This is a genomic window from Pseudomonas thivervalensis (genome assembly GCF_001269655.1).
In the GTDB taxonomy this organism is placed as follows: Bacteria; Pseudomonadota; Gammaproteobacteria; order Pseudomonadales; family Pseudomonadaceae; genus Aquipseudomonas; species Aquipseudomonas thivervalensis.
The window spans coordinates 340,120-444,792 of record NZ_LHVE01000014.1 but is presented as its reverse complement, the minus strand read 5'-3'; the positions used below and the strand labels follow the sequence as shown (position 1 = coordinate 444,792).

Here is a 104,673-nt window from a genome sequence, read left to right as displayed (position 1 = left end):
AGCGCGTCACATAGCGGTTTATATCAACTCGGGCTTCGTGTTCCGAGTTGTATCCCTCTTCAGGCACCCACTCGGACTTCAAACTGCCAAAAAAACGCTCCATCGGGGCGTTATCCCAGCATTGGCCTTTTCGACTCATGCTCTGCTTAAGCTCGTGCGCCACCAGTTCGTCCCGGAATTTATGGCTGGTGTACTGACATCCCTGGTCAGAATGGAACAGTACGCCTTTAGGTCGCCCTCTCAATTCGACGGCCATTCGCAGTGATTCGCGCGCCAGTGTCGCGTCGGCGACCAGTGAAAACGACCAGCCCACTACTCGTCGCGCAAATAGATCCAGAACGACTGAGAAGTAGAGCCAGCGCTTGCCCAGCTGGATATAGGTGATATCTGCGCACCAAACCTTATTGATATCAGCTACGTAAAACTCACGGTCCAGCTCATTCTCAGCCACCAGCGACTCAACGCCCGATGACTTGTACTTGTGAGGTCTGCGCTGACGGCTAGCGATCCCAGCTTCCTTCATCAACCCGCGGGCCATATAGCGGCCCACCTGATGGCCGTCGCCCCGCAGGTCTTCGGAGAGGGTTCGTGCACCTGCCGAGCCTTTTGATGCCTTGTGGTATTTAATTAGAACAACCTTGAGCGCTTCGCGCTCCGGGTTGGTTTTACCTTGGCGCTGACGCCAGGCGTAATAGCTGCTGCGGTTGACTTCAAACACGCGGCAGCAGTCTGTAATGCCGTACTGCTCGCCTAGCTCACTGATCAGAGGGAATGATCTTTGGAGTCTAAAAGCAGGAGAGCACTGGCCTTTTTTAGGATTTCGATATCCCGGTCTTTCTGCCTGAGCAGGGCTTTAAGTTCCTGGATTTGCTTCTGATCGGCGGTGATTGCCTTGGTACCGACAAGCGTCGATCCGGCGCGCTCTTTTCGCACCTGCTCGACCCAGCGGCGCAGGGCTGTTGGGCCGATATCCAAGCTGGCACAGATCTCGGGAATCGGCTGATCCTCATCGAGCACCATGCTTGCAGCTTTGAGTTTGAACTCACTGGAATAGGATTTTCGCATCATCATGCACACCTCAGATTTGGGCGCCATCATAGCGCCCTATTGATGTGTCCAAATTCATTAGGCCAGATCAAGCTCGCTCCCACATTGGATCTCATTGAACAGAGATCCAGTATGGGAGCGAGCTTGCTCGCGATGAGGCCAGGACAGGCAACACAAGACCTCAGCCCTTCAACTCCTTCAAATGCTTGTACACCGTCGCCCGCCCCATGTTCAGCACATTGGCGACATAGTTGGACGCGCTCTTGCCCTTGAACGCGCCTTCGGCATGCAGCGCCAGCACCAGCTCGCGTTTGTGGTCGCGGGTCAACAGGTTCAGGCTCAGTTGACGCTCGCGCATCCAGGCGTGCAGGAAGGTGTTGATCCGCTCCTGCCAGTCATCGCGAAACAATGAATCCGGCTGGGGGATCAGCTTGCCCGGCGACAGGAACAGGTCCAACGCGGCCTTGGCATTCTCGAACAGCGAAATATTCAGGTTGATGCACAGCACCGCCAACGGACGACCCTGGGCATCGCGCAGGACGCTGCTGAGGCTGCGAATCTTCTGTCCGTCCCAGTTCAGTTTTTCGTACGGCCCGATGTTACGTTCGCTGACGTCCTCACTGAGCATGTCTTCCAGGGACGAGTCATCGCCGATTTCGCGCTTGGACAGGTTATTGGCGATGTAGTCGATTTTCTGGGTGCGCAGGTCGTGCAGCACCACTTCGGCGTGGGGGTAGAACAGCGTGGCGATGGCGTCGGCGATGGTGCGGAAGTTTTCCAGCGCCGGATCGGGTGGCGAAGCGGTCATGACAGGGCTCCAGGCAGCGTCAGCGCCCCGTGGAACAGGGGCGCGGGGGAGTGTGCCGCAATCGTGGCGATGCGTCACCTGAGTTGGCTCACGCCAGGCGCTTGGGCGATAACATGGCGCTGCTCAGGCCGAAACGGGACAGGGCCTCGGGCAGCGGTTCGCCACGCACCAGCGCCGCGCTGGCCTGGCCCATGGCCGGTGACGTCTGGATGCCGTAGCCGCCCTGTGCGGCGACCCAGAACAGACCGGGCACCTGTGGATCGAAACCGGACAGCAGATCCCCGTCGCGGACGAAACTGCGCAATCCGGCCCAGGTGCGGGTCGGGCGGCGGATGGTCAGGGTGGTGGCCTCTTCGATCTGGTAGATGCCCATGGCGATGTCCAGCTCTTCCGGCTGCACGTCGTGGGGCTCCACCGGGTCGGCGTTGGCTGGCGAGCCGAGGAACATGCCAGCGTCGGGCTTCATATAGAAGGATTCGTCCAGGCTCACCAGCATCGGCCAATCGTGAATATCCACGCCCTCGGGGCCGGCAAAAATGAACGCTGCACGCCGCTTGGGTTGCAGCCCCAGCTTCCGGGCACCGGCCATTTCGGCCACTTGATCGGCCCAGGCGCCGGCGGCGTTGATCAACACGGGGGCGGTGAAGGTCTGGTCGGCAGTCTTCACGTGCCAAAGTCCTTGGTCGTCGCGGCTCAGGCCCAGCACTTCGCTGTCGGTGTGCACACTGCCGCCGCTGCGACGGATGCCGCGCAAGTACCCCTGGTGCAGCGCATCGGTGTCGATGTCGCAGGCCGTGGGGTCGTAGATCGCCCCGTGAACCTTGTCTCGCCGCAGGATCGGCAGCCGCACGCAGGCTTCATCGGCGCTGAGCAATTGCATCTGCGGTACCGTCGCCTTGGCGCTCAGGTACTGGTTGTTAAGCTCGTCCGGGTCGCCGGTGAAGTCCACGGTCATTTCACCCCGTGGGCTCAGCAATGGGTGTTCGCAGAAGCCGGCCGGTGGCGCGTCGAAAAAAAACCGGCTGGCCTGGGTCAGCGCCCGCACCTGCGGGGTGCCGTAGGCGGCGGTGAACAGCGCCGCCGAGCGTCCAGTGGAATGGTAGGCCGGATGGGATTCGCGTTCGAGCACAATGACCCGGCCCTGGGGCGCCAGCCAGTAACCGGTGGAGGCACCGGCAATGCCGCCGCCGATGATGATGAAGTCTGCTGAGGTCATGAAGCTCTCCTGCCGAACACTGTGCCGGGAGTTTGCGAGAAACTGTGGGAGCGAGCCTGCTCGCGATAGCGGTGTGTCAGCCGCCTATTTTTATCTGATACGCCGCCATCGCGAGCAGGCTCGCTCCCACAAGGGAATAGGGGGGTCAGTTATGAAGTCGGTAGAGCGCATTCGCCAGCGCAACATCCTCCAGCCCCAGGCCAATGGAACGGAAGAACACATGGCGTTCATAGTTCGGCCGAGCCACGTGTTCGCTGAGCAATTCAGGCAAGTCGCCGATAATGCTCGACGCCTGCCAGCCGTGCTGTTCGCCAGCGATCAGCATTTCACCGGCCGAGCCCGGGGTGGTCTGACGATAGTCGCAGAACACATCCATGTCATTGAGGCGCTGGGGCGGTACTTCGTGGGCGCGTGGGGCGTTGGTGCTGATGGAGGTGATCAGCGCAGGTTTGCCCAAGGTCTGCGGATCGAGCACGGCGTTGGCGGACGAGGTGCAGAGCATCACCACATCGGCGTCGTGCAGCGCGGCTTCGAGGGTATCAGCGATTTGCAGGCGCGGGTCCAGGCTGGTGAGCGAGGCGAGTTCCTGCGCCGACTTGGTTTTCAGGCTTGGCGAGTAGAGGCGGATGCTTTGCCAGTCCCGCAGCTCCTTGACGTAGTGCACGTGGGCCTGGGCCACCGCGCCGCTGCCGATGACGGCCAGGCGCCTGGCGCCGTGCGGGGCGAGGGCATCGACGGCGACGGCGGTGGTGGCGGCGGTACGGGCGGTGGTCAGCTCGGCGGCATCGCACAGCAGCAGCGGCTGGCCGGTCTGCATCGACATCAGCAAGGTCCAGGCGGTGACCAACGGGCCTTGCTCGCGCACGATATAGGGCGAGGTCTTGACCCCGTAGACCTGGTCTTCAGCCAGCACGCCCAGGTAGTTGATGAAATCCCCGGCGCCCTGGGGAAACACCACCAGTTGCTGGGGCGGCTGTACTGCTTGCCCGGCGGCGAGATCACGAAACAGCCGGCGCAGGATCTGTGGCACGTCGATTTGCCCGAGCAGTTCGCGGGCCTGGGCTTGGGTCATCACATAAGGTGTGCTGGACATGGAGGCTCCGGGAGCTTTGTAAACTAATTTGTCTATTATGGACTTTTAGTTTAATCGAGCAATATCCCGGGCAAAAAAAAGCGCAGCCTGGCCTGGCTGCGCTTTTTTGTTCTGTGGGGACGGTTAAGGCCGCTTGCGCTCAACCGGTCGCAACAGATGCGTCGGTGGCATTTCACAACTGATCTTGCGGCCCAGCAACGCCTCGATCGACGGCAACTGGTAGGAGTCATCTTCACCAGCGAAGCTGATTGAAACCCCCGCAGCCCCGGCACGACCGGTGCGGCCGATACGGTGCACGTAGTCGTCCGGTACTTCCGGCAGGGTGAAGTTGATCACATGGCTGATGCCGTCGATGTGGATACCACGACCGGCCACGTCGGTGGCAACCAGGACGCGGATCTTGCCTTCGCGGAAACCTTCGAGGGTCTTGATGCGCTTGTGCTGAGGCACGTCGCCCGAGAGTTGGGCCGCGTTGACGCCATCGCGCACCAGGCGTTCTTCGATGCGTCGCACTTCGTCCTTGCGGTTGGCGAACACCATCACCCGTTCCCAGCCGTTGTCGTTGACCAGGTTATAGAGCAGCTTGTATTTGTCGGCGCCGGCGACTGCGTAGATGTGTTGCTCGACGTTTTCGCTGGCGACGTTCTCGGCTTCGATCTCGACGATGGCCGGATCGGTGGTCCACTGCTTGGCCAGGTTCATCACGTCTTCGGTGAAGGTGGCGGAGAACAGCAGGGTCTGGCGTTCGCTTTTCGGTGGGGTCTGGCGAATGATCTGGCGTACCTGGGGAATGAAACCCATGTCGAGCATGCGGTCGGCTTCGTCCAGCACCATCACTTCGACCATGTCCAGGTGCACGTCACCGCGCTGGTTGAAGTCCAGCAGGCGGCCCGGCGTGGCGACCAGGATGTCGCAGTGGCGTGCTTCGAGGTGCTTGAGCTGCTTGTCGAAGTCCATGCCGCCCACGAACGTCATGACGTTCAGGCCGGTGTACTTGGTCAGGTCGGCGGCGTCCTTGGCGATCTGCACCACCAGCTCGCGGGTCGGCGCGATGATCAGCGCCCGCGGTTCGCCCATGTAGCGTTCCTTGGGCGGCGGGGTCTGGAGCAATTGGGTGATGATGGAAATCAGGAAGGCGGCGGTCTTGCCGGTGCCGGTCTGGGCGCGACCGATGGCGTCTTTGCCGGCGAGGGTATAGCCCAGCACCTGCGCCTGGATCGGCGTGCAGTACGGGAAACCCAGGTCCTGGATGGCATGCATCAATTCAGGGGCGAGCTTGAAATCGTGGAAGCGGGTCTTGCCTTCCTGGGGTTCTACGACGAAGTCCTCGAGTTTCCAGGCAACGACCGGTGGTTTGGGAGCGCGCTCGCGGCGCGGCCGAGGGGCTTCGTTGCGGGGTTTCTCCGGCTCGGGAGCCGTGACAGGCTGGGCGACGGGTTCTTTTGTTGCTTGTGCAACAGGTGCCGCCCGGCGCGGTTGTTGCGCATCGGTATGGCTCGGGCCGTGGGTCGGCGCTGTGGGGCCAGGCGCGAGTTGCTCGGCCTCGCTTTTACCGAACATCTTCTTGAGTGCTTTGAGCACGGTCATCTCATCGATTGGTTAAGGAATGTACGCCGGCCAGTGTAATGCAAGAAACGGGCGCGGCGTAGTGGGATCGTCAAAGGACCGGCGTGGCGATTGGCCGCTTAGCGCAACCGCTCGGCCAGCCAGGTGCCGATGTCGCGAATCTCCTCGGGTAACACTTCGTGGCCCATTGGGTATTCCTGCCATGTCACGGTGACACCATGCTGCTTTAAATACTCTTTAGCAGTCCGCCCCATGGGGTTGAGTACCACTTCGTCGTATTGACCATGCAGCGCCAGGACCGGAATGCGCTGCTGGCTGGCCGATAATTGCAGTTCTTCGCTGAAGGTCGGTGCATAAGTAGACAGTGCGACCACGCCGCCCAGCGGGCCCTGCCATTTCACGAAAACGGTGTGATAGACCACCGCGCCACCTTGGGAAAAACCGGCGAGGAAAATCCGCGAGGCGTCTATTCCGCTGGCTCGCTGGGTTTCGATCAGGTCAATGACCCGTTGCGCCGAGGCTTCGAGTTGCTGTTCGTCGATGGCCCGGGCCGGGCTCAAGGCACGAATGTCGTACCAACTGGGCATGGCATAGCCGCCGTTGATCGTTACTGGTTGGGTCGGGGCCTGGGGTAGAACGAAACGTGTGGTGAGCAGGCTTTGCTGCAACATTTCGGCGACCGGCATGAAATCATAACGATCGGCACCCAGGCCGTGGAGCCAGATAATGCACGCGTCAACAGTGCCGCTGGGCTCGAGAATCAAGGGGTCGGTCATGGTTGTGCTCCAAATCTGTGCGGGTGCGCTCAATCAGTGCGTGATTACAGTGCGTCCCCGGTGCCTCAGTTAATTAGATGTCGCAAAGCTGAAAGTTTTTGTCTTGACGAGTTTTACATGGCCTAAGCGCAGCGGTCTGGTACGGGCTTTGCTATGGGGTAGCTGAGTGATGATTTCTTACGCTGCGCGGTAACACTATCAGTTAGACGCGCCGCATGGGATATCAGAAATCCGGTGATGAATGTTCGCCAATAGCCGCTACGGGCTTCGCGAACGTGAAGGGCTACAGCCCGTTCGGCCGATTGGTGAGAGATGGGCATGACCACTGTTTACGGACATCCTCATTATTAGACTCATAGCGAAGGTCCAGACGTCGGTTGACCCTAAAAAAAGCCAACAAGGGTCGGCAATGCCTCAAAAGGGTGCGACAGGGCTCGAGCTCCGACACAACAAGAGCAAAACTGGAGGTTTGAATGAAGTTACTGAAATCCACCCTGGCAGTCGTGACTGCGGCAGCAGTCCTCGGTGTCAGCGGGTTCGCTCAGGCGGGTGCAACCCTGGATGCCGTGCAGAAGAAAGGTTTTGTGCAATGCGGCGTGAGCGATGGCCTGCCGGGTTTCTCGGTGCCTGATTCGACCGGCAAGATCGTCGGTATCGACGCTGACTTCTGCCGTGCCGTTGCCGCTGCGGTGTTTGGCGACGCGACCAAGGTCAAGTTCAGCCAGTTGAACGCCAAGGAGCGCTTCACCGCGCTGCAATCCGGCGAAATCGACATGCTGTCGCGCAACTCCACCATGACCAGCTCCCGTGATGCGGGCATGGGCCTGAAGTTTCCTGGCTTCATTACCTACTATGACGGCATCGGTTTCCTGGCCAACAGCAAACTGGGCGTCAAGAGCGCCAAGGAACTGGACGGTGCGACCATCTGCATCCAGGCCGGTACCACCACCGAGCTGAACGTGTCCGACTACTTCCGCGCCAACGGCCTGAAGTACACCCCGATCACTTTCGACACCTCCGATGAAAGCGCCAAGTCGCTGGAATCCGGCCGTTGCGACGTGCTGACCTCCGACAAATCCCAACTGTTCGCCCAGCGCAGCAAGCTGGCTTCGCCGAAGGACTACGTGGTCCTGCCGGAAACCATCTCCAAGGAGCCACTGGGCCCGGTCGTGCGTAACGGCGACGACGAGTGGCTGGCCATCGTGCGTTGGACTGGCTTCGCCATGCTCAATGCCGAAGAAGCAGGCGTGACTTCGAAGAACGTCGAAGCTGAAGCCAAGTCCACCAAGAACCCGGACGTCGCTCGTATGCTGGGCGCTGACGGTGAATACGGCAAAGACCTGAAGCTGCCGAAGGACTGGGTCGTGCAGATCGTCAAGCAAGTCGGCAACTACGGTGAAATGTTCGAGCGTAACCTCGGCAAGGACACCCCGCTGCAGATCGATCGCGGTCTGAACGCGCTGTGGAACGCAGGCGGCATCCAATACGCACCACCAGTGCGCTGATGGTTCTATCACCCGGTGGGCCAACCACCGGGTGATGTTCTGTTCCATTCTTTGCGGGGCACTTCATGCAAAATTCAATCGGCGCACCTAAGCAGAGGCTCAGCCTCAGCGATCCACGAGTGCGTGCGTGGGTATTTCAGATCGTCACCATCGTGGCGGTTATTTCGCTGGGCTGGTTTCTGTTCGATAACACGCAGACCAACCTGGAACACCGGGGCATCACGTCCGGTTTCGGCTTTCTGGAGCGCAGTGCCGGGTTCGGCATCGCCCAACACCTGATCGACTACACCGAAGCGGACAGCTATGCCCGCGTCTTTGTCATCGGTTTGCTCAATACCCTCCTGGTGACCTTCATTGGCGTGATTCTGGCGACCATCCTGGGGTTCATCATCGGCGTCGCACGCTTGTCGAAGAACTGGATCATCTCCAAGCTGGCGACCGTCTATGTGGAGGTTTTCCGTAACATTCCACCGCTGTTGCAAATCCTGTTCTGGTACTTCGCCGTATTCCTGACGATGCCGGGACCACGGGCTGCCCACAATTTCGGTGACACCTTCTTCGTCAGCAGTCGCGGCCTCAACATGCCGGCGGCGCTGGTAGCGGAAGGGTTCTGGCCGTTCGTGATCAGCATCGTGCTGGCGATCGTCGCCATCGTGCTGATGACCCGCTGGGCCAACAAGCGTTTCGAAGCGACCGGCGAGCCGTTCCATAAGTTCTGGGTGGGCCTGGCGCTGTTCCTGGTGATCCCGGCACTGTGCGCCGTGATCTTCGGTGCGCCTGTGCATTGGGAAATGCCGGAACTCAAGGGCTTCAACTTCGTCGGTGGCTGGGTACTGATTCCCGAGCTGCTGGCCTTGACCCTGGCATTGACCGTGTACACCGCGGCGTTCATCGCCGAGATCGTGCGCTCGGGCATCAAGTCGGTCAGCCATGGGCAGACCGAGGCGGCTCACTCGCTGGGCCTGCGCAACGGTCCGACCCTGCGCAAGGTGATCATCCCGCAAGCCCTGCGCGTGATCATCCCGCCGCTGACCAGCCAATACCTGAACCTGGCGAAAAACTCTTCCCTGGCCGCCGGTATCGGTTACCCGGAAATGGTTTCGCTGTTTGCTGGCACGGTGTTGAACCAGACCGGTCAGGCCATCGAGGTGATCGCGATCACCATGAGTGTGTACCTGGCGATCAGTATCAGCATTTCGTTGCTGATGAACTGGTACAACAAGCGCATTGCGCTGATCGAGCGGTGAGGAAAAGCGCATGACATCCCATACTTTCAAACCTGATATGCCGCCACCGAGCAAAGTGTTCGGGCCGGTGGCATGGATGCGCGCGAACATGTTCTCCAGCTGGCTCAACACCTTGCTGACGTTGTTTGCGTTCTACCTGATCTACCTGGTGATTCCACCGATCCTCGGTTGGGCGATTCTCGATGCCAACTGGGTCGGCACCACCCAGGCCGACTGCACCAAGGAGGGCGCCTGCTGGGTGTTCATCCAACAGCGTTTCGGCCAGTTCATGTACGGCTATTACCCGACGGGCCTGCGCTGGCGCGTAGACCTGACCGTGTGGGCGGCAGTGCTTGGTGTGGCGCCGCTGTTCATCTCGCGCTTCCCGCGCAAGGCGATCTACGGCCTCAGCTTCCTGGTGCTGTACCCGATCATTGCCTGGTGCCTGCTGCACGGTGGCGTTTTCGGTCTGGATACCGTGGCGACCAGCCAGTGGGGCGGCCTGATGCTGACGTTGGTGATTGCCACCGTCGGTATTGTCGGCGCATTGCCGCTAGGTATCGTCCTGGCCCTGGGCCGGCGCTCGAACATGCCGGCGATCCGTGTAGTCTGCGTGACCTTCATCGAGTTCTGGCGCGGTGTGCCGTTGATCACGGTGCTGTTCATGTCGTCGGTGATGCTGCCGCTGTTCTTGCCCGAAGGCATGAACTTCGACAAGCTGCTACGAGCACTGATCGGGGTGATCCTGTTCCAGTCGGCCTACGTGGCCGAAGTGGTGCGCGGCGGCCTGCAAGCCATTCCCAAGGGCCAGTACGAAGCGGCCGCGGCGATGGGCCTGGGTTACTGGCGCAGCATGGGCCTGGTGATTCTGCCGCAAGCCCTGAAGCTGGTGATCCCGGGTATCGTCAACACCTTCATTGCGTTGTTCAAGGACACGAGCCTGGTGATCATCATCGGCCTGTTCGACCTGCTCAACAGCGTGAAACAAGCTGCCGCCGACCCGAAATGGCTGGGCATGGCCACTGAAGGCTATGTGTTCGCCGCCCTGGTGTTCTGGATTTTCTGTTTTGGTATGTCCCGCTATTCCATGCATTTGGAACGCAAGCTGGACACTGGCCACAAGCGTTAGGAGCGTAGTTTATGAGTGAAGCGATCAAACAGCCTGTGAGCCCTGAAGGCATTATTCAGATGCAGGGCGTCAACAAGTGGTACGGCCAGTTCCACGTGTTGAAGGACATCAACCTGAACGTCAAGCAGGGCGAGCGTATCGTGTTGTGCGGCCCGTCGGGCTCCGGCAAGTCCACCACCATCCGCTGCCTCAACCGCCTGGAAGAGCACCAGCAGGGTCGCATCGTGGTCGACGGCGTGGAACTGACCAACGACCTCAAGCAGATCGAAGCGATCCGCCGTGAAGTCGGCATGGTGTTCCAGCACTTCAACCTGTTCCCGCACCTGACCATCCTGCAGAACTGCACCCTGGCGCCGATGTGGGTACGCAAGATGCCCAAGCGCAAGGCCGAGGAAATCGCCATGCATTACCTGGAGCGCGTACGCATTCCAGAGCAGGCGCACAAGTACCCGGGCCAGCTCTCCGGCGGTCAGCAACAGCGTGTGGCCATCGCCCGTGCCCTGTGCATGAAGCCGAAAATCATGCTGTTCGACGAGCCGACCTCGGCCCTCGACCCGGAAATGGTGAAAGAGGTGCTGGACACCATGATCGGTCTGGCCGAAGACGGCATGACCATGCTCTGCGTGACCCACGAAATGGGCTTCGCCCGCACCGTGGCCAACCGCGTGATCTTCATGGACAAGGGTGAAATCGTCGAACAGGCCGCGCCGAACGACTTCTTCGATAACCCGCAGAATGATCGTACCAAGCTGTTCCTGAGCCAGATCCTGCATTGATCCGGCCTTAGGCAGTGAAATAAGCCCGGACTTGTCCGGGTTTATTTTTTTCTGCTTCGGCTGCTCAGGAAGTCGTGAGGATTTCGTGCTCCTTGTGCACCGTCGTCTTGAATCCTCTCAAGTCCGCGCCTTCAGCCAGGGTTCGTGCATCTGCAAGCAAATGCGGGTAGCGATCAAGCAGGCGCATCAGCAGCATCAACGCTTTTGGTGGCAATACCTCACCGCGCTCATAGCGGGAAAACGCGTTGTGCCCGCCACCTGACAAAAACGAAACCGCTTCTTTTTGCGACAGATGCAGTTTGCGACGTATGCGTTTCATTTCTTCGCCAATTATTCTCCTGGCCGCGTTGACCAGCTCATCACCTGCGTGGTCGTAGCGATCCGAGCAGCTTGAATCGAGCTCGACTTCGCCGCACATCTGACATTCCCAGCCAGACAAGTCATCGACCCGGCGTTCCAGTCCCTTGACGCTCATGGTTTCGCCGCGACCTTCGAAATGCAACATGCCCTCCTGGGCACCACAGCTGAAGCACTGCTGATTTTTCATGAGTTTTTCTCCTTGAAGGAAATTACCGGTGGGCCTCCACTGGGGTGGCACGTTACCTTCAGGTAAATCTCCAGACCGTGTGAATGGGCGTGATAGACGTCATGCCAGACTCGATGATCGTCATAGGTGGTCATCGATTTGTAGAACTGTTTTCGCTCAAGCCCATGGATGACCTGCTGCATGTCCGAGACGTTTAAACCGAGCGTCCGAGCAGTGTTCTTCGCAGTGCTGGTGAAAGCTTTCCCTTTAAGCCGCCTGACATCCGCCTGTATCGCCACCAAGGCGTAATGGGGTGTGTTCTTTTCCATGGAACGGTGTGCCTTGTCCTTAAAATTACCCTTAAAGGGTAATATTGACTAATCGAAAATTTCGCTCCTTTTCCGTCCCATTGACCCTAGGCGATTGCCGTCCTACACGAAGCTGACTAACATGTCAGAAAATTCATCCTATGATTGGATGAAAGGGTGGACTCTATGTCAGATATTTCTCCATTAATGAAACGCTCCCTGGTCGATCAGGCCTTGGAGCAATTGCGTCGGCGTATCAGTGACGGGGTATGGACCGTCGGCCAGCGCTTGCCCACCGAGCCGGAGTTGGTGGCGGAGCTGGGGATCAGCCGCAACACCGTGCGCGAAGCCATGCGTGTGCTGGCGTTTTCCGGGTTGATCGAGATCCGTCAGGGCGACGGCAGCTACGTGCGTGCGGTGGTCGATCCGCTGGATACCCTCAAGGTGCTGTCGCGCTGTTCGCTGGAACAGGCCCGGGAAACCCGGCACATCCTGGAAGTCGAAGCCATTGGCCTGGCTGCGCTGCGGCGCACCGATGAGGATTTGCTTGCGTTGCGCCAGGCACTGCGAACCAGTGGCGAGCATTACCATGGCGACCTGGAGCACTACATCGCTTGCGACCTGGTGTTCCACCGCCTGCTGGTGGACGCTGCGCACAACCCCGCGCTGAGTGAACTCTATCGCTACTTTTCCAGCGTCATCGGCGCACAACTGCGCCAGAGCCTCAACATCATTCCCCGCCATCAACATGTGTTCGACCTGCACGTCGAAATCCTCGAAGCCGTCGAACGCCAAGACCCGGAGCAGGCCAAGGCCCTGTGCCGGCAGTTGATCAATGAACCCTGAAGCAGAGCTTTCCATGTCCCGCGATCCGCTTGACCGCACCGCTCTGACGACGCCCAAACGCGCCGCTGAACTCGAAGAACTGTTGATCGACGCGGAGGCCGACGATGAGCAGGCCCAGCAGAGCCATCCGTTGGTGCGTCGGCCCTGGCTGTTGCTGCTTGGGCTGATCCTGGTGGCGCTGAACCTGCGCCCGGCGCTGTCGAGCATGGCGCCGCTGCTCAGCGAGGTTTCCAAAAGCCTTGGTCTATCGGCTGCGCAAGCGGGTTTGCTGACGACTCTGCCCGTGCTTTGCCTGGGGTTGTTCGCACCGCTGGCGCCTGTGTTGGCACGACGCTTCGGCGCTGAGCGCGTCGTGCTGGGCATTTTGCTGACACTGGCCGGCGGCATCGTCCTGCGCAGTGCGTTCGGTCAGGTCGGGCTGTTTGCCGGCAGTATCCTGGCCGGTGCCAGCATCGGCGTCATCGGCGTGTTGTTGCCGGGCATCGTCAAGCGCGACTTCGCCAAACAGGCCGGGGCCATGACCGGTGTCTACACCATGGCGCTGTGCCTGGGCGCAGCGATGGCGGCCGGGGCGACGGTGCCGTTGAGCGAGCACCTTGGGCATGACTGGGCCTTGGGCCTGGGGTTCTGGGTGGTCCCGGCGCTGCTGGCCGCGGTGTTCTGGTTGCCGCAAGTGGGCGAGAAACACGGTGCCCATCAGGTGGCGTACCGGGTCCGCGGCTTGCTGCGCGATCCCCTGGCCTGGCAAGTGACCTTGTACATGGGGTTGCAATCGTCTCTGGCCTACATCGTATTCGGTTGGCTGCCCTCGATCCTGATTGGACGTGGCCTGACCCCGACCCAGGCCGGGCTGGTGCTGTCCGGCTCGGTTATCGTGCAACTGATCAGCTCCCTCGCGGCGCCTTGGCTGGCCACGCGCGGCAAGGACCAGCGCCTGGCTATCGTGATCGTCATGCTCATGACCCTGGGCGGATTGTTCGGTTGCCTCTACGCACCCATCGACGGCTTGTGGGGCTGGGCAATCCTGCTGGGCTTGGGGCAGGGCGCGACGTTCAGCCTGGCGCTCACGCTGATCGTGTTGCGTTCGCGGGACGCCCATGTCGCCGCCAACCTGTCCAGCATGGCCCAGGGCTTCGGCTATACGCTGGCGTCGCTGGGGCCGTTCGCGGTGGGGGTGGTCCACGACTTGACCGGCGGCTGGAATGCGTTGGGCTGGATCTTCGGCCTGATTGGCCTGGGGGCGATCATCGCCGGTATTGGCGCGGGCCGGGCGTTGTACGTCGGGGTCAGCAGTGAAAGGGTTACTGACCGTCGTTGATATCATTTTCGTGGCGAATGACGATAGTCTTCCCCGCGGCGGCAGATTATCGTGCAGGCCTACTGAAACGTTTTTCGGAGCCTGTCCATGAGTGATGCCCACAACGCCTTGATCACCCGCTTTTACCAGGCCTTCCAGCGCCTGGACGCCGAAGCCATGAGCGCGTGCTACACCGACGACGTGGTGTTCAGCGATCCGGCGTTCGGCGAACTGCGCGGGCGCGATGCCGGTGACATGTGGCGCATGTTGACGACCCGGGCCAAGGACTTTTCCCTGACCTTCGATAACGTGCGCAGCGACGAGCGTACCGGCGGCGCTCACTGGGTGGCGACGTACCTGTTCAGCCAGACCGGCAATATCGTAATCAATGACATCCAGGCGCGCTTCGTGTTTCGCGATGGCAAGATCTGCGAGCACCATGACAGCTTCGATCTGTGGCGCTGGTCCCGCCAGGCGCTGGGCACCAAGGGCCTGCTGCTGGGTTGGACGCCGCTGGTGCGCAACGCCGTCAGGGCCCAGGCGCTCAAGGGGCTGCGGGCGTTCCAGGCCAGTCGCTGATAAGATCGCGGCTCATCTTGGCCCACCTGTTGAACATGTTGTGACGACCGTCGACTTATCCTCCGATCTGCCTGCACAAGGCGCCGCCGAACCGGACAAGCCCTGGTTCGTCTACCTGGTGCGGGCTGCCAATGGTTCGCTGTACTGCGGCATCAGTGATGACCCGGTCCGGCGTTTCGCCAAGCATCAAAGCGGCAAGGGCGCGCGCTTCTTTCTGTCCAGCCCGGCAGTGGCCCTGGTGTACACCGAGGCCTGTCGCGACAAGGGCGAGGCCTTGCGCCAGGAGCGTCTGATCAAAAAGCTCAGGAAAAGTGCCAAGGAATGCCTGGTGGCCAGTGGCCTGTCGCTGCATCAGCCGCGCTGATAGGTCTTCATCAGGCCGGTAGGCTGGCCCGACGAGGCGCGCTAAGCTGCAAGACTTCATTCCTGCAGTGGCGAATCCCATGTCAGAGTTGATTCTTCATCATTACCCAACGTCTCCTTTCGCGGAAAAAGCCCGACTGTTGCTGGGTTTCAAGGGCTTGTCCTGGCGTTCGGTGAGCATCCCGCCAATGATGCCAAAGCCTGACTTGACGGCGCTGACGGGCGGTTATCGCAAGACCCCGGTGTTGCAGATCGGCGCGGATATCTATTGCGATACGTCGCTGATCGCTCGTCGACTAGAGCAGGAAAAAGCCTCGCCAGCACTGTTCCCTGAAGGCCGGGAAATGCTCGCCGCGTCCTTTGCCGCCTGGGCCGATTCGGTGGTGTTCCAGCATGCGGTGAGCCTGGTGTTCCAGCCTGAATCGGTGGCGGTGCGTTTCGCCAAGCTGTCGCCTGAAGCGATCAAGGCATTCATCAGCGACCGCGCCGGGCTGTTCAGCGGCGGCACGACCACACGCTTGTCCGCCGACCAGGCCAAGCACCAGTGGCCAACGATCATGGCGCGCCTGGAGCAACAGTTGCAGCGTGAGGAGGGCGATTTCCTCTTGGGTGATCCGTCGATTGCCGACTTCGCTATGGCCCATCCGCTGTGGTTCCTCAAGGGCACCCCGGTGACCTCGCCGTTGGTGGACGCCTATCCGGCTGTTTCGGCATGGCTGGCACGGGTGCTGGGTTTCGGCCATGGCGCGTCGAGCCAGATGAGTTCAGAGGAAGCCTTGGAGGTTGCCCGCAACGCTGCGCCGGCTGCGCTGCTGGAGGAGTCGTTCGAAGAGCCGAACGGGTTCACGGCAGGGCAGCAGGTGACCATCGCCGCGACGGATTATGGCGTCGATCCGGTGGCCGGGGAGTTGCTGTTCGCGGGTCGCGAGGAATTGATTCTGCGCCGCGAAGATGCTCGTGGCGGGGTGGTGCATGTGCACTTTCCGCGGTTCGGGTTCCGGGTCGTGGCTCGATGAACAACGAATGACGCTGTGGGAGCGAGCTTGCTCGCGATGGCGCCAGATCAGTCAATGTTGATGTTGAGTGTCTGTCCGCTATCGCGAGCAGGCTCGCTCCCACAGGGGGGGGCACTAACCACTGCGTGGGGCGAGCCTGTTCGAGATGAGGCCCTCAAACCTATATCGCGTGCACTTCTTCAGGACCCCGCCGAGCATCAGTTACGGCGCTTGAGCTGGTCGGTCAACGATGTCGGCAACCCCTTGATGATCAACGTGCCAGCCTCTTCGTCATACTCGATCTTGGAGCCCAGCAAGTGCGCTTCGAAGCTGATGGACAAGCCTTCGGCGCGGCCGGTGAAACGGCGGAACTGGTTGAGGGTGCGTTTATCCGCCGGGATCTCCGGCGACAACCCGTAGTCCTTGTTGCGAATGTGATCGTAGAAGGCTTTCGGGCGATCTTCATCGATCAGCTCGGACAGTTCTTCCAGCCCCATCGGCTCGCCGAGCTTGGCCTGGCTGCTGGCGTAGTCCACCAGGGTCTTGGTCTTTTCCCGGGCGTCGTCTTCGGGCAGGTCTTCGCTTTCGACGAAGTCGCTGAAGGCCTTGAGCAGGGTGCGGGTCTCGCCGGGGCCGTCGACACCTTCCTGGCAGCCGATGAAGTCACGGAAGTACTCCGAGACCTTCTTGCCGTTCTTGCCCTTGATGAACGAGATGTACTGCTTGGATTGCTTGTTGTTCTGCCATTCCGACACGTTGATCCGCGCCGCCAGGTGCAACTGGCCCAGGTCCAGGTGGCGGGACGGGGTTACGTCCAGTTCATCGGTCACCGCCACGCCTTCGCTGTGGTGCAGCAGGGCGATGGCCAGGTAATCCGTCATGCCCTGCTGGTAATGCGCGAACAGCACGTGGCCGCCCACCGACAGGTTGGATTCTTCCATCAGCTTCTGCAGGTGTTCTACCGCCACGCGACTGAACGCAGTGAAGTCCTTGCCGCCGTCCAGGTATTCCTTCAACCAGCCGCTGAACGGATGCGCCCCGGACTCGGCATGGAAAAAGCCCCAGGCCTTGCCTTGCTTGGCGTTATAGCTTTCGTTGAGGTCGGCGAGCATGTTCTCGATGGCCGTGGACTCTGCCAGTTCGGAGTCGCGGGCATGGAGCACAGCAGGGGTGCCGTCGGGTTTTTTGTCGATCAGGTGGACGATGCAATGACGGATCGGCATGGATTTCTCGGCTGATGAAAGAGAGGAGGGCGCGCTCCCCGAAAAAGGGCCCAGTGTACCGCAATCACTGGTTTTGGAACCCAGCAAAGGCCCTTTCAGACCCGTCCGACAGCCTATATGCATTTTTTTAACGTTTTAGCGCAAGAAAGCTGACCAAATGGGTAGCTAGAGGCGGATATTTCAGAGGCGTTGTGCTAGTTTTGCCCGGTCTTACGCGAAGTCACTGCGTTAAGCGTGCATTCAGCATCTGTCAGGTCGAACCAAACCCGGTTTTCGGCATCTATTACCCCGATCCGTCGTGGTGAGTGCCGAGGGTGCCTGATCCAGAGAGATCGGGCTCGATGGCTGACACTGCACTCTGCAATCCATATGAATTTGATAGGGAAGGAACACTACATGGCTCTTACTAAAGACCAACTGATCGCTGACATCGCTGAAGCAATCGACGCGCCGAAAACCACCGCGCGTAACGCTCTGGACCAACTGGGCCAAATCGTTGCCGATCAGCTGGAAAATGGCGGCGAAATCACTCTGCCAGGTATCGGCAAGCTGAAAGTCACCGAGCGTCCTGCCCGTACCGGCCGTAACCCTTCGACTGGCGCTGCCATCGAAATCGCTGCCAAGAAAGTGATCAAGCTGGTTGTGGCCAAAGGCCTGACCGACGCGGTCAACAAGTAAGACCGCTGTAAAAAAAACCGTGCTTCGGAGCGATCCGGGCACGGTTTTTTATTGCCTTGGAAACCGTAGGAGCTGCCGAGCGAAGTGAGGCTGCGATCTTTTCCCTGACAGTTGAATCTCAAGGGAATGATCAAAAGATCGCAGCCTCGCTTCGCTCGGCAGCTCCTACAGTGCAGCAGTGTCTTTCTAGTCCTTGCGAGCCCAACGCGCCTGGCGCCACGCCTGTTGCTGGGCCTCGGTCTGGAAGGTCCAGGCCACGAAACGACTCTGCTTCTGGCCTTGGGACATCTCCACCACCTGGCTGTGCAACGCCCCGGCCTTTTTCAGCGCAGCCTGAATCGCCGGCAGGTTCGACGCCTTCGACACCAGGGTGCTGAACCACAGCACTTGCCCGGCGACTTGTGCGCTCTCGCCGATCAGTTGCGTGACGAAACGCGCCTCGCCACCCTCGCACCACAGCTCCGCCGCCTGGCCGCCGAAATTCAGCACTGGCAGCTTGCGCTTCGGATCGGCCTTGCCCAGTGCCCGCCACTTGCGCTGGCTGCCCTTGGTGGCCTCCTCCAGGGAGGCGTGAAACGGCGGATTGCACATTGTCAGGTCGAACCGTTCGCCATCCTCCAGCAGGCCCAGGAGGATCTGCTTGCGGTTGGCCTGTTGGCGCAACTGGATGGCCTTGTTCAAACCATTGGACTGGACGATGGCCTTGGCCGAGGCGATCGCCGTCGGGTCGATCTCCGAGCCGAGGAAGTGCCAGCGGTAGTCGCAGTGGCCGATCAACGGATAAACGCAGTTGGCGCCAGTGCCGATGTCCAGCACCTTGACGGCCGCCCCGCGGGGGATTTCACCTGCGTTGTGGCTGGCGAGCAAGTCGGCGAGAAAGTGCACATAGTCCGCACGACCTGGCACCGGCGGGCACAGGTAGTCCGCAGGGATGTCCCAGTGGGCGATGCCATAGAAGGCTTTGAGCAGCGCCCGATTGAACACCCGCACGGCTTCAGGGCTGGCGAAATCGATGCTTTCCTTGCCGTAGGGGTTGATGATCACGAACTTGGCCAATTCAGGCGTGGATTTGATCAGCGCTGGGAAGTCGTAGCGGCCCTGGTGGCGGTTACGCGGATGCAGGCTGGCCTTCTCCCGCGGCACCACGGGTTTGGCCTCAGTGGCGGGCTTGGGCTTCTGGCGGGCAGGTTTCGGGGAGCGAGGGGCAGTCATGGGTGGGTCGATTCGGGGATGGCTCAAAAAGTGGCGGGCATTGTCCCACATCCGGCCCCTGGGAACCCAACTGCAACGATCAGCGCGATCTACTGTGGGAGCGAGCCTGCTCGCGATAGCGGTGGATCAGCTTGCATCAATGTTGAATGTACCGCCGTCATCGCGAGCAGGCTCGCTCCCACAGAGGAGGGCAGCGTTCGCAAGAAAGGGGCAGGTAGAAAAAAAAGGAGGCCACCTGGGCCTCCTTCTTTCGTTGCGAACCGCCGTTACAGGCTGGAGATCCGCCCGTGCTGCTCGGCCAGCTTGCCCAGGGCCTGTTCAGCCTCGGCCAGTTTGGCCCGTTCCTTCTCGATGACTTCGGCCGGGGCCTTGTCGACGAAGCCGGCATTGGACAGCTTGCCGCCGACCCGCTGCACTTCGCCCTTCAGACGCAGGATTTCCTTGTCCAGGCGCGCCAGTTCGGCCGCCTTGTCGATCAGGCCGGCCATCGGCACCAGCACTTCCATTTCGCCGACCAGGGCGGTGGCCGACAGTGGCGCTTCCTCACCGGTCGTCAGGACCGTCACCGATTCGAGCTTCGCCAGTTTCTTGAGCAGCGCTTCGTTTTCGTTGAGGCGGCGCAGGTCTTCGGCGCCAGCGTTCTTCAGGAACAGGGTCAGCGGCTTGCCCGGGCCGATGTTCATTTCGGCGCGGATGTTACGCAGGCCCAGCATGAAGGTCTTGAGCCATTCAATGTCGTCCTCGGCCGCCGGATCGATGCGGCTCTCGTTGGCCACCGGCCACGGTTGCAGCATGATCGTCTTGCCTTGGATGCCCGCCAGCGGTGCGATGCGCTGCCAGATTTCCTCGGTGATGAACGGCATGAACGGATGCGCCAGGCGCAGGGCCACTTCCAGTACGCGCACCAGGGTGCGACGGGTGCCACGCTGGCGCTCGACCGGTGCGTTTTCGTCCCACAGCACAGGCTTGGACAGTTCCAGGTACCAGTCGCAATACTGGTTCCAGATGAACTCGTACAAGGCTTGCGCGGCCAGGTCGAAACGGAACTGGTCCAGTTGGCGGGTCACTTCGGCTTCGGTGCGTTGCAACTGGGAAATGATCCAGCGATCGGCCAGGCTCAGCTCGTAGGCTTCGCCGTTCTGGCCGCAGTCTTCGCCTTTGTCCAGCACGTAGCGTGCGGCGTTCCAGATCTTGTTGCAGAAGTTGCGATAGCCTTCGACGCGGCCCATGTCGAACTTGATGTCACGACCGGTGGACGCCAGCGAGCAGAAGGTGAAACGCAGGGCGTCGGTGCCGTAGCTGGCGATGCCCTCGGCGAATTCTTCGCGGGTGGCTTTCTCGATTTTCTTCGCCAGTTTCGGCTGCATCAGCCCGGAGGTGCGTTTCTGCACCAGGGTTTCCAGGTCGATGCCATCGATGATGTCCAGCGGGTCCAGGACGTTGCCCTTGGACTTGGACATCTTCTGGCCCTGGCCGTCGCGCACCAGGCCATGGACGTAGACGGTCTTGAACGGTACCTGCGGGGTGCCGTCTTCGTTCTTCATCAAATGCATGGTCATCATGATCATCCGGGCGACCCAGAAGAAAATGATGTCGAAGCCGGTGACCAGTACGTCGGTGGAGTGGAATTTCTTCAGGAACTCGGTCTGCTGCGGCCAGCCCAGGGTCGAGAACGTCCACAGGCCCGAGCTGAACCAGGTGTCGAGGACGTCATTGTCCTGCACCAGGGCCACGTCCGGACCGAGGTTGTGCTTGGCGCGGACTTCGGCTTCATCGCGGCCGACATAGACCTTGCCCGACTCGTCGTACCAGGCCGGGATGCGATGGCCCCACCACAGCTGACGGCTGATGCACCAATCCTGGATGTCGCGCATCCACGAGAAGTACATGTTTTCGTATTGCTTGGGCACGAACTGGATGCGGCCATCTTCCACGGCGGCAATCGCTGGCTCGGCCAGCGGCTTGGTGGACACGTACCACTGGTCGGTCAGCCACGGCTCGATGATGGTGCCGGAGCGGTCGCCTTTCGGGACTTTCAGGGCGTGATCGTCGACGCTGACCAACAGGCCAGCGGCCTCGAACGCGGCGACGATCTGCTTGCGCGCTTCGAAGCGATCCAGGCCGGCGTATTCGGCCGGGATCTGGCCGTCGACGCCTTCGTTCAGCGTGCCGTCGAGGTTGAACGCCTGGGCGGCCGGCAAGACATTGGCGTTCTTGTCGAAGATGTTCAGCAGCGGCAGGTTGTGACGCTTGCCGACTTCGTAGTCGTTGAAATCGTGGGCCGGAGTGATTTTCACGCAGCCGGTGCCGAATTCAGGGTCGCAGTAATCGTCGCCGATGATCGGGATGCGCCGGCCAACCAGGGGCAGCTCGACAAACTTGCCGATCAGCGCCTGGTAGCGCTCATCGTTCGGGTTCACCGCCACGGCGGAGTCACCCAGCATGGTTTCCGGGCGCGTGGTGGCGACGATCAGGTAATCCTTGCCTTCGGCGGTCTTGGCGCCGTCGGCCAGCGGGTACTTCAGGTTCCACAGGAAACCTTTCTCGTCGTGGTTCTCCACTTCGAGGTCGGAAATGGCCGTGTGCAACTTGGTGTCCCAGTTGACCAAACGCTTGCCGCGATAGATCAGCCCGTCTTCATGCAGGCGCACGAAGGCTTCCTTGACCGCTTCCGAGAGGCCGTCGTCCATGGTGAAGCGCTCGCGGCTCCAGTCCACGGACGAGCCGAGACGGCGGATCTGGCGGCTGATGTTGCCACCGGATTCGTCTTTCCACTCCCAGACTTTCTCGAGGAATTTCTCGCGACCCAGGTCGTGGCGATTCTGGCCTTGGGCTTCGAGACGACGCTCCACCAGCATCTGCGTGGCGATACCGGCGTGGTCGGTGCCCGGTTGCCACAAGGTATCGCGACCTTGCATGCGTCGGAAACGGATCAGGGCGTCCATGATCGCGTTGTTGAAACCGTGGCCCATGTGCAGGCTGCCGGTGACGTTCGGCGGCGGGATCATGATGGTGTAGGAATCGCCCGCGCCTTGCGGAGCGAAATAATTCTCGGACTCCCAGGTGTTGTACCAGGAAGTTTCAATGGCGTGCGGCTGGTAGGTCTTATCCATGCGCGGCGGGACCCTATTGGCATTTATTCAGGAAAAGCCGGGAAGTATAGCGGGGCGTGGGGCGCAGGGCGAGTCGGGGTGGCTGTGATCGCTTCATTCAAGCCGAGAAACATTGTGGCGAGGGAGTTTGCTCCCGCTGGCCTGCGCGGTAGGAGCTGTCGAGCGGAGCGAGGCTGCGATCTTTCCCCAGGCACTTGAGTCCCAAACGAAAGATCAAGAGATCGCAGGCTTCGCCAGCTCCTACAGAGCCGAGCGGGAGCAAGCTCCCTCGCCACAAAAGCAACCACAACCGGGTTGCCGGGTTACTCGTACTGGCTCAACAAACGCTCCATCCGCGCATCCAGTCGGCGCTTGATCTCGGTTTCGATGTGCGGGGCGAAGTCGTCGATGACGTCTTGCATGATCAACTGCGCGGCAGCGCGCAATTCGCGGTCCAGGTGCAACAAGGCGTCGGGGCCCTTGGTTTCGGCCTTGGCGGCAGGCTTGGGTTCGGGCTGGCCGTTGATCGGGTCGAACAGCAGCGGGATCTGTTCGTCATGCACCGGCTCATGAACGGGCTCATGCACGACCGTGTCGGTCAGCAGCGGCGGCTGCAGGTTGTCGTCGCCGAGCAGTTGGCGGATCGACTCGAGGTCATCCAACAGGTGCGCGGACTTTTGTGGCGGTTTTGGAGTGTCCATCGTAGGGCTCAGAGTCGCTGTAAACGGTGGTCTTGCAGAGGATAGCCCTGTTCGCGGTAGAAACGGAAACTCTCCCGCGCGGCCTGCCGGATGGCCGGGTCTTCCACCACCACTTCCGCCACGCGGGCGAAGCGCTGGGCAAAGACCGGCACTTTCAAGTCGAGGTTGACCAGCAGGTCTTGGTGCTGACCGCAGTCATCTCCCAGCCCCAGCACGATCAGTCCCTCGGGTTCGCTTTCGGCCGGGCCGTGGGGCACGAAACTCTCGCCCTTGAATGCCCACAGGCGTGCGTCCAGATCCTCGCGCTGGGCGGCATCGCTGCAATGCAGGTAGATGCGGTGTCCCATGCGCCAGGCCTTTTCAGTCAGCTTGCAGGCGAAATCCAGCCGCGCCGACGGATCGGCGCTGGGCAGGATATAGAAATCGACTTTGGTCATTGCGGTTCCTGAGCCGCCGCGGACGCCACCCGAGGGCGACGCCAACGACGGTCATTGGTGTCAGGCCTTGGCGCGGTCCAGCAGGTATTGGGTCAGCAGGGGCACCGGACGACCGGTGGCGCCCTTGTCCTTGCCGCCGCTGGTCCAGGCTGTGCCGGCGATGTCCAGGTGCGCCCAGTTCAGGTTTTTGGTGAAGCGCGACAGGAAGCAGGCCGCGGTGATGGTTCCGGCTTTCGGCCCGCCGATGTTGGCGATGTCGGCGAACGGGCTGTCCAGTTGTTCCTGGTATTCGTCGAACAACGGCAACTGCCAGGCGCGGTCGTCGGCTTGCTGGCCGGCGCTGAGCAGTTGGCCGATCAGTTCGTCGTTGTTGCCCAGCAGGCCTGAGGTGTGGGAACCGAGGGCGACGATGCAGGCGCCGGTCAGGGTCGCGATGTCGATCACGGCTTGCGGCTTGAAGCGTTCGGAGTAGGTGAGGGCGTCACACAGCACCAGGCGGCCTTCGGCGTCGGTGTTGAGGATTTCCACGGTCTGGCCGCTCATGGTGGTGACGATGTCGCCCGGACGCGAGGCCGTACCGCTGGGCATGTTCTCGGCGCAGGCCAGGATGCACACCAGGTTGATCGGCAGTTGCAGTTCGAGCACGGCGCGCAGGGTACCGAACACGCTCGCGGCGCCGCCCATGTCGTATTTCATTTCATCCATGCCGGCACCCGGCTTGAGGCTGATGCCGCCGGTGTCGAAGGTGATGCCCTTGCCGACCAGTGCGTACGGCTTCTCGGACTTCTTGCCGCCGTTGTATTGCATGACGATCAGGCGTGGCGGCTGGGCGCTGCCCTGGCCGACGGCATAGAACGAACCCATGCCCAGGTCCTTGATCTTCTTCTCGTCGAAGACTTCGACTTTCAGCCCCTTGAACGCCTTGCCCAGTGCCTTGGCCTGTTCGCCGAGGAACGTCGGGTGGCAGATGTTCGGCGGCAGGTTGCCCAGGTCGCGGGTGAACGCCATGCCGTTGGCGATCGCGGTGGCGTGGGTCACGGCGCGCTGGACTTCAGCCTGGGCGGCCTTGATGGTCAGCAGGGTGACTTTTTTCAGGGCGCGGGGTTCGGCTTTCTGGCTCTTGAACTGGTCGAATTGATATTCGCCGTCTACCAGGGTTTCGGCCAGCAAGCGATTCTTGCCGTAGCTGTCGCGGCCCTTGATCACCAGTTCGTCCAGCGCCAGGACAGCATCACTGCCACCCAAGCCTTTAAGGGTGGCCAGCACGCCAGCGATGATTTTACGGAACGGACGGTCGCCCAGTTCGGCGTCCTTGCCCACGCCTACCAGCAGCACGCGTTCGGCCTTGAGGTTGGGCAAGCTGTGCAGCAACAGGCTCTGGCCGACCTTGCCGGTCAGGTCGCCGCGCTTGAGTACGGCGCTGATGGCACCGCCGCTCAGGCTGTCGAGCTGGGTGGCGACGATGCCGAGCTTGCGGTTTTCACCGACGGCAACCACCAGCGTGGCGGTTTTCAACGTTTCTGGGCTGACGCTTTTTACAACCAGTTCCATGTCCGGATCCCTGAGTGAATGGTCAAGAGGCCAGGCGCCGAGTGGCGCGCTGAACAGCTGTCTTCTATATAAAGAAGCGCCGGTACGTACCGGCGACAAAGGCCGCAGTTTGAACCCCGGCGCCTGAGCCTGACAACCCTCGCAACCGTTAACTTTTTGGCTGTGAAGCGTCTGCTTAAAGCGTGCGCAGTGACAGGCGCCTCCAATCACAGGATAATGCGGCTCTTTTTTCGGCGGCTCGCTGTGTGGGCTGGCTCGATACGTTTCTTGTTTGGCCGCCTTAGCCTGACAATCCTGGAGTGTCTGGTTTGATCGTCTTCCGTTATCTATCCCGCGAAGTCCTGCTGACCCTGAGCGCCGTCAGCGCCGTGCTGCTGGTCATCATCATGAGCGGGCGCTTCATCAAATACCTCGCCCAGGCGGCCTCCGGCGCCCTGGATCCGGGCTCCCTGTTCCTGATCATGGGGTTCCGCCTGCCCGGCTTCCTGCAGCTGATCCTGCCGCTGGGGTTGTTCCTCGGCATTTTGCTGGCCTACGGGCGCTTGTACCTGGACAGCGAAATGACCGTGCTGTCGGCCACCGGCATGAGCCAGCAACGCCTGTTCCGCATGACGCTGTTCCCGGCCACCTTGGTGGCGCTGGTGGTGGCGTGGCTGAGCCTGAGCCTGGCGCCCCAGGGCGCCAACCAATTCCAGCTGCTGATCAACCAGCAGGACGCCATGACCGAATTCGACACCCTCGTGCCAGGACGTTTCCAGGCCCTGCGCGACGGTACGCGGGTGACCTACACCGAACAGCTCTCGGATGACCGGGTCAACCTGGGCGGTGTCTTCATTACGCAAAAGAACCTGTCTTCGGACACCAAGAAGGACCGTGGCATTTCCGTGCTGGTGGCCGAAAAGGGCCGGCAGGAAATCAACCCCGACGGCAACCGCTACCTGATCCTGGAAAACGGCTATCGCTATGACGGCAAGCCGGGACAGGCCGATTACCGGGCCATCAAGTACGACACCTACGGCGTGCTGCTGCCCAAGCCCGAGGTCAGCGACGAAGTCACCGACCGCGACGCCATGCCGACCGCCAGCCTGCTGGGCAGCGACGACCTTCGTGCCCGCACCGAGCTGCAATGGCGCCTGTCGCTGCCGCTGCTGGTGTTCATCGTGACCCTCATGGCGGTCCCGCTGTCGCGGGTCAACCCGCGCCAGGGCCGTTTCCTCAAGTTGTTGCCGGCGATTCTCCTGTATATGGCTTACCTGACCATCCTGATTTCCGCCCGCGGCGCCCTGGAAAAAGGCAAGATTTCGCCGACGCTGGGCCTGTGGTGGGTGCATGGCATCTTCCTGGCCATCGGCCTGGGGCTGCTCTATTGGGAGCCGCTGCGCCTGAAGCTGGCCAGTCGTCGCAGCGCGATGGAGGTGGCCCGTGGTTAAACTCGACCGCTACATCGGCAGCAGCGTGTTCATGGCGATCCTCGCGGTGCTGGGGATCATCCTGGGCCTGGCGACCTTGTTTGCCTTCATCGATGAAATGAGCGACGTCAGCGACACCTATACCCTGATGGACGTGGCGAGCTACGTACTGCTGACCGCGCCTCGACGCCTGTACGACATGCTGCCAATGGCTGCGTTGATCGGCTGCCTGATCGGCCTCGGCAGCCTGGCCAGCAACAGCGAGCTGACCATCATGCGCGCCGCAGGCGTGTCCATTGGTCGGATCGTCTGGGCGGTGATGAAGCCCATGCTGGTGCTGATGCTGGTGGGCGTGCTGATTGGCGAATACATCGCGCCGGCTACCGAGAATACCGCCCAAGCCAACCGTTCCCTGGCCCAGGGCGGCGGTGATGCGCAAAGCGCCAAGCACGGCCTGTGGCACCGCCAGGGCGACGAGTTCATCCACATCAACTCGGTCCAGCCCAATGGCATCCTCTACGGCGTGACCCGCTATCGCTTTGATGACCAGCGGCACATGCTGTCGTCGAGTTTCGCCAAGCGCGCGAATTTCGCCGAGGACCATTGGCAACTGAGCGATGTCACCACCACACTGTTCCATGACAAGCGCACCGAAGTGGTCGCTGTGCCACAGGAGCGTTGGGACGTGTCGATCAGCCCGCAGTTGCTCAGCACCGTGGTGATGGCGCCGGAGTCGCTGTCGATTACCGGTTTGTGGGGGTATATCCACTACCTGGCGGACCAGGGCTTGAACAATGGCCGCTACTGGCTGGCTTTTTGGGTCAAGGTGTTGCAACCGCTGGTCACTGCCGCCCTGGTGCTGATGGCGATTTCCTTCATTTTCGGCCCGCTGCGTTCGGTGACCCTCGGTCAACGGGTGTTTACCGGTGTGCTGGTAGGCTTCACCTTCCGTATCGCCCAGGACCTGCTGGGGCCATCGAGCCTGGTGTTCGGCTTCTCGCCGCTGTTCGCGGTGCTGGTGCCGGCCGGTGTCTGCGCGTTGGCCGGGCTCTGGCTGTTGCGTCGGGCGGGTTGAGCCAAACTCAAGTCGCGAGCGGGCCTCTGTGGCGAGGGAGCTTGCTCCCGCTGGACTGCGCCTGTAGGAGCTGACGAGTGCAACGAGGCTGCGATCTTGTCCCGGACAGTTGAGTCTAAAGCGAAAGATCAAGATCAAAAGATCGCAGGCTTCGCCAGCTCCTACAGACCCAGCGGGAGCAAGCTCCCTCGCCACAAGAGCCCATCGACAGGCGAACGTGACGCTTGCGCGGTGTATCAGGTACAATTCCCGGCTATTTTTCGGCGGGCCATGCCTGCAGCCTTTTTGAGTGTTGATCCGTGAGTGATTTGAGTCATATCCGCAATTTCTCCATCATCGCCCACATTGACCATGGCAAGTCGACGCTGGCTGATCGCTTCATCCAGATGTGCGGCGGCCTGGCCGAGCGTGAAATGGAAGCCCAGGTCCTGGACTCCATGGACCTCGAGCGTGAGCGCGGGATCACCATCAAGGCCCACAGCGTTACCCTCTACTACAAGGCTCGCGACGGCGTCACCTATCAGCTGAACTTCATCGATACCCCCGGCCACGTCGACTTCACCTACGAAGTCAGCCGGTCGCTGGCGGCCTGTGAAGGTGCATTGCTGGTGGTCGATGCCGGCCAGGGCGTCGAAGCCCAGTCGGTCGCCAACTGCTACACGGCCATCGAGCAGGGCCTGGAAGTCATGCCGGTGCTGAACAAGATCGACCTGCCCCAGGCCGATCCGGACCGCGTGAAGGAAGAAATCGAGAAGATCATCGGCATCGACGCCACCGACGCGGTTACCTGCAGCGCCAAGACCGGCCTGGGCGTGGACGAAGTGCTCGAGCGCCTGGTGACCACCATTCCCGCGCCAACCGGCAACATCGAAGATCCGCTGCAAGCGTTGATCATCGACTCCTGGTTCGACAACTACCTGGGCGTGGTCTCCCTCGTTCGCGTGCGCCATGGCCGTGTGAAGAAGGGCGACAAGATCCTGGTCAAGTCCACCGGCAAGATCCACCTGGTGGACAGCGTAGGTGTCTTCAACCCGAAACACACCGCCACCGTCGACCTGAAGGCCGGTGAAGTGGGCTTCATCATCGCCGGTATCAAGGACATCCACGGGGCGCCGGTCGGCGACACCCTGACCTTGAGCTCCACCCCCGACGTCGATGTGCTGCCCGGCTTCAAGCGCATCCAGCCGCAGGTCTATGCCGGCCTGTTCCCGGTCAGTTCCGACGACTTCGAGGATTTCCGCGAAGCCCTGCAAAAGCTGACTCTGAACGACTCGTCCCTGCAATACACCCCGGAAAGCTCCGACGCCCTGGGCTTCGGCTTCCGCTGCGGGTTCCTCGGCATGCTGCACATGGAAATCATCCAGGAGCGCCTGGAGCGCGAGTATGACCTGGACCTGATCACCACGGCGCCGACGGTAATCTTCGAGCTGCTGCTCAAGAACGGCGAAACCATCTACGTCGACAACCCGTCCAAGCTGCCGGACCTGTCGGCCATCGAGGACATGCGCGAGCCAATCGTGCGGGCCAACATCCTTGTGCCTCAGGAGCACCTGGGTAACGTCATTACCCTGTGCATCGAGAAGCGCGGCGTGCAGCACGACATGCTGTTCCTCGGCACGCAGGTCCAGGTGACCTACGACCTGCCGATGAACGAAGTGGTGCTGGACTTCTTCGACCGTCTCAAATCCACCAGTCGCGGCTATGCTTCGCTGGACTATCATTTCGATCGTTACCAATCGGCTAATCTGGTGAAGCTGGATGTGCTGATCAACGGTGAGAAAGTCGATGCCCTGGCATTGATCGTGCACCGTGACAACGCGCACTACAAAGGTCGTGCATTGACCGAGAAGATGAAGGAACTGATTCCGCGGCAGATGTTCGACGTGGCAATCCAGGCCGCCATTGGCGGGCAGATTGTGGCGCGTACAACCGTCAAGGCGCTCAGAAAGAACGTATTGGCCAAATGCTACGGTGGCGACGTCAGCCGTAAGCGCAAGCTGTTGGAAAAGCAGAAGGCCGGTAAAAAACGCATGAAGCAGGTCGGTAACGTGGAAATTCCACAGGAAGCCTTCCTTGCAGTGCTCAGGTTGGATAGTTAGGTCCTATGTCGCTAAATTTCCCGCTGTTGCTGGTTATCGCCGTATTTGTCTGCGGCCTGTTGGCGTTGCTTGATCTGTTGTTCCTGGCGCCTCGGCGCCGGGCGGCCATCGCCTCTTATCAGGGCAGCGTCAGCCAGCCTGATGGCGTGGTGGTCGAAAAGCTCAACAAGGAACCGCTGCTGGTCGAATACGGCAAGTCGTTCTTCCCGGTGCTGTTCATCGTACTGGTGCTGCGTTCGTTCCTGGTGGAACCGTTCCAGATCCCGTCCGGCTCGATGAAGCCGACCCTGGATGTGGGCGATTTCATCCTGGTGAACAAGTTTTCCTACGGGATTCGCCTGCCGGTGATCGACAAGAAAGTCATCGAGGTCGGTGACCCGCAACGCGGCGATGTCATGGTGTTCCGCTTCCCGAGCGACCCGAACGTCAACTACATCAAGCGTGTGGTCGGCCTGCCGGGCGACACGATCCGCTACACCGCCGACAAGCGCCTGTTCGTCAATGGCGAATCGGTAGCCGAACAGTTGCTCGGCTCCGAGCCGGGTACGCTGGGCAGTGCCGAGCTCTACCGGGAAAAACTCGGCGAGGCCGAACACCTGATCCGCAAGGAAATGAGCCGCTACCGCGCCACGCCGGACCGTTCCTGGACCGTGCCGGCGGGGCACTATTTCATGATGGGCGACAACCGCGACAACTCCAACGACAGCCGTTACTGGGATGATCCGAACATTCCCAAGAACCTGCTGGGCATGGTTCCGGACCGGAACATCGTCGGCAAGGCCTTTGCGGTCTGGATGAGCTGGCCGGAACCCAAACTCAGTCACCTGCCGAATTTCTCGCGGGTTGGCCTGATCAAGTAATCACACACGGCGCTGTTGAACACAGCGCCGAATGCTTTTCTGGAGCCTGCACAAGGTTGCCCGGAGGCATGAAGCCAACGATAGTCAGGACGTCATTTTTGAACACAGCGTTAATTGTCCCAAGCCAACGGCGCCTTGCCGCCGTGGCGGTGGAATCCAGCCACGAACTCAGCGTGGGTAAACCGTGAGCGCTTCTCTAAGCCGTCTCGAGCGTCAGCTCGGCTACACTTTCAAGGACCCGGACCTGATGCTCCTGGCCCTCACTCACCGCAGTTTTGCCGGGCGCAACAACGAACGCCTGGAGTTTCTCGGTGACGCCATCCTCAACTTCGTCGCTGGCGAGGCGCTGTTCGAGCGCTTCCCGCTGGCCCGCGAAGGCCAGTTGTCGCGTTTGCGTGCACGATTGGTAAAAGGTGAGACCCTGGCGGTACTGGCCCGTGGTTTCGACCTGGGCGATTACCTGCGCCTGGGCTCCGGTGAGTTGAAAAGCGGTGGTTTCCGTCGCGAGTCGATCCTGGCCGATGCCCTGGAAGCGTTGATTGGCGCGATCTACCTGGATTCGGGCATGGAAATGGCGCGCGAACGCGTGCTGGCCTGGCTGACTTCCGAGATCGACAGCCTGACGCTGGTGGACACCAACAAGGATCCGAAGACCCGTTTGCAGGAATTCCTGCAATCGCGCAGTTGCGAACTGCCGCGCTACGAAGTGGTGGATATCCAAGGCGAGCCGCATTGCCGAACCTTCTTCGTCGAATGCGAAGTTGTCCTATTGAATGAAAAAAGCCGGGGTCAGGGTGTGAGTCGTCGTATTGCCGAACAGGTAGCGGCCGCCGCAGCACTGATTGCCCTGGGCGTGGAGAATGGCAATGACTGATACAACCGTCACCCGCTGCGGCTATGTCGCCATTGTCGGTCGGCCGAACGTGGGCAAGTCCACGCTGCTGAACCACATCCTGGGCCAGAAGCTGGCGATCACCTCGCGCAAGCCCCAGACCACTCGCCACAACATGCTGGGCATCAAGACCGAGGGCGCCGTGCAGGCGATCTACGTTGACACCCCGGGCATGCACAAGGGTGGCGAAAAAGCCCTGAACCGCTACATGAACAAGACCGCCTCGGCGGCGTTGAAAGACGTCGACGTGGTGATCTTCGTGGTCGACCGCACCAAGTGGACCGAAGAAGACCAGATGGTCCTCGAACGTGTCCAGTACGTGACCGGGCCCCTGATCGTGGCGCTGAACAAGACTGATCGCATAGAAGACAAGGCTGAACTGATGCCGCACCTGACCTGGCTGCAGGAACAGTTGCCGAACGCCCAGATCATCCCGATCTCTGCCCAGCATGGCCATAACCTCGACGCGCTGGAGCGGGTGATTGCCGAGCACCTGCCGGAAAATGATCATTTCTTCCCTGAAGACCAGATCACCGACCGCAGCAGCCGTTTCCTCGCCGCCGAACTGGTGCGCGAGAAAATCATGCGCCAGATGGGCGCCGAGCTGCCCTACCAGATCACGGTCGAGATCGAAGAGTTCAAGCAACAGGGGAAGACCCTGCATATCCATGCGTTGATCCTCGTCGAACGTGACGGCCAGAAGAAAATCATCATTGGCGACAAGGGCGAGCGCATCAAGCGCATCGGCACCGAGGCGCGCAAGGACATGGAGCTGCTGTTCGACTCCAAGATCATGCTCAACCTGTGGGTCAAGGTGAAGGGCGGCTGGTCCGATGACGAGCGGGCGTTGCGTTCGTTGGGTTACGGCGACCTGTAAGCCTTACTTGAGTGTGTGAGTTTCATTGTGGGAGCGAGCTTCTGTGGCGAGGGAGCTTGCTCCCGCTGGAATCTGTAGGAGCTGGCGAAGCCTGCGATCCTTTGATCTTGATCTTTCGTTTGAGACTCAAGTGTCTGGGGAAAGATCGCAGCCTCGTTGCACTCGACAGCTCCTACAGCCGAGCGGGAGCAAGCTCCCTCGCCACGGGACCTCTTCAACCATTGATGTCTTGTTGATATCCAGGCCCCCGATGTCCTCCAACCAACCCCTCGCTCAACCCGCCTACGTCCTCCACAGCCGCGCCTACCGCGAAAGCAGCGCCCTGGTGGACTTCCTCACGCCCGAAGGGCGGCTGCGGGCGGTGTTGCGCGGCGCGCGGGGCAAGGCCGGGACGCTGGCGCGGCCGTTCGTGCCGCTGGAAGTCGAATTCCGTGGCCGGGGCGAGCTGAAAAATGTCGGGCGCATGGAAAGCAACGGCGTCGCCGCCTGGCTCAACGGCGAGGCGTTGTTCAGTGGCTTGTACCTCAATGAACTGCTGATCCGCCTGCTGCCCGCCGAAGACCCTCACCCGGCGGTCTTCGATCACTACTCCGCCACGTTGCTGGCCCTGGCCGAAGGCCGGCCGCTGGAGCCGCTGCTGCGTTCGTTCGAATGGCGGCTGCTGGATGACCTGGGCTATGGTTTCGCCTTGAACGTCGACCTGCACGGCGAGCCCATCGCCGCCGACGGGCTGTACCGCTTGCAGGTGGATGCCGGCCTGGAACGGGTCTACCTGCTGCAACCGGGGCTGTTCAACGGCGTCGAGCTGCTGGCCATGGCCGAGGCTGACTGGAGCGCGCCGGGTGCCTTGTCGGCGGCCAAGCGGCTGATGCGCCAGGCCCTGGCGGTTCACCTGGGCGGTCGGCCACTGGTCAGTCGCGAGCTGTTTCGCAAGCCCTGATCAACCCGTATGCTGTGGGCCGACTATTTGTCCATTCAGGAGCCTTTTCGTGAGCACCAATCGCATTCTTCTCGGCGTGAACATCGACCATGTCGCCACCCTGCGCCAGGCCCGTGGTACGCGTTACCCGGATCCGGTCAAGGCCGCACTGGACGCGGAAGAAGCGGGGGCCGACGGCATCACCGTGCACCTGCGTGAAGACCGCCGCCACATCCAGGAGCGCGATGTACTGCTGCTCAAGGACGTGCTGCAGACCCGCATGAATTTCGAGATGGGCGTGACCGAGGAAATGATGGCGTTCGCTGAGCGCATCCGCCCGGCCCACATCTGCCTTGTGCCGGAAACGCGCCAGGAACTGACCACCGAAGGCGGCCTCGACGTAGCGGGGCAGGAGTCGCGGATCAAGGCGGCGGTGGAGCGGCTGTCGAAGATTGGCGCTGAAGTCTCGCTGTTCATCGATGCCGACGAGCGGCAGATCGAAGCGTCCAAGCGGGTCGGCGCCCCGGCCATCGAACTGCACACGGGCCGTTACGCCGACGCTGAGACCCCGACGGACGTGGCCGATGAGCTGCAACGCGTCGCCGATGGCGTGACCTTCGGCCTGGCCCAAGGCCTGATCGTCAACGCCGGCCATGGCCTGCACTACCACAACGTCGAAGCCGTCGCGGCCATCAAGGGCATCAACGAGCTGAACATCGGCCATGCACTGGTGGCCCATGCGTTGTTCGTCGGGTTCAAGTCGGCGGTGGCGGAGATGAAAGCGCTGATCCTGGCTGCCGCCAAGTCCTGAGTCGTCCCATACCCAATGTGCCTGCTCGCTTGAGACTTACCTGATCCATTGTGGCGAGGGAGCTTGCTCCCGCTGGGCTGCGAAGCGGCCCCAAGTTTTTGCGGTTGCTACGCAACCGAGCGGGAGCAAGCTCCCTCGCCACAGGTTCATCACAGCATCAGAAGTTGTGTACAGCTTACAGCTGCGGGGATTCCTGGTTCGGCTTGCTCTTGTCCACACCCGGCACATGCAGGTTGCCCTCGGCCACCTGGTTGCCTTCGAGCTGCGGCTGCGTCACCCAGGTCAGGATGTCGTAGTAGCGACGGATGTTCGCCACGAAATGCACCGGCTCGCCGCCCCGGGCGTAGCCGTAACGGGTCTTGCTGTACCACTGTTTCTGGGACAGGCGCGGCAGGATCTTCTTCACGTCCAGCCACTTGTTCGGGTTCAACCCTTCCTTGGCCGCCAGTTTGCGGGCGTCGTCCAGGTGGCCGCTGCCGACGTTGTAGGCGGCCAGGGCGAACCAGGTGCGGTCGGGTTCCTCGATGCTGTCGTCCAGCTGCTCTTTCATATAGGCCAGGTATTTGGCGCCGCCCATGATGCTTTGCTTCGGATCCAGGCGGTTGGACACGCCCATGGCCTGGGCGGTGTTCTGGGTCAGCATCATCAGGCCGCGCACGCCGGTCTTGGACGTGACCGTCGGTTGCCACAGCGATTCCTGGTAGCCGATCGCGGCCAGCAGGCGCCAATCGACTTTCTCTTGCTTGGCGTAGGCCTTGAAGTGCTGTTCGTATTTGGGCAGGCGTTGTTGCAGATGCTGGGCGAACGTGGTGGCGCCCATGTAGCCGAGGACATCGACATGGCCGTAATAGCGGTCCTTGAGGCGTTGCAGCGTGCCGTTCTTCTGCACCTTGTCGAGGTAGCTGTTGATCTCGTTGAGCAGGCTGTTGTCTTCACCCGGGGCCACCGCCCAGCTCTGGTTGCGGGCGTCGCCCAGGTCGAAGGCCACGCGCACGTTGGGGAAGTACACCTGGTTCATCGCCACTTCGTTGGAGTCCACCAGGGTCAGGTCGATCTGGCCCTCGTCGACCATGCGCAGCAGGTCGACCACTTCAACCGCGTCGGACTCTTCGTATTCGATACCGGGGTATTGCTGCTTCAACTGCGCCAGCTGTTCGGCGTGGGTGCTGCCCTTGAGCACCATGATCTTCTTGCCCGCCAGGGCGGCCGCGTCGGTGGGGCGTGACTGGCCGTTGCGGTAGATGACCTGGGGGGTGACTTCCAGGTAGGCGTGGGAGAACCGCACCTGTTTCTTGCGCTGTTCGCTGCTGACCAGGCCCGCCGCCGCCAGTACCGGGCCGTTGGGCTTGCCGATCTGGTTGAACAGCTCGTCGAGGTTGTCGGCGGTCTCGATCTTCAGTTCCACCCCCAAATCGTCGGCGAAGCGCTTCACCAGCTCGTATTCGAAGCCGGTTTCACCGTTACGATCCTCAAAGTAGGTAGCGGGGCTGTTCCGGGTAATCACCCGCAGCACGCCATCCTCCTTTACGCGCTCCAGTGTGTTGGGTTTCTCAACACAACCACTGAGCACCAGGAAGAGTCCGGTTGCGATCAGCCACTTGGCATATCGCGGACGCAAAGCCGTTGGGGAAAACATCTGCGCAGTATACGCAAACGGCCCCTACCGCCATATCTCGACAGCAAAAGGCCAGTCTGCTAGCCGTTGCAAAACATGTCCGCAACGCCGGCCGGCCGGGGTGCGGCGAGCTTTGTACCGCCGAAAAATATCTCTGCGGCGACCTTGGTACAGGTGTCCAATATCGTTGCGCGCGCAAAGACCGACATTCGGCCAGCATCGCACGTGCCGTTTCGGGTGCCGTTGCCGGCGGTTTAGGCTAGAATGCACGGCCTCAAAGCACACCCCCTTCCCGAGGCTGTCCCGAAGATGTTGATCCTGCGCGGCGCTCCTGCCCTTTCTGCCTTTCGCCACAGCAAACTCCTTGAGCAACTGAGCCAGAAGGTTCCGGCTGTCAGTGGCTTGTATGCTGAATTCGCTCACTTCGCCGAAGTCACCGGCGGTTTGACCGGCGACGAACAGCAGGTGCTAGCGCGCCTTCTGAAGTACGGTCCAAGTGTTCCGGTCCAGGAGCCGGCCGGTCGCCTGTTCCTGGTCCTGCCGCGTTTCGGCACCATTTCGCCGTGGTCGAGCAAGGCCAGCGACATCGCCCGCAATTGCGGCCTGGCGAAAATCCAGCGCCTGGAGCGCGGCATTGCCTTTTATGTCGCCGGTGAGTTCAGCGAGGCCGAGGCCCGGTTGATCGCCGAAGGCCTGCATGACCGCATGACCCAGGTCGTGCTGGGCAATCTCGAACAGGCCGCTGGCCTGTTCAGCCACGCCGAACCCAAGCCGCTGACTGCCATTGACGTACTGGGCGGCGGCCGTGCCGCGCTGGAAAAAGCCAACGCCGAATTGGGCCTGGCCCTGGCCGAAGACGAAATCGATTACCTGGTCGACGCCTTCCAGGGCTTGAAGCGCAACCCCCACGACATCGAACTGATGATGTTCGCCCAGGCCAACTCCGAGCACTGCCGCCACAAGATCTTCAACGCGAGTTGGGACATTGACGGCCAGAGCCAGGAAAAAAGCCTGTTCGGCATGATCAAGAACACCTATCAGATGCATAACGAAGGTGTGCTGTCGGCCTACAAGGACAACGCGGCGGTGATCGTCGGCAACGTTGCCGGTCGTTTCTACCCGAACCCTGAGACCCGCCAGTACGGTGCGGTCCAGGAGCCGGTGCACATCCTGATGAAGGTCGAGACCCACAACCACCCGACCGCGATTGCCCCGTTCCCGGGCGCGTCCACCGGTTCCGGTGGCGAGATCCGCGACGAAGGCGCCACCGGTCGCGGTGCCAAGCCCAAGGCCGGCCTGACTGGCTTCACCGTGTCGAACCTGCAGATCCCGGGTTTCGAACAGCCGTGGGAAAAGCCGTACGGCAAGCCTGAGCGCATCGTCAACGCCCTCGACATCATGATCGAAGGTCCCCTGGGCGGCGCGGCGTTCAACAACGAATTCGGCCGTCCGGCCCTGACCGGCTACTTCCGTACCTTCGAACAGTCCATCACCACCCCCCGTGGTGAGGAAGTCCGTGGTTACCACAAGCCGATCATGCTCGCGGGCGGCATGGGCAACATCCGCGCCGAACACGTGCAGAAAGGCGAGATCCTGGTCGGCTCCAAGCTGATCGTCCTCGGTGGCCCGGCCATGTTGATCGGCCTGGGCGGCGGCGCGGCGTCCTCCATGGCCACCGGCACCAGCTCGGCCGACCTGGACTTCGCCTCGGTCCAGCGGGAAAACCCGGAAATGGAACGCCGTTGCCAGGAAGTCATCGACCGTTGCTGGCAGTTGGGTGAACACAACCCGATCAGCTTTATCCACGACGTCGGCGCGGGCGGCCTGTCCAACGCCTTCCCGGAACTGGTCAACGACGGTGGCCGCGGTGGCCGCTTCGAATTGCGCAACATTCCGAATGACGAGCCGGGCATGGCCCCGCACGAAATCTGGAGCAACGAATCCCAGGAGCGTTACGTCCTGGCGGTCGGCCCGGCCGACTTCGAACGCTTCCAGGCCATTTGCGAGCGCGAGCGTTGCCCGTTCGCCGTGGTCGGTGAAGCCACCGCCGAGCCGCAACTGACCGTGACTGACAGCCACTTCGGCAACAGCCCGGTGGACATGCCGTTGGAAGTGCTGCTGGGCAAGGCCCCGCGCATGCACCGTTCGGCGGTTCGCGAAGCGGAGCTGGGCGACGATTTCGATCCGTCCACCCTCGACATCGCCGATTCCATCGAGCGCGTGCTGCATCACCCGGCCGTGGCGAGCAAGAGCTTCCTGATCACCATCGGCGACCGCACCATTACCGGCCTCGTGGCCCGTGACCAGATGGTCGGCCCATGGCAAGTACCGGTGGCCGACGTGGCCGTGACCGCTACCAGCTTTGACGTCTACACCGGCGAAGCCATGGCGATGGGCGAGCGCACGCCGCTGGCGTTGCTGGACGCCCCGGCCTCGGGTCGCATGGCGATTGGCGAAACCCTGACCAACATCGCGGCTTCGCGCATCGGCAAGATGTCCGACATCAAGCTGTCGGCCAACTGGATGTCCGCCGCCGGCCACCCGGGTGAAGACGCCCGCTTGTACGACACCGTCAAGGCAGTCGGCATGGAGCTGTGCCCTGAGCTGGGCATCACCATTCCGGTGGGCAAGGACTCCATGTCCATGGCCACGCGCTGGAACGACGAAGGCGTGGACAAGAGCGTGACCTCGCCGCTGTCGCTGATCGTGACCGGTTTCGCCCCGGTCACCGACATCCGCCAGACCCTGACCCCGCAACTGCGCATGGACAAGGGCACCACCGATCTGATCCTGATCGACCTGGGCCGTGGCCAGAACCGCATGGGCGCCTCGATCCTGGCCCAGGTGCATGGCAAGCTCGGCTCGCAAGCGCCGGACGTCGATGATGCCGAAGACCTGAAGGCATTCTTTGCCGTGATCCAGGGCCTCAACGCCGACGGTCACCTGCTGGCTTACCACGACCGTTCCGACGGTGGTTTGCTGACCACTGTGGTGGAAATGGCCTTTGCTGGTCACTGCGGCCTGAACCTGACTCTCGACAGCGTTGCCGAGTCCAAGGCCGAAATCCCGGCCATCCTGTTCAACGAAGAACTGGGTGCCGTGATCCAGGTTCGCCAGGATGCCACCCCGGACATCCTCGCCCAGTTCAGCGCGGCCGGCCTGGCCGATTGCGTCTCGGTGATCGGCCAGCCGATCAACAACGCGCACATCAACATCACCTTCAACGGCGACACCGTCTTCGAAGGCCAGCGCCGCCTGTTGCAGCGCCAGTGGGCTGAAACCAGCTACCAGATCCAGCGCTTGCGTGACAACGCCGAGTGCGCCGAGCAGGAATTCGACGCGCTGCTGGAAGAAGACAACCCGGGCCTGAGCGCCAAGCTCAGCTACGACGTCAACGACAACGTCGCCGCGCCTTACATCAAGAAAGGCATTCGCCCACAAGTGGCGGTCCTGCGCGAGCAGGGCGTCAACGGCCAGGTGGAGATGGCGGCAGCGTTCGACAGTGCCGGTTTCAACGCGATCGACGTGCACATGAGCGACATCCTCGCCGGTCGTGTCGACCTGAACGACTTCAAGGGCATGGTCGCCTGCGGTGGTTTCTCCTATGGCGACGTGCTGGGTGCCGGTGAAGGCTGGGCCAAGTCGGCGTTGTTCAACAGCCGCGCCCGCGACGCGTTCCAAGGCTTTTTCGAACGCACCGACAGCTTCACCCTCGGGGTGTGCAACGGTTGCCAGATGATGTCCAACCTGCACGAGCTGATTCCGGGCAGCGAGTTCTGGCCGCACTTCGTGCGTAACCGTTCCGAGCAGTTCGAAGCCCGCGTGGCAATGGTCCAGGTGCAAGAGTCGAACTCGATCTTCCTGCAGGGCATGGCCGGTTCGCGCATGCCGATCGCCATCGCCCACGGCGAAGGCCACGCGGAATTCGAAAGCGAAGAAGCCTTGCTCGAAGCCGACCTGTCCGGTTGCGTGTCGCTGCGTTTCGTCGACAACCACGGCAAGGTCACCGAAACCTACCCGGCCAACCCAAACGGCTCGCCGCGCGGGATCACCGGCCTGACCAGCCGCGACGGCCGCGTCACGATCATGATGCCGCACCCGGAGCGGGTGTTCCGTGCGGTGCAGAACTCGTGGCGTTCGGACGACTGGAACGAAGACGCGCCATGGATGCGCATGTTCCGCAACGCGCGCGTCTGGGTGAACTAAGACGGTGTACAAGCTCTGCTTCTTCGTCCCGGCCAGCCACGTGGACGTGGTCAAAAGCGCCGTATTCGCTGCCGGTGGCGGGCGAATCGGCGACTATGACCACTGCGCCTGGCAGGTGCTGGGCCTGGGCCAGTTTCGCCCGTTGGACGGCAGCCAGCCGTTCATTGGCGAGGCGGGGCAGGTCGAGCAGGTCGAGGAGTGGAAGGTGGAGCTGGTGGTGGCCGATGAGTTGATTCGGCAAGTGGTGGAGGCGCTGAAACAGAGCCATCCCTACGAGACACCGGCGTATGAAGTGTGGCGGTTGGAGGATTTCTGATCCTTCTGCTGTAATAAAAAACCCGCTGATTGATTCAGCGGGTTTTTTATTGCGTGCGATTCCTGTGTACACAAACCCTTGTGGCGAGGGAGTTTGCTCCCGCTGGGCTGCGCAGCGGCCCCACGCTTTTTGGCGGTTGCTGCGCAACCGAGCGGGAGCAAGCTCCCTCGCCACAGGAATGGTGTATGACAGATATTTGATGTTGTTTGTGCCGGCCTCATCTCGAGCAAGCTCGCTCCCACAGTAGATTGGGGGGGCACAGAACAAACGATCAACACCAAACCCTGTGGGAGCGAGCTTGCTCGCGATGAGGCCAGATCAGTCGGCGAAGGCCTAGGCTTTGACATCCACCTTACGCTTCACAACCACTGCCTCTAACGCCCGCCACAACCCCGGCGCTTTCTCCCCCAGCAGCAAGTGCCACACCCCATCCTCCAGCGGACTGATTCCCTGGCAACCCAGTGCCTTGAGCTGGCTTTCCGACAACCCCTTGCCATCGGCCAGTTGCACCCGTAAACGGCTCGTCGCCACGCAATCGAGCTGCAACACATTCCCGCCACCGCCCAGGGCCGCGAGCCATTGTTGCGCTTCGGCCTCGCAGACGGCCGTCGGTAGGGCTGGCTCAGCCATGGCGACCATAGGTGCGCTGGCTGGCCTATCGGAAGAGGGCAACGCCAAGCGGATTTCATCGGCGATGCTGTCGGCCATCGGCCCCACCACCACCTGCAAGCTGCCGCCATTGCCGGGGCGGACCACGGCCATGGCACCGAGGGCCTTGAGCTGGGCATCGGACGCCTTGTGGCGATCCACCAGGTCCAGGCGCAGGCGCGTGGTGCAGGCGCCAAGGGTGATCAGGTTGTCCGCGCCGCCCAAGGCCTGGATGTAGGCTGCGGCTCGCTGGTTTTCGGCGATGGTCGGTTTGTCGCCCGCCGACACCTCTTCGCGTCCCGGCGTCTTCAGGTCGAAGCGGCGGATGCAGAAGTCGAACACCAGGTAATAGATTGCCGCATAGGCCAGGCCCACCGGGACGACCAGCCAGCCGTTGGTGGATTTGCCCCAGCCCAGGACCATGTCGATGAAGCCGCCGGAGAAGGTAAATCCCAAGTGGATATTCAACAAGTTAGTCACCGCCATCGACAGGCCGGTGAGCAGCGCGTGGACCAGGTACAACAGTGGCGCCAGGAACATGAAGGCGAATTCGATCGGTTCGGTGACACCGGTCAGGAACGAGGTCAGCGCCATGGACAGCAGGATCCCGCCCATGACCTTGCGCCGCTGGGGCAGGGCGTTGCGGTACATCGCCAGGCAGGCGGCGGGCAAGCCAAAGAGCATCACCGGGAACATGCCGGTCATGAACTGGCCGCCCTTGGGGTCGCCGGCGAAATAACGGGTCAGGTCACCGGTGACCACCGCCCCGGTCGTCGGGTCGGTAAAGCTGCCGAAGATGAACCAGGCCATGTTGTTGAGGATGTGGTGCAGCCCCGTGACGATCAGCAACCGGTTGAATACACCGAAGACGAACGCGCCGAAGCTGCCGCTGGCCATCAGCAGTTCGCCGAAGCTGTTGATGCCGTGCTGGATCGGCGGCCAGACCAGGCCGAACACCAGGCCCAGGCCCACGGCGCTGAAGCCGGTGACGATCGGCACGAAGCGTCGGCCGCCAAAGAACGCCAGGTACTCCGGCAGCTTGATGTCCTTGAAGCGGTTGTACAGCGCGCCGGCCAACAGGCCGCTGATGATCCCGGCGAGCATGCCCATGTTGATGGTCGCGTCGAGCACCTTCAGCGTCGCGATCATGACCAGGTAACCGATGGCCCCAGCCAGCCCGGCCGTGCCGTTGTTGTCTCGGGCGAAACCCACGGCAATACCGATGGCGAAGATCATCGGCAGGTTGGCGAAGATCGCTTCGCCGGCATCGTGGATGATTGCGATGTTCAACAGGTCCGTGTCACCCAGGCGCAGCAGCAGGCCGGCGATCGGCAGGATCGCGATGGGCAGCATCAGCGCCCGGCCGAGGCGTTGCAGCCCTTCGATGAAATGCTGGTACATGGCGTCTCTCCTTTTATTGTTGTTCGACGTGGCTCAGCCCAGGGGCCAGTGTTGATGACAGGCCTGGCGCACGGCGGCGGCACTGGCCAGGTTCAGCAATTCGGTACTGACGCGGCGGCACTGGGCGGCATCGAGGTGGCGCACGCGGTCCTTGATTTCGCCGACCTGCGGCGGGCTGACCGACAACTCCCGCACGCCCAGGCCGATCAGCACCGGCGTCGCCAGGGGATCGGAGGCCAGGGCTCCGCACACGCCGACCCAACGCCCATGCTTGGCGGCGCCGTCGCAGGTCTGGGCGATCAGCCGCAACAGCGCCGGGTGCAAGGCATCGACCCGGGCGGCGAGGCCGGCGTGGTCGCGGTCCATGGCCAGGGTGTACTGGGACAGGTCGTTGGTGCCGATGGACAGGAAGTCCGCGTGCTCGGCCAACTGTTCGGCGAGCAAGGCCGCGGCCGGGACTTCGATCATCACCCCCAGTTGCGGGCGTTCGTCCAGGCCGAGTTCGTTGCCCAGGGCATCGAGACGCTGGCGGATGTGCAGCAGTTCGCCGACCTCGGTGACCATCGGCAACAAAATCCGGCATCGCTGCAGCGGGCGGGTTTGCAGCAGCGCCCGCAATTGCTGATCCAGCAGTTCCGGTCGCGCCTGCGCCAGGCGAATGCCCCGCAGGCCAAGCACCGGGTTGGCTTCGGCCGGCAGCGGCAGGTAGTCCAGTTGCTTGTCACCACCGACGTCGATGGTGCGGATGATCACCGGCCTGTCGCCCATGGCATCGAGCACGGCTTGATAAGCCTGGCGTTGCTCTTCTTCGTCCGGGGCGGTGTGACGGTCGACGAAGAGAAATTCAGTGCGCAACAAGCCAACGCCCTCGGCACCGTTGGCGAAGGCCTGGCTGGCTTCGGCGCTGGAGGCGACATTGGCGGCGACTTCAACCTGCACCCCATCGACGGTTCGTGCCGGCGTATGGGCGAGGGTCTGTTGCTCGGCGCGCAGGGCTGCGCGTCGCTTCTGTGCTTGCTGTACCTGCATCAAGCGCTCGGCGCTTGGCGACAGTTCGAGACGACCACCGTCAGCGTCCACCACCACCGATTGCCCCGGCGCCTGTGCAAGCAGGGCCTCGCCCAACGCCACCAGGCAGGGCAGGCCTTTGCCACGGGCCAGGATCGCCACGTGGGAGGTCGCGCCGCCCTCGGCCATGCACACGCCGGCCACGCCTTGGGCGCTGAGTTGCAACAGGTCCGACGGGGTCAGCTCCTGGGCGACGACAATCGCGCCCGCCGGTACGTCGAATTGCCAGGCTTCACCGAGCAACGCCCGCAGGACCCGCTGGCGCAGGTCATGCAAATCATTGGCACGCTCGGCCAGCAGCGCGCTTTGCAATTGCCGCAGCACTTGGCACTGCACGTCGATGGAGCGGCTCCAGGCGTGGGGCGCGGCGCAACCTTGCTCGATAGACAGGTAGGCGACGTCCAGCAGGACCGGATCTTCCAGCAACGCCAAATGAGCGCTGAAAATCGCTTGCTCATCGACGTGGCGCCGGGCCTTGGCATTTTCCAGGGTCAACTGGATCTCGCGACTGACGTTTGCCAAGGCATCGTGCAGCCGTTGCCGTTGTTCTGCGACGTCGTGACCCCCGACATCCTCGGGCAACTGAATGCCTTGCAGGCGAACCAGCGGTCCGCTGACCAGGCCGGGCGCGGCGCATACGCCGTGCAGCACACCGGCTTCGGCGCTACGGCTGGGTGCCTTGGCCGGCGGCGCCTCGGCATGGGCCTCTTCGGCCAGGGCTGTGGATAACGTTTTCAGCAGCGCTTGCAACGCCGCTTCGGCATCGCTGCCACGGCAACTGACGTGCACTTCGGCCTGTTCGATGATCGCCAGGCCCATCATGCCCATCACACTGTCGCAGGACGCCGATCGACCGCCGAAGTGCAGGTGCGAGCGACTCTTGAAGCCCTGGGCGGTCTGGCGAATCAAGGCGGCCGGCCGCGCATGCAGGCCGCCTCGATGGGCGATACGGATCTGGCCGAACACTTCGACGCCGACGTCCGGCTCATCGTCGCGTGTTTCACCCGGTGTCTTGCTGACGATATGCAGCAACGGCTCGCCGACCTTGACGCCTTTGAGGGTAATCGGCCGTGCCTGGAAGTGTTCGCCATTGGTGATGATCAGCAGGCTGACCAGGCTTTTGCAGCGCTGTGCCACGCTGTCCAGGTCATAGCGCAGCAGCGCCTGGCCGTTGCTGACCCGCGCACCCTCCTTGACCAGCATGGAAAAGCCGTCGCCCTGCAACTCGACAGTGTCCAGCCCCAGGTGCAACAGCAGCTCGGCGCCGTTATCGGCCCGCAGGGTCACGGCGTGGCCGGTGCGCGCGACGTGGATCACTTCGCCGTCGCAGGGGGCGTAGAGGGTGTCGTTCAGCGGGTCGATGGCGATCCCGTCGCCCATGGCGCCGCTGGCGAACACCGCGTCGGGGACGTTGGCGAGGGTGAGCACCGGCCCGCTGAGCGGGGCGCTGAGGGTCAGCTCTTTATTGTTGTTGGGCATGGGCTCGCTCTCTTTGAAGTCTCATTGGCCTTGCGTTAAAGAACCGTCGGTTCAGTGGGTCCGGGTGACCTTGCTCAAGTGCCGTGGCTGGTCCGGGTCCAGGCCCCGGGCCTCGGCCAGGTTGGCGGCCATCCGGTAAAAGCTCTGGATCGCCAGGATCGGGTCCAGGGCCGGGTGTTCGGCACGGGTCAGCGTCAGGTCGCGCTCGGCGATGTCATCCGGCGCGGCCAGCAATACCCGGGCGCCGCGCTGGCGCATGTCGGCGGCCAAGCTCAATACACCGGCCTGCTCGGCACCGCGCGGGGCGAACACCAGCAGTGGATAGTGCTCGTCGATCAGCGCCATCGGTCCGTGACGGACCTCGGCGCTGCTGAAGGCTTCGGCCTGGATCGCCGAGGTCTCCTTGAATTTGAGCGCCGCTTCCTGGGCGATGGCGAACCCGGCGCCACGGCCGATGACCATCAGTCGCTGGCAATCGCGCAGCGCCTCGACAGCGGCGTTCCAATCCTGGCTGGCGGCATCGCGCAGGCCTTCGGGCAGCGCGGCGCCGGCTTCGAGCAACTCGGCGTCGCCTTTCCAGTGGGCCACCAGGCGCGCACTGGCGCTGAGGGTGGCGATGAAACTCTTGGTCGCGGCGACACTGCTTTCGATACCGGCGCACAAGGGCACGCTGAATTCACAGGCCGCCTCCAGTGGAGAGTCCTCTGCGTTGACCATCGCCACACTCAAGGCGCCACGCTTGCGCAACAGACGCAGGCTGTTCACCAGGTCCGGGCTCTGCCCCGATTGGGAGAACGCGAACGCCACCTGGCCGCTGACCTTCAGCGGCGCCTGCTGCATGGTCACCACTGACATCGGCAGCGACGCCACCGGCAAACCCAGTTGTTGCATGGTCAGGTAGGCAAAATAGCTGGCCGCATGATCGGAACTGCCACGGGCCACGGTCATCGCCACTTGCGGCGGCTGGCGGAGCAGGCGTCCGGCAATTTCCCCAAGGGCAGGGTCCAATCGCTGCAATTGGCGCTCGACGGCGGCGGACGAGGCCAGGGCCTCTTCAAGCATTTTGGAAGTCAATGGCTTCTCCTTCGACCATCACGTCGATCAGGTTCAGGGCGCGGTCAAGGCGCACGCAGTCGGCCCAGGCGCCGGGTTGCAGGCGTCCGCGCTCGGGCAGGCCGAGGTAGTCGGCGGGAAATTGCGACAGGCGTTGTGAAGCTTCGGCGAGGGGCAGGCCGATTTTCACCAGGTTGCGCAGGGCCTGGTCCATGGTCAGGGTGCTGCCGGCCAGCGTGCCGTCGGCCAGGCGCACACCGCCCAGGCATTTGGTCACGGTGTGGCTGCCCAGCTTGTATTCACCGTCGGGCATGCCGGCGGCGGCGGTGGAATCCGTGACGCAATACAGGCACGGGATCGCACGCAAGGCCACGCGCATGGCGCCGGGGTGCACATGGAGCAAATCCGGGATCAGCTCGGCATATCGGGCATGGGCCAGCGCCGCGCCGACGATGCCTGGTTCACGGTGATGCAGTGGGCTCATGGCGTTGTACAAATGAGTGAAGCTGCTGGCCCCGGCCGCCAGTGCCGCGACGCCTTCTTCGTAACTACCGAGGGTATGGCCGATCTGCATGCGCACGCCCCGGGCGCTGAGGGCGCGAATCAAGGCGTCGTGCCCGGCGATCTCCGGCGCGACGGTGATCACTCGAATCGGTGCCAGGGCCAGGTAGGCCTCTACTTCGGCCATCAACGCGGTGTGGGCGAAATTCGGTTGGGCGCCGAGTTTGCCGGGGTTGATATAGGGGCCCTCCAAATGCACGCCCAGGACGCGCGCGCTGCCGCTGGGCCGCTGTTCGCAGTATTCACCGAGGGCGTTGAGTACGCTGGCGATCTCTTCGCTTGGCGCGGTCATGGTGGTGGCGAGCAGCGCCGTAGTGCCGAAGCGCACATGGGTGCGGGCAATGGTTTCGAACGCCGGCGCGCCTTCCATGATGTCCTTGCCGCCACCGCCGTGCACATGCAGGTCGATGAAACCGGGCAGCAGGTAGGGCAGGTCGTTGCTCGTCGGATCGCAGGGCTGGCCCTCGACGGACACGACCTTGCCATGTTCATGGACCAGGCGGCCGCGTATCCAGCCGTTGGCGGTGAGGATGTTGTCTTCTGGCATGGGCACTCTCTGAATTTTTTAGCGACGCAGCTCTGCGACAAAGTCGTAGTAGTCGTTGCGGCAATAGGTGTCGGTGACTTCGATGGGCGTGTTGTCTTCCAGGTAGCCGACCCGGGTCATCAGCAGCATCGCGGTGCCGGGGGCGATGCCCACCAGGGCGGCGAATTCGTCCGAGGCGTTGATGGCCTGGATGTGCTGCAGGGCGCGCACCACCGGCTTGCCGATGCCGTCGAGGAATTCATACAGCGAATCGCCCACCGCTTGTGGCTTGGGAATGATCGACGCAGGCAGGGTGCTCATCTCGATGGCCATGACCGTGTCGTCGGCCTTGCGCAGCCGTTTGAGCCGGGCGACTTTGTCAGTGGGCGACAGGCCCAGGCGAATCAGTTCTTCGTGGGTTGGCGGGGTGATTTCCCGCTCCAGCCACTGGGAGCCGGGCACGAAGCCTTTGAGCCGGAGCATTTCGCTGAAGCCGCTGAGGCGCGAGAGCGGTTGTTCCAGGCGTGGGGTGATGAATGTTCCGGAGCCTTGGTTGCGGCGGATCAGGCCTTGTTCGAACAGCACTTCCAGCGCTTTGCGGGCGGTGACTCGGGAAATGCCCAGTTGTTCGCTCAAGCTGCGTTCGGACGGCATCGCTTGCTCGGCTTTCCACTGGCCGGCGTGGATGGCGGCTTCGAGGTTGCGGGCCAGTTGCAGGTAGAGCGGGGTGGGTTGGGTGTCGTCGGGGCGCAGGGTCAGGATGTTGTTCATTTGTTTGTCCGATGCGGTTTTGTAGGCGTTGTCGCTCGGTGAGTTGCGCTTGAAACTAATACCACTTGAATACCATGTCAACGATGCTTTTCCGGGGTTGATCAGTGTTTTCTGGGTATTTGTGGGGGTGTTATTTAAGTGGTATTAGGGTGGTTTGTGCGGGGTGTGGAATTACAGCGTTGGGATGGGGTTTTTGAAGGTCAGTGGTATGCACGGGGGGCGGGTTACGGAATTTGATATTTATTTTTGTGGCGACCGGTGGTAGTTCGTTTTGTGTGTATATCCGTTGCTGCGGTTACCGCAGCAATGGATATGTACCCAATCCCATCCAAAAAAAGCCTATCTGAAATTTGTGCGAAACATCCCCGACCAGATGGGCGGTCTGTCAGACACCCCGAAGTTTCCGACAAGTTTTTAAGGTTGTCCCTCGGAAGCGGGAACTCTAGCTTTCGGGCTCACATCTCCAAGCGCGGGATCGCTAACTAGCCCTTGGGAAGGTCGAGTGGCAGATCCAAGTTTCAAGGAGCAACATCAGCCTGTGAGGTTCAAACATGGAACTGCCGGATATGATCACCCCCCGCCTCAATACAAAAACCGCGCTGGGACAGGCTTTGGTTTCAATGTTCAAGTCTGTCGAAGCGGAGCTGAAGCTTGAGAATGCAGCGCCAGGGGCGGTCAAAATCATCGTTTTTGGTGGGTGCGCAGTGCACCTTTATACAAATCATCGTGTCTCCACGGACGTTGACGCCGAGATTTATGAGGCCAGTCTTCCAGAAGGTTTTCATCTACGAACGTTGCTGGCGGAAGTGCCCGAGCAGTTTGTTGACGAGACGTCCGGCCGATTGATGGAGCTAAACTACGACCTCCAATACAACACCAGCTTTGGTCCGATTCACGAGGATTATTGGGGTCGAAGCCTCCCTCTTGAAGAGTTTCCGGTTGAGTCTCCTCTGCACGTTCACATTGCTGCCCCTGTCGATATTGCAATTTCAAAGCTGGGCAGAGCAACGGATCAAGATATTGGCGATATCATGGCGCTTCTGAGGGCTGGCTTCATCTTGACCGTCGAGCTGCGTCGACTGGCGTTGCAGGCGATTGATGTATATGTTGGCCACAAAGAGCCTCCAACCTCTGCTCTTACTTATATTTTGCAAAATTATTTGGAGAATACAGATGGCGAAGCCTGCTAACGGCCACGTCCTCTCAGCCGCTCTGGACACATTGGTCAAAATCCCGTTGGATCACGCAGATGATGTTGCGCTCGTCAGCGCCGCCAAAGCTGTCTGGTACTCCAACTTGGACTTGATAAGCGCGGCTCAAGCTTTTCTGAGTCAACACACTGATGAGGTCGAGCTGCGTCGTGCAGGGTATCTGCTCGAACGACTCACCCGATTTTCGTGTGTCACGGACAGTCGTGCGTTGGAAGTCTTCAAAGCCCTTGAGCTATTTTTACGCTCGACACCCAAGCAAGCCATAACCTCACAAACCGCTGTTGCGCTTCGCAAGCGCCGTGATGAGCTTGCTCTCTCTTGGGGGCTGAATGAAGGTCTTGGCTTGAAGGTGCAAACCCTTCTGCCTTTTCAGACTCGGCATTATGAGGCTGAGCAGCGTGCAGCGTTTGTGTAAACCCAAATGCCATCCTCAAAAACCGGCCTAGGCCGGTTTTTTGTTGTGTGAATGATCATCCCAGGGTCTGTCAGACGCCCCGAAGTTTCCGACATGTTTTTAAGGTTGTCCCTAGGAAGCGAGGGCCCTAGCCTTTGGGTGTCGCTGCCAATTCAGCGACCGGGTTTGACCGTCCGAAAAAAATCAAGGGGCAACAGGCCCGGACGTTTTGTCCTGGGCTCCATTAAATTAAAGGAGCTTCAATTGAAAAATAATTCTGACACGCCAAAACCCGCCTCCACCTTCCCCTACGGCGACTACGCCCCCGACAAGCTGAAAGAAGCCGCCGACCGCGCGATGGACCATTACCTCAAGCCCGACGACAGCGAACCAGAACCCAAACCCTCTGTGCAGTTGTTCACCGTATCGGACAGCGTCGACACCGAAGCCCTGCTAGCCAACCTCAGCGAAACCCTGGCCTCGGCCAATGCGGTGCTTAGCGACCTCATGTTTGACTTGGACGGTTCGCGTCGACATGTGGCGTTGGCGGTAGCACAGATGATCGAGCTGGGGACGTTGCTGGCGAACAAGGCCTTGGACCGGGTTGAGCTTCGGACTTGATGCAGTAAGTGCCGGCCTCATCGCGATCAAGCTCGCTCCCACAGGAGACGGGTGTCGATCACCCGTTCTGTGGACAACACAAATCCGCTGTGGGAGCGAGCCTGCTCGCGATAAATCGTAAGACGAACACAAAAATCCCGGTGAAACACCGATCCTGTGGCGAGGGAGCAAGCTCCCGCTGGGGTGCGAAGCAGCCCTAAACCCGACAACCCGGAGTGTCAGGCAGATTGAGTCGCCTGCTTTGGGGTTGCTGCGCAACCCAGCGGGAGCTTGCTCCCTCGCCACAGTGATTCACGCAAGCCTTGAGCAACAGCATGCGCGGCTGGATGGATTGGAAAACTATTGGTGGATGTTTTCGCGCCGGCAAACTTCTTTTTCTATGCCAATGCACTCGACCGGTTCACTCACGCCTTTCTCGAAACGACGGGCATTCATCAACAGGCCTCCCTTGATGCCGCCGATGAACGCGAAGGCGCCTTCACGGGAACCTGCATTACGTACCGACAAATCCACTGCCACGCTGTTGGGCCTGACTTCATAGACCCAGCCGCCGTTCGAGGCTTCCTGGGTGGCCCAGAGCTTGGCTTCGCTATAATCGCGAAATGCCACAACGATAGATTGCGCCAGAGGGTCCTCCTGATACATCGCGAACCTCAAGTTCGGTGGCAAAGAGCTCCAGCCCCGCAACCCATTGGTAAGCGCATCCGCGCCCTGGACGGGGTTGATCTTCGTAGAGCCGACTGCCCAAAGGGATTGCTGGGACTTTACCCATGCCAAACCCTCTCGAGGCGTCAGCCGGTTCCAGTCGATGGCCATCACAGCGACCTCCCGCATTGTCTCCTGGCCGGTGGGCTCACGGTAGTTTGGGTTCGTCCTGCAATCGGCAAGATTGTGTGCCTTGCAGGCCTGCTTGATAAAGTGCGCCTTGACCCCGCCCGGGAAGCTGATTTCCTCCTCACCGGGAAAGGGCCCCCCCGATTGCACCTGATCGATTCCGTGGGGGGCCCTGAATTCGTACACCCACTCGCTGGCGTAGTGCTGGGCGACGAGCTGATTGCGCGTTGCGCTGCTGAACACCGTCCCTGCGCTCCCGCTCGCGTGGGTGATCCAGTCGTACCCCCATTGCTCCACGGGAGTGCCATCGGCTTTGGGCAACAGCCCCTGCGTGAAGGCACTGAGGCCCTGACCCGTCGTATCGCCCCGGTAGAGCGTGTCCATGTCGGTACGCCAGCGCAACGAGGGCGTGGTCTTGCGGATATCCACGCTTGGATCCGCCGTGACCTGAAGCCAGGCGGTATACCACGGCTCCTCTTTTCCATCGGCCCCCCACGCATCTGCGCCCGGTTGCCACACACCTGCGAACACCACTGCCGCGACAGCAGTCACCCGTATGAAGTTGTTATTGGTTGTCATGATTGGATGCCTTATCTGGAACGGTGAAGCCCTGTCCGGTTCCTGGGCTTGTAACAAGAGGCTGACCCCTGTGGTGAGGGAGCAAGCTTCCTCACACAGGTTCACACAAGCTTCGAGTCAACAGCCTCAACCCACCTGCCTGCACGGAGAGGCCGGAAAACTATTGGTGGATGTTTTCGCGCCGGCAAACTTCTTTTTCTATGCCAATGCACTCGACCGGTTCACTCACGCCTTTCTCGAAACGACGGGCGTTCATCAACAGGCCTCCCTTGATACCGCCGATGAACGCGAAGGCGCCTTCACGGGAACCCGCATTAGGTACCGATAAATCCACCGCCACGGTGTTGGACCTGACTTCATAGACCCAGCCGCCGTTCGAGGCTTCCTGGGTGGCCCAGAGCTTGGCTTCGCTATAGTCGCGAAATGCCACAACGACCGATTGAGCCAGGGGAGACTCCGGCCGCCTCACTGATCCCAATTTCGCTGGCAAAGAGTTCCAGCCCCGTAACCCATTGCTAAGCGCATCCGCTCCCTGCACGGGGTTGATCGTCGTAGAGCCGACTGCCCAGACGGATTGTTTGGTCGTTATCCATGCCAGCCCCACTGGAGGCGTCAGCCGGCTCCAGTCGATGGAAATCGCGGCGACGTCCTGCATCATCTCGCGGCCGGTGGGTTCTCGGTAGTTTGGGTTTGGCCTGCATTTGGCAAGATTGTCTTTGTGGCAGGCTTGCTTGATGAAGTGTCCCTTGACCCCGCCCGGGAAGCTGATTTCCTGATCTTTTGGAAAGGGCCCTCCCGATTGCACCTGGTCAACGCCATGGGGGGCAGTGAACTCGTACACCCACTCGGTGGCGTAGTGTTGGGCCCAGACCAGACTGCGCGTTGTGCTGCTGAACACCGTCCCTGCGCTTCCGCTCGCGTGGGTGATCCAGTCGTACCCCCATTGTTCCTCGGGATTGCCCACGGCTTTGGGCAACAGCCCCTTATCGAAGGCACTGAGGCCCTGACCTGTCGTATCCCCTCGGTAGAGCGTTTCCATGTCGGTACGCCAGCGCAACAAGGGCATGGTTTTGTGGATATCCACGCTTGGATCCGCCGTGACCTGAAGCCAGGCTCTATACCACGCCTCCTCTTTTCCATCGGCTCCCCAGGCGTCGGCGCCCGGTTGCCACACACCTGTGAACATCACTGCCGCGACAGCAGTCATCCGTATGAAGTTGTTATGGGTTGTCATGATTGGATGCCTTATCTTTGAACGGTGAAGCCCTGTCGAATCACATACGTCATGACTGCCTATGCTTCGACGTGACACCTCTCACTTTGGGGTCTGCGGGGCTGAACGATCTGAAACCCGCATCAGTTCTGAGGGTAGATCAAGGCTGGGGAGGGGGATTGCGTTGCGATGCCTGGACTTGTAACAAAAGACTGATCGACACCATCCCTTGTGGCGAGGGGATTTATCCCCGCTGGGCTCTGTAGGAGCTGGCGAAGCCTGCGATCTTTTGATCTTGATGTTTCGCTTGCGACTCAACTGCCTGGGACAAGATCGCAGCCTCGTTGCACTCGACAGCTCCTACAGAGCGCAACTCAGCCGCAAGAAAAGGGTGCTACGGACGGATTTCGATCATTGTCCCATCCGGCACCAGGTTCCAGACTTCGCGCATGTCCACGTTGCGCATGGCGATGCAGCCGTCGGTCCAGTCCAGCGTATGGAACAACTGCTCAGGGTTCTCTTCCGAATCCGGCGTGCCGTGGATCATGATCATGCCCCCCGGCTCCACCCCTTCGCGGCGGGCGCGGGCGGCGTCGCTGATGTTGGGGTAGGAAATGTGCATCGACAGGTAGAAGCGGTCGCTGGTCTTGCGCCAGTCCAGCCAATAGAAACCTTCCGGGGTGCGTTTGTCGCCTTCTATCAGCTTGGGGCCTTTCTTGGCGCCCTTGCCCAGGGAGATGCGATAGGTCTTGAGGGGCTTGCCGTCGTTGATCAATTGCAATTGATGGGCGGACTTGAGCACCAGCACTTTTTCGATGACCTTGCCATTGTAGGTTCCCACGGCGGCGGCCTGGGACACAGCGGTGAACGACAAGCAGAACAGGACAAGCAACCAGCGCATTGAAACGGTATCCCTAGAGGTGTCGCGGCTATATTTATTTAATTGGTTTTTTCAGGTGTTGGCAGGCTGAGCCAGCGGCGGGATCGATTCGGATCGCACCGGGTAATCCTCGGCCCGGCGGTCGGCGTAGAAATATTCCAGGGTGCGGCCCACCGTGCGGAAAGCCAGCTCGTCCCAGGGAACGTCCGCTTCTTCGAATAACTTCACCTCCAGGCTTTCGGGTCCGGCGGCGAAATCCTCGTCCACCAGTTCGGCGCGGAAGAATACATGTACCTGGCTGATGTGCGGTACGTCAATCAGCGTATAGATGCTCAAGTTTCGCACCCGGGCGCAGGCCTCTTCCGCGGTTTCGCGCACGGCGGCCTGTTCGATGGTCTCGCCGTTTTCCATGAAGCCCGCCGGCAGCGTCCAGTAGCCGCGCCGCGGCTCGATGGCGCGCCGGCACAACAACACCTTACTGCCCCAGGTCGGTACGCAACCGGCCACGATGTTGGGGTTCTGGTAATGGATGGCGTGGCAGGTGTCGCAGACAAAGCGCAGGCGCGAGTCGCCTTCGGGTATGCGCTGGGTCACCGGGTTACCGCACTGGCTGCAGAATTTCATGCTTGGGTTCCTGAATGCTGCGCCTATCTTGGCGTGCGCGGGCCGGTGTCGGCAAGTTGTCGTTTCGCGACACGACGCGGTACGGGGCTTGGGCCGCTTGAATGATTGGTGCATGATGCAAGGTAGCGAATAAATCGAGAAGTCTCATGCTGGACGAGCTACTGCATCGAGTAAGCAACCATACCCCGCACGATCTGCAGGCTGACCAACGTTTCCCTGAAGCCGCGGTACTGGTGCCGATCACCCGCAGTGATGAACCGGAGCTGGTACTGACCCTGCGCGCCAGCGGGCTCTCGACCCATGGCGGCGAAGTGGCGTTCCCCGGTGGGCGTCGCGACCCGGAAGACCCGGACCTGATCTTCACCGCCCTGCGCGAAGCCGAGGAAGAAATCGGCCTGCCGCCCGGTCTGGTGGAAGTGATCGGCCCCCTCAGCCCGCTGATCTCGCTGCACGGTATCAAGGTCACGCCGTATGTCGGGGTGATTCCGGACTACGTCGAATACCGGGCCAACGATGCCGAGATCGCGGCGGTGTTCAGCGTGCCGCTGGAGTTCTTCCGCAAGGATCCGCGCGAACACACGCACCGGATCGATTACCAGGGCTGCAGCTGGTACGTGCCCAGCTATCGTTTCGAGGGGTACAAGATCTGGGGGCTGACGGCGATCATGATCGTTGAGTTGGTCAACCTGCTGTACGACGCCGAAATCGACTTGCACACCCCGCCCAAGAGTTTCATCAATACCTGATGCCCCGAGGATTCCCATGAAATACCGCCTGGGCGATGCCCGTGTCGAAACCCACCCAAAGAGCTGGGTCGCGCCCAACGCCACGCTGGTGGGCAAGGTCCGCCTCGAAGAGGGCGCCAATGTCTGGTTCAACGCCGTGCTGCGGGGCGACAACGAACTGATCCTGATCGGTAAGGACAGCAATGTGCAGGACGGCACGGTGATGCACACCGACATGGGCTATCCACTGACCATCGGCACCGGCGTGACCATTGGCCACAACGCCATGCTTCATGGCTGTACGGTGGGCGACTACAGCCTCATTGGCATCAACGCAGTGATCCTCAACGGTGCGAAGATCGGCAAGCACTGCATCATCGGCGCCAACGCGCTGATCGGCGAGAACAAGGAGATTCCCGACGGCTCGCTGGTGATGGGCTCGCCCGGCAAGGTGGTGCGTGAGTTGACCGAAGCCCAGAAGAACATGCTCGTGGCCAGCGCGGCGCACTATGTGCACAACGCCCAGCGCTACGCCCGCGATCTGGTCGAGCAGGAAGCATGAGTGCCCCTGAACGCCCGGTACCTTCGCCCTGCGTGAATATCTGCGCGCTGGACGATGAGGACATCTGCACCGGCTGCCAACGCACCGTGGCGGAAATCACCCGGTGGAGCCGGATGGACAACGACGAGCGCCGCGGGGTCTTGGCGTTGTGTCATGAACGGGCCAAGGCCAGTGGGTTGGTGTGGATGTTGCCGGTAAGGCGCTGATATCCACTTGTGAACACACAATCCCTGTGGCGAGGGAGCTTGCTCCCGCTGGGCTCTGTAGGAGCTGGCGAAGCCTGCGATCTTTTGATCTTGCTCTTTCGCTTACGACTCAATTGTCTGGGACAAGATCGCAGCCTCGTTGCACTCGACAGCTCCTACAGGCGCAGCCCAGCGGGAGCAAGCTCCCTCGCCACAGGGCATCTCACAAGGCTTCAACCGATCATCGTCCCAACCACCGATCCACCCCCACCACCCCCAACGCAATCCCGACAAACCCCACCAATATCCCCCCGGCATTGATGAACACCTGTGGATAACCCAGGCTCGCCACGTCGATGAAAGGGTAGGGGTAGGCCGCCAGCAAATCCCCCCGCAACAGGACATAGGCGAAATAAACCAAGGGGTAGATCATCCACAGCCCGATGTGCCCCAGGCGCAAGCAGCCTTTGGGCACGCACCGCCACCAATAGGCGATGTACAGCACGGGCACCACGTCATGCAGTAATTCGTCGGCCACGAACTGCCAGCCTTCGGGCTGCCAGAGATGGCGCAGCAGCAGGTTGTAGGCCAGGCTGACCAGGGCGATGCTCACGGCGACGCCGCTGCGTACGCTGGGCAGCAGGAACCAGCGTCGGGCCGGGGAGGGGCGAGGGCTCAGCTCCCAGGTCAGGACCACCGCCACCAACAGGTTGGTCAGCACCGTGAAAAAGCTGAAGAAACTCATCAGCCCGCCCAGCAGGCTTGCGCCCAATTCCCAGCGGCCCAGCAAAATCAGATACAACTGGATACCCAGCCCCGCCCAGCCCAGCAGCGCCGTCACCGACACGAAATGCTGGCGCAGGGTGAGGTGAGGACCTCTATCCATCCCCACGGCTGCTCAGACCGGCCGTTTAGTGCGCATCAACTTGATATACAGGCGCTCGACTTTCTCCCGTGCCCAAGGCGTCTTGCGCAGGAAGGTCAGGCTCGACTTGATACTCGGGTCGCTCTTGAAGCAGCGGATATCGATGCGTTCAGCCAGGCCCGACCATTCGTAGTGCTGCACGAGGGCGTTGAGGATCTGCTCCAGCGTCACGCCGTGCAGCGGGTTATTGTTGGGTTCGGTCATGGGAGGCCTTCGCGCGAAAAAGGGTAAAGCCGCGCACCTTAGCCGAGGTGCCCTTGTGGTGGAAGCATAGCCTTCATCGTGGCACCCAAGGCCAGGTGCACTGTTACCGAATCCGAGATGATCCATGTCAACAAAAGCCCTTTCTCTATTGAGATCAGGACATTATCCTTGCGCTGTTTGCTGAAACGCTTCTCCTGGCGTGCCAGAGCCTCTGCGTACAGCTTATTCCTGCTGAAAGATCTAAAGAATGCCCAAGGTTCAGACTCTGAAAGATAGCGCTGTCTTTGGCGGACTCCTGTGGGAGCGAGCTTGCTCGCGATAGCGACTGTACAGCAAACATTGAAGCCGATTGACACGCCGCCATCGCGAGCAAGCTCGCTCCCACAAGGGATCGCGGCAACCGAATTTGCTTTTTTCAACTGAACCATGCCCCTCCAGGATCGTCATCTAAAGTGACTACTTGCGCGGGACTCCTTAAAACGACACGGAGAATCACACTATGAGCACTGACGGTGCTTTGAGTCGAAGCCGTCTGCTACCGAGCCTGCTCGGCATTCTGCTTCTATTGATGGGCCTGGCCCTGCTGGCCGGGGGAGTCAAGTTGAGCACGCTCGGCGGCTCGCTGTATTACCTGCTGGCCGGTATCGGTCTGGCGCTGACCGGCGTGCTGCTGATCATGGCCCGTCGCGCGGCCTTGGGCCTGTATGCACTGGTGCTGTTTGCCAGCACCGTGTGGGCGCTGTGGGAAGTGGGCCTGGACTGGTGGCAACTGGTGCCGCGCCTGGCGATGCTGTTTGCCCTGGGCATCGTCATGTTGCTGCCGTGGTTCCGCCGCCCACTGTTGACCGCCGATGCCTCGGCCATGGGCACCCGCGCATTGGGCGTCGCCGTGGTCATCGCCGGCATCGCCGCGCTCGCCAGCCAGTTCACCAACCCGGGTGAGATCAAGGGCCAACTGGACCGCGACAGCGTGCCGGGCATGACCAACACCGCACCGGCCATGCCGGACGGTGACTGGAATTCCTACGGGCGCAGTGCCCATGGCGACCGCTATTCGCCGCTGGCGCAGATCACTCCTGAGAACGTCAGCAAGTTGAAGCAAGCCTGGTCTTATCGCACCGGCGACCTGCCAGGGCCGAACGACCCGGGTGAAACCACCGCCGAAAACACCCCGTTGAAAGTCAACGGCATGCTCTACGTGTGCACGCCTCACAGCCAGGTGATCGCCCTGGAACCCGAGACCGGCAAGGAAATCTGGCGTTTCGATCCGAAGCTTTCCACGCAAAAAGCCGAAAACTTCAAGGGTTGGGCTCACATGACCTGCCGTGGCGTGACCTACCACGATGACGCCGTGTACGCCTCCGCCGAGCAGAGCCCGACCGGCACCGCCAGCACCACGCCGGCCAGCACCGTATGCCCACGGCGGATCTTCCTGCCCACCGCCGACACCCGCCTGATCGCCCTCAATGCCGACACCGGCAAGATGTGCGAAGACTTCGGCGACAAGGGCCAGGTCGACCTGACCGCCAATATCGGCGGCTTCACCGCGGGTGGTTACTACTCCACCTCGCCACCGGCGGTCACCCAGAACCTGGTGGTGATCGGCGGCCACGTCACCGATAACGTCTCCACCGATGAGCCAAGCGGTGTGATTCGCGCCTACGACGTGCACACCGGCCAGTTGGTGTGGAACTGGGACAGCGGCAACCCGGACGACACCACGCCGATTGCCGAAGGCAAGACCTACACCCGCAATTCGCCGAACATGTGGTCCATGTTCAGCGTCGATGAAAAGCTCGGCATGCTTTACCTGCCGATGGGCAACCAGACCCCTGACCAGTTCGGTGGATTCCGCACACCGGAATCGGAAAAATACGCCGCGGGCCTGACTGCCCTGGATATCGCCACCGGCAAAGTGCGCTGGTACTTCCAGTTCACCCACCACGACCTGTGGGACATGGACGTCGGTGGTCAACCGACCCTGATGGACCTGAAGACCGCCGATGGCGTGAAACCCGCCGTCCTGGCATCGACCAAGCAGGGCAGTATCTACGTGCTGGACCGCAGCAATGGCCAGCCGATCGTGCCGATCAAGGAAATCCCGGTGCCGCAAGGCGCGGTGGAAGGCGACTTCACCTCGCCGACCCAACCGATGTCCGACCTGAACTTCGTGCCGCCGGTCCTCAAGGAACGCGACATGTGGGGCGTGACCCCGTTCGACCAGATGCTGTGCCGGATCGACTTCAAGTCGCTGCGTTATGACGGCATGTTCACCCCGCCGTCGCTGCAGGGCTCGATCGTCTACCCGGGCAACTTCGGCGTATTCGACTGGGGCGGCATTTCGGTGGACCCGGTGCGCCAGATCGCTTTCGTCAACCCGAGCTACATGGCGTTCAAGTCGAAACTGGTGCCCGCGGCCGAAGTCGCTGGCGGCCCGGGTCGCAAGAGCGAAACCGAAGGCGTGCAGCCGAACAAGGGCGCGCCGTATGGCGTGATCCTCGAAGCGCTGCTCTCGCCCATGGGCCTGCCATGCCAGGCGCCTGCGTGGGGTTACGTCGCGGCCGTGGACCTGACCAACAACAAGACCCTGTGGAAGCACAAGAACGGCACCGTGCGCGACAGCTCGCCGGTACCGATCCCGCTGAGCATGGGCGTCCCAAGCCTGGGTGGCACGTTCACCACCGCCAGTGGCCTGGCGTTCCTCAGCGGCACGCTTGACCAGTACCTGCGCGCCTACGACGTGAAGAACGGCAAGCAACTGTGGGAAGGCCGCCTGCCCGCCGGCGCCCAGACCACACCGATGACCTACACCGGCAAGGACGGCAAGCAATACGTGCTGGTCGTTGCGGGTGGTCATGGTTCCCTGGGCACCCAGCAGGGTGATTATGTGATTGCCTACAAACTGCCGGATTAAACCCGAGCTGCGCCCATGAAAAAGGCGACACCCTGGCGGGTGTCGCCTTTTTCTTTAGCCCTGCTGGACTTTGTAGGAGCTGTCGAGCGAAGCGAGGCTGCGATCTTTTGATCTTTCGCTTGAGATTCAAGTGGCTGGGGAAAGATCGCAGCCTCGTTGCACTCGACAGCTCCTACAGGGTGCAAGCTACAACTCGATCTTGACCGCCTGGGAAGCCCGGGTCGCCTTGGCGCGGGCGGCTTCGATGGACTCATCGCGGGCCAGGGCCACGCCCAGGCGGCGCTGACCGTTGACTTCCGGTTTGCCGAACAGGCGCAGCGCGGTATCCGGTTCGCTCAGGGCCACGCCCAGGTTAGCGAAAGCGGTCTGGGTCGACTGGCCTTCCACCAGGATCACCGCTGACGCCGACGGGCCGAACTGGCGGATCAGCGGAATCGGCAAACCGAGAATGGCGCGGGCGTGCAGGGCAAACTGCGACAGGTCCTGGGAGATCAGCGTCACCAGGCCGGTGTCGTGCGGGCGCGGCGAGACTTCGCTGAACCACACCTGGTCACCCTTGATGAACAGCTCGACACCAAACAGGCCGCGACCACCCAAGGCCTCGGTCACGGCCTTGGCGACGCGCTCGGATTCGGCCAAGGCTGCCGGGCTCATGGCCTGTGGCTGCCAGGACTCCTGATAGTCGCCTTTCTCCTGACGGTGGCCGACCGGTGCGCAGAAGGTGGTGCCGCCCACGTGACGCACGGTGAGCAAGGTGATTTCGTAGTCGAAATCGATAAAACCTTCGATGATCACCCGGCCTTTGCCGGCGCGGCCGCCTTCCTGGGCATAGTCCCAGGCTTTCTGCACGTCATCGTGACCGCGCAGCAGGCTCTGGCCCTTGCCCGAGGAACTCATCACCGGCTTGACCACGCAGGGGAAACCCAGGGTCTCGACGGCCTTGCGGTAGTCTTCCACGGTGTCGGCGAAGAAGTACGGCGAGGTCGGCAGGCCCAGCTCTTCAGCGGCCAGGCGACGAATGCCTTCGCGGTTCATGGTCAACTGCGCGGCGCGGGCCGTCGGGATCACGGTGAAGCCTTCGGCTTCCAGTTCCACCAGGGTGGCGGTAGCAATGGCTTCGATTTCCGGCACGATGAAGTGTGGCTTCTCGGCCTCGATCACCGCACGCAGGGCGGCGCCGTCGAGCATGTTGATCACATGGCTGCGGTGGGCCACTTGCATGGCCGGTGCGTTGGCGTAGCGATCCACGGCAATCACCTCGACGCCCAGGCGCTGCAGTTCGATTACCACTTCCTTGCCCAGCTCGCCGCTGCCACACAACAAAACGCGGGTCGCGGTGGGCGACAATGGGGTTCCGATACGGGTCATCTGAAGGTCCTCAAACAGGAGCGGATCATCGGGGCGCGCGCCGGGCGAGCTTCCCATGGGGAGAAAGCGCGGCATTTTACATGAACCGCGTCAGCCGGCGACGGCCTGTTTGCGCAAACGCCAGGCCATGATCAGCCAGACAGCGGTCACCCCGGCGAATTTCGAGAGCAGGGCGGTGATCACCACGGCGGGCGTCAGGGCGTCGATCAAGCCGAAGAAGATGAACGTGTCCAGGGGAATGCTCAGGGCCGAACTGATCCACAACCGATCATGGAGCGGGCGCTTGGTGATCGTGAACACCAGCCAGTCGATGCACTCGGACACCGCGAACGCCGTGGCGCTTGCCAGGGCGATGGTCGGGTCCGAGGTGACATAGGACAACACCAGCGCCGCCAGCATCGCCACGATGGCCCCATGGCCGAAACGGGTCTGCACCATGTCCCGCAGGATAAACACCAGCCCGCCCCAGGCCGACCAGATGACGTCCAGGTGCGGCGCGGTCGAGAAGGCGAAGTTGATCAGCACGACGCTGCTGATGTAGGCGAGCAGGAAAAGCATGGGCGGGGTACCTGGTGATGGCGTATAAGGTATTAAAGGACAGCGATAGCACCTGTGGCGAGGGAGCTTGCTCCCGCTGGGCTCTGTAGGAGCTGGCGAAGCCTGCGATCTTTTGATCCTGAGCTTTCGCTTGCGACTCAACTGTCTGGGACAAGATCGCAGCCTCGTTTGCACTCGACAGCTCCTACAGCCACCGCCCCTCCCTCAATCTTCCTCACTGTCATCCAGCTTCCAATACCCCACCGCCTTCACGAAATCCTGGTCCAGCCCTTTCTCCTCCAGCAACACCTTGCGAATCTGCCGCGACACCTTGCTCTCGGTGGCGACCCAGGCGTACAGCTTGCCGCCGGGCATGTCCAGCTGTTGCACGGTGCGCAGCAGGTTGTCCTGGCGACCCTCGCGCAGCACCCAGATCACATGCACTTGCGCCGGGCTCTGGAGGATCTGCTGCTCGGCGCCGTTTGCCACTTCCACCACCACCAGGGCCCGTCGGCTGGGCGCCAGGCCTTCGAGGCGGCGGGCGATGGCGGGCAGGGCGGTTTCGTCGCCGATCAGCAGGTAGCTGTCGAAAATATCCGGCACGATCATCGAGCCCCGTGGCCCGGCGATGTTGAGGTATTGCCCTGGCGCCGCCTGGGCCGCCCAGGTCGAGGCCGGGCCGTCGCCGTGGAGCACGAAATCGATGTCCATCTCCAAGGTGTCCAGGTCATAGCGGCGCGGGGTGTAGTCGCGCATCTCGGGCATCGGGCCCTGGGCCTTACCGGCACTTGGGCTGAAGTTTTCCAGGGCGGCCTGTTCCTCGGCGTTCTGCGGGAACAGCAATTTCACATGATCGTCGGTGCCCAGGCTGGCGAACCCGGCCAGCTCCGGCCCGCCGACGGTGATGCGGCGCATGCGCGGGGTCAGGTCCTCGACCCGCAGCACTTGCAGGCGGCGGCGTTTGATCTCGTGGCTGACACGGTGAATGGTGTTTGGATCGACTTCGGTCATTGGCTTGACTCCGAGACTGATGGACGGTCGGGGCCGTCGATGATGGCTTGGGCGGTGTCGTTGAGCAGGTCGCGCACCCGCCGGATTTCTTCCGGGCTCCAGCGGCCATGGTGCTTTTGCAGGGCATGGCGCAGGTTATACACCGCTTCATGGATTTCCGGGGGACGATCATGGCCGCGCAACGTGCGCTTGCTGATTTCGATGCGCGTGCGCACCTCTTCCAGCGCTTCGGCCTGGTCCTCAAGGGATAGACGTCCGGCCTCGGTCACGCTGTAGCACTTTTTTCCATCTTCGACGCCGCAACTGATCATGGCGTTCATTTCCAGGAAGGTCAGGGTCGGGTAGATCACGCCCGGGCTGGGGCTGTAGGCGCCGTCGAACATGTGCTCGATCCGGCGGATCAGGTCGTAGCCGTGGCAAGGCTGTTCGGCAATCAGCGCCAGCAACAACACCTTCAAATCACCGGAGGCGAAGACCCGGGGGGCCCGGCTGCCACGCGAGCCTGTCGGGCGTCGTTCGAAACCGTCGTGTTCGCGTTTGGAGGAAGAGTCGGAATGAGAATAAAGGGCGTTCATATGCTGTCTCCGTTCTGCATATAGATAGCGCTCAGATATATCTTGAATAAAAGATATATCTTTTGACTTGATGATTTTTCGCAAACTAAGATATATCTTGTTTTTGCGGCGGGTGACTTGCGTTCAGGGAATGACCTTACCTGAATGCTCAATGTATGCGGGATGTGGCGGCATACATTTGTAATGATAAAAAAGGGTGTAGATTTAAAATGTGGGCTGTTTCTGACAGCTAAACTTCTGTATTAACGAAAAGTATGTATTTTTCGCTCTTTCGTATGCCGCATTTACTACACGCCTATAGGAAGTTGCCTGCTTTTTTTTGGTTAAAGAGCGCCGATCATGCTCGGCGTTGGAGGGACGGACCAAGTTGCTCTTGGTCTGCCATTTCAACCTCTTCTCTTTATTGCCAAGAACAGGTGTTAACAACATGCTCAAACAACTCGTATCCGGTACTGCCCTGGTCGCCGCTACCCTGGGTTCTTCGCTGGCATTCGCTGCCGATGATGCACGCTCGTCCATCCACATCACCGCGAACATCCCGACCCAGCAGTTCCACGTGCAGCCGCGCAACCCGGACTTCGGTAAAGATGAAACCATGAGCTACAACACGGTCAGCGGCACCTTGACTTCGTTGCGTCAGACCTATGACGTGAAGAACACCGAAGGTTCGGTAAACGCCTACATCGAAGGCGGCCCGGCTTCGCTGTACAACGGCAGCGATGCCATCGCCCTGACCACCGCCTTCAACGGCGTCACCCTGACCGCCATTCCTCAGGAAGTGGTGGACGATGCCACCTCCACCCCCGGTACCCAGGCTGACATGACCATCGTCGCGGCCACGCCTTTGGCTACCCAGAACGGCCTGTACACCGCCGACATGACCGTCATCTTCGACGCCGTGCCGCGCGTTACTCCGTAAGGCCATTCGCTGCCCGGTGAGTCTCACCTCGCCCACGGGCAACGCCGCAGGCCGGCCGGTTCTCCCCGACCGGTCGGCCTGTACCTGAAACGCCCCGATAGCTCGCTGAATATGAGAATCCGTTGATGTTTCCGATGACACCCATCGCAGGTGCGCTCGCGCTATTTCTGTGCGCGACTGCATTGGCTGCGCCAACTGCCCCCGGTACAACGCCAACCAGTCTGTTGTCCCAGGCCAAGGGCCTTCCGGCGGAGTTTGAAGCCCACTTCTTCGATGTGCCACTGGCGGTTCGTATTGAACTCAATCAACAGTATCTCGGTGAAGCCATGGTGGTCTTGACGCGGGATGATCGCATTACCCTGCTGGAATTCACCGACACGCAAGACAGCACGATAAAAGCCGTCGACCGCGAGCAATGGGAACAACGCCTCAAGCAGGGACAAGCATTGGGTGCGTGTGAAACCAACTGCACTGGCGGGTTGCTGGCCGTGCATTACAGCCTCGAGAATTCATTAGTGTCGATCCTGACCCGGGATGTCGAGCGCGCAACTGAAACCAAGCGTTTCTACGATCAACCGGAAGGCGGCAGCCTCGGTCTGATCTTCAATAACCAACTCAATCTCAACGGTGGCCAGGAACAGGACACCGGCGGACGTTATGGCCTCAATGCCAGTTCCAGCGTGGGCAACTGGAGCCAGTCGCTGGACCTTCAGCTCTCGCGTCTTGGCGGGCCGGACGACAAGCTCTACCACGCCGTCCATGAGCTCTATACCCAACGGGAAATGGAAGGCAATTTCTTTCGCCTGGGTTACTTCACACCCAGCTCCGATGGCTTGAATCGCCAGATCCGCTCGTTCGGCGCCAACCCGGACACCGCGCTGGGGGTGATGTACGGCAGTTCCGACAGCCTGGTGGTCGACAATCCCAAGCCCAGCGTCTATCCCATTTATGTCACCGCCAGCCGCCAGGCGTCGGTGGAAATCTATCGCAGTGGCCTGCTGATCAACACCCAGGCTGTCAGCGCCGGCTTGCAGAGCCTGGATACCCGCCCGTTGCCCGGCGGTATCTATGAAGTGGAAGTGCGGTTGATCGAAGACGGGCAAACCACCGCCACCAGCCAGGAGCTGGTTTACAAGCCGAACAATTGGAACAGTACCGAGGACCGCTGGCGCTACAACCTGTTCGCCGGTCGCGAAACCCGGCTGTGGAGCAACTGGGACGACCAGCCCTCAGGCTTCACGACGGCCGGTATCGGCGTCAACTACCTGCTGCACCCGCGGGTGATCCTCGGTGGGTCGACGCGCCAGGTGCAGGACAAGCTGCAGGTGGGCACCTCGATCGATTGGACGCTCGCCAGCAACACCAGCCTGTACGCCAACGTCTACCAGACCCAGCAGTACGGCACCGGCATGGACTTGCAAGGCCTGTACAGCTACGGCCATGGCAGCATCGTCGCCAGCCACAACCGCAGTTGGCTCGACACTCGCAACACCTACGAAACCTTGCCGGACGGCACCCGTATCCGCCAGCGCAACGTCTACGTCGGCCAGACCAGCAATTCATCGCTGTCGGTCAATCATCGCTTGAGCAACAAGAATTCCATCAACGGCCGACTTGCCTATAGCGAAGGCAATGTCCAGGGCACCGGCCTGGACCTGGGCTGGACCCAGCGCACCACACTGCGTGGCAGCGATGCCAACTGGCGGCTGTCGGTGTTCGACCGCCCTGGCACGTCGAGTACCAACGACCGGCGCAATCGCGGTGTGGACCTGAGCCTCAGCGTGGCCCTGGGCGGACCCGGCGAGTACTGGTCGGGCAGCATCGGCACGCGCACTTCACGGGAAGGCACGCGGGACAACAATGCCTCGCTGTCCTATCGCCGCGACCTGCAGGACCACGTACTGCAAAGCGTCTCCGCCACGGCCCTGGCCGACACCTATGGCGTGGGCCTGTCCGGCATCGCCAGTTTCATGACCGAGTCAATGTATGGCGATGGTTTCGTCCAGCGTTCGTCCTATAACGACAACCTCACCGGCGGCTTGAACCTGAGCAGCACGGTCGCCGTGGGCGGGCAGAAAGCCGCCTTCACCGGCGTGCCCCAAGGGCGCGGCGCCGGCATGATCGTCGACGTGGAAACCGACCTGGACAACGTCATCCTGCGGGCTGACGACTTGACCGGTGGCAGCACCACCTTGCACCCGGGCCGTAACTTCGTACCGATCACCGCCTACAAGAACAGCATGGTGACCTTCGATTTCGAGGGCGTGCACCCACCGGCGGCGAGCATCGAGCCATCCCGCAGCCGTTACCACCTGAACAAGGGCGGCGTGGATTACCGCAAGGTCAGCGTGATGAAAACCGTGACCGTGCTCGGCCGCTTGCTGGACGAACAGGGGGAGCCGCTCAAGGGCCATCACGTGATCAACCACGCCAGCCGCGGCATCAGCGAGGCGGACGGATTCTTCTCCATGGAGATGAATGCCGGTTCCCCGACCTTGGAAGTGCGTTATGGCAACGAGCTGTTCTGCCGCTTCCGCCTCGACCCGGAAAACGCCAGCGATGAAGGCGATGTATTGCTGATCGGTGACTTGCGCTGCACGCCGGACACCCTGGCCGATACGACGCTGGCCGAGGCCGGGACGAAGCAGCGCTCATGAACCGCCAGGGCTGCAGGAGCCAAGCTCCACCCCTATTGGCTGATGCTGCTCACTCAAGAGAAACGATGAACCCATGGCTAGGAAGAAACCCAATGGCAAGGATGAACCTGTGGCGAGGGAGCTTGCTCCCGCTGGGCTGCGCAGCAGCCTCTCCAGGCCAGCCATCGCATCGTAGGGGACGCTGTCGCGTCCAGCGGGAGCAAGCTCCCTCGCCACGGTTTCTTCTGAGTTCCTTGAGCAGCGTTACACCCTTATTTGCAGTGATTTGTCTTGATGTATGAGGTTGTATAAATGAAACCCTTATCGGTTGCAGTGCGCAGCGTGGTCTCGGTGTTGCTGTTTGCGTGTGTGCCTGTGACCAATGCTGCGAGCCAGGATATCACTGCGGTGTTCAGGCCAGACCCGTCAAAACCCAACGAGAATACCTTTACCAACACCACTCCACAGAGTGGTTACTGCTCGACGCATCCAACGCACTGCGGGACGATGTTCAGCATTCGGCTGCCTTTATCCTTCAATTCGACCAGTCCTATCCAGCCCTATCATGACGATCCTCGGAGCGGTGCGATGTTTAAATTGCCCGCCGATTGGCGAACGGTATGGGTCACTCATGCCAGTACGGGCGAGACGGAAAGCGTTGAAATTCGTTGGTCCGGTATCGGTTCGCAATATCGACTCTCTGATAGCGCTGTCAACTTAGTCGGTGGGGGAATGAGTGATGTAGTGGCTCATTCATTGTTATGGCGCACTAGCTGGTCTTTTGCCCCTCGGCCTTGTACGAGCACGGGTTATGGGGATCTCACGGCTAGCACCTACAATTTTTTTTGGAGAACTCCGGAAGAAAATTCATGCGCCAAGATGGCCTATTATCTTGTTCCTGGAATGAGTTATTCCTATCTGGATTTTGGCTACGAGCTGCGCACACCTAATCCCCTGAAAATGTCGTCTGGACGATACACGGGTTCGTTAACGTATAGCGTCGGACCGGGACAGGACATTGATATGGGCGATGTCATGCTTCCCAACGATTCGGCCCTGACCCTCGACTTCGAGCTCACTGTCGAACACACCCTCAAGGTCGAAATCCCCCCCGGTGGCAACCGCGTCGAACTGGTGCCCCCGGAAGGCTGGCAAGCCTGGCTCAACAGCGGCCGAAAACCCACTCGACTGTTCCGCGACCAGCGCTTCCATATCTCCGCCTCTTCGCGTTTCAAGATGGCGCTCGAATGCCAACACGTCAGCGGCAACACCTGCGCGATCACCGAAACCGGCACCGGTCATGCCGTGCCGGTGGACGTCAGCGTGACCTTGCCCGACGGCCTGACGGACGCCTCCGGGCAACCGGTCAACCGCCGCCGGCTGGTGCGCGATGGCAGTGGCACCGAGTTGTTCCAGCCGGGTTTGTACGTCGACCGGCGCTCGGGAATGCTGCATTTCGAGGTCGGCCAGGGCAGCGTCGAACAGATGCTCGACAGCGGCGCCACCACCTACTCCGGCGATGTGACGGTGATCTGGGATTCAGAAGTTTAAAAAGGAATGGCTTGGCCGGTCCGAGCCAAATGTGAGGGAAGGGTAGATGAAGCAGTTACCAATGGCAGTGCAAGGCATGGTATCGGTGATGGTGTTGGCCTGTGTATCGACGGCTCATGCCGTAAACAAGGATGTCAGCGCACTATTCAGGCCCGATCCCTCGAAGCCCAATGAAAACACTTTCCTCAATACCACCCCGGTTTCGGGTTATTGCGCGCTGTATCCGGCGGTCTGCGACAGGGAAAAAATGTTCAGTCTCCAGGTGCCCATTGTCTTCGAGTCGACCGGGCCCATTCAGGCCAACCATGGGGATTCGCGGCAAGGGGCGATGTTCGATGTACCGGCCACTTGGCGTCTGGCGCAGGTGACCCACACCGATACGGGCGAAACCGAGATCGTTCAAGTCCGCATATCCGGCATCGGTTCGCGCTACCAACTGCCTGTCAGCGTCATCGAGCTGGTCGGTGGCGGCGTGGATCTCACCACCGCCCATAGGCGGTTATGGAGCGGCTCCAGTTTCAGGTACGCGCCTTCACCCTGTCAGTCCACCAATTTTGGGACGATGAACCACCTGATCTATAACTTTTTCTGGAAGACCCCCGTCGAAGGCGTGTGCGCGAAGAGGGCCAGCTACTTGATCCCCAGCATGTCCTACCGCCACCTGGATTTCGCCTACGAACTGCGCACACCCAACCCCTTGAAGATGTCGTCCGGTCAATACCGGGGCTCGGTGAGCTATGGCGTTGGGCCGGGGCAGGACTTCGACATGGGCGACGTCATGCTCCCCAATGATTCGGTGATCACCCTCAATTTCAAACTCGACGTCGAGCACACCCTCAAGGTCGAAGTGCCCCCTGGCGGTAACCGCGTCGAACTGGTGCCCCCGGAAGGCTGGCAAGCCTGGCTCAACAGCGGACGCAAGCCGACGCGCCTGTTTCGCGACCAGCGCTTTCATATCTCGGCCTCGTCACGTTTCAAGATGGGCCTTGAGTGCCAACACATCAGCGGCAACACCTGCGCGATCGCCGAAACCGGCACCGGTCACGCCGTGCCGGTGGACGTCAGCGTGACCCTGCCCGAGGGCTTGACGGACGGCGCCGGGCAACCGGTCAACCGTCGGCGTTTATTGCGCGATGGCAGTGGCACCGAGTTGCTCCAGCCGGGGTTTTATGTGGATCGCAGGCTTGGGGCGCTGCACTTCGAGGTGGGCCAGGGCAGCGTCGAGCAGATGCTGGACACCGGCGCCAAGGCCTACAGCGGCAATGTCACGGTGATCTGGGATTCGGAAGTTTAGACAGGCATGGCTTGGCCTATTCAAGCCGATTTGTTGTGAGAGCGAGATGAAACGTTTACCGATAATAGTGCGCACCCTGGTTTCGGTGCTGTCGTTGGTCTGTTTGCCCGAGGCCAGTGCCTTGACACGGGACATCACCGCAGTCTTCAGACCTGATGCGTCGAAGCCCAACGAGAATACGTTTGCCAATACCACGCCGGTGAGTGGTTATTGCGCAGAGCATCCGGCTGAATGCCGAACGACAAGAATGTTCAGCGTTCGGTTGCCCATTACAACTCAATCGATCAGCCCTATCCAGGCAGGCCATGGAGACTCTCGGCAAGGGGCTATGTTCAAAGTGCCTGCCACTTGGCGTACGGCACAGGTGACCCATGCCGGTACGGGCGAAACTGAAGTCGTGGAGGTGCGGTGGTCCGGTATAGGTTCGCGATACCAGCTTCCCGTCAGCGTCATCGACTTGGTCGGTGGCGGCGTGGATGCCCGAACTGCTCATCAAAACTTATGGGGCGGCTATCAAAAAAGTTGGGTGTATGCGCCTGCGCCCTGCCTATACAGCGGGGTTGGATACTACACCAATACTACCTACCAATTTTTCTGGAAGACCCCGGTAGAAGGTGTGTGTGCCAAAAGGGCCAGCTATGTGGTTCCCAGTATGGCTTACTCCTATCTGGACTTTGCCTACGAACTGCGGACGCCTAACCCTTTGAAAATGTCCTCCGGCCAATACATGGGGACACTGACCTATACCCTTGGCCCTGGACTGGATCTCGACCTGGGAGACGTCATGATTCCCAGTGACTCGGCAGTCACCCTCAATTTCAAGCTCGACGTCGAGCACACCCTCAAAGTCGAAATCCCCCCCGGCGGCAACCGCGTCGAACTGGTGCCCCAGGAAGGCTGGCAGGCCTGGTTGAACAGCGGTCGCAAACCGACGCGGCTGTTCCGCGACCAGCGCTTTCATATCTCCGCCTCATCCCGTTTCAAAATGGGCCTTGAGTGCGAACACATCAGCGGCAACACCTGCGCAATCACCGAGACCGCCACCGGCCATGCCGTGCCAGTGGATGTCAGCGTGACCCTGCCCGACGGCTTGACGGACGCCGGCGGGCAACCGGTCACTCGCCGTCGGCTGCTGCGCGATGGCAGTGGCACCGAGCTGTTCCAGCCAGGTTTATACGTCGATCGACGCTTGGGAATGCTGCATTTCGAGGTAGGCCAGAGCAGCGTCGAGCAGATGCTGGACAGCGGCGCCAAAGCCTACAGCGGCAACGTTACGGTGATCTGGGATTCGGAAGTCTGAGTGGCCGGCTGGCCGCAAAAAATTCAATGAGTTGTGTTGACTGCATGAGGGTTGGAAAAGCGATGAAACATCTATTGGCATGGGTTGGGATCTATCTGTTTTGCGGCGTGGCCCAGGCTGGGCCGCAGATTGGGGTGGGGGTGGTCTACGACTACCTCGACGGCGACAAAAGCACCTACATGAAACGGGTGTTCAACGGCGGGACGTCCACGGCGTTCGTCAAGGTCAACATCCTGGAAATCATCTACAACGAGGACGGCACCTACCAGGAAGTGCCGCTGCAGAACCAGGCCAGCGCCCAGGCCAAGGACGGGTTGATGGCCAGCCCGGCGCGGCTGATCGTGCCGGCCAACGGGGTGCAGGGCACGCGGTTGCTGTTCATGGGTAACCGCGACAAGGAACGTTACTTCCGGGTGCGTTTCGTGCCGGTGGTGCCGGAAGCCGAAGACGAGTTCGCCATCAGCGCCGAAGAGCGCGAGGAATATAAGAAGGAGCGCGTGGCCGCCGGGGTCAAGGTGCTGGCGGGTTACGGCACGGTGTTTTTCGTGCGGCCCAAGAACACCCGTTACGAGACCGTGATCGACGACAGTGCCAGCCGCTACCAGTTGCGCAATAACGGCAACACGGTGGTGGTGATCGATGAGTTCAAGGACTGCGTGGCGCTGAAAGAGAACGACTGCAAGCCCACCACCAAACACCACGTCAAGAGCGGCCAGAGCTTCTCGTTCGACAAGGAAGCGGGGCGGCAATACCGCTTCACGCTGGTGGAAGGCAACCAGAAGAAAAATGTCGAGATCAAAGGTTGATGGCCGCCGTCGCCGAGCCGTCGTTGACGCCAGAGGTAAGCAAAATGTTCAAGACACTACGCCCCCTCGCATTGACCGCCCTGACATTGCCTTGGGTTTCGGCCTGGGGGGCGGTGGAGCGGGAAACGTTCGAAGTCTACGTGACCATCCCGACGGCCGACTTCTACGTGTTGCCGCTGGACCCGCAATTGGTCCAGCGCGAGCAGCGCTTGCCCTTCAGCACGATCACCAGCGAACTCAGCCCACTGCGGGCGACCTATGAGGTGAAGAACAGCAACGGCGCCATCGGCGCACGCCTGGGGGAAGAGGCGTACTTGTCCAATGGCCGTGAGCGCATTGACTTGCGCGTGACGTTCAACAACGTCGTATTGACCCTTGATTCGGCCCAAGTGGTCTCGGCCACCGAAGCCCGGCCCGGGCGCCAGGTACCGCTGGTCATCGCCGCCATCAAGCCCGATGACGAGTACAAGCCTGGCGATTACTACGGCACGGTGCACATGGTGTTCGACGCGACTGCGCCGTAGAGCGAATCAGCGCAAGTGCATGGAATGGTGAGGCTCATGGAATGGAGCATCTGCATAGAACCCTGTGGCGAGGGAGCTTGCTCCCGCTCGGCTGCGCAGCAGTCGCAACGATGGCATGGCTGGAGGTTTTTTCAGCGGGTTGAAAAGCGAGGGCGGCTGCGCCACCCAGCGGGAGCAAGCTCCCTCGCCACGGGTTTTATTTATTATAAAAAGGAGTCAAACATGTTTAAAAAGATGGTGTTCGTGACTGTCCTGGGTGTCGCTGCCTTGAGTTCTCCGTGGGTGCTGGCGGGCGATGATGCACGCTCGTCCATTCATATCACCGCGAACATTCCGAACAAGCAGTTTCATGTGCAGCCGCGGGATCCGGAGTTTGGTAAGGACGAATACATGTACTACAACCCCCTGACCTACAAATTTACCTCTTTGCGTCACACCTTCGATGTGAAGAACACCGAGGGTTCGGTTCACGCCTACATTGAGGGCGGCGCGAGCACGGGGGCTGTCCATCTGACCAACGGGATAGATATTGTGAGCTTGAGGGTTTTATTCAACGGTGTGCCTCTGGACAATCTGCCCCAGGAAGTCGTGGATGATGCCACGTCCACACCCGGTACCCAGGCGGACATGCGCGTCGTTGTGGCGAACTCGCCTACCCGCCCACTCTCTCCCGGGATGTATAACGCCGACTTCACAGTGATCTTCGACGCGGTGCCGCGAATCAACCTCTGATTGTGGCGAGGGGGTTTAGCGAAACATCGCATCGCCAAGCGGGCGTGAGCCCTGTAGGAGCTGCCGAAGGCTGCGATCTTTTGATCTTTCGCTTGGGACTCAAGTGCCTGCGCAAAGATCGCAGCCTCGTTGCACTCGTCAGCTCCTACTGCTCCGCCACCAACGGCTTGCACTGGGTATGCGTCCCCGGCTGCAAGTACGGCGAGAGAAACGGTGCCATGCCCTTGAGCACCTGCACCGGCAAGGCCGAGGTGAACTTGAAGTTCTGCGCCGACGCGCCTGGCACGAAGGCGGTGAGGGTGCCGAAATGGCTGTCGCCGATGTAGAACACGAAGGTGGCGGTGCGGTTGATCGATTTGGAACTGATCACCCGCCCACCGGAGCCGACCGCTTCGATGCGGTTATCGCCGGTGCCGGTCTTGCCGCCCATGGCCAGCGGCGTCCCGTCAGCCAGCTTGAAACTGCCGGCCACGCGTTTCGCGGTGCCGGCATCCACCACTTGGGATAACGCACCGCGCAAGGCCTGGGCCACTTCTACCGGCATCACGCGTTTGCCGTTGTCCGGGTCGTTGACCAGGCGGGTTTCATAGGGCGTATTGACGGCAAAGTCCAGGCTGTCGACGCGCAAGGCCGGTTGCCGGATGCCATCGTTGAGGATGGTACCCACCAGTTCCGCCAACGCGGCGGGGCGGTCGCCGGAGCTGCCGATGGCGGTGGCCAGCGACGGTACCAGGTGGTCGAACGGATAGCCGACCTGCTGCCAGCGCTGGTGAATATCCAGGAAGGCTTCGATCTCCAGCATGGTGCGGATGCGACTGTCGCGGGCGCTCTTGTGCCGGCTCTTGAACAGCCAGCTGTAGACCTCCTGGCGCTCGAACTGGCTGGCCTTGACGATCTGGCTGAACTTGGCGTCGGGGTTGTTCAGCAGGTAACCCATCAACCACAAGTCCAGCGGGTGGACCTTGGCGATGAAACCCTGGTCCGGCAGGTCATAGGCGCCGGGGCCATAGCTTTGGTAGAGCCGTTCCAGGCGTTCGTCGGTGAGCTTTTCGACGCTCTTGGCCGACTTCAAATGCGCGCGGACGAAGCGGTTGAAGTTCTCCTGGCTGTCGTTGGGAAAGAAATAACGGTGCACGGCGGCCAGGCGGATCGCGGTAGGGCGCATGCCGTCGAGAAAGGTTTCGAGGCGCTGGCCGGTGTCCTTTTTCTGGTACTTCTTCCAGAACCTGAGCAGGAACGACGTGCCTTCGCGGTCGGCGAACTGGGCCAGGTATTCCTGGCGGCGCGGATCCTTGTCGTCCTTGAGCAGTTCGGAACTGTTGTTGGGCCCGGCGTAGGTGGCGTAGCGCACCAGGTCGCGCATCAGGCGAATGAACGGCAGGTTGATGGATTCGCGCAGGGAGTCGCGCAGCGTGGGCAGGCGGCCGTCGTCTTCCTTGCGGAAGTTGTGGAATGTGTGCAGCCCGCCACCGGTAAAGAACGCCTCGCCGGGGCTGGCTGAATATTTGCGGTCCAGCGCGGCTTCGAGCATCTTCGGCAGGCTGCGGTCGGTGTTTTCAATCAAGTAGTCCACCGCCCAGCGGGACAGGCGATCCTGCTCGGCGACCTCGGTTTTCTTCAACGCCGCCGGGGTCTGCTGGGCATAACGCTCGTGCAGTTCGGCGATGATCTGCAGGTAAGTGGTGAGCACGCGCAACTTGGCGGTGGAGCCCAGTTCCAGTTTGCTGCCTTCGTTGATGTCGAAGGGCTGGTCGGTGCTGTCGGTCTGCACCCGCACGCGCGAGCCATCGGGGGTCAGTTCCAGCAGGGTGAAGCTGTAGCGTACCTGGGCGGTGCTGGTGGGGGTCAGCAGGCGTTCGCCCATCAGGCCGATCTCGGTCGCGAAGGCCGGGTCGGCCAGGCGCTTGAGGTAGTCGGTGGCCTGGGCCTGCAAGTCGCTTTGCAAGGTGCTGGTGGCGGAGAGGTCGAGGCGATCGAGGTCGTACAGCGGGCGATTGAGCAGCGCGGCAAGGCGACTGCGGGCGGCGCTGATGCCTTTGTTGGTTTCGATGGGCTGGACGGTCGGGTCCTGAACCCAGTCGCGATAACTGACCTTGCTCGCCAGGGCCGCCTCGGACAACGCCGCGTCGATCACGCCGTTCTGGGCCAGCAGACGGATGTGGCTGTCGGTCAGGCGCGCCAGTTCATCGTGGCCCTTGGACAGGTAATGGGATGGCCGGCGCTGGGCGATCATCAATGACAGCATTTCCCGCAGGGCCAGGCCTTTTTCCGCCAGGCTCTTGGGGTCGGTGGCGGTGCTGGACAAGCGTTCATTGGCGCGCTTGAAATCGGCGCCGTACCAGACCCGCAAGCCTTCGGCCATGCCGTGGACTTCACCGTGCCCCGGCACGGCGGAGAGTGGCACGCTGTTGAGGTAGTCGCGGATGATCCGTTGCCGCGCCTCGAGGGTCTGCGGGCCGGCCTGGTAAGCACGGACGCTGGCGGAAATCATCTGGCGGATCTTCTCCGCACCGGACACGGTCAGGCCTTCAGGCGAGTGACGGTACTTCTCCAGTTGTGTCGCCAAGGTGCTGCCCCCGGCGGACTGCCCCGGCAGGCTCAGCAGCTTGGCGACTTGCGACCAGGCCGCCATGCCGAAGCGCGGCCAGTCCACGGCCGGGTTGGCCAAGGGTTGCTTGGGGTCGAGCAGAAAACGGTTCTCGATGAACAACAGGCTTTGCACCACCACGGGCGGGATAGCGTCGAAGTTCGCATACAACTGCTGCGGGTACTTGAACTGATAGACCGGCGCGGCGCGGCAATCGGTGATGGTCAGCCCGGCCTGGATCTTTTCCGCATAGGGCACGAACAGGCCTTTTTCGACGTAGCCCATCAACGCTGGCGAAAACCGCGCCTGGGCCTGGACCACGTAGTCACGCTTGAGCAGGCGTGGCAGGAACTCCCCCAGCGCGCTGTAGCCCAGGCGCCGATCGAACGGGCCTGCGCCTGGGTAGACGATGGCATCGCTGGGCCCCGGCTGCACCGAATAACTCAGGGACGCGGCGTATTTGCTGAGCTCCCGGGCCTGAAACCGCGATGTGCGCATTTCCTTGGCCGCCGCCAGGCCGACCACCACGACGATAATCAGCAACAACAACCAGAATGCCCGCCAGCCATGCCGTGCGCGGCGTTTTTTTTGAGGTAAAGGCGCTTCTTCCATACGTTCAGTCGGGACCACAGGTTCATTCGAATCGGTTTGCCACAAAGCGCCCATAGTCGACTGATCCATTAAGCAGATTGATCGGACTTGCTTGAAGCTTAGACGGTGGTTGGCGTGGGGGGAGGGGAAATTGTCGGCAAGCCCATACACGAGCATTTGTGAGATGCCACTGGCCAACGAGCTTTTGTGGCGAGGGAGCTTGCTCCCGCTCGGCTGCGCAGCAGACGCCACGGTGGTATGCCTGAAGCGTTTTCCGGGGTTGAAAAGCGGGGCGGCTGCGCCACCCAGCGGGAGCAAGCTCCCTCGCCACGGTAGGTGTGTTTTCCGGAGAGGTGATTACCAGCCTTGCGCGAAGAATGCACAGTGCTTGGGTCGTCTTGGCCTGAGGCGCTTTTGTGGCGAGGGAGCTTGCTCCCGCTCGGCTGCGCAGCAGACGCAACGGAGACATGGCTGAAGCGTTTTCCGGGATTGAAAAGCGGGGCGGCTGCGCCACCCAGCGGGAGCAAGCTCCCTCGCCACGGTAGGTGTGTTTTCCGGAGAGGTGATTACCAGCCTTGCGCGAAGAATGCACAGTGCTTGGGTCGTCTTGGCCTGAGGCGCTTTTGTGGCGAGGGAGCTTGCTCCCGCTCGGCTGCGCAGCAGACGCAACGGTGGTATGCCTGAAGCGTTTTCCGGGGTTGAAAAGCGGGGGCGGCTTCGCCACCCAGCGGGAGCAAGCTCCCTCGCCACTGGTACTACGCCGTTTTCGGAAAAGTCGCTCAACCATCATCGCGTCGGATCGTCGCGGGTGAGGCTACCGTAAGTAGACACCTCAACCACAGGAAGCCAAGGAATGCGTCCTTCACGCCCAAACTCTCATCGCTTACGTCGCGGACGCTCTTCGGAACCGGGGCGAGGTTATCTCGTCACTACGGTCGTTCACCGACGTACACCGATCTTCAAGGATTGGCGACTGGGCCGCTTACTGATTGCAGAAATGCGCCTGGCTCATGAGCGAGGTCAGGTCAATTCGCTGGCTTGGGTTGTGATGCCGGACCATCTGCATTGGCTGGTGCAGCTAGAGCAAGCTCAGCTCACACAAGTGATGCAGACGGTCAAATCCCGCAGCACCCTAACAATCAATCGAGCAATGAACAGAAAGGGCGCCTTCTGGCAAAGCGGCTTCCATGACCGCGCGATCCGCGACAATGACGACCTTCGGCCTTCCGCTCGCTACATCATTGCCAATCCGCTTCGGGCTGGGCTAGTAGATAGGATTGGCGATTACCCACTGTGGGACACGGTGTGGCTTTAGCCGCTTTTTGTGGCGAGGGAGCTTGCTCCCGCTGGGGGGCGAAGCCGCCCTCGCTTTTCAGCTATTAAAAGCGGGCGGCTGCTGCGCAGCCGAGCGGGAGCAAGCTCCCTCGCCACAGGGGGGAACCAGAGGGTTGGGGGGCTGAAAGCCTTGCACTAGGGCCCTCGCGCCATGCCAAAACATGACGCTGCACCATCACTGTGCAATACTCGGCGGCGTTTTCCGAATGACCTGGATCTCAGACAGCACCTCTCCAAAACCTGATTCCTGCGGAGAGTAATCCCTGAATTTTACAGGTTTTACAGTGAAACTCTCTATCCCTGGCTTTTTATACTGCACGACCCGCTGATCCTGAGGTTGTCGTTCCACAGGACGGTCTGTCCACAAGGCAGGCCCGGTTTCGGCAAGGCGGCAGGCTTACCGGCCTGTGGTCTTGGACACTCGGTGGCTAATCCAATAACAAGACGAGGTTTATCCCTATGCCTGTCGGCAATCATCTGCCCCATGGCGAGACCGCCCAGGGTGGTCCGCTCAAACGTGAACTCGGCGAGCGGCATATCCGCCTGATGGCCCTTGGCGCCTGCATCGGTGTCGGGCTGTTCCTCGGCTCGGCCAAGGCCATTGAAATGGCCGGCCCGGCGATCATGCTCTCCTACATCATTGGCGGCCTGGCGATCCTGGTGATCATGCGCGCCCTCGGTGAAATGGCCGTGCACAACCCGGTGGCCGGTTCGTTCAGCCGTTATGCCCAGGATTACCTCGGCCCATTGGCCGGCTTCCTGACCGGCTGGAACTACTGGTTCCTGTGGCTGGTGACCTGCGTCGCGGAAATCACCGCCGTTGCCGTGTACATGGGCATCTGGTTCCCCGACGTGCCCCGTTGGATCTGGGCTCTGGCCGCGCTGGTCAGCATGGGCTCGATCAACCTGATCGCGGTCAAGGCCTTCGGCGAATTCGAATTCTGGTTCGCCCTGATCAAGATCGTCACCATCATCGCCATGGTCATTGGCGGCGTCGGCATCATTGCCTTCGGCTTCGGTAACGACGGCGTGGCCCTGGGCATCTCCAACCTCTGGGCCCACGGCGGCTTCATGCCCAACGGCGTGTCCGGCGTGTTGATGTCCCTGCAAATGGTCATGTTCGCCTACCTGGGCGTCGAGATGATCGGCCTGACCGCCGGTGAAGCGAAGAACCCGCAGAAAACCATCCCCAACGCCATCGGCTCGGTGTTCTGGCGGATCCTGCTGTTCTACGTCGGCGCGCTGTTCGTGATCCTGTCGATCTACCCGTGGAACGAGATTGGCACCCAGGGCAGCCCCTTCGTGATGACCTTCGAGCGCCTGGGCATCAAGACCGCCGCCGGCATCATCAATTTCGTGGTGATCACCGCCGCGCTGTCGTCCTGCAACGGCGGGATCTTCAGCACCGGGCGGATGCTCTACAGCCTGGCGCAGAACGGCCAGGCCCCTGCCGGTTTCGCCAAGACTTCCAGCAATGGCGTACCGCGCCGCGCACTGTTGCTGTCCATCGCCGCATTGCTGCTGGGCGTGCTGCTCAATTACCTGGTGCCGGAGAAAGTCTTTGTCTGGGTGACGTCCATTGCCACGTTCGGCGCGATCTGGACCTGGGTGATGATCCTGCTGGCCCAGCTCAAATTCCGCAAAGGCCTGAGCGCTTCAGAACGTGCGGCCCTCAAGTACCGCATGTGGCTGTACCCGGTCAGCTCGTACCTGGCGCTGGCATTCCTGGTGCTAGTGGTGGGGCTGATGGCGTACTTCCCGGATACGCGCGTGGCGTTGTATGTCGGCCCGGCGTTCCTGGTGTTGCTGACGGTGTTGTTCTACACCTTCAAGTTGCAGCCGACCGGTGATGTAGCGGGCTCGGTGCGTTCGGCTTCGTAGGTTTATTGCGATGTATGAGAAAGCCCCGGTCAGATGATCGGGGCTTTCTATTGGGGTCCGAAAACCCGTCCAGTTTTCCGTGAGCTTTGTGCCTGCTGCGCAGTCAAACGGGGATAAATATTCCCCTCGCCACGCAACACGGAACAACAGGATAGGTACCTGTTAGTTCTTACAGTAGACCCTGTGTTGATGCAGAACGTAGATTGAACGGCGTCAGGCAAAGGGCCGGTTGGGTCGGGAGCGCCCCGTGAAAACGTTATCGAACGATTTTCTCAGCAACTCACTGATTGGCCTGGACCGCTCAGCACTGGCTGCTGTGACGGTTCTTGCGCTGGCCGTGCGATTTCATGAGATCACGCTGCCTGCCATCTGGTATGACGAAGCCTTTAGCGTGCTGCTTGCCAGGCACGAGCCATGGCAGATCTGGTCTATTACGGCACGAGATGTTCACCCACCGCTTTATTACCTCGTGCTGCACTACTGGATGATGATGTTCGACGACGGGGCCATGGAGGTAAGGTCGCTCAGTGTGATAGCCGACGTGGGTACGGTCTTGCTGAGCATTAAGTTGATGAGTTTGGTTGCCACGCGAAGAGCAACCTGGATGGCCGCATTATTATTGGCGTTGCTGCCGATCTCGATCCGTTACAGCCAGGAAGCGCGCATGTACTCACTGCTTGGATTCTGGCTGATGGGCGCAACCGTGGCATTGGTGTGCTGGGTTAAAGAACCGGAAAAAAAACGCTTCCAGATCATTTATGTGCTGCTAATGACAGCAGCGTTTTATACGCACTATTTCGCAGCACTGTATGTGCTTGTTCATTGGTGTTACTGGTGGTCGGGCCGTGCCGGGGCGGATACCGCGTTACCGATGCTGCCTTGGCTTCTAGCTAACGCTGTAATCGTTGTGTTGTATGTGCCTTGGTTGCCTCATTTTATTGATCATCTTTCGGCGGGGGGCGTATGGCTCTCGCCTGTCACGGGGGAGGCGGTGTTAAGTCTTGTTTGGCAGTTTACCGCTATGAACGCATGGGGAACGCAATCCTTGTTGTTGCGTGCGGTGCCATTAATGATAGTTGTTGCATGCGCGGTCATTTTGATTTGGAAAGAAAACCGCCTGCATCGTATCAGCGGTCTAGTGGTCGGTTGCTTTTTTATTCCAACAGTCTTCCTGGCTATGGCAACGTTGGTTGTTCCTGTGTTTGCGCCTCGGTATCTGACATTTGCAGCGGTCGGGATACCTTTGATTGTCGCGGTTGCTCTGGATATATCGATTCGGCGAACTGCCATACTCGTCTTGATCGTGATGATTGCGGTAGCAGTAGAGGTTCAAGGATTGCAGTCGGTATATCGACTGACTGATGGCCTGGATGGAACCGAGTTGCGCAAGAGTTATAGACTTGACGTGCTGGCGGCTACAGTCAAAAAAGAGGCGAGACCAAACGACGAAATAGTCTTTGAGTCTTTAATTTGGTACCTGCCGTTCATCTATTACAACGAAACGGGAGTTTGGCCGAAATTTTATATCGACACATCCCTCGGCATCTTCTTTAACGTTGCCGATCGTGGCGGATACGCCTTGCTTCCCGAAGGCAATCGATTGAACTACTTCACTAATTTGCATGTACTTGAATGCAGCACAGGCAACGTCTGGTGGATAGGACCCAAGACTGCAACAGTTTTCAGGACGCTACTGGAAAATGATTGGAAGCAAACCCTTACCTTTGTCGAGGGCGAAATGGTTGCTTCTTTGTACACCCTTAAAACCTCATCCCTCCCAGAGGAAGGGGGTCATAAAGCTTCAATTACGCAGCCACCACCTCCCGCGGCTCAAAACTGTCCGCCCGCGCCATTTGCCACATCCGCGAATAGAACTGGCCGTTGACCTCGCCAGTCAGCAGTTCCCCCGGCTTCAAGAAGACGTGTAGTTGGGAGAACAACTTCACCTCGGTCGCCGACATACGCCGCACCAGGTGCTTAGGCTGCAATTGCGAAGGATGGTCGAGGCCGGCGGCGGCGAGCATTTCGGCCAGGGCCTTGAGGGTGTTGCGGTGGAAGTTGTAGACCCGTTGGGCTTTGTCCGGGACCACCAGGGCGCGCTGGCGCAGGGTGTCCTGGGTGGCGACGCCGGTGGGGCATTTGTTGGTGTGGCAGCTTTGCGACTGGATGCAGCCGATGGCGAACATGAAGCCGCGCGCGGCGTTGGCCCAGTCGGCGCCGATGGCCAGGACGCTGGCGATGTCGAAGGCGCTGACGATCTTGCCACTGGCGCCCAGCTTGATCTTGTCCCGCAGGTTCAGGCCCACCAGGGTGTTGTGCACGAACAGCAGGCCCTCGCGCAATGGCACGCCGATGTGGTCGGTGAACTCCACCGGCGCCGCGCCTGTGCCGCCTTCCTTGCCGTCCACCACGATGAAGTCGGGCAGGATCCCGGTTTCCAGCATGGCCTTGGCGATGCCCATGAATTCCCACGGGTGACCCAGGCAGAACTTGAAGCCCACCGGTTTGCCGCCGGACAGCTCACGCAGTTGCTGGACGAACTGCATCAGTTCGATGGGTGTGGAAAACGCGCTGTGGCATGACGGCGACACACAATCCTCGCCCATGAGGATGCCGCGGGTCTCGGCGATTTCCCGGGTGACCTTGTGCTTGGGCAGGATGCCGCCATGACCGGGCTTGGCGCCCTGGCTCATCTTGATTTCGATCATCCGCACTTGCGGGTTCTGTGCCTGGACGGCGAAGCGCTCGGGGTCGAAGCGCCCGTCGCGGGTGCGACAGCCAAAATAGCCGCTGCCCAATTCCCAGGTAAGGTCGCCGCCGTGTTCGCGGTGGTAGGGGCTGATGCTGCCTTCACCGGTGTCATGGGCGAAGTTGCCCAGCTTGGCTCCCTGGTTCAATGCCCGGATGGCGTTGGCGCTCAGGGAGCCAAAGCTCATGGCCGAGATGTTGAACACCGAGGCTGAATACGGTTGCGTGCACTGTGGGCCGCCGACCGTCACCCGAAAACCGCTGGGGTCGCTCAGCGGGGCCGGACGCATGGAGTGGCCAATGAATTCGAAGCCGGTCTGGTACACGTCGATCAAGGTGCCGAACGGTTTGTCGGCGCTTTCGTTCTTGGCCCGGGAATACACCAATGAGCGTTGGGCTCGGGAGAAGGGCAGGGCATCGCTGTCGGATTCCAGCAGGTACTGGCGGATCTCCGGGCGGATGCCTTCGACCAGGTAGCGGATATTGCCCAGGATCGGATAGTTGCGCCGAACGGCGTGGCGGCTTTGCAGCAGGTCGAACAACCCCAGCAGGCTCAACAGACCGGTCACCAGCGCAATCGGCCAGAGCCAGTCGTGTTGCAGGAAGGGCAGGCTGGCGAGGGTGAAGATGACACAGCCAGCAAAGAAGGCGTAACGGCTCAGCAACGACAGGCTCATACGGTTTCCTTGGGGTTGAGCGATTGGCGAGACATTAGCTTGGAATGCACCCTGTGGCGAGGGCCCAAGCTCCCACAACTGAACTTGCGGCACAGTGCGGGCCATTGTGGCGAGGGAGCTTGCTCCCGCTGGGCTGCGAAGCGGCCCCAATCGGATCATTGCAATCGTTCAGGCAGACCGCACCAGCCGGTTTTACGACGGCTGCGCCGCCGAGCGGGAGCAAGCTCCCTCGCCACAGGGGCGGTGTGTTGGCTGGTGTAATCAGTTTATGAAGGCCAGAAAAACCTGTGGGAGCGGCGGTGAAACGCGGGGCCATTGTGGCGAGGGAGCTTGCTCCCACAGTTTGATCCGCCGGGATGGCTCAGCCCGCTTGCTTCATCTGCCGCACCGGCAACTCCACGCGGAAGGTGGTGCCGACGCCGACTTCGCTGCGTACGGTGATCTCGCCGTTGTGTTTTTTCACGATGCCGTAGGACAACGATAGCCCGAGCCCGGTGCCTTGGCCGATGGGTTTGGTGGTGAAGAACGGGTCGAAGATCTTTTGCAAGGTTTCAGGAGGAATGCCCGAACCGTTGTCGGCCACTTCGATCCAGACGGTTTCGTCACTGACACCGTTGCGCAGGGTGATGGTGCCGCGTTCGGGGCCGATGGCTTGGGCGGCGTTGACGATCAGGTTCATGATCACCTGGTTGATCTGCGACGGCAGGCATTCCACCTCCGGCAACGGCGTGTACTCCTTGACCACGTCGGCCTTGTACTTGATCTCATTGGCGACGATGTTCAAGGTCGAATCCATGCCTTGCTGCAAATTGGCCATCTGCCATTCCTGGCTGGAATCGACGCGGGAGAAGTCCTTCAGGTCCTTGACGATCTGCCCGACCCGGCCGATGCCATCCTTGGACTCCTTGATCAACAGGGGAATGTCTTCGACCAGGAAATCCAGTTCCACCTGTTCGCGCAGCTTCCTCAGGTTCACCACCAGCTCCGGCGAGGCGATGGCCTCTTCGGCGCTGCCGTAGGCGCTGAGCATTTCCTGGAGTTTGCCGAAGTAGCCGTCCAGTGCCCCCAGGTTGGAGGAAATGAAGCCGATCGGGTTGTTGATTTCGTGGGCCACCCCGGCCGCCAACTGGCCCAGCGAGGCGAGTTTTTCCGATTGCACCAGCTGGGTTTCCAGCATCTTGCGTTCGTCGATCTCCATTTGCAGCAGCTCGCTGGCCTGTCTGAACGCCTGGGTGCGTTGCTCCACCAGGTCTTCGAGCTTGTTCATTTTCAATTGCGCACGGGAAGTCATTTCCCATTTGGTGGTCAGGGTGTTGGCCATCTGTTGGACTTCGATGTTGTCGAACGGCTTCTTCAGGATCAGCAAGCGGTCGTGGCCGTTCAGGCGGTCGAGCAGTTCATCCCAGGAGTAATCCGAATAGGCGGTGCACACCACCACTTGCAACTGCGGGTCGCGCTTCCAGAGTTCCTCGATGGTCTTGGCGCCGTCCCAGCCTTCTGGCATGCGCATGTCGACAAAGGCCAGGGCATAGGGCCGTTCCTTGGCCGCTGCCGCCAGCAATTTGTTCAGGCCTTCCTGCCCGCCATAGGCCGAGTCGAGTTCGAACACGGTGGCGGCAGGTTTCGGCGCCTCGCCAAACAGCGCGCTTTCCATGTCCTGCAAGTCCGTGTTGCGCTCATCCTCGGGGGTGAGGATCTTGCGGAAATCTTCATGAATGGCGGGTGTATCGTCGATCAACAGGATGCGGCGGTTACTCAGGCTGTTCATGGTTCACCTTCTGCAAGTTTCAAGGGCACCTGCAATTCGAAGGTCGCCCCTTTGCCTGGCCCCTCACTGTGGGCGGTGAGGTGGCCGTTCATTTCAATGGCCGCCAATGCACAACTGTGCAGGCCAAAGCCGTGGCCTTCCTTACGTGTGGTAAAACCGTGGGCGAAGATACGCGTCATGTTTTCCTCCGGAATACCTTCGCCTTCGTCCTTGACGCTGATTTGCAGGGTCTGGCCATCGATGACGGCGGCCTTGAGGGTCATGTTGCGCGCATGGTTGGACACCCCGGCCATGGCGTATTTGGCGTTGCTGATCAGGTTGATCAGGATCAACAGCAAGCGGTGCTTGTCGCCCATGATCCGCGGCACCTCGCCGTAATCCTTGATCACCGTAACATGATGGCGGGTCAGGGCGCCGGAGTTCATGCGCAGGGCGTCTTCGAGCAGTTCGCTGACCACCAGAGGTTCCAGCAGGCTGTTGGCCCCGGCATAGGATTGCTGTGTAGAGACGATGTCCTTGATGTGATCCACGCTCTTGCTCAACTGGGCCAGTTCATCGGTCAGGCTCTGCTGCTCCGAGGCGATGGCCTCGACCAATTGGTTGAGGTAACCGGGCAGCAGCTTGCCTTTCGCATCCTCAGTGAGGAAGTGTCCGAGGTCGTCGGTGTGTTCGTTGATCAGTTGCATCGCCTTGCCCAGTCCCAGCGCCTTGCTGCTGCGCAGTTTGCGGCTGACCAGGTCGGCGGAGATGTTCACGCTGTTGAGCACGTTGCCGACGTTGTGCAGCACGTTGGTGGCGATTTCCGCCATGCCGGCCTGGCGGGCGGTGTCCATCAATTCGCTCTGGGTGTCCTTGAGTTGGCGAGTACGCTCTTCGACCCTTTGTTCCAGTTCGTCGTTGGCGGTTTGCAGGGCGTTGTTGACCCGCTTGATCTCGGCGAAGCTGCGGATCAGCCGGAACGCCAGCCAGATCAGTATCAATACCAGGAATGTGGCGAACACCAGCAGGTAAACGTGGTTGCGCTCGTATTTGGCGGCGGCTTTTTCCTGGTCTTTCTCTAGCAGGACAGTGATGGTGTCCAGGCGATCGGCCAAGGGGACCGCTTCGATGCCCATTAATAATTCATTGACCCTTGGCTGTTCGCGCAGGATCACGCCGATGTGTCTGCGCAGGACTTCGATGGAATTGAGCAGCCCCTCAGGCAGGCGCTCCTTGTTGACATCCAGCTGGTTCAAACCCAGCAGTACCTCGGCTGCTATCTCTGGGGAGCTGAGCTGGGCGAACTCCATGCTGCTGAGCAACAGGTCGTAGGTGTCGATGGCAACGTTCTGCAACTCCAACCTGTACGTGTCGGGCAGTCGGGCGAACTGGCCCTGGATGTCGTCCTCGCCGGTGGGCAGGAAGGCCAGGGAGTTGCGCAACACAGCGTTATGGGATTTGAACTGTTCTACCAGACGGGTTTTTTCCTTGACCGCCTTGAGATACTCGTCGCGCTGGGCCTCCCAGAGCGACGGCCCGTGGCGCCCCGGTTCCGATTCGATGGCGTCCAGACGCTGCCACAGGCGTGCCATCTCATGCAGGGGCGAGACCAGCGGGTCGTAGTTGTGGGTCAGGGCGATCCGCGACTTGAGGACTTCGTTGTCCCAGATGGCGTCCTGTTGCTTGAGCAGGCGGATCAGGTCCCGGGACTCAATGTACGAGGCGGCCTGCTGGGCACCCGAATTGACGTACATGAACAGCAGGATGCCCGCCAGCAGAACGCCGATGAAGGCCAGGCCGAGGCGACGGAAGAGGGTCATAGGGGCTTGCCCTCCCATTCACCGGTCAGGGTCTTGAGGAATTCGACGATCAGTGTCGTGTCGTTCTTGAGGGGCTCACGACCCAGTTGGTACCTGAACATGACCTCCACTGCGCGTTCCAGGGTTGGCGCCGATCCGTCGTGGAAATACGGGGCGGTGACGGCCACGTTGCGCAGGCTGGGTACTTTGAACACCTGGCGATCGTTTTCATCGCCGGTGATGTTGAAGCGTCCTTCGTCGGCCCGGGTCGGGTTGCCCCGGTCACCGATGTAGTCACCCATGACGCCGAATTTCTGAAACATGTTACCGCCCATGTTCACGCCCTGGTGGCAAGCGATGCAGCCGTATTCCTTGAAGCGCTGGTAACCGAACTTCTCCCGAGGCGTGAGGATGTCGGTATCGCCCAGCAGGTATCGGTCGAAACGCGAGTTGGGTGTCTGCAAGGTGCGCTCGTAGTCGGCCAGGGCGCTTTGGATATTGGGCTTGGTCACGCCATCGGGATAGGCGTCCTTGAAGTCCTTGGCGTAGCCGGGGTCGTCGGCGATGCGCTTGACCACCGTTTCCCAGGTGCTGCCCATTTCGACGGGACTGGTCACCACGACATGCACTTGTTCTTCCAGCGTATCGACGCGGCCATCCCAGAACTGGTGGAAATTGAGGCCGGCATTGAACACGGTGGGCGTATTGACTTCCACGGGCTTGCCGTCGAAGCCCAGGGAAAATTGTTTGTCGTCGGCACCGCCCTTGTCCAGGCGATGGCAACTGGCACAGGACAGGGTGTTGTTGACCGACAGCCGCGGGTCATTGAACAGTCGCAGTCCCAGCTGGACGCGCTTGGGGTCCAGGGTTGGAATCGGGGGCAGGGGCTTGAGGGGTTCGTCCAGGGGGTCGGCGTGAGCGGTCAGGCTCATTCCCACGAGCAGGCCGAGCGCCAGAGTCAGTCCATATAACGCCATGGGATGTTTTCCTTGAAACTTTGGTTGAGGACACTCCGGTGTTCACGAAAACGGGTTCTGGCGTTTTTCCCATTCGATCATCCAGTCGGCGAAGGCCTGCGGTTCGACGGCCTTGCTGAAGTAATAACCTTGGACCTCCTCGCATTGGTGCCTCTTGAGAAACTCAAGCTGCTCAAGGGTTTCCACACCTTCGGCAATGATGTGCAGGTTCAGGCTCTTGCCCAGGCTGATAATGGTGCTCACCAGCTTGGCGTCGTTGCTGTCGATGCTCAGGTCACCGACGAACGACTGGTCGATCTTCAGCACATCCACCGGAAATTTCTGCAAGTAGCTCAGGCTCGAATAGCCGGTGCCGAAATCGTCGATGGCCAGGCGTATCCCCTGTTGCTTGATGGCCTTGAGGATGGCGACCGTGGTATCGACGTTCTGCATCAGTACGCTTTCGGTGATCTCCAGTTCTAACTGTGTCGGATCCAGGCCGGTTTCCTTGAGGGTGCGGGTGATGCCTTCGACGAAGCCACGCTGGCGAAAGTCGATGGCCGAGACGTTTACCGACAGGTACAGCGGGCGCATGCCCTGGGCTTGCCAGCGACAGGCCTGCTGGCAGGCTTCCTGGAGCACCCATTGGCTCAGCGGGACGATCAGGCCGCTGTCCTCGGCCACCGGAATGAAATCCGACGGGTAGACCATGCCGTGTCCCGGTCTGTCCCAGCGCACCAGCGCCTCGACGCCGACCACCTTGCCGCTCTTGAGGTCGAGCTTGGGTTGGTAATGCAGCACGAATTCCTTGCGTTGCAGGCCCAGGCGCAGGCCCGATTCGATGGTCTGCTGCTGCCGTGCCCGGCGATTCATGTCTTCGGTGAAGAACCGGTAGTCGTTGGGGCCGGTCTCCTTGACGTTGCGCATCGCCGTCTCGGCTTTCTTGATCAGCGCCACGGCATCGAAGCCGTCGGTGGGGTACACGCTAATGCCCAGGCTCGCGGTGACGCTCAGGTCATGGCCGTCGATCGGTTGCGGGGAACTGATGGCTGCCAGCAGTTTGTCAGCCACGCCTTTGGTCTGCTGCGGGTCGACGACATCCCCCAGCACCACCACGAATTCATCGGAACCGTAGCGAAACACCGAATCGGACTCGCGCACCACGGTGGCCAGCGTCCGCGCCACGCGCTTGAGCATCTCATCGCCCACCGGGTGGCCCAGGGCGTTGTTGATGCGCTTGAAGCGGTCCAGGCCGAGGAACATCACCGCCAGTTGCTTGTCATGCCGACGGCACTGGGCCATGGCCTGGGTCAGGCGGTCGCCGAGCAACATGCTGTTGGGCAGTTCGGTGAGGACGTCGTATTGCAGCAGGTGAGACACCTTGAGCAATTCCTGGACGCGCTCTTCGATCGTGCGTTCCAGGCTGCGCATTTTCCTCGCCGCATCCTGGGCCAGCTGCCATTTCCAGGTCATGGCGCTGGCCATCTGGCGGATTTCCAGGGTGTCGAAGGGTTTCTTGAGGATCAGCAACTGATCGTCGAACTCGATCCGTTCGGACATGGTTTCCCAAGAGTAATCCGAGAACGCCGTGCACAGGGCAATTTGCAGCCGCGGATCGGCCTCCCACAGTCGCTCGATGGTTTGCAGGCCATCCCAGCCCGGCGGCATGCGCATGTCGGCGAACACCAGTGCATAGGGCTGGCCTTCGGCCTGGGCGCGCTTGACCAGTTCCAGCGCCTCCTCGCCCTGGTAGGCCGAGTCGATCTGGAACTGCAACCGGCTGACCTGCGGGGTGCCGAACAGCAGGCTTTCGGTGTCGTCCAGCGAGTCATCGCTGCCGGCGCTGGGGCTGAGGATCTTGCGAAAGTCCTGGTGGATCGCCGGCGTATCGTCCACCACCAGGATTCGCCGGTTGGCAGGTACCGACATGGGATTCATGGATTGCTCTCCGATAGCTGGCTGGCTGGTCGGGTCCAGTGGTCTGTCGCGGGAATGATGGTGCCGGCCTTGAGCAGTTCGGCAGCCTGGCCGCTGTCGACCACGGTGCTGAAGTAATGCCCCTGGGCCTGCATCGCGCCGCCGCTGGACATCAGCGTGGTGCGTTGCTCCTGGGTCTCGACGCCCTCGGCAATGATCCCGATGCCCACGTCCCGGGCAAAGTTGATGATCGCCCGCAATGTCGTGGCGTTTTCGGGATCGGCGCTGGCGCTGTCGAGAAAGCGCTGGGCGAGCTTGAGGTGATTGACCTTGTAGGTCTTCAGATAATCGAACGACGAGTATTCGGTGCCGAAGTCATCGATGGCGATCTGCACGCCCAATTCGCAGAGGCGCGGAAGCACGTCGTTGTGGGTCCACTTGGTCTGGGCCAGGGTGGCTTCGGTGACGTCGAAGCGCAGATCCCAGGGCGCCAGTTCCCAGCGCGCGGTGGTGCGCAGGACGTCGTAGATCAGTTCCGGACCGGTCTTGAGTTGGGTCAGGGACAAGTCGATGGCGATCACCGGCGGCGCCATGCCCTGGTCGCGCCATTGGCGCATCTGCTGGCAGGCCTGGTCCAGCACCCAATGGCCCAGGCCAATGATGATCCCGGTCTTCTCGGCGGCCGGCATGAAGGCCGCCGGTTCCAGCCAGCCCCGTTCGGGGTGGTTCCAGCGCACCTGCACGCCCATGCCGAGGATCTTGCCGGTGCCGAGGTCGACTTCCGGCAGGTAGTGCAGGTGCAGTTCGTGGTTTTCGATGGCTTGGCGCAGGTCGTTGGCGAGGGCGACCCGGTCGGTGACTTCCTGGTTGATTTCCTCGTTATGGAAGTGATACTGGTTGCGACCCTTTTCCTTGGAGCGGTACAGGGCCATGTCGGATTGTGCCATCAGGCTGTCGGCACTCAGGCTCTGCGGGGTGTACAGGGCAATGCCGATGCTCACCGAGATGCGCACGTCATTGCCGTCCAGGGAATACGGCGCCACGAGCGCATCGCGGATCTTGCCCGCCAGCGCGGCGCAGTGGGTCGCTTCATGGACGTCCAGTTGCAGCAGGGCGAATTCGTCGCCGCCCAGGCGTGCCACCACGTCGTTTTCCCGGGTACAGGCCTTGATGCGGGTGGCGACTTCCTGCAACAGCAGGTCACCGATGGGATGGCCCAAGGTATCGTTGATGCGTTTGAAGTGGTCCAGGTCCAGGTAGAACATGGCAAACGGCGCCGCGCCCCGACGAGCGGCGGCGAAGGCCTGGTGAAGGCGCTCGATCATGGTGGCGCGGTTGGCCAGCCCGGTCAGGCCATCGGTGCGGGCCAGCAGGGCGATCTTATCTTCCGCCAGCTTGCGCTCGGTGATGTCGAGAATGATGCCTTCCACTTCCAGCAGCAGGCCCTGTTCGTTGCGCACCGGGATGTAGCGGTTCTCCACCCAGCGGAACGTGTCGTCACCGGTGCGCATGCGGAACTCGATGGAAGCCCCCGCGGTGTCGCGGTCGAGGACGCGGACCATGGCCTCCTGGACCTTGTCCTGGTCGTCGGAGTGGATCAGGGTCTGCGCCCAGTCCGGCGAATTGATCAGTTGCGCCGCGACATGGCCGAACTTGGTGATGTTGTGGGAGATGTACATCAACGCGAATGGCGGTTCGCCCCGCAGCCGGTAGAGGATGGTCGGGCTGTTTTGCACGATGATGTTGGCGTCGGCCAACTCGCGGGTGCGTTCCTCGACTGCCCGTTCGAGCATGTCCATTTTCAGCGCCGCGTCTTCGGTCATCTGCCATTTGACGGTCAAGGCGCTGGCCATCTGGCGGATCTCGATGGCGTCGAAGGGTTTTTTCAGGATGAGCAGGCGGTCGCCCAGTTCGAGGCGATCGGAGATATCTTCCCAGGAGTAATCCGAGTAAGCGGTGCACAAGGCCACTTGCAGCTTGGGGTCGGCCCGCCACAGCCGTTCGATGGTTTCCAGGCCGTCCCAGCCCGGTGGCATGCGCATGTCGATGAACGCCATGGCGTAGGGTTGCCCTTGGGCCAGTGCCGTTTCGACCTTGTTCAAGGCTTCCATGCCCTGGAACGCCGAATCGAGGACGAAACTCATGCCGGCCACCGCCACCGGCGCACCGAACAGGGCTTCTTCGGCGCTGCTCAGGTTGTCTTCGGCGTTCGACTGGGGGCTGAGGATCTTGTGAAAATCCTCATGGATGGTCTGGGTGTCGTCGACGATCAGGATCCGCCGGTTGGTTTTATCCAAAGGCAGGCTCATGGCCGTGCACCGTTTTGATGCGGACTATAGAACCTTGGAAACATCTGATATCCCTTTCGCTGGCATGAGTATTCGGCCTGTACATGGCCCTTCATGGGGTACAGCATAGTCGTCTGATCGGGATGCGCTCGGCCACTGATGGCAAATGTGTCTAAATATTCGCAATCTACTAGCCTGTATTTTGGGGCTAAGGTAGAACGGTTGTCGTGAATGAGGAGGGGGTTTCAAATGGAAGATCAATCGCCGGAAGTTCCGGTAAAGAAGCCGGCGGTGCTGCTGGTCGATGACGAAGAGTCGATTCTCAATAGCCTGCGTCGGCTATTGCGCAGCCAACCGTACGAGATCCTGCTGGCCGACAGTGGCGCCAAGGCGCTGGAAATTCTCAAGGAGCGGCCGGTCGACCTGGTGATGACCGACGCGCGCATGCCGAACATGGATGGCGCCACGTTGCTGGCCGAAATCCGCAAGCTGTACCCATCGACCTTGCGCATCCTGCTCACCGGTTATGCCGATGTGGACATGATGACCAAGGCCATCAACGAGGGGCAGCTCTATCGCTACCTCAGCAAACCCTGGAACGATGAGGAACTGGTGCAGGCCTTGCGCCAGGCCCTGGCCCACCAGCATTCCGAAAGCGAGCGCCAGCGCCTCGAAGCGCTGAACCGCGAGCAGAACCTGCAACTCAAGACCCTGAACGCCACCCTGGAAAAACGCGTGGCGTCGCGCACCTCCGAGTTGCAGCAGACCGCCGACATGCTCGACCTAGCCTATGACGAGCTCAAGCGCAGTTATGTGACCAGCACCGAGGTGTTTTCGCTGATCGCCAACCTGCGCCTGCCCAAGGCGAAGCAGACCAACCGGCAGATCATCGAGCTGATCCGGGTCTACAGCCGGCTCAACTTTCTCGACGAGTCCACCGACCGCGACCTGACCATGGCCGCGGCGCTCTACAACATCGGCAAGCTGAGCTGGACCGACAACATGATGGTCACGCCCGCCGACATGCTGCACCACACCGAACTCGATCTCTATCGGGCCTATCCCAAGCAGAGCGAATCGCTGCTGATGACCCTGGATCCGATGAAGGACGCGGCGCGGATTATCCGCCATCACCAGGAGCGCTGGGATGGCAGCGGCTTTCCCGAGCACCTTCGCGGCGAGGCCATTCCGTTTGGCTCGCGGCTGTTGAAACTGGCGGTGGACTTCATCGAGCTGCAGCGCGGGTTGATCCTGGAGCGGCAGATGAACAGCGACGAAGCGCTGGTCTACATCCGCAAGTACGCCGGCAAGCTGTACGACCCGGACATGATCGAGGATTTCATCAAGGCCTGTGCCGAATACCTGGAGGACGTGACCCTGTCCGATCCGACGGTACAAGTCTCCACCACGCGCGAGTTGACCGCGGGGATGATCCTGGCGCGCAACCTCAATGCCGACAATGGCATGTTGTTGCTCAATGCGGGCAAGGTGCTGAGCGGTCCGTTGATCGAAAAACTCATCGCCTTCGAAGCGATGGAAGGCGCGCGGTACAGCGTGTTCGTCAAGATCCCCGAAGAGGCGGCCGACCCTTCGGCGCCGAAGCCGATCTTGGGGTGACTGGGTTCTGGATTGGATTGGATTGGATTGGATTGGATTGGGTACATATCCGTTGCTGCGGTAACGGCCACTTAGGGTTCCGCCCTGACGGCGGCTCACTTTTGAAGAGCGCAAAAGTAAGCAAAACGCTTCTGCCCCACCACTCGGTGCCTCGCTAGGGCTCGGCATGCCCTCACTCCGGCATTGCTCCGTGGGCCGCCGCGAAGGGCCATCCATGGCCCAGCGCGGCTACCTCGGCATCCATGCCGAGGTGCCCACTGCGCAATACCTGCGTTCGGCCATCGTGGTTAACGGGGCGCCCGAGATCAACGTCCATTCCGAGGCGGCCTGATAGCCGACCTGGTTCTGGGTGGGACCGCGTTCCTCCTGTGGGAGCGAGCCTACTCGCGAAGACGGCGGCACATTCAACATGGATGCAAGCAGACCCATCGCTATCGCGAGCAAGCTCGGCTCCCACAGGGATCGGCGGTGGACACGGATCTTATAAACGACCAAAAACCTGTGTGGGAGCGAGCTTGCTCGCGATGGCGGCCTGACAGCCGACCAGGATTGTGGGGATGGTCGGACAATCCTCCGGGTTGCAGCAGATTTTTCCGACGAACTCTGGCGGTTGCCGGGTGGGAAGGGCTGTCGCTAGTCTTTTTCCGTCGCTGCAAATTCAGCGACCGGGCTTGGAAATCCGATAAGTAGACGGCGCGAAAGCGCCCTTCATGACGTATGCTTGCGGTCGTTTTTTGACCATGCTTTCGTTATGGCGGCTGTGCGCGGGAGACCTTCGGGTCTGTCGGGCTCGTTTACCCCGGTTTTCCAACCTGCGTACGGCTGCCACCCCTCGCTTGGAAACGAACGTGGCAGCTCCAACCTGTAGACGGAGTGTCACCCTATGTTCAAAGCCACCCCAATCCCCCCGAAACCGATCCCCAAGAACTCGATGAAGCCGCCAAGCGCGCCATCGACCACTATCTCGACCCCAAACCTCAAGCCAAAAAGAAAAAGCCCTCTGGTCAACTGTTCACCGTCGTGGACGGTGTCGACACCGAAAGCCTGCTGGCCAACCTCAGCGAAACTTTGGCCTCAGCCGATGCCATGGTCAGCGACCTTGCCTTCGACCTGAAAGGCTCGCGACGCCATGTTGCCCTTGGCATTCAGCAACTGATCGAGCTGGGCGCTTTATTGGCGAACCGGATGCTGGATAACGTCAATACACAACCCTGACCACACCGCGCGCAAGCTTTGCTCCCACAGATCTGATGGGTGTACGACCGGAAGAACCAGGTCGGCTACCAGGCCGCCTCGCGGTGGACGTTGATCTCGGGCGCCCCGTTAACCACGATGGCCGAACGCAGGCATTGCGCAGTGGGCAACCCGGCATGGATGCCGGGTTAGCCGCGCTGGGCCATGGATGGCCCTTCGCGGCGGGCCCACGGAGCAATGCCGGAGTGAGGGCATGCCGAGCCTAAGCGAGGCACCGAGTGGTGGGGCAGAAGCGTTTTGGTTACTTTTGCGCTTCTCAAAAGTGACCCGCCGTAAGGGCGGAACCCTAAGCCGCCGTTACCGCAGCAACGGATATGTACCCAATCCAATCGGTCGCACCAGACTTTGCTCCCACCCCTACGCACTGTAATCTCCCCACCATTTCCCCGGCCAAGGCTTCGATCACTCATGACCACTTCCCTCATCCGCATCGCCGCCGCCCTGTTGCTCGGGCCGGACGGGCGGACCCTGCTGGTGCGCAAGCGCGGCACCCGGGCCTTCATGCAACCGGGTGGCAAGATCGAGGCCCATGAGCAACCGGTGCAGGCGCTGGCCCGTGAGCTGGAAGAAGAACTGGGGTTGCGGATCGACCCGGCCCAGGCCCGCCACCTGGGCGTGTTCTGTGCGCCGGCGGCCAACGAGCCGGGGTTTACCGTACAGGCCGAGGTGTTTTTGCTGCGCATCGACGCCCCGGTTTCGCCGGCGGCCGAAATCGAAGAGGTGTGCTGGATCGACCCGGCCGGCGACAGCGATCTTTTACTGGCACCGTTGACAGGCGAGGTGATCCTGCCGTTTTATCGAGCGACACATCCGACCACTTGCTGATTCACGCCTCAAGGACTGACGCCCATGATCCCATTGCCGGACCTGTTGATTTTCGCCGCCGCCGCGTTGCTGATGGTACTCACGCCCGGCCCGAACATGATCTACCTGATTTCCCGTTCGATCTGCCAGGGCCGCAAGGCCGGCGTGACGTCGTTGCTCGGCGTGGTGGCCGGGTTCTTCGTGCATATGTTCGCCGCCGCCGCGGGGCTGACGGCGGTGTTCCTGGCGGTGCCCATGGCCTATGAAGTGTTGAAATGGGCCGGCGCGCTGTACCTGTTGTGGCTGGCCTGGCAGGCCGTGAAACCGGGCGCGCGTTCGCCCTTCGAAGCCCAGCAACTGCCGGCGGACTCGACGCGCAAGCTGATTACCATGGGGTTTCTCACCAGTGCACTCAATCCGAAGATCGCGGTGTTCTACCTGTCGGTGTTCCCGCAGTTCATCAGCCCGGAACACGGTTCGCTGTTCACCCAGAGCATCATCCTGGGGCTGACCCAGATCAGCGTCAGTTTCAGCGTCAACCTGCTGATCGCCCTGTTCGCCGCCGGGATTGCCTCGTGGTTCGTCCACAACCCGAGCTGGCTGGCGGTACAGCGCTACTTCATGGGGTTTGTCCTCGGTGCGCTGGCGTTGCGACTGATGCTTGAGCAACGGCGTTCGGCGTGAACATTCGACGCCTGCGGGCCGGCGATGCCGAGTTGTATCGCGAGCTGATGCTCCAGGCATACGCCCTGCACCCGCAGGCCTTCACGTCCAGCGTCAGCGAGCGGGCGGCGCTGCCCATCAATTGGTGGGTGTCACGCCTGGGCAGCCGGCTCGATGTGCTGCTGGGGGCGTTTGTCGAACAGGAACTGGTCGGCATCGTCGGCCTGGCCCTGGAGCCGCGGGAGAAAGCCCGGCACAAGGCGCTGCTGTTCGGCATGTACGTCGCCGATGAACATCGCCATCGCGGGCTCGGCTACCAACTGGTACAGGCCGCCCTCGACGAAGCCCGGCGCCACTCCTTCCTGCGCCTGGTGCAACTGACCGTCACCGCCGGCAACGACCCGGCGCTCAAGCTCTACCAGCGCTGCGGCTTCGTCCTGTACGGCCTCGAACCGATGGCGATCCGGGTGGACGACGAGTACCTCGACAAAATCCATATGTGGCTAGAACTTTGAGCTAACCACCGGTTTGAATGTGGAGCTTTTGTGGCGAGGGAGCTTGCTCCCGCTGGGCTGCGCAGCAGACCCGTTTGTGGCCGCTTCGCGCCCAAGCGGGAGCAAGCTCCCTCGCCACAAAAAGCAGTCAGCGCACGGCACTGACACCGTCGAGGGTGGAAAATGACGTGTCCTTGGCCGTCAGCAAAAAGTCGCGCATGTACGGTGCGTCGAGCATGTCGGTGCGTACCGCTGCGTACAGCGTGGCGAACAAGCCTTTCTCCCCCAGCCGCTTGGCTTTCACGTAGCCCCGTGAGCTGTATTCATGCAGCGCCCAGTGCGGCATGCCGCAGACGCCACGGCCGCTGGCCACCAGTTGCATCATCATCACCGTCAGTTCAGACGTGCGCACCTGGGCCGGTTCGATGTCGGCCGGCTCCAGGAAGCGGGTGAAAATGTCCAAACGGTCTCGTTCCACCGGGTAGGTGATCAGGGTCTCGCTGACCAAGTCCTCGGGCACGATGTAGGGCTTGCCCGCCAGCCGATGCTGGTTGGCGACGGCGAGCATCGCTTCGTAGGTGAACAGCGGCACGTACGTGATGCCGGCCAGTTCCAGCGGGTCGGAGGTCACCACCAGGTCGAGGTCGCCCCGGGCCAGGGCCGGCAAGGGCGCGAAAGCGAAGCCCGAGGCCAGGTCCAGCTCGACTTCCGGCCAGGCATCGCGGAACTGGTCGATGGTCGGCATCAGCCACTGGAAGCAGCTATGGCACTCGATGGCCATGTGCAGGCGCCCGGCAGTGCCGCCCGCCAGCCGCGCGATGTCCCGTTCGGCACTGCGCAGCAACGGCAGGGCGGCATCGGCCAGTTGCAACAGGCGCAGGCCGGCGCTGGTGAACCGTACCGGCTTGGTCTTGCGCACGAACAACTGCATGCCCAGGCGCTCTTCCAATTCCTTGAACTGGTGGGAGAGGGCGGACTGGGTCAGGTGCAGGCGTTCGGCGGCTTCGACCAGGCTGTCGGCTTCGCGCAGGGCATGCAGGGTCTTGAGGTGACGGAGTTCAAGCACCGGAGTTGCTCCATGAGTAAAACTTGTGATCAACACGAAAAGGTTGAGTTTGTCTCATGTGGGTCGAGCTGTCGACAATGGCGCCATCTTTTACAGGAGGACGCACACCATGGCCCTGGCCCACACCCTCGGTTTTCCCCGCATCGGCGCCGACCGCGAACTGAAGAAAGCCCTCGAAGCCTACTGGAAGGGCGACCTGGCCCCGGCCGCGCTGCAAGCGGTGGGACGCGAACTGCGGGCCCGGCACTGGCAACTGCAGAAAGACGCCGGCATCGACCTGCTGCCCGTCGGCGACTTCGCCTGGTATGACCAGGTGCTCAGCCACACCTTGACCCTGGGCGCCGTCCCACAGCGTTTCCACGGCACCTTGAATGCCCAGGGCCGGCCGACCCTCGACACCCTGTTCGCCATGGCCCGTGGCGCCACGGCCAGCTGTTGCGGTGCCGAGCACGGCCAGGCGCAATACGCCCAGGAGCTGACCAAGTGGTTCGACACCAACTACCACTACCTGGTCCCGGAATTCTCCGCCGACCAGACCTTCGCCCTGAGCTGGGAACAGTTGTTCGACGAAGTGGACGAGGCCCATGCCTTGGGTCACCAGGTCAAACCGGTGATCATCGGCCCATTGACCTACTTATGGCTGGGCAAAGCCAAGGGCGAGGCGTTCGACAAGCTCGATCTGTTGGAACGCCTGCTGCCGGTCTACGGTGAAATCCTCAACCGTCTCAAGGCCCAAGGCGTGGAGTGGGTGCAGATCGACGAACCGATTCTCACCCTCGACCTGCCTCAGGCGTGGAAGAACGCCTTCGAGCGGGCTTACCACATCCTCCAGTACTCGCCATTGAAAAAACTCGTGGCCACCTATTTCAGTGGCCTGCAAGACAACCTCGGCCTGGCGGTGAGCCTGCCGGTGGACGGCTTGCACATCGACGCGGTACGTGACCCGGAGCAGCTGGGCCAAGTACTGGACCGCCTGCCGACCTACAAGATTCTCTCGGTGGGCCTGGTCAACGGGCGCAACGTCTGGCGTTGTGAGCTGGAACAGGCGCTCGCGCAGTTGCGACCGGCCCAGGAACGTTTTGGCGACAACCTCTGGGTCAGCACTTCGTGCTCGTTGCTGCACAGCCCGGTGGACTTGGAACGGGAAGACCGGCTCGATCCGGAACTCAAGAGCTGGCTCGCCTTTGCCGTGCAGAAGTGCGGTGAAGTCGCGGTGCTGCGCGATGCGCTGAACGATCCACAAGCGCCCGCCGTGCAACAGGCGTTGAGCGACAGCCGCGCGGTGCAGGCCCGTCGCGCCGGCTCGGCGCGCATTCACAAAGCCGAGGTCCAGGCGCGCCTGGCGGCGATCGGGCCACAGGACAGCCAGCGGCATTCACCGTTTGCCCGGCGCATCGAACGCCAGCGTGCACGCCTGGCGTTGCCGACCTTTCCCACCACCACCATCGGCTCCTTCCCGCAGACCCCGGCCATTCGCCTGGCGCGCCAGGCCTACAAGCAAGGCAAGTTGTCGGCCAACGACTATCAGGACGCCATGCACACCGAGATCCGTCATGCCGTGCAGATCCAGGAACGCCTGGGCCTGGACGTACTGGTGCACGGTGAAGCCGAGCGCAACGACATGGTCGAATACTTCGCCGAGCAACTGGATGGCTACGCCTTTACCCGTTTCGGCTGGGTGCAGAGCTATGGTTCGCGGTGTGTGAAACCGGCGATCATCTACGGCGATATCAGCCGCCCGAAGGCGATGACCGTCGACTGGATCCGTTACGCGCAAAGCCTGACCGACAAGGTCATGAAAGGCATGCTCACCGGTCCCGTGACCATGCTGATGTGGTCGTTTCCCCGCGAGGACGTGTCGCGCCAGGTCCAGGCCCGACAACTGGCCCTGGCCCTGCGTGACGAAGTGCTGGACCTGGAGAAAGCCGGGATCAAGATCGTGCAGATCGACGAGGCTGCATTCCGTGAGGGCTTGCCGCTGCGTCGCGGGGAGTGGCAGGCGTACCTCGACTGGGCGGTGGAAGCGTTCCGCCTGAGCGCGTCGGGTGTGGGCGACGAAACGCAGATCCACACCCACATGTGCTACAGCGAGTTCAACGACGTGATCAAGGCCATCGCCGACATGGACGCCGATGTCATCACCATCGAGACCTCGCGTTCGGACATGGAGTTGCTGGAAGCATTCGAAGCGTTCGACTACCCGAACGACATCGGCCCGGGCGTCTACGACATCCACTCGCCACGGGTGCCGGATACGGCCGAGATGGTTGCGCTGATGAGCAAGGCGGTAAAACGGATCGCCGCCGAGCGGCTGTGGATCAACCCCGACTGCGGGCTGAAAACCCGGGGTTGGCCGGAAACGGAAGCGGCTCTGGTGAACATGGTCGCGGCGGCGCGGCAGTTGCGTGTAGGAGCTGTCGAGCGAAGCGAGGCTGCGATCTTTCCCCAGACAATTGAGTCAGAAGTATAAAAAACAGCAGATCTAGATCAAAAGATCGCAGCCTTCGGCAGCTCCTACGCAATCTTCATCAAACTGTCACGCAACTGTGGCAGCGCGCTTGAACAAACTTCATCAGACTCGCGCTCTACTGGGGTTCTGCGTTTTGGTGTTTGTTCATGCGTATATTCATTTTCCTGGCCGCGCTGTTTTTCGGCCTGCCGTCGATGGCGGCGTCTCGTTGTGATGTCAATGTTGCCACCCAACGTGTCGATCTGGATCAGGTGAGCCTGGCGTACCAGAGCATTGGTCGTGCTTCGGATCCTGCCTTGCTCTTGGTGATGGGCCTGGGTGGGCAGTTGATCCATTGGCCGGACGAAGTGGTGGTCGCCCTGTGCGAGCAGGGTTTCCGGGTGATCCGCTATGACAACCGCGATGTCGGCCTGACCACCTGGCGCCAGGCTCCGGGCAGCGCCAACCTGACCTTTGAAGCCCTGCGCTACAAACTCGGCTTGCCCGTGGCCGCGCCTTATACCCTGACGGACATGGCGGACGACGGGCTGGGGCTGATGGATGCCTTGCAAGTGCAACGCTTCCACGTGCTGGGCGCGAGCATGGGCGGGATGATCGCCCAACACATGGCGGCGATGGCGCCGCAGCGGGTCGAAAGCCTGACGCTGATCATGACCAGTTCCGGTGCCGAAGGCTTGCCCGCGCCCAGCGCCGCGCTGGTGCAGTTGCTGTCGCGGCGCAGTGCGCCGAATCGCGAAGCGGCGTTGCAGCAGCAAGCCGATCTGCTGGCCGCGTTGGGCAGCCCGATGGTAGTGGATGATCGCCAGGCCTTGTTGCATCAAGCCGCCGTGGCCTACGACCGGGCCTTCAATCCCGAAGGCGTGCAGCGCCAGATCATGGCGATCATGGCCGAGCCGAGCCGGGTGGCGCTGCTCAATCAACTGCGGGTGCCGACCCTGGTCGTTCACGGCACCGCCGACCCTTTGTTGCCGGTGATGCACGGCGTGCACTTGGCGGCGCATATCCAAGGCAGCCAATTGAAACTGATCCCGGGCCTGGCCCATCGTTTCCAGGAGGCCTTCAAGGAACCGTTGCTGGGGACGGTGTTGCCGTACCTGCAGCAGCACCGCGAAGACACGTCGCACTGGGCGCAGGTCGAGCCGGCGCAGGCGCCGAACCTGCTCTGATAACCCCAGGTTCTTGAGAACTGCCCAGCTTTTGTGGCGAGGGAGCTTGCTCCCGCTGGGCTGCGCAGCAGCCCCCTAGGGTTCAGCCCAAGGCATCAAGGTGCCTGGTAGGTCATGGGGTCGCTTCGCAACCCAGCGGGAGCAAGCTCCCTCGCCACAGTTTCAGTCGCCCTTGAGGGATCGGGGTTAGCAGCTACCGCGCCCGGGCCTGCTCCACCAACCACTCCATCAATTCCTGCAACGGCCCCGAAGCCTTGGGTTTGTGCGGGTGGACCAGGTGATAACCCAGCCCGGTTCTGACCTTCAGCTCGAACGGCATCACCAGCCGGCCGGCGCTGAGGTCTTCGCCGATCAGCGACCAGTCGCCAATCGCCACGCCCGTGCCCTGGGAGGCCATGGACATCGCCAGGTCCAGGGTTTCGAAATGCTGGCCCTTGCTGACATTGCTCAAACGCACGTCGGCCACGGCCAGCCAGGCGTTCCAGTCGCGTTCGTCGGCGGTGGGATGCAGCAGCAGATGTTGTTGCAGATCGGCGGGTTCACGCAGCGGCACGGGACCCTCCAGCAGCGGGCGGGAGCACACGGGCGTCAGTTGTTCGTCGAACAGGTGCAGGCAGGCCAATGATGCATCGGGCTGCGGGCCGTAGATCACCGCCGCGTCGAACGCCTCACGCTGGAAATCCACGCCGTGCCGGACCGTGGTGGTCAGTTCCACCGGCACGTCCGGTCGTTCCTTCTGCCATTGCAACAGGCGCGGCAGCAACCAGCGCATCACGCAGGTCGGGGCCTTGAGTTGCAAGGTCTGGCGCTTCTCGCCGATCTGCTCGACCGCTTCGCCGATCAGGCTGAACACCTGTTGCACCCGAGGCAGCCACGCCTGGCCCTCGGCGGTCAGGCTCAAGCCGCGTGCCTGGCGCTGGAACAGCGCATAACCCAGATGATCCTCCAGCCCGGCGATCTGCCGGCTCACCGCGCCCTGGGTGATGTGCAATTGTTCGGCGGCGCGGGTGAAGTTGCAGCACTGGGCCGTGATTAGAAAAGTGTGCAACGTCGGCAGCGGTGGGAGTCGTTTCATTTGGATCCAAGCCATGACGTGAGGACATGGCTAGTATGACTTTTTATCCATTGTTGCCGCTATGGCCTGACCGTTCCAATAACGCCATTCCCCCACAGCAAAAGGGGCTCGCCGCTTGTCGTGCGGGGCTCCTTTGCAAGACAAGAAAAAGGCAATGGCAATGGCGACGTGCGGCGAAGTATTGGTCAAGTTACTTGAAGGCTATGGCGTGGAGCAGGTCTTCGGCATCCCGGGCGTGCACACCGTCGAGTTGTATCGCGGGTTGGCCCGCTCAAGCATCCGCCACGTGACGCCGCGTCATGAACAGGGCGCAGGTTTCATGGCCGACGGTTATGCCCGGGTCAGCGGCAAGCCTGGCGTGTGTTTCATCATCACTGGCCCCGGCATGACCAACATCACCACCGCCATGGGCCAGGCCTACGCCGATTCGATCCCGATGCTGGTGATCTCCAGCGTACAGTCACGCAGCCAGTTGGGCGGCGGACGCGGCAAGCTCCATGAACTGCCGAACCAGAGCGCGCTGGTGGGCGGTGTCGCGGCGTTTTCCCACACGCTGATGTCGGCTGCCGAATTGCCCAGTGTGCTGGCCCGGGCTTTTGCCTTGTTCCAGGCCGGGCGACCGCGGCCGGTGCACATCGAGATTCCGTTGGATGTGCTGGTCGAAGACGCCGACGCGCTGCTCGCCAGCGTGCCGGTGAGCATCCACCGCGCCGGTGCCGCCCCGGCGGCGGTGCAACAGATCGCCAGCCTGCTGGCGACGGCGCGACGTCCTTTGATCCTCGCCGGTGGCGGTGCCATCGACGCAGGGGCTGAATTGACGGAACTGGCCGAACGCCTCGGTGCCCCCGTGGCGTTGACCATCAATGCCAAGGGCCTGTTGCCTGCGCGTCATCCGTTGCTGATCGGCTCGACCCAGAGCCTGGTCGCCACCCGCGCGTTGGTGGCCGAGGCGGATGTGGTGCTGGCCATCGGCACCGAACTGGCCGAGACCGATTACGACGTCACTTTTGCCGGTGGCTTCGACATTCCCGGTGCGCTGGTGCGGATCGACATTGACCCGGACCAGACGGTGCGCAACTACCCGCCGCACCTGGCGCTGGTGGCCGACGCCCGTATCGCCGCCCGGGCCTTGCTCGACGAATTGGACCGGCAAGCCTTGGCCGAGCGCCGTGACGATTGGGGGGCGGCGCGGGCCGCCCGGTTGCGCGCGGACCTTCAAGGCAGTTGGGACGCCGCGACCCGCGCCCAGACGATGTTTCTCGACACGGTCTTGCAGGCATTGCCGGATGCGGTATTCGTCGGTGATTCCACGCAACCGGTGTACTCCGGCAACCTGACCTTCAACCTGGAGCGGCCGCGCCGCTGGTTCAATTCCTCCACCGGCTACGGCACCCTCGGCTACGCGTTGCCGGCGGCTATCGGCGCCTGGCTCGGCGGTGTCGACAAGCGACACGGCCGCCCGCCCGTGGTGTGCCTGATCGGCGACGGCGGGTTGCAGTTCACCCTGCCGGAACTGGCCAGCGCCGTGGAGGCGCGCACCCCGGTGATCGTGCTGCTGTGGAATAACCAGGGCTACGAAGAGATCAAGAAATACATGGTCAACCGCGCCATCGAACCGGTGGGCGTGGACATCCATACCCCGGACTTCGTCGGTGTCGCCAAGGCCTTGGGCTGCGCTGCCGAAGCCATCGACGGCGTCGCGCAACTGCACGCCGCGTTACTCGTCGCTTGCGACCGGCAGGGCCCGACGCTGATCGAAATCGACCAGGCAACCTGGATGACACAGGTGGCCAAATGAATTTCCCTACGACGCAAGACGGGCTGTACATCAATAGCGAGTGGTTGGCCGGCGATCAACCGCTGCGGGTGATCAATCCGGCGACCGAAGCGCTGCTGACCACCGTTTATGGCGGCGATGAACAGGCTGTCGATCAAGCCTTGGACGCCGCTACCCAGGCTTTCGGCCCATGGTCGAACACCTCGGGCGCCGAACGCGGCGCGTTGCTGCGCCGTATCGCTGCTGGCGTGCGGGAGACTCGTGAACGGCTGATGCACCTGCAATCGAGCAACAACGGTAAACCGCTGTTCGAAGCGGCCATCGATGTCGACGATGTGGTCGCCACCTTCGAGTATTACGCCGAGTTGGCCGAAGGGCTCGACGTTCGACAGGACAGTCCGCTGGCGTTGCCCAGCGAAGATTTCACCGCACGCCTTCGCCGCGAGCCCTGCGGCGTGGTCGGCTTGATCGTGCCGTGGAATTTCCCGATGGTCACCACCGCCTGGAAACTCGCGCCGGCGTTGGCGGCCGGCTGCTGCGTGGTGCTCAAGCCCTCTGAAGTCACGCCGTTGCCGGAGCTGGAACTGGCTTCGATCATCGCCGGATGCGGCTTGCCTGACGGCGTGTTCAACCTGGTCTGTGGCACGGGCCTGGCGGTCGGCGCGCCGCTGGCGTCAGACCCTCGGGTGGCGAAGATTTCCTTCACCGGCAGCAATGCGGTGGGCGTGCAAGTGATGCAACGGGCGGCGGAAACGGTGAAGGGCGTGAGCCTGGAACTGGGCGGCAAATCGTCCTTGCTGGTGCTGGCCGACGCCGACCTGGACCTGGCGGTGGAGCTGGCCTGTGGTGGCGGCTTTTTCAATGCCGGGCAGATGTGCTCGGCCACCAGCCGCGTGCTGGTCGCCGACGAGCTGGCCGATGAATTCCTGCAACGGCTCAAGCAACGCGCCGAAGCGATCCGCGTGGCCGACCCCTTCGACCCGGACGTGGAAATGGGCGCACTGGTCAACCAGGCGCAATACCAGCAGGTGCTGGGACACATCGACCGTGGCTTGAGCGCCGGGGCGACGCTGGTGTGCGGTGGGCAACGACCCGCGCATC

At 61.4% G+C, this 104,673-nt stretch carries 89 protein-coding genes and 1 pseudogene (1 of these 90 only partly in view); 48 read left to right on the top strand and 42 right to left on the bottom strand.

The genetic code is table 11. From position 1 onward, the window contains the following. The 7 genes from AD659_RS29470 to AD659_RS21450 all read right to left on the bottom strand — a co-directional run. Nucleotides 1–736 (bottom strand): IS3 family transposase (locus tag AD659_RS29470; RefSeq protein ID WP_244510958.1); only part of this gene is annotated, 736 nt, incomplete at its 3' end. A gap of 26 nt (nucleotides 737–762) precedes the next feature. Beyond that, entirely contained in the window at nucleotides 763–1,071 is a 309-nt protein-coding gene (locus AD659_RS30270; RefSeq protein WP_231987638.1) for a transposase, read from the bottom strand. 157 nt (nucleotides 1,072–1,228) lie between these two features. Further along, nucleotides 1,229–1,855, bottom strand: a complete 627-nt coding sequence (locus AD659_RS21470; RefSeq protein WP_053124876.1) for a helix-turn-helix transcriptional regulator — start codon at nucleotides 1,853–1,855, stop codon at nucleotides 1,229–1,231. A gap of 88 nt (nucleotides 1,856–1,943) precedes the next feature. Beyond that, complete coding sequence (locus AD659_RS21465; protein ID WP_053124874.1) at nucleotides 1,944–3,071, bottom strand: NAD(P)/FAD-dependent oxidoreductase; 1,128 nt, start codon at nucleotides 3,069–3,071, stop codon at nucleotides 1,944–1,946. Nucleotides 3,072–3,216: 145 nt separating this feature from the next. Then, nucleotides 3,217–4,164: an ornithine cyclodeaminase family protein gene (locus tag AD659_RS21460; RefSeq protein WP_053124873.1), complete on the bottom strand. Its 948-nt coding sequence runs from the start codon at nucleotides 4,162–4,164 to the stop codon at nucleotides 3,217–3,219. Between the two features lie 123 nt (nucleotides 4,165–4,287). Then, nucleotides 4,288–5,751: an ATP-dependent RNA helicase RhlB gene (gene rhlB, locus AD659_RS21455; protein WP_053124870.1), complete on the bottom strand. Its 1,464-nt coding sequence runs from the start codon at nucleotides 5,749–5,751 to the stop codon at nucleotides 4,288–4,290. A gap of 98 nt (nucleotides 5,752–5,849) precedes the next feature. Next, the gene (locus AD659_RS21450; protein WP_053124869.1) at nucleotides 5,850–6,506 is read right to left on the bottom strand and encodes an alpha/beta hydrolase; all 657 of its coding nucleotides are present in this window, start codon (nucleotides 6,504–6,506) and stop codon (nucleotides 5,850–5,852) included. 473 nt (nucleotides 6,507–6,979) lie between these two features. Here AD659_RS21450 and AD659_RS21445 point away from each other — a divergent pair, with 473 nt between their 5' ends. The 4 genes from AD659_RS21445 (at nucleotide 6,980) to AD659_RS21430 (ending at nucleotide 11,142) form a co-directional block, all read left to right on the top strand. After that, nucleotides 6,980–8,011 carry an amino acid ABC transporter substrate-binding protein gene (locus tag AD659_RS21445; protein ID WP_053124867.1) on the top strand — a complete coding sequence of 344 codons (1,032 nt, stop codon included), beginning with the start codon at nucleotides 6,980–6,982 and terminating at the stop codon, nucleotides 8,009–8,011. A gap of 65 nt (nucleotides 8,012–8,076) precedes the next feature. Continuing rightward, nucleotides 8,077–9,258, top strand: coding sequence for an amino acid ABC transporter permease (locus tag AD659_RS21440; protein ID WP_053124865.1), 1,182 nt, complete (start codon nucleotides 8,077–8,079; stop codon nucleotides 9,256–9,258). A 10-nt stretch (nucleotides 9,259–9,268) separates the two neighbouring features. Further along, on the top strand, nucleotides 9,269–10,366 hold the full coding sequence (locus AD659_RS21435; protein WP_053124862.1) for an amino acid ABC transporter permease: 1,098 nt from the start codon (nucleotides 9,269–9,271) through the stop codon (nucleotides 10,364–10,366). An 11-nt stretch (nucleotides 10,367–10,377) separates the two neighbouring features. Then, a complete protein-coding gene (locus AD659_RS21430) occupies nucleotides 10,378–11,142 on the top strand; it encodes an amino acid ABC transporter ATP-binding protein (protein ID WP_003178331.1) in 765 nt (254 codons plus the stop codon). Between the two features lie 64 nt (nucleotides 11,143–11,206). On the opposite strand, the gene AD659_RS21425 is transcribed toward AD659_RS21430, so the two are convergent. Beyond that, on the bottom strand, nucleotides 11,207–11,689 hold the full coding sequence (locus AD659_RS21425; protein WP_053124860.1) for a type II TA system antitoxin MqsA family protein: 483 nt from the start codon (nucleotides 11,687–11,689) through the stop codon (nucleotides 11,207–11,209). Next, nucleotides 11,686–11,997 carry a type II toxin-antitoxin system MqsR family toxin gene (locus tag AD659_RS21420; RefSeq protein ID WP_018606189.1) on the bottom strand — a complete coding sequence of 104 codons (312 nt, stop codon included), beginning with the start codon at nucleotides 11,995–11,997 and terminating at the stop codon, nucleotides 11,686–11,688. Before AD659_RS21420 ends, AD659_RS21425 begins: the two co-directional genes overlap by 4 nt. Nucleotides 11,998–12,162: 165 nt before the next feature. Between AD659_RS21420 and AD659_RS21415 the strand changes: the two genes are divergently transcribed. The 5 genes from AD659_RS21415 to AD659_RS21395 all read left to right on the top strand — a co-directional run bounded on the left by AD659_RS21415 (nucleotide 12,163) and on the right by AD659_RS21395 (nucleotide 16,077). Next, on the top strand, nucleotides 12,163–12,822 hold the full coding sequence (locus tag AD659_RS21415; RefSeq protein WP_053124858.1) for a FadR/GntR family transcriptional regulator: 660 nt from the start codon (nucleotides 12,163–12,165) through the stop codon (nucleotides 12,820–12,822). Further along, nucleotides 12,812–14,140 carry a CynX/NimT family MFS transporter gene (locus AD659_RS21410; protein ID WP_053124856.1) on the top strand — a complete coding sequence of 443 codons (1,329 nt, stop codon included), beginning with the start codon at nucleotides 12,812–12,814 and terminating at the stop codon, nucleotides 14,138–14,140. The genes AD659_RS21415 and AD659_RS21410 overlap by 11 nt, the downstream gene beginning before the upstream one ends. A gap of 87 nt (nucleotides 14,141–14,227) precedes the next feature. Next, entirely contained in the window at nucleotides 14,228–14,698 is a 471-nt protein-coding gene (locus tag AD659_RS21405) for a nuclear transport factor 2 family protein (RefSeq protein WP_053124854.1), read from the top strand. Nucleotides 14,699–14,738: 40 nt separating this feature from the next. Beyond that, nucleotides 14,739–15,062, top strand: coding sequence for a GIY-YIG nuclease family protein (locus AD659_RS21400; RefSeq protein WP_053124852.1), 324 nt, complete (start codon nucleotides 14,739–14,741; stop codon nucleotides 15,060–15,062). 79 nt (nucleotides 15,063–15,141) lie between these two features. Continuing rightward, nucleotides 15,142–16,077 (top strand): glutathione S-transferase family protein, encoded by a 936-nt coding sequence (locus tag AD659_RS21395; protein WP_053124850.1) that lies wholly within the window; start codon nucleotides 15,142–15,144, stop codon nucleotides 16,075–16,077. Nucleotides 16,078–16,274: 197 nt separating this feature from the next. Here AD659_RS21395 and yejK read toward each other — a convergent pair whose 3' ends face one another. Then, nucleotides 16,275–17,279 (bottom strand): nucleoid-associated protein YejK, encoded by a 1,005-nt coding sequence (gene yejK, locus AD659_RS21390; RefSeq protein WP_014340016.1) that lies wholly within the window; start codon nucleotides 17,277–17,279, stop codon nucleotides 16,275–16,277. Nucleotides 17,280–17,675: 396 nt separating this feature from the next. Between yejK and AD659_RS21385 the strand changes: the two genes are divergently transcribed. Continuing rightward, nucleotides 17,676–17,957: an HU family DNA-binding protein gene (locus AD659_RS21385; RefSeq protein WP_007905514.1), complete on the top strand. Its 282-nt coding sequence runs from the start codon at nucleotides 17,676–17,678 to the stop codon at nucleotides 17,955–17,957. 186 nt (nucleotides 17,958–18,143) lie between these two features. Here the strand turns inward: AD659_RS21385 and rlmF are convergent, their stop codons facing one another. From rlmF to AD659_RS21360, 5 genes are all read right to left on the bottom strand, one after another. Beyond that, nucleotides 18,144–19,169, bottom strand: a complete 1,026-nt coding sequence (gene rlmF, locus AD659_RS21380) for a 23S rRNA (adenine(1618)-N(6))-methyltransferase RlmF (protein WP_053124848.1) — start codon at nucleotides 19,167–19,169, stop codon at nucleotides 18,144–18,146. Between the two features lie 266 nt (nucleotides 19,170–19,435). Beyond that, nucleotides 19,436–22,282 carry a valine--tRNA ligase gene (locus AD659_RS21375; protein WP_053124846.1) on the bottom strand — a complete coding sequence of 949 codons (2,847 nt, stop codon included), beginning with the start codon at nucleotides 22,280–22,282 and terminating at the stop codon, nucleotides 19,436–19,438. A gap of 302 nt (nucleotides 22,283–22,584) precedes the next feature. Continuing rightward, nucleotides 22,585–22,962, bottom strand: coding sequence for a hypothetical protein (locus AD659_RS21370; RefSeq protein WP_053124844.1), 378 nt, complete (start codon nucleotides 22,960–22,962; stop codon nucleotides 22,585–22,587). 8 nt (nucleotides 22,963–22,970) lie between these two features. Next, nucleotides 22,971–23,399: a DNA polymerase III subunit chi gene (locus AD659_RS21365; protein WP_053124843.1), complete on the bottom strand. Its 429-nt coding sequence runs from the start codon at nucleotides 23,397–23,399 to the stop codon at nucleotides 22,971–22,973. 60 nt (nucleotides 23,400–23,459) lie between these two features. After that, on the bottom strand, nucleotides 23,460–24,950 hold the full coding sequence (locus AD659_RS21360) for a leucyl aminopeptidase (protein WP_053124841.1): 1,491 nt from the start codon (nucleotides 24,948–24,950) through the stop codon (nucleotides 23,460–23,462). Nucleotides 24,951–25,258: 308 nt separating this feature from the next. On the opposite strand from AD659_RS21360, the gene lptF reads away from it, so the two are divergent. From lptF to pdxJ, 8 genes are all read left to right on the top strand, one after another. Then, on the top strand, nucleotides 25,259–26,380 hold the full coding sequence (gene lptF / locus AD659_RS21355; RefSeq protein ID WP_053124839.1) for an LPS export ABC transporter permease LptF: 1,122 nt from the start codon (nucleotides 25,259–25,261) through the stop codon (nucleotides 26,378–26,380). Next, nucleotides 26,373–27,434, top strand: coding sequence for an LPS export ABC transporter permease LptG (gene lptG / locus AD659_RS21350; RefSeq protein WP_053124837.1), 1,062 nt, complete (start codon nucleotides 26,373–26,375; stop codon nucleotides 27,432–27,434). The genes lptF and lptG overlap by 8 nt, the downstream gene beginning before the upstream one ends. Nucleotides 27,435–27,733: 299 nt before the next feature. Further along, nucleotides 27,734–29,533, top strand: coding sequence for a translation elongation factor 4 (gene lepA / locus AD659_RS21345; RefSeq protein WP_053124835.1), 1,800 nt, complete (start codon nucleotides 27,734–27,736; stop codon nucleotides 29,531–29,533). A gap of 5 nt (nucleotides 29,534–29,538) precedes the next feature. Next, on the top strand, nucleotides 29,539–30,393 hold the full coding sequence (lepB, locus tag AD659_RS21340; protein ID WP_053124833.1) for a signal peptidase I: 855 nt from the start codon (nucleotides 29,539–29,541) through the stop codon (nucleotides 30,391–30,393). A 184-nt stretch (nucleotides 30,394–30,577) separates the two neighbouring features. Next, nucleotides 30,578–31,267, top strand: coding sequence for a ribonuclease III (gene rnc / locus AD659_RS21335; RefSeq protein WP_053124831.1), 690 nt, complete (start codon nucleotides 30,578–30,580; stop codon nucleotides 31,265–31,267). After that, nucleotides 31,260–32,162 (top strand): GTPase Era, encoded by a 903-nt coding sequence (gene era / locus AD659_RS21330; protein WP_003205264.1) that lies wholly within the window; start codon nucleotides 31,260–31,262, stop codon nucleotides 32,160–32,162. The genes rnc and era overlap by 8 nt, the downstream gene beginning before the upstream one ends. A gap of 250 nt (nucleotides 32,163–32,412) precedes the next feature. Next, nucleotides 32,413–33,102, top strand: coding sequence for a DNA repair protein RecO (gene recO, locus AD659_RS21325; RefSeq protein WP_053124829.1), 690 nt, complete (start codon nucleotides 32,413–32,415; stop codon nucleotides 33,100–33,102). A 49-nt stretch (nucleotides 33,103–33,151) separates the two neighbouring features. Then, on the top strand, nucleotides 33,152–33,892 hold the full coding sequence (gene pdxJ, locus AD659_RS21320) for a pyridoxine 5'-phosphate synthase (RefSeq protein ID WP_053124827.1): 741 nt from the start codon (nucleotides 33,152–33,154) through the stop codon (nucleotides 33,890–33,892). Between the two features lie 175 nt (nucleotides 33,893–34,067). Here pdxJ and mltF read toward each other — a convergent pair whose 3' ends face one another. After that, nucleotides 34,068–35,528: a membrane-bound lytic murein transglycosylase MltF gene (mltF, locus tag AD659_RS21315; protein WP_082343595.1), complete on the bottom strand. Its 1,461-nt coding sequence runs from the start codon at nucleotides 35,526–35,528 to the stop codon at nucleotides 34,068–34,070. 288 nt (nucleotides 35,529–35,816) lie between these two features. Here mltF and purL point away from each other — a divergent pair, with 288 nt between their 5' ends. Next, complete coding sequence (gene purL, locus AD659_RS21310) at nucleotides 35,817–39,713, top strand: phosphoribosylformylglycinamidine synthase (RefSeq protein WP_053124825.1); 3,897 nt, start codon at nucleotides 35,817–35,819, stop codon at nucleotides 39,711–39,713. Between the two features lie 4 nt (nucleotides 39,714–39,717). Continuing rightward, a complete protein-coding gene (cutA, locus tag AD659_RS21305) occupies nucleotides 39,718–40,029 on the top strand; it encodes a divalent cation tolerance protein CutA (RefSeq protein ID WP_053124823.1) in 312 nt (103 codons plus the stop codon). 333 nt (nucleotides 40,030–40,362) lie between these two features. Here the strand turns inward: cutA and nagE are convergent, their stop codons facing one another. From nagE to AD659_RS21280, 5 genes are read right to left on the bottom strand one after another with little or no spacing between them, the layout of a single operon-like run. Next, a complete protein-coding gene (gene nagE / locus AD659_RS21300; protein WP_053124821.1) occupies nucleotides 40,363–42,078 on the bottom strand; it encodes an N-acetylglucosamine-specific PTS transporter subunit IIBC in 1,716 nt (571 codons plus the stop codon). A gap of 33 nt (nucleotides 42,079–42,111) precedes the next feature. Next, nucleotides 42,112–44,625 (bottom strand): phosphoenolpyruvate--protein phosphotransferase, encoded by a 2,514-nt coding sequence (gene ptsP / locus AD659_RS21295; protein ID WP_053124819.1) that lies wholly within the window; start codon nucleotides 44,623–44,625, stop codon nucleotides 42,112–42,114. Nucleotides 44,626–44,676: 51 nt separating this feature from the next. Continuing rightward, nucleotides 44,677–45,699, bottom strand: coding sequence for an SIS domain-containing protein (locus tag AD659_RS21290; protein ID WP_153043911.1), 1,023 nt, complete (start codon nucleotides 45,697–45,699; stop codon nucleotides 44,677–44,679). Further along, the gene (nagA, locus tag AD659_RS21285; RefSeq protein ID WP_053124814.1) at nucleotides 45,680–46,786 is read right to left on the bottom strand and encodes an N-acetylglucosamine-6-phosphate deacetylase; all 1,107 of its coding nucleotides are present in this window, start codon (nucleotides 46,784–46,786) and stop codon (nucleotides 45,680–45,682) included. The genes AD659_RS21290 and nagA overlap by 20 nt, the downstream gene beginning before the upstream one ends. Before the next feature lie 18 nt (nucleotides 46,787–46,804). Further along, the gene (locus AD659_RS21280) at nucleotides 46,805–47,536 is read right to left on the bottom strand and encodes a GntR family transcriptional regulator (RefSeq protein ID WP_053124812.1); all 732 of its coding nucleotides are present in this window, start codon (nucleotides 47,534–47,536) and stop codon (nucleotides 46,805–46,807) included. Nucleotides 47,537–48,087: 551 nt separating this feature from the next. On the opposite strand from AD659_RS21280, the gene AD659_RS21275 reads away from it, so the two are divergent. From AD659_RS21275 to AD659_RS21265, 3 genes are all read left to right on the top strand, one after another. After that, on the top strand, nucleotides 48,088–48,726 hold the full coding sequence (locus AD659_RS21275) for a DUF6036 family nucleotidyltransferase (protein WP_053124810.1): 639 nt from the start codon (nucleotides 48,088–48,090) through the stop codon (nucleotides 48,724–48,726). Then, nucleotides 48,710–49,162, top strand: a complete 453-nt coding sequence (locus AD659_RS21270; RefSeq protein WP_053124808.1) for a hypothetical protein — start codon at nucleotides 48,710–48,712, stop codon at nucleotides 49,160–49,162. Before AD659_RS21275 ends, AD659_RS21270 begins: the two co-directional genes overlap by 17 nt. Nucleotides 49,163–49,405: 243 nt before the next feature. Continuing rightward, nucleotides 49,406–49,762: a DUF6124 family protein gene (locus tag AD659_RS21265; RefSeq protein WP_053124807.1), complete on the top strand. Its 357-nt coding sequence runs from the start codon at nucleotides 49,406–49,408 to the stop codon at nucleotides 49,760–49,762. A 339-nt stretch (nucleotides 49,763–50,101) separates the two neighbouring features. Here AD659_RS21265 and AD659_RS21260 read toward each other — a convergent pair whose 3' ends face one another. From AD659_RS21260 to AD659_RS21245, 4 genes are all read right to left on the bottom strand, one after another. Continuing rightward, the gene (locus tag AD659_RS21260) at nucleotides 50,102–50,893 is read right to left on the bottom strand and encodes a scabin-related ADP-ribosyltransferase (protein WP_408003324.1); all 792 of its coding nucleotides are present in this window, start codon (nucleotides 50,891–50,893) and stop codon (nucleotides 50,102–50,104) included. Nucleotides 50,894–51,335: 442 nt separating this feature from the next. Next, entirely contained in the window at nucleotides 51,336–52,409 is a 1,074-nt protein-coding gene (locus AD659_RS21255) for a scabin-related ADP-ribosyltransferase (protein WP_053124804.1), read from the bottom strand. Nucleotides 52,410–52,782: 373 nt separating this feature from the next. Further along, nucleotides 52,783–53,289 carry a L,D-transpeptidase family protein gene (locus AD659_RS21250; RefSeq protein WP_053124801.1) on the bottom strand — a complete coding sequence of 169 codons (507 nt, stop codon included), beginning with the start codon at nucleotides 53,287–53,289 and terminating at the stop codon, nucleotides 52,783–52,785. A gap of 51 nt (nucleotides 53,290–53,340) precedes the next feature. Further along, entirely contained in the window at nucleotides 53,341–53,892 is a 552-nt protein-coding gene (locus AD659_RS21245; RefSeq protein WP_053124799.1) for an NUDIX hydrolase, read from the bottom strand. A 146-nt stretch (nucleotides 53,893–54,038) separates the two neighbouring features. Here AD659_RS21245 and AD659_RS21240 point away from each other — a divergent pair, with 146 nt between their 5' ends. From AD659_RS21240 to AD659_RS21230, 3 genes are read left to right on the top strand one after another with little or no spacing between them, the layout of a single operon-like run. Continuing rightward, entirely contained in the window at nucleotides 54,039–54,638 is a 600-nt protein-coding gene (locus AD659_RS21240) for a CoA pyrophosphatase (RefSeq protein ID WP_053124797.1), read from the top strand. Between the two features lie 16 nt (nucleotides 54,639–54,654). After that, nucleotides 54,655–55,179 (top strand): gamma carbonic anhydrase family protein, encoded by a 525-nt coding sequence (locus tag AD659_RS21235; protein ID WP_053124795.1) that lies wholly within the window; start codon nucleotides 54,655–54,657, stop codon nucleotides 55,177–55,179. After that, nucleotides 55,176–55,385 carry a DUF1289 domain-containing protein gene (locus tag AD659_RS21230; RefSeq protein WP_053124793.1) on the top strand — a complete coding sequence of 70 codons (210 nt, stop codon included), beginning with the start codon at nucleotides 55,176–55,178 and terminating at the stop codon, nucleotides 55,383–55,385. Before AD659_RS21235 ends, AD659_RS21230 begins: the two co-directional genes overlap by 4 nt. Before the next feature lie 220 nt (nucleotides 55,386–55,605). Here the strand turns inward: AD659_RS21230 and AD659_RS21225 are convergent, their stop codons facing one another. The 3 genes from AD659_RS21225 to AD659_RS21215 are packed head-to-tail and all read right to left on the bottom strand — an operon-like array spanning nucleotide 55,606 to nucleotide 56,921. Then, nucleotides 55,606–56,250, bottom strand: a complete 645-nt coding sequence (locus AD659_RS21225; protein WP_053124791.1) for a Pr6Pr family membrane protein — start codon at nucleotides 56,248–56,250, stop codon at nucleotides 55,606–55,608. A 12-nt stretch (nucleotides 56,251–56,262) separates the two neighbouring features. Beyond that, a complete protein-coding gene (locus tag AD659_RS21220; protein WP_003205228.1) occupies nucleotides 56,263–56,493 on the bottom strand; it encodes a VF530 family protein in 231 nt (76 codons plus the stop codon). Between the two features lie 38 nt (nucleotides 56,494–56,531). Then, nucleotides 56,532–56,921, bottom strand: coding sequence for a hypothetical protein (locus AD659_RS21215; RefSeq protein WP_053124789.1), 390 nt, complete (start codon nucleotides 56,919–56,921; stop codon nucleotides 56,532–56,534). Between the two features lie 71 nt (nucleotides 56,922–56,992). Here AD659_RS21215 and AD659_RS21210 point away from each other — a divergent pair, with 71 nt between their 5' ends. Continuing rightward, on the top strand, nucleotides 56,993–59,407 hold the full coding sequence (locus AD659_RS21210) for a glucose/quinate/shikimate family membrane-bound PQQ-dependent dehydrogenase (RefSeq protein WP_053124787.1): 2,415 nt from the start codon (nucleotides 56,993–56,995) through the stop codon (nucleotides 59,405–59,407). Between the two features lie 186 nt (nucleotides 59,408–59,593). Here AD659_RS21210 and purT read toward each other — a convergent pair whose 3' ends face one another. From purT to AD659_RS21190, 4 genes are all read right to left on the bottom strand, one after another. Then, nucleotides 59,594–60,775, bottom strand: a complete 1,182-nt coding sequence (gene purT, locus AD659_RS21205) for a formate-dependent phosphoribosylglycinamide formyltransferase (RefSeq protein ID WP_053124785.1) — start codon at nucleotides 60,773–60,775, stop codon at nucleotides 59,594–59,596. 90 nt (nucleotides 60,776–60,865) lie between these two features. Continuing rightward, the gene (locus tag AD659_RS21200) at nucleotides 60,866–61,333 is read right to left on the bottom strand and encodes a VUT family protein (protein WP_053124782.1); all 468 of its coding nucleotides are present in this window, start codon (nucleotides 61,331–61,333) and stop codon (nucleotides 60,866–60,868) included. A gap of 204 nt (nucleotides 61,334–61,537) precedes the next feature. Continuing rightward, nucleotides 61,538–62,323, bottom strand: a complete 786-nt coding sequence (locus tag AD659_RS21195; protein WP_053124780.1) for a siderophore-interacting protein — start codon at nucleotides 62,321–62,323, stop codon at nucleotides 61,538–61,540. Beyond that, a complete protein-coding gene (locus AD659_RS21190; RefSeq protein ID WP_053124778.1) occupies nucleotides 62,320–62,898 on the bottom strand; it encodes a PadR family transcriptional regulator in 579 nt (192 codons plus the stop codon). Before AD659_RS21190 ends, AD659_RS21195 begins: the two co-directional genes overlap by 4 nt. Nucleotides 62,899–63,325: 427 nt before the next feature. Here AD659_RS21190 and AD659_RS21185 point away from each other — a divergent pair, with 427 nt between their 5' ends. From AD659_RS21185 to AD659_RS21150, 8 genes are all read left to right on the top strand, one after another. Further along, nucleotides 63,326–63,817 (top strand): CS1 type fimbrial major subunit, encoded by a 492-nt coding sequence (locus tag AD659_RS21185; RefSeq protein WP_053124776.1) that lies wholly within the window; start codon nucleotides 63,326–63,328, stop codon nucleotides 63,815–63,817. Nucleotides 63,818–63,942: 125 nt separating this feature from the next. Continuing rightward, nucleotides 63,943–66,474, top strand: coding sequence for a CS1-pili formation C-terminal domain-containing protein (locus AD659_RS21180; RefSeq protein ID WP_053124774.1), 2,532 nt, complete (start codon nucleotides 63,943–63,945; stop codon nucleotides 66,472–66,474). A gap of 291 nt (nucleotides 66,475–66,765) precedes the next feature. Further along, complete coding sequence (locus AD659_RS21175; protein WP_053124772.1) at nucleotides 66,766–68,004, top strand: hypothetical protein; 1,239 nt, start codon at nucleotides 66,766–66,768, stop codon at nucleotides 68,002–68,004. A gap of 61 nt (nucleotides 68,005–68,065) precedes the next feature. Next, nucleotides 68,066–69,298 (top strand): hypothetical protein, encoded by a 1,233-nt coding sequence (locus tag AD659_RS21170; RefSeq protein WP_053124893.1) that lies wholly within the window; start codon nucleotides 68,066–68,068, stop codon nucleotides 69,296–69,298. Nucleotides 69,299–69,344: 46 nt separating this feature from the next. Further along, nucleotides 69,345–70,598 (top strand): hypothetical protein, encoded by a 1,254-nt coding sequence (locus tag AD659_RS21165; RefSeq protein WP_053124770.1) that lies wholly within the window; start codon nucleotides 69,345–69,347, stop codon nucleotides 70,596–70,598. 62 nt (nucleotides 70,599–70,660) lie between these two features. After that, nucleotides 70,661–71,404: a pilus assembly protein gene (locus AD659_RS21160; RefSeq protein WP_053124768.1), complete on the top strand. Its 744-nt coding sequence runs from the start codon at nucleotides 70,661–70,663 to the stop codon at nucleotides 71,402–71,404. 44 nt (nucleotides 71,405–71,448) lie between these two features. After that, a complete protein-coding gene (locus tag AD659_RS21155; RefSeq protein ID WP_053124891.1) occupies nucleotides 71,449–71,928 on the top strand; it encodes a CS1 type fimbrial major subunit in 480 nt (159 codons plus the stop codon). A 222-nt stretch (nucleotides 71,929–72,150) separates the two neighbouring features. Next, a complete protein-coding gene (locus tag AD659_RS21150) occupies nucleotides 72,151–72,660 on the top strand; it encodes a CS1 type fimbrial major subunit (protein ID WP_053124766.1) in 510 nt (169 codons plus the stop codon). 145 nt (nucleotides 72,661–72,805) lie between these two features. On the opposite strand, the gene AD659_RS21145 is transcribed toward AD659_RS21150, so the two are convergent. After that, nucleotides 72,806–75,913, bottom strand: coding sequence for a transglycosylase domain-containing protein (locus AD659_RS21145; protein ID WP_053124764.1), 3,108 nt, complete (start codon nucleotides 75,911–75,913; stop codon nucleotides 72,806–72,808). Nucleotides 75,914–76,691: 778 nt separating this feature from the next. On the opposite strand from AD659_RS21145, the gene AD659_RS21140 reads away from it, so the two are divergent. The 3 genes from AD659_RS21140 (at nucleotide 76,692) to AD659_RS21130 (ending at nucleotide 80,939) form a co-directional block, all read left to right on the top strand. After that, nucleotides 76,692–77,153, top strand: a complete 462-nt coding sequence (locus AD659_RS21140; protein ID WP_053124762.1) for an REP-associated tyrosine transposase — start codon at nucleotides 76,692–76,694, stop codon at nucleotides 77,151–77,153. 479 nt (nucleotides 77,154–77,632) lie between these two features. Next, the gene (locus AD659_RS21135) at nucleotides 77,633–79,054 is read left to right on the top strand and encodes an amino acid permease (protein ID WP_053124760.1); all 1,422 of its coding nucleotides are present in this window, start codon (nucleotides 77,633–77,635) and stop codon (nucleotides 79,052–79,054) included. Between the two features lie 247 nt (nucleotides 79,055–79,301). Continuing rightward, the gene (locus tag AD659_RS21130) at nucleotides 79,302–80,939 is read left to right on the top strand and encodes a glycosyltransferase family 39 protein (RefSeq protein ID WP_053124758.1); all 1,638 of its coding nucleotides are present in this window, start codon (nucleotides 79,302–79,304) and stop codon (nucleotides 80,937–80,939) included. Here the strand turns inward: AD659_RS21130 and AD659_RS21125 are convergent. From AD659_RS21125 to AD659_RS21100, 7 genes and pseudogenes are all read right to left on the bottom strand, one after another. After that, nucleotides 80,860–82,479 (bottom strand): FMN-binding glutamate synthase family protein, encoded by a 1,620-nt coding sequence (locus tag AD659_RS21125; protein ID WP_053124756.1) that lies wholly within the window; start codon nucleotides 82,477–82,479, stop codon nucleotides 80,860–80,862. The genes AD659_RS21130 and AD659_RS21125 overlap by 80 nt on opposite strands. Nucleotides 82,480–82,840: 361 nt before the next feature. After that, nucleotides 82,841–83,275 carry a sensor histidine kinase gene (locus AD659_RS30585; protein WP_408003323.1) on the bottom strand — a complete coding sequence of 145 codons (435 nt, stop codon included), beginning with the start codon at nucleotides 83,273–83,275 and terminating at the stop codon, nucleotides 82,841–82,843. A gap of 291 nt (nucleotides 83,276–83,566) precedes the next feature. Further along, nucleotides 83,567–83,653: pseudogene (locus AD659_RS30580) on the bottom strand (hypothetical protein); the annotation flags it as partial. A gap of 590 nt (nucleotides 83,654–84,243) precedes the next feature. Beyond that, nucleotides 84,244–86,046, bottom strand: coding sequence for a DAHL domain-containing protein (locus tag AD659_RS21115; RefSeq protein WP_053124752.1), 1,803 nt, complete (start codon nucleotides 86,044–86,046; stop codon nucleotides 84,244–84,246). After that, complete coding sequence (locus AD659_RS21110; RefSeq protein ID WP_053124750.1) at nucleotides 86,043–87,002, bottom strand: cytochrome-c peroxidase; 960 nt, start codon at nucleotides 87,000–87,002, stop codon at nucleotides 86,043–86,045. Before AD659_RS21110 ends, AD659_RS21115 begins: the two co-directional genes overlap by 4 nt. Before the next feature lie 42 nt (nucleotides 87,003–87,044). After that, nucleotides 87,045–88,919, bottom strand: a complete 1,875-nt coding sequence (locus tag AD659_RS21105; RefSeq protein ID WP_053124747.1) for a putative bifunctional diguanylate cyclase/phosphodiesterase — start codon at nucleotides 88,917–88,919, stop codon at nucleotides 87,045–87,047. Then, nucleotides 88,916–91,207, bottom strand: a complete 2,292-nt coding sequence (locus AD659_RS21100; protein WP_053124745.1) for a GGDEF/EAL domain-containing response regulator — start codon at nucleotides 91,205–91,207, stop codon at nucleotides 88,916–88,918. Before AD659_RS21100 ends, AD659_RS21105 begins: the two co-directional genes overlap by 4 nt. Nucleotides 91,208–91,435: 228 nt before the next feature. Between AD659_RS21100 and nosR the strand changes: the two genes are divergently transcribed. The 6 genes from nosR to AD659_RS21070 all read left to right on the top strand — a co-directional run bounded on the left by nosR (nucleotide 91,436) and on the right by AD659_RS21070 (nucleotide 96,039). Then, a complete protein-coding gene (gene nosR / locus AD659_RS21095; protein ID WP_053124743.1) occupies nucleotides 91,436–92,803 on the top strand; it encodes a response regulator c-di-GMP phosphodiesterase, NosR family in 1,368 nt (455 codons plus the stop codon). A 166-nt stretch (nucleotides 92,804–92,969) separates the two neighbouring features. Continuing rightward, nucleotides 92,970–93,134, top strand: a complete 165-nt coding sequence (locus AD659_RS29860; RefSeq protein ID WP_156330594.1) for a hypothetical protein — start codon at nucleotides 92,970–92,972, stop codon at nucleotides 93,132–93,134. 542 nt (nucleotides 93,135–93,676) lie between these two features. Further along, the gene (locus tag AD659_RS21085; RefSeq protein ID WP_053124739.1) at nucleotides 93,677–94,018 is read left to right on the top strand and encodes a DUF6124 family protein; all 342 of its coding nucleotides are present in this window, start codon (nucleotides 93,677–93,679) and stop codon (nucleotides 94,016–94,018) included. 447 nt (nucleotides 94,019–94,465) lie between these two features. Next, nucleotides 94,466–94,882, top strand: coding sequence for an NUDIX hydrolase (locus tag AD659_RS21080; protein ID WP_053124737.1), 417 nt, complete (start codon nucleotides 94,466–94,468; stop codon nucleotides 94,880–94,882). Nucleotides 94,883–94,906: 24 nt separating this feature from the next. Then, the gene (locus tag AD659_RS21075; protein ID WP_053124734.1) at nucleotides 94,907–95,545 is read left to right on the top strand and encodes a LysE family translocator; all 639 of its coding nucleotides are present in this window, start codon (nucleotides 94,907–94,909) and stop codon (nucleotides 95,543–95,545) included. Next, entirely contained in the window at nucleotides 95,542–96,039 is a 498-nt protein-coding gene (locus tag AD659_RS21070) for a GNAT family N-acetyltransferase (RefSeq protein WP_053124732.1), read from the top strand. The genes AD659_RS21075 and AD659_RS21070 overlap by 4 nt, the downstream gene beginning before the upstream one ends. A 127-nt stretch (nucleotides 96,040–96,166) precedes the next feature. On the opposite strand, the gene metR is transcribed toward AD659_RS21070, so the two are convergent. Further along, the gene (gene metR, locus AD659_RS21065) at nucleotides 96,167–97,084 is read right to left on the bottom strand and encodes a transcriptional regulator MetR (RefSeq protein WP_053124730.1); all 918 of its coding nucleotides are present in this window, start codon (nucleotides 97,082–97,084) and stop codon (nucleotides 96,167–96,169) included. Between the two features lie 109 nt (nucleotides 97,085–97,193). Between metR and metE the strand changes: the two genes are divergently transcribed. Together metE and AD659_RS21055 are read left to right on the top strand one after the other, a co-directional pair. Further along, nucleotides 97,194–99,554, top strand: coding sequence for a 5-methyltetrahydropteroyltriglutamate--homocysteine S-methyltransferase (gene metE / locus AD659_RS21060; protein WP_053124728.1), 2,361 nt, complete (start codon nucleotides 97,194–97,196; stop codon nucleotides 99,552–99,554). A gap of 146 nt (nucleotides 99,555–99,700) precedes the next feature. After that, nucleotides 99,701–100,720, top strand: coding sequence for an alpha/beta fold hydrolase (locus AD659_RS21055; protein ID WP_053124726.1), 1,020 nt, complete (start codon nucleotides 99,701–99,703; stop codon nucleotides 100,718–100,720). Nucleotides 100,721–100,913: 193 nt separating this feature from the next. Here the strand turns inward: AD659_RS21055 and AD659_RS21050 are convergent, their stop codons facing one another. Then, a complete protein-coding gene (locus tag AD659_RS21050) occupies nucleotides 100,914–101,795 on the bottom strand; it encodes a LysR substrate-binding domain-containing protein (RefSeq protein ID WP_053124889.1) in 882 nt (293 codons plus the stop codon). 160 nt (nucleotides 101,796–101,955) lie between these two features. Here AD659_RS21050 and AD659_RS21045 point away from each other — a divergent pair, with 160 nt between their 5' ends. Continuing rightward, nucleotides 101,956–103,593 carry a 5-guanidino-2-oxopentanoate decarboxylase gene (locus AD659_RS21045; protein ID WP_053124724.1) on the top strand — a complete coding sequence of 546 codons (1,638 nt, stop codon included), beginning with the start codon at nucleotides 101,956–101,958 and terminating at the stop codon, nucleotides 103,591–103,593. Beyond that, a protein-coding gene (locus AD659_RS21040; protein ID WP_053124722.1) for an aldehyde dehydrogenase family protein crosses the window boundary here: on the top strand, nucleotides 103,590–104,673 show its 5' portion. 365 nt of this gene lie beyond the right edge of the window; the window shows 1,084 of its 1,449 coding nt (coding positions 1–1,084); its start codon is at nucleotides 103,590–103,592; its stop codon lies beyond the right edge, outside the window. Before AD659_RS21045 ends, AD659_RS21040 begins: the two co-directional genes overlap by 4 nt.

Excerpts from the sequence above, each read along its gene's own strand:
- AD659_RS30270 (WP_231987638.1), bottom strand. The coding sequence starts at position 1,071 with ATGATGATGCGAAAATCCTATTCCAGTGAGTTCAAACTCAAAGCTGCA.
- AD659_RS21470 (WP_053124876.1), bottom strand. The coding sequence starts at position 1,855 with ATGACCGCTTCGCCACCCGATCCGGCGCTGGAAAACTTCCGCACCATC.
- AD659_RS21465 (WP_053124874.1), bottom strand. The coding sequence starts at position 3,071 with ATGACCTCAGCAGACTTCATCATCATCGGCGGCGGCATTGCCGGTGCC.
- AD659_RS21460 (WP_053124873.1), bottom strand. The coding sequence starts at position 4,164 with ATGTCCAGCACACCTTATGTGATGACCCAAGCCCAGGCCCGCGAACTG.
- rhlB (WP_053124870.1), bottom strand. The coding sequence starts at position 5,751 with ATGACCGTGCTCAAAGCACTCAAGAAGATGTTCGGTAAAAGCGAGGCC.
- AD659_RS21450 (WP_053124869.1), bottom strand. The coding sequence starts at position 6,506 with ATGACCGACCCCTTGATTCTCGAGCCCAGCGGCACTGTTGACGCGTGC.
- AD659_RS21445 (WP_053124867.1), top strand. The coding sequence starts at position 6,980 with ATGAAGTTACTGAAATCCACCCTGGCAGTCGTGACTGCGGCAGCAGTC.
- AD659_RS21440 (WP_053124865.1), top strand. The coding sequence starts at position 8,077 with ATGCAAAATTCAATCGGCGCACCTAAGCAGAGGCTCAGCCTCAGCGAT.
- AD659_RS21435 (WP_053124862.1), top strand. The coding sequence starts at position 9,269 with ATGACATCCCATACTTTCAAACCTGATATGCCGCCACCGAGCAAAGTG.
- AD659_RS21430 (WP_003178331.1), top strand. The coding sequence starts at position 10,378 with ATGAGTGAAGCGATCAAACAGCCTGTGAGCCCTGAAGGCATTATTCAG.
- AD659_RS21425 (WP_053124860.1), bottom strand. The coding sequence starts at position 11,689 with ATGAAAAATCAGCAGTGCTTCAGCTGTGGTGCCCAGGAGGGCATGTTG.
- AD659_RS21420 (WP_018606189.1), bottom strand. The coding sequence starts at position 11,997 with ATGGAAAAGAACACACCCCATTACGCCTTGGTGGCGATACAGGCGGAT.
- AD659_RS21415 (WP_053124858.1), top strand. The coding sequence starts at position 12,163 with ATGTCAGATATTTCTCCATTAATGAAACGCTCCCTGGTCGATCAGGCC.
- AD659_RS21410 (WP_053124856.1), top strand. The coding sequence starts at position 12,812 with ATGAACCCTGAAGCAGAGCTTTCCATGTCCCGCGATCCGCTTGACCGC.
- AD659_RS21405 (WP_053124854.1), top strand. The coding sequence starts at position 14,228 with ATGAGTGATGCCCACAACGCCTTGATCACCCGCTTTTACCAGGCCTTC.
- AD659_RS21395 (WP_053124850.1), top strand. The coding sequence starts at position 15,142 with ATGTCAGAGTTGATTCTTCATCATTACCCAACGTCTCCTTTCGCGGAA.
- yejK (WP_014340016.1), bottom strand. The coding sequence starts at position 17,279 with ATGCCGATCCGTCATTGCATCGTCCACCTGATCGACAAAAAACCCGAC.
- AD659_RS21385 (WP_007905514.1), top strand. The coding sequence starts at position 17,676 with ATGGCTCTTACTAAAGACCAACTGATCGCTGACATCGCTGAAGCAATC.
- rlmF (WP_053124848.1), bottom strand. The coding sequence starts at position 19,169 with ATGACTGCCCCTCGCTCCCCGAAACCTGCCCGCCAGAAGCCCAAGCCC.
- AD659_RS21375 (WP_053124846.1), bottom strand. The coding sequence starts at position 22,282 with ATGGATAAGACCTACCAGCCGCACGCCATTGAAACTTCCTGGTACAAC.
- AD659_RS21370 (WP_053124844.1), bottom strand. The coding sequence starts at position 22,962 with ATGGACACTCCAAAACCGCCACAAAAGTCCGCGCACCTGTTGGATGAC.
- AD659_RS21365 (WP_053124843.1), bottom strand. The coding sequence starts at position 23,399 with ATGACCAAAGTCGATTTCTATATCCTGCCCAGCGCCGATCCGTCGGCG.
- AD659_RS21360 (WP_053124841.1), bottom strand. The coding sequence starts at position 24,950 with ATGGAACTGGTTGTAAAAAGCGTCAGCCCAGAAACGTTGAAAACCGCC.
- lepB (WP_053124833.1), top strand. The coding sequence starts at position 29,539 with ATGTCGCTAAATTTCCCGCTGTTGCTGGTTATCGCCGTATTTGTCTGC.
- era (WP_003205264.1), top strand. The coding sequence starts at position 31,260 with ATGACTGATACAACCGTCACCCGCTGCGGCTATGTCGCCATTGTCGGT.
- recO (WP_053124829.1), top strand. The coding sequence starts at position 32,413 with ATGTCCTCCAACCAACCCCTCGCTCAACCCGCCTACGTCCTCCACAGC.
- mltF (WP_082343595.1), bottom strand. The coding sequence starts at position 35,528 with ATGTTTTCCCCAACGGCTTTGCGTCCGCGATATGCCAAGTGGCTGATC.
- purL (WP_053124825.1), top strand. The coding sequence starts at position 35,817 with ATGTTGATCCTGCGCGGCGCTCCTGCCCTTTCTGCCTTTCGCCACAGC.
- nagE (WP_053124821.1), bottom strand. The coding sequence starts at position 42,078 with ATGTACCAGCATTTCATCGAAGGGCTGCAACGCCTCGGCCGGGCGCTG.
- ptsP (WP_053124819.1), bottom strand. The coding sequence starts at position 44,625 with ATGCCCAACAACAATAAAGAGCTGACCCTCAGCGCCCCGCTCAGCGGG.
- nagA (WP_053124814.1), bottom strand. The coding sequence starts at position 46,786 with ATGCCAGAAGACAACATCCTCACCGCCAACGGCTGGATACGCGGCCGC.
- AD659_RS21280 (WP_053124812.1), bottom strand. The coding sequence starts at position 47,536 with ATGAACAACATCCTGACCCTGCGCCCCGACGACACCCAACCCACCCCG.
- AD659_RS21275 (WP_053124810.1), top strand. The coding sequence starts at position 48,088 with ATGGAACTGCCGGATATGATCACCCCCCGCCTCAATACAAAAACCGCG.
- AD659_RS21270 (WP_053124808.1), top strand. The coding sequence starts at position 48,710 with ATGGCGAAGCCTGCTAACGGCCACGTCCTCTCAGCCGCTCTGGACACA.
- AD659_RS21255 (WP_053124804.1), bottom strand. The coding sequence starts at position 52,409 with ATGACAACCCATAACAACTTCATACGGATGACTGCTGTCGCGGCAGTG.
- AD659_RS21250 (WP_053124801.1), bottom strand. The coding sequence starts at position 53,289 with ATGCGCTGGTTGCTTGTCCTGTTCTGCTTGTCGTTCACCGCTGTGTCC.
- AD659_RS21245 (WP_053124799.1), bottom strand. The coding sequence starts at position 53,892 with ATGAAATTCTGCAGCCAGTGCGGTAACCCGGTGACCCAGCGCATACCC.
- AD659_RS21240 (WP_053124797.1), top strand. The coding sequence starts at position 54,039 with ATGCTGGACGAGCTACTGCATCGAGTAAGCAACCATACCCCGCACGAT.
- AD659_RS21235 (WP_053124795.1), top strand. The coding sequence starts at position 54,655 with ATGAAATACCGCCTGGGCGATGCCCGTGTCGAAACCCACCCAAAGAGC.
- AD659_RS21230 (WP_053124793.1), top strand. The coding sequence starts at position 55,176 with ATGAGTGCCCCTGAACGCCCGGTACCTTCGCCCTGCGTGAATATCTGC.
- AD659_RS21225 (WP_053124791.1), bottom strand. The coding sequence starts at position 56,250 with ATGGATAGAGGTCCTCACCTCACCCTGCGCCAGCATTTCGTGTCGGTG.
- AD659_RS21220 (WP_003205228.1), bottom strand. The coding sequence starts at position 56,493 with ATGACCGAACCCAACAATAACCCGCTGCACGGCGTGACGCTGGAGCAG.
- AD659_RS21215 (WP_053124789.1), bottom strand. The coding sequence starts at position 56,921 with ATGGTTCAGTTGAAAAAAGCAAATTCGGTTGCCGCGATCCCTTGTGGG.
- AD659_RS21210 (WP_053124787.1), top strand. The coding sequence starts at position 56,993 with ATGAGCACTGACGGTGCTTTGAGTCGAAGCCGTCTGCTACCGAGCCTG.
- purT (WP_053124785.1), bottom strand. The coding sequence starts at position 60,775 with ATGACCCGTATCGGAACCCCATTGTCGCCCACCGCGACCCGCGTTTTG.
- AD659_RS21200 (WP_053124782.1), bottom strand. The coding sequence starts at position 61,333 with ATGCTTTTCCTGCTCGCCTACATCAGCAGCGTCGTGCTGATCAACTTC.
- AD659_RS21195 (WP_053124780.1), bottom strand. The coding sequence starts at position 62,323 with ATGACCGAAGTCGATCCAAACACCATTCACCGTGTCAGCCACGAGATC.
- AD659_RS21190 (WP_053124778.1), bottom strand. The coding sequence starts at position 62,898 with ATGAACGCCCTTTATTCTCATTCCGACTCTTCCTCCAAACGCGAACAC.
- AD659_RS21185 (WP_053124776.1), top strand. The coding sequence starts at position 63,326 with ATGCTCAAACAACTCGTATCCGGTACTGCCCTGGTCGCCGCTACCCTG.
- AD659_RS21180 (WP_053124774.1), top strand. The coding sequence starts at position 63,943 with ATGTTTCCGATGACACCCATCGCAGGTGCGCTCGCGCTATTTCTGTGC.
- AD659_RS21175 (WP_053124772.1), top strand. The coding sequence starts at position 66,766 with ATGAAACCCTTATCGGTTGCAGTGCGCAGCGTGGTCTCGGTGTTGCTG.
- AD659_RS21170 (WP_053124893.1), top strand. The coding sequence starts at position 68,066 with ATGGCAGTGCAAGGCATGGTATCGGTGATGGTGTTGGCCTGTGTATCG.
- AD659_RS21165 (WP_053124770.1), top strand. The coding sequence starts at position 69,345 with ATGAAACGTTTACCGATAATAGTGCGCACCCTGGTTTCGGTGCTGTCG.
- AD659_RS21160 (WP_053124768.1), top strand. The coding sequence starts at position 70,661 with ATGAAACATCTATTGGCATGGGTTGGGATCTATCTGTTTTGCGGCGTG.
- AD659_RS21155 (WP_053124891.1), top strand. The coding sequence starts at position 71,449 with ATGTTCAAGACACTACGCCCCCTCGCATTGACCGCCCTGACATTGCCT.
- AD659_RS21150 (WP_053124766.1), top strand. The coding sequence starts at position 72,151 with ATGTTTAAAAAGATGGTGTTCGTGACTGTCCTGGGTGTCGCTGCCTTG.
- AD659_RS21145 (WP_053124764.1), bottom strand. The coding sequence starts at position 75,913 with ATGGGCGCTTTGTGGCAAACCGATTCGAATGAACCTGTGGTCCCGACT.
- AD659_RS21140 (WP_053124762.1), top strand. The coding sequence starts at position 76,692 with ATGCGTCCTTCACGCCCAAACTCTCATCGCTTACGTCGCGGACGCTCT.
- AD659_RS21135 (WP_053124760.1), top strand. The coding sequence starts at position 77,633 with ATGCCTGTCGGCAATCATCTGCCCCATGGCGAGACCGCCCAGGGTGGT.
- AD659_RS21125 (WP_053124756.1), bottom strand. The coding sequence starts at position 82,479 with ATGAGCCTGTCGTTGCTGAGCCGTTACGCCTTCTTTGCTGGCTGTGTC.
- AD659_RS30585 (WP_408003323.1), bottom strand. The coding sequence starts at position 83,275 with ATGGATTCGACCTTGAACATCGTCGCCAATGAGATCAAGTACAAGGCC.
- AD659_RS21115 (WP_053124752.1), bottom strand. The coding sequence starts at position 86,046 with ATGACCCTCTTCCGTCGCCTCGGCCTGGCCTTCATCGGCGTTCTGCTG.
- AD659_RS21110 (WP_053124750.1), bottom strand. The coding sequence starts at position 87,002 with ATGGCGTTATATGGACTGACTCTGGCGCTCGGCCTGCTCGTGGGAATG.
- AD659_RS21105 (WP_053124747.1), bottom strand. The coding sequence starts at position 88,919 with ATGAATCCCATGTCGGTACCTGCCAACCGGCGAATCCTGGTGGTGGAC.
- AD659_RS21100 (WP_053124745.1), bottom strand. The coding sequence starts at position 91,207 with ATGAGCCTGCCTTTGGATAAAACCAACCGGCGGATCCTGATCGTCGAC.
- nosR (WP_053124743.1), top strand. The coding sequence starts at position 91,436 with ATGGAAGATCAATCGCCGGAAGTTCCGGTAAAGAAGCCGGCGGTGCTG.
- AD659_RS29860 (WP_156330594.1), top strand. The coding sequence starts at position 92,970 with ATGCCCTCACTCCGGCATTGCTCCGTGGGCCGCCGCGAAGGGCCATCC.
- AD659_RS21080 (WP_053124737.1), top strand. The coding sequence starts at position 94,466 with ATGACCACTTCCCTCATCCGCATCGCCGCCGCCCTGTTGCTCGGGCCG.
- AD659_RS21075 (WP_053124734.1), top strand. The coding sequence starts at position 94,907 with ATGATCCCATTGCCGGACCTGTTGATTTTCGCCGCCGCCGCGTTGCTG.
- metE (WP_053124728.1), top strand. The coding sequence starts at position 97,194 with ATGGCCCTGGCCCACACCCTCGGTTTTCCCCGCATCGGCGCCGACCGC.
- AD659_RS21055 (WP_053124726.1), top strand. The coding sequence starts at position 99,701 with ATGCGTATATTCATTTTCCTGGCCGCGCTGTTTTTCGGCCTGCCGTCG.
- AD659_RS21050 (WP_053124889.1), bottom strand. The coding sequence starts at position 101,795 with ATGAAACGACTCCCACCGCTGCCGACGTTGCACACTTTTCTAATCACG.
- AD659_RS21045 (WP_053124724.1), top strand. The coding sequence starts at position 101,956 with ATGGCGACGTGCGGCGAAGTATTGGTCAAGTTACTTGAAGGCTATGGC.